A 113594-nucleotide genomic window follows, 5' to 3' on the forward strand; every position below is an offset into this window, starting at 1 on the left:
ACCCCCGACCGCAATCTCCAGCCACCCGCGCGGGTCGAGCCGCGCGATGTCGCCGGGCAGCAGCAGCACCGTCGTCGTGTCGCTCTCCACGATCGCCGGGCCGGGCACGGCCTGGCCGGGCGCCAGCGCCGTGAAGGCGAAGACCGGAATGTCGCGCAGCCCGCCGGCGATGTAGGCGCGGCGCTGCGCCATGGGCCTGGCGGGAGGGCAGGCGGGTAGCGCCGCCACGGGCAGGGCCGGCAGGCGGCCGATGGCGGCGACGCGCGCCGTCACCAGCACCACCTCCTCGCCGCGCAGGGCATAGGTGAACAGCGCCTCGTGCCGGGCGTGGAAGGCCGAGGCCAATTGTTCCGGCAGGCCCGGCGCCTTCCACGGCACGGCATCCAGCGGCACGCCGACCTCGAACACCTGCTCGCCATAGCGCATGTCGGCGCTGCGTCGGATGCCAGGGTCACCCGCGGGCATCCACTCCGCCATGCGGGCACGGGCGGCGGCTTCCAGCTCCGCGAACAGCGCGCGCAGCGCGGGCTCCTCCGGCAGGCCGGTGCTGCCGACCAGGCTGCGGGACACCTCGTAGCGCAGGTCGGTCTGCAGCATCCCCCAGGCGGACAGGCCGGCGGCCAGCAGCGGCACGGCAACCCGCGTCATGCCGAGGTCGCGCGCCACCGCGCTCGCGTGCAGGCCGGCCGCGCCGCCGAAGGCCAGCAGGCAGAACCCGCGCGGATCGACGCCGCGGCGGACGGTGGCGACGCGGATGCCATCGGCCATGGCGACATTGGCCAGTGCGTGGATGCCGGCGGCGCAGTCCACCATCGGAAGGCCCAGCACATCGCCGAGCCGCGCCACCGCCGCCTCGGCGGCCGCCATGTCCAGCGCGCGCCGGCCGCCGAGGAAGCGCGCCGGGTCCAGGTAGCCGAGCACCAGGTTCGCATCCGTCACCGCCGGTTCCGTGCCGCCGGCGCCGTAGCAGGCCGGCCCCGGCACCGCCCCGGCGCTGCGCGGACCCACGCGCATCATGCCGCCCGCGCCGACATGCGCCAGCGATCCGCCGCCGGCGCCCAGCGTCACGATGTCGAGGCTCTCCAGCGCGATGCGCTCGCCGCCCACCACGCGGCCGCGGCCGAGCGCGGCTTCGCCCCCCTCGATCAGCGCGACATCGGTGGAGGTGCCGCCGACATCGAAGGTGACCAGGTTCTCGCCGAGCCCAGCGCGGGCCAGCGCCAGCCCGGCCGCGACGCCGCCGGCCGGGCCGGAGAGCGCCGTGCCGGCAGCCAGCCGCGCGGCCTCGCCGACCGGTGCGACGCCGCCATGCGACAGGATGACGAACAGGGGCGCGGCCAGCCCCGCCTCCGCCAGCCGGGTCTCCAGCCGGCCGAGGTAGCGCGCGACGATCGGCCCGACCGCGGCGTTCACCACGGTGGTGGAGAAGCGCTCGAATTCCTTGATTTGCGGCAGTACGTCGGAGGACAGGGTGACATAGGCCCCGGGCAGCGCCGCGGCGACGGCGGCGCCGGCCGCCTGTTCATGCGCCGGGCTGCGCCAGGCATGCAGCAGGCAGATCGCCACCGCCTCGACCTTCGCCGCCTTCAACGCGGCGATGGCGTCGGTGAGCGAGGAATCGTCCAGCGCCACCGCCACCTCGCCGGTGGCCAGGATGCGTTCGCGGAGGCCGAGGCGGAGGCGGCGCGGCACCAGCGGTTCCGGGGGTGACAGGCGCAGATCGTAGCGTTCGGGCTTCAGCCCCTCCCGCATCTCGATGATGTCGCGGTGGCCTTCCGTGGTCAGCATGCCGATGCGGGCGACGCGGCGTTCGAGCAGGGCGTTGGTGGCGACGGTGGTGCCGTGCACCAGGCGTTCCGTGCGCGCCAGCAGGTCGCGCAGCGTCACGCCGAGCAGCCCGGCCAGAACGGCGAGACCGTCGAGCACGCCGCGCGACTGGTCCTCCGGCGTCGTCGCCGCCTTGGCGAGGAGGGTGGCGCCATCGGCGCCGATGCAGACCACGTCGGTGAAGGTGCCGCCGACGTCGCAGCCGATCCGGTAGGGCGCCTGCATCAGACCAGCCCCTCGGCGGCATCGGCGGCGCGGGCCGCCGGGTCGCGCCGGGCCGGGTCGCCCCAGCCGCCGCCGCCGCCGGACCGCACATGCAGCACGTCGCCGGGGGCCAGCGCGATGCCGGCTTCCTTGGTCCGCAGGTCGCGCGCCTCGCCCGCCACCGGCAGCAGCCGGTAGTGGTGCGGCGCGCCGTCCTGCCCGCCGAGCATCCCGGCGGCGCCGTGCCGCGCGCCGTCGCCCGCGGTATTGGCGCGGGCCGGGCCGGCGGTCTGCAGCACCAGCTCCAGCTCGCCGCCCAGGCCGCCGCGGTATTGGCCATCGCCGGCGGACCCGGCCAGGAATTCATGGCGGCGGAAGAACAGCGGAAAGCGCGCCTCCGCCATCTCCACGCTGCCGAATTTCAGGCCGCCGGCGGAATGCCACTCGCCGGCGCCGGACCAGCCATCGCCGGTCGCGTGGCCACCGCCGCCGGGGCGGGCGTGGAACAGGTGCCAGACGAATTTCCTGCCCGGACGCCGAGGGTCCTCGCCCTGGATCGCGATGCGGAACCGCCTGCCCCAGCCGCCCATGGCGCGCTCCGGGCAGGCATGGGACAGCGCCTTGACCACCGCCTCGACGATCTCGTTGGAGCAGTGGCTGGTGCACAGCGTCACCGCCGCGCCGGGGGCGGCGCGCACCACCGTGCCCTCCCGGGCGATCACGGTCAGCGGGCGGAAGGCGCCGTCGTTCTTGGCCACCTCCGGGTCCAGCAGGTAGGCCAGCGCCATGCGCACGGCGCTGACCGTGTTGGGCCAGGAGGAATTGACGAAGCCGAGGGTCTGCGGGTCGCTGGCCGTCAAATCCACCACCAGCGTGGCGCCCTGCTTGGTGACGGTGGCGCGGATCGTCACGTCCTCCGCGCCGTGGCCGTCATCATCCAGCACCGCCTCGCCGTGGTAGGTGCCGTCCGTCCAGCCGGAGATGATGCGGCCGGCATGCGCCTCGGCCAGGTCCAGGATGGCCTCCACCGCCGCGTTCAGCTTCGCGGCGCCGTGGCTGGCCAGCAGCGCTTCCAGCCGTTTCGCGCCGAGCCGGGCCGAACCCCACATCGCCATCAGGTCGCCGCGGAAATCGCGGGCGATGCGGGTGTTGAGCGCCAGCATGGCGACCAGGTCCTCCCGCAGCGTGTCACCCTCGCCAAGGCGGATCGGCGGGATGCGGAGGCCCTCCTGCCAGATTTCGGTGGCGCCCGGGTTGTAGCCGCCATGGGTGGCGCCGCCGATGTCGGATTGGTGGGCGCGGACGACGCAGAGGAAGACCAGCGCGCCGTCCTCGAAGACGGGCAACACAATGGTCAAATCCGGCAGGTGGCTGCCGCCGTGCCAGGGGTCGTTCAGCAGGAAGCAGTCGCCCGGCCGCATGGCGCCGGGGAACGCCGCCAACACCGCCTCCGCCGCGAAGGGCATGGCGCCGACATGCACCGGGATGTGGTCCGCCTGCGCCACCAGCCGGCCACGCGCGTCGCACAGCGCGATGGAGAAATCGCGGGAGGAGTTCAGGATCTGGGAGGTCGCGGTGCGCAGCAGCGCCTCGCCCATCTCCTCGACCACCGCGCGAAAGCGGTTCTCCAGTACGGCGAGGGTGACGGGGTCGGGGCCGGTGTCTGGGGCGGTTTCGGTCATGCCCCGACGGTCCTGCCTGGGCTGGCATGCGTCAAGCGGGCGGTGGGTGGTCTGGCGGCCCTGGCGGCCCCGCCGCATCATGCGGCCATGCCCCGGCCCACCACCCTGCCCGAGCTTCTGGAAAGCACCGCCGCCCGCGACCCGGACGGCCTCGCCTTCCCCGGCGTGACCTGGGCCGAGGCCGCCGCGCAGGTGCGCCGGATGGCGGGCGGCCTGGCTCGGGCGGGCATCGGCCCGGGCGACCGGGTGGCGGTGTTCCTGCCGAATCGCCCCGACTTCCTGCTGCTGCTGTTCGCCCTGGCCCGTCGCGGTGCCTGCGCGGTGATGCTGAACACGCGGTTCCGGGCGGTGGAGGTCGGCAATCTGCTGGCGCGCGCGCAGCCCGTCGCCATCGCGGTCGCGCGGGACTTCGCGACGGTGGATGCGGCGCAGGTCCTGCCGGGCCAGCCGGGCTCGCTGCGCCTGGTGCTCGGGATGGATGGGCTAGGGCAGGGGACGCTCGCCGGGCTGCCCGTGCTGCCGCGCGATGCGCTGCTGGCGGCCGGGGAGGCGCCGGACCTCGCCACGCCCGGGTCGGAATGCCTGACCTTCACCACCTCCGGCACCACCGCCGGGCCGAAGCTGGTGCTGCACCGGCAGGCGGGCATCGCCGGCCACGCGGCGGATGTGGCGGCGCGGTTCCGCACTGATGCGCCGGGCGCCGCTGTGCTGGCGGCGGTGCCGCTGTGCGGGACCTTCGGCCTCAGCATGGCGCTGGCCGGCATGGCGGGCGGGGCGCGCATCGCCTGCATGGAGCGCTTCGACGCCGCGGCGGCGGATGCGCTGATCCGGGCGGAGGGCGTCACCCACATGGTCGGCGGCGACGACCTGCTGCTGAAGCTGGCCGAGGCCGCCGGCGGGCGCCCCTACGCCCCCTTTGCCTTCACCGGCTTCGCCGGCTTCCACGGCCAATCCGATCGGGTCATGGCGGCCTCGGACGCGCTGAACCTCGCCGCCCGTGGCGTCTATGGCAGTTCGGAGGTGCAGGCCCTGTTCGCCGGCCAGGATGTCCACGGGCCGCACCGCGCGGTGGGCGGTGGCATGCCCAGCAGCGCGGCGGCGGAGTGGCGCATCGCCGAGGATGGCGAGCTGCTGCTGCGCGGCCCGTCCCTGTTCGACCGCTACCTCGGCGACCCCGAGGCCACCGCCCGCGCCATGACGCCCGAAAGCTGGTTCCGCAGCGGCGACCTGGCCGAGTCGCAGCCCGATGGCGGTTTCGCATTCCTGACCCGCCGCGGCGATGCGCTGCGGATCGGCGGCTTCCTGGTTTCGCCCGAGGAGATCGAGGGCTTCCTCCAGGCGCAGACCGGCGTCGCCGCGGCGCAGGTGGTGGAGGCGGGCGGGCGGCCCATCGCCTTCGTCATCCCGGCGCCGGGCTATGACGAGGCGGCCCTGATGGCCGCCTGCCGTGACAGGCTGGCGAAGTTCAAGGTGCCGGCGCGGATCGTGCCGCTCGATGCCTTTCCCGTGGTGGACGGCCCGAACGGTCCGAAGATCCAGCGCAACCGGCTGCGCGAGATGGCCGCCGGGTGAGCAGCGCAGCGCCACGCGACCCCCGTATCGTCGCGGCCATCGTCGCCAGCGCGCTGTTCATGCAGAACCTGGACAGCAGCGTGGTCGCCACCGCGCTGCCGGCGATGGCGCGGGACCTGGGGCGGGACCCGGTGCACCTGTCGGTCGCCATCACCTCCTACCTCGTCGCGCTGTGCGTCTTCATCCCGGTTTCCGGCTGGGTGGCGGACCGGTTCGGGCCGCGGCGGGTCTTCATGTGGGCGATCCTGGTCTTCACCGGCGCCTCCGCGCTGGTCGGCCTGTCGCAGGGCCTCGGCACGCTGGTCGCGGCGCGCATCCTGCAGGGCCTGGGCGGGGCGATGATGGTGCCGGTCGGCCGGCTGCTGCTGCTGCGCCGCGTCAGCAAGGAGGAATTGCTGACGGCGATGACCTGGCTGACCATGCCCGCGCTGCTCGGCCCGGTCTTCGGCCCGCCGCTGGGAGGGCTGCTGACGGATGCCGTGTCCTGGCGCGCGGTGTTCTGGATCAACATCCCCGTCGGCGCACTCGGCCTGGTGCTGGTCTGGCGCTTCATCCCGGAGACCGAGGCGCAGGACCCCGGCCCGCTGGACAAGCGCGGCCTGACCCTGTGGGGCCTCGCCCTGGCGCTGCTGGTCAGCGGGCTGGAGACGATCGGCCGCGGCCTCGTGCCGCTGTGGGTGACGCTGGGCGCGCTGGCGCTCGGCAGCCTGGCGGCGCTGCTCGCGGTGCGGCATTCGCGGCGCGTGGCGCGGCCGGCGGTGGACCTCTCGCTGCTGAAGATTCCGACCTTCGGCATGCCGATGCTGAGCGGCACGCTGTTCCGGGTGGGGGCCGGCGCGCTGCCCTTCCTGCTGCCGCTGACGCTGCAACTGGCCTTCGGCCTCTCGGCCTCCGGCAGCGGGCTGGTGACCTTCGCGACGGCGCTCGGCGCGCTGGTGATGAAGCCGATGATCCGGCCGCTGCTGCGGCGCTTCGGCTTCCGCAGCGTGCTGGCGGTGAATGCGGTGCTGGCGGCGGCGGGCGTCGCGGTGTGCGCGCTGTTCGACCCCTCCTGGCCGCCGATCGCCTTGTTCGCGGTGCTGGCGGCGGGCGGGCTGTCGCGGTCGCTGCAATTCACCTCCATGGCCACCATGGCCTTCGCCGACCTGCCGCAGAACCGGCTGGCGGCGGCGACCGCGATGACCGGCACCATCCAGCAATTCTCGGTGGCGCTCGGCGTGGTGCTGGGGTCGCTGACGCTGGCGGCCGGCACCTCCATCACCGGCGCCGCGCTGCCGGGGCTGCCGGAATTCCAGGCCGGCTTCGTCGTCGCCGGCCTGGTGATGCTGGCGGCGCTGCCCGGCGCATTGAGGCTGCCGCGGGATGCGGGCGCGCGGGTTTCGGGGCATCACGCGGTGCCGCCGCCCTCGTGAGGGCTTAACCCCCGGTCAAGACGCTTCACGCGGGCTGCCGCTGTGCCATGCTGGCGAAAACGCCGCACGCAGGAGCCTTCCATGTCGCCTCGCTGGTTGCTGCCCGTGCTCCTCGTGCTGGCCTGGCTGCTGCCACAGCCGGCGGCGTCCTTCGAACTTCCCGGCCTGTCCAGCGACGCTTCCACCTATGAACAGTCGCTAACCCGGCGCTTCCCGGCCGGCGGCACGGCGCAGCAGCGCAGCCAGGCCGAGACCCGCGCCCGCGCGGCCGAATCCCGCAACGACTGGGCCGCCGCGGCGGCGGCGTGGGAGGAACGGGTCGGCGCCGGCCAGGCGACGGCGGACCATTGGACCGCGCTGGCCTGGGCGCAGCTTCGCCGCACCCCGCCGGAGGCCAACCGTGCCCTGCGCGCCGGCTGGAACGCCTTCATGATGGTGCCGGGCGGCGAGCCCGAGATTCCCTCCCTGCTCGTGATGGCGGAGGCGCTGCGGCGGCTGGACCAGCCGATGTGGCAGATCCAGGCGCTGGAAGCGGTGGTGGAACGCGCGCCGCAGGACGCCAAGCAGCGCGAGACGCTGGCCGCCGCGCGCCGCGCCGCCGGCCTGCTGGTGCGCCGCATCACGACGGAGCCCGATGCGGAACCCGCGCGCGCCTGCCTGGCCTTCACCTCCGCCCCCGCCCGCCGCACCGATTGGCAGCCGCAGGACTGGCTGCGCGCGGAACCGGCCCTGCCGGAGATGTCGGTGACGCGGGAGGGGGACGCGATCTGCGTCGCCGGCCTGCCCTGGGGGACGACGACGCGGCTCGTGCTGCGCGCCGGCATGCCCGGGGAGGATGGGCTGCGCGTGCTGCGCGATGCCACCTATGCCATCGCCATGCCGAACCGCCCGGCCCGGATCGCCTTCGACAACCGCGCTTTCGTGCTGCCGCGCGGCCAGGACCCGCGCGTCACCGTCGCCACGGTGAACGTCACGGCGCTGACCCTCAAGCTGGTGCGGGTGACGGAGCGCAACCTGGTGCCGCTGATGCGCGACTGGCGCCCGGGCCAGGCGATGGATGACTGGATGGCGGAGAACCTGTCCGAGGAGATGGGCCGCGTGGTCTGGGAAGGCCGCGCGGAGCTGCCCGCCACTGAGCCCAACCGCATGGCGCGCACCGCGCTGCCGCTGCCGGAGGCGCTGCGCAGCGCCGGGCCGGGGATGTATGTGCTGGTGGCGCGGCCGGGCGACGGCACGCGGCGCGGCGGCTCGGCCTCCCTGCCCGTGCTGGCGACGGATCTCGGCATCACGGCGTGGCAGGGCACGCAGGGCATGGCCGTGCAGGTGCGCGGCTTCTCCGATGCCAGGGTCCGCGCCGAGGTCCGGGTGGCGCTGCTGGCGCGCAACAACGACATCCTGGCGGAGGCGGTGACCGGCGCGGATGGGATGGCGCGCTTCAACGGGGCCGTGCTGCGTGGTGCGGGCCAACTGGCGCCGGTCGCGGTGCAGGCTTTCTCCGGCGAGGATTTCGCGACATTGGACCTCGTGACGGGGGCCTTCGACCTGTCGGATCGCGGTGCCGCGGGCCGGCCGCATCCGGGGGCGCTGGACGCCTTCCTCTGGCTCGACCGCGGCATCTACCGCCCCGGCGAGGTGGTGCAGGTCGGCGCGCTGCTGCGCGATGCGGCGGGGCAGCCGGTGGACCTGCCGGCGCGGCTGCGCATCCGCCGGCCGAACGGGCAGGTGTTCTTCGAGAGCGTGCCCGACCGGGTGGCGGGCGCGGCCTTCGTGGCGCCGGTGACGCTGTCCGCCAGCGCGCCGGTCGGCGCCTGGACGGTGGAGGTGCTGGCGGACCCCGCCGCGCCGCCGATCGGCAGCACCAGTTTTCGGGTCGACGCCTTCGTGCCGGAGCGGCTGGAGGTCAGCGCAGGCCCGGTCGCTGGGCCACTTGTGCCCGGGGAGGCGCTGGAGGTGCCGGTCGCCGCGCGCTTCCTGTATGGCGCGCCCGGCGGCGGGCTGACCGGCACGGCGGAACTGCGCCTCGCCGTGGATCCCGAGCCCTTCCCCGCCTGGCGCGGCTGGCAGTTCGGCTTGCAGGACGAGAGCTTCGCGCCGGACCTCGAGAGCTTCGAGATTCCGGAGACGGATGCGGAGGGCCGCGCCACCCTGTCCCTGCTGCTGCCGCAGGCCCCGGACACCACCAGGCCGCTGCGCGCCGATGTTTCGGTGCTGATGGCCGAGCCCGGTGGCCGCACCAGCGGCACGCGCCTGTCCCTGCCGGTGCGCGCCCGCGGCACGCTGCTGGCGATCCGCCCGGCCTTCGAGGGCGGCGCGGTGAATGACGGCGCCGAGGCCGCCTTCGAGATCGCCGCAATGAACCCGGCGGGCGAGGCCATCGCCGCGAAGCTGCGCCTGCGCCTGGTGCGCGAAAGGCCGGATTGGCGGATCGTGATGCGCGAACGCCTGGCCCGCTACGAGACGGTCTGGCGCGACGAACCGGTGGATTCGGCCGAGATCGAGGTGGCCCCGGGCCGCCCGGCGCGCTTCGCCCGTAACCTCGGCTTCGGCCGCTACCGGATCGAGGTCACCGAGCCGAACGGCCTCGCCATCGCCAGCATCCGCTTCCGCGCCGGCTGGGCGCAGGCCGAGGCGGCGGAGGTGCCGGACCGCGTCGACGTCGCCGCCGACCGTCGCGCCTATGCGGCCGGCGACACCGCGCGGCTGCGCATCACATCCCCCTTCGCTGGCCGCGCCAGCATCGCCGTGCTGACCGGCACCGTCGTCTCGGTGCGGGAGATCGAGGTGCCGGAGGCGGGGGCGGAAGTCGAGATTCCGGTCGATGCCGCCTGGGGGCCGGGCGCGCATGTTTCCGTCACGGTCTTCCGCCCGGGGAACGCGCCGGCCGGCCGTCCGGGGCGGGCGCTCGGGCTCGCCTGGATCGGGCTGGACCCGGCGGCGCGGCGACTGGAGGTGGCGATCGAGGCGCCGCCGCTGGCCCGGCCGCGCAGCCAGGTCGCCATCCCGCTGCGCCTGACCGGCGCCGGCAGCACGGCCATGGTGACGCTGGCCGCGGTCGATGAGGGCATTTTACGAATTACCAACTTCCCCAGCCCCGACCCGGTGGAGCATTTTCTCGCCAGGCGGCGGCTCGGGCTGGATATCCGCGACGATTACGGCCGGCTGATCGCCCCTGCGGAGGGCGAGGCCGCGGTGCTGCGGCAGGGCGGCGACGACATGGGCGGCGCGGCGCTGCTGCAGGTGCCGCAGCGGCTGGTAGCGCTGTTCCAGGGGCCGGTCGCGGTCGGCGCGGATGGCTCGGCGACGGTCACGCTGGACCTGCCGGATTTCGCCGGCGAGTTGCGCCTGATGGCGGTGGCCTGGGACGGCGCCCGCATCGGCGCCGCCGCGCGGCCGATGACGGTGCGGGAACAGGTGGTGGCGGAGGCGCTGCTGCCGCGCTTCCTGGCACCGGGCGACGAGGTGCGCCTGCCGGTGCTGCTGCACAATGTCGAACTGCCGGCCGGCGATTTCCGGGTCAGCCTGACCGCGACCGGCGCCATCGAACTCGCAGGACCTGCGAGCCTCGACGTGAATCTCGCCGCCGGCGCCCGCGCCGTGCCGGCCACCACGCTGCGCGGTGCTGTGGTGGGGCAGGGCAGGCTGCGCGTGGCGGTCAGCGGCCCCGGCGGCTTCAGCACGGTGCGGGAGGCGGAGATCACCGTCCGCTCCTCCCGCCCCGCGGTGACCGAGATCGCCGTCAGCACCCTGGCACCGGGCGCGACGGCGGCGGTGGCGCTGCCCGCCGCCCGCTTCCTGCCCGGCACCTGGCGGGCCACGGCCAGCTGGGGCGCGCCGGTGCGGTATGACCCGATGGCGCTGCTCGGCGCCCTGCGGCGCTTTCCGCTGGACTGCGTGGAACAGGCGGCGTCCCGCGTGCTGGCGCTGTCCTATGCCCCGGCCAATGCCGACACGGCGCAGGAGGATGCGGCGCTGCTCGGGCGTTCGATCGCCTCCGTGCTCGACCGCCAGCGCTACGATGGCCGCTTCGGCTATTGGAGCGCGGAAGGCTCGGTGCAGGGCTGGGCCAGCCTCTATGCGACGGAGGCGCTGCTGCGCGCCCGTGCGGCCGGGGCGGCGGTGCCGGAGGCGGCGCTGGAGGCGGCCTTGCAGGCGGCCGATGACGATCTGGAGGATTCCGGCGATTCGGCCGAGTTCTTCGCGATCCACGCCTACCGGGTCCATGTCCTGTCGCTGGCCGGGCGAAACCGCCTCGGCGCGGCGCGGCGGCTGGCGGAGCAGTTGGAGAAGTTGCCGACGCCGCTGGCCAAGGCGCAACTCGCCGCCGCCTTCGCACGCGCCGGCGACACCGCGCGGGGCGAGGCGATCTTCGCCGCCGCCCTCGCCGATCCGGCACGGCAGGTCTGGTACGGCGATTTCGGCAGCGCGGCGCGGGATGCGCTGGCGACCGCCCTGCTGCTGCGCGAAAGCGGCGTGGCGCAGGACCGGCTGCCGGCGCTGCTGGCGCGGCTGCCCGGCGCGGAATTCACACCGGCCGTCAGCAACACCCAGGAACAGGCCTGGGCGGTCGCCGCGGCCTTCGTGCTGGGTCGCGACGGACGCCCGGCGCGGATCACGCTGGATGGGCGGGACCTGCCGGTGGCGCCGGTGGTGACGGCGCCGCTGACGGCGGCCGGCAGCGCGCGCAATCGCGGCGAGGCGCCGGTCGTGCAGGCGGTCTCCATCGCCGGCGTGCCGACCTCCCCCTTGCCGGCGGCATCCCAGGGCATGCGGGTGGCGCGGCGCTTCTTCGCGCTCGATGGCCAGCCGCTGAACCTGGACGCGCTGCGGGCGGGCACCGGCTTCGTCCTGCTGCTGGAAGCCCGCGCCACCACCAACGACCGCCACCAGGCGATGGTGATCCAGGGCCTGCCGGCGGGGTGGGAGATCGCCGGGCGGCTCGGCCCGGGCGCCGTGCCGGGCATGCCCTGGCTCGGCGAACTCACCGCGCCGGACGTGCAGCCGGCGCGTGACGACCGCTTCGCCGCGGCGCTGGACCTGACGCCGGACCAGCCCCTGGCGCGCTTCGCGGTGCGGCTGCGGGCGGTGACGGCGGGCAGCTTCGAACTGCCGGGGATGGAGGCGCAGGACATGTACCGGCCCGGCGTCTTCGCGCGGCAGAACGTGGCGCGCATCACGGTCCTTCCGGTGGAGTGAGGGCGGTGCCCGGATTGCGTGGCCTCCGCGGCCCCCCTCACCCAACCCCCCAGGAAGGGGAGAGGGCTGCGAAGGCTTGGCGCGCAGAGCGTTCCGGACCCTGAGCCGATGCGCTGGGGCCTGGGCCTGGTCATTCTGGTCGTCGCCGTCCTCGCGCTGGACCGCGCCCTGCCGCCCGACCTGTCCCGCCTCCGGGCGGGGATCGAGGTGCTGGACCGGGAGGGCCGCACCCTGTCCGCCCTGCCGGCGCCGGGCGGCATCTGGCGCCTGCCGACTGCCGCGGCCGAGGTGCCGCCGCATCTGGTGGCGATGCTGCTGGCGGCGGAGGACCGGCGCTTCCGCTGGCATCCGGGCTTCGACCCGCTGGCGCTCGGCCGCGCCGCCTTCCAGTGGATTCGCGCCGGGCGGGTGGTCTCCGGCGGCTCGACCCTGACCATGCAGGCGGCCCGGCTGCTGGAGCCGCGCCCCCGGACCCTGCGCAGCAAGGCCGTGGAAATCCTGCGTGCGGTGCAGCTGGAGGCGCGGTTCTCCAAGGACGAAATCCTTGGCATCTGGCTGACCCTGGCGCCGCAGGGCGGCAACCTGGAGGGTCTGCGTGCCGGCTCCCTCGCCTGGTTCGGCCGCCCGCCCGGGCAGCTCGATGCCGCCGAATCGGCGCTGCTGGTGGCGCTGGCCCGGCGGCCGGAGGCGTTGCGGCCGGACCGGCACCCGGATGCGGCGCGCGCCGCCCGCGATGCCGTGCTGCGGGTCCGCGCCGCCGGGGCCGGCGGTGTCAGCGGCGCGGAGGTGGCGCTGGCGCTGGCCGCGCCGGTGCCCGCCGCCCGCCAGCCGATGCCACGCCTGGCCCCGCATCTGGCGCGCCAGGTGGCGCAGGGTGCCGCGCCGGGCAGCCGCATCGCCACGACGCTCGACCGTGATCTGCAACGCGCGATGGAGCGCCTGGCCGAGGCGGCACTTCACGAGTTTCCGGATCGCGCGGCTCTTGCATTGGTTGTGGCGGAGACGGATTCGAGAAGCGTCCGTGCGCTGGTCGGTGGCAGCTTCGGCGTCGAAGCCCGGGCCGGGATGCTGGACCTGACGCGCGCCGTGCGCTCGCCCGGTTCCGCCCAGAAACCCTTCCTCTACGCCATGGCCTTCGAGGCCGGGCTGGCGCGGCCGGAGACGCTGGTGGCGGACCTGCCCTTCCGCTTCGGCAGCTACGCGCCGGAGAATTTCTCCCGCGATTTCACCGGCCGCGTCACCGCCGCGGAGGCCCTGCGGCAATCGCTGAACCTGCCCGCCGTGGCGCTGCTGTCGGAACTGGGCGCGCTGCGCTACGCCGCCGCGCTGAAGGCCGCCGGCAGCCCGCCGCGCCTGGCGTCGGGTGCGGCGCCATCCCTGCCGCTGGCGCTCGGCGGCGCTGGCACGACCCTGCGCGAGTTGGTGGCGCTGTATGCGCTGCTCGGCGATGCCGGGCGGGCCGGGGCGCTGACCGCCTTGCCCGCCGCGCCCGCCGAATGGCCGGAGGTGGTGACGCCGCGCGCCGCCGCCGCGGTTGCCGGCATCCTGGTGCAACCCTTCCCGGGCGGCGGGCCGGGTGGGGTGGCGTGGAAGACCGGCACCTCCTGGGGCGGCCGGGATGCCTGGGCGCTCGGGCTGGATGCGCGGCATGTCGCGGGCGTCTGGATCGGACGGCCGGACGGCACGCCGATTCCGGGCCTGAACGGCCGCGCCGCGGCGCTGCCGGTGCTGGCGCAGGTCTTCGCCCGGCTGCCGGCCGCGCCGCGCCAGCCTTTGCAGGTTCGCGCCGCGCCGCGCCCCTTCGCCGAAGCCGCCGACCGCCTGCGCCTGCTGTTCCCCATGCCGGGCGCGGAGCTGGTGGAGGGCGCCGGCCCCGTCACCCTGCGCGCCACCGGCGGCCGCCGCCCGCTGGTCTTCCTGGTGGATGGCGCGCCGCTGCCGCACCAGCGCGCCCGGCGGGAGGCCGCCTGGACACCGCCCGGCCCGGGTTTCTACCGCGTGACGGTACTGGACGCGGATGGCATCGCGGCGGCGGCCGAGTTGCGGGTGCGCTGAGGCGCGTTCATCCCCCGCAGGCGGCCAGCGCCGCCCGCATATGCGCCGGCACCGGCGCCTCCACCCGCAGCGGCGGCTCCAGCGGGAGCGCCAGGCTGCGCGCCAGCAGGTGCAGGCCCCCGGCTTCCCCACCGCCATACATCGCATCGCCCAGGATCGGGCAGCCGAGATGCGCGCAGTGCACCCGCAACTGGTGCGTCCGCCCGGTCTCCGGCCGCAATTCCAGCCAGACCAGCCCCGTGCCGCGCCCGAGCACGCGCCAGGCGCTGCGCGCGGCATCGCCCTTCGGGTCCACCCGCATCCGCCAGCCCCGCGCCGCACTGCTGATTTTCCCGAGTGGCGCGTCCACCAGGCCCGACTCGCCGTCCGGGCCGCCGCGCACCACCGCCCAGTAGACCTTTTCCACCCGCCGCTCGGCGAACAGCCGGTTGAGCTGCGCGAGCATCGGCGCGGTGCGGCCCAGCACCAGCACGCCGGCGGTATCCGCATCCAGCCGATGCGCCGGCTGCGGCAGGCGCTTCTTCCCAAGGCGCAGCGCCGGCAGCCAGGCGTCGAGCGATTCGCCCTGGCGCGCCGAGACCGGCAGCCCGGCGGGCTTGTCCAGCACCAGGACCTCCGGCCCCAGATGCAGGATTCGTGCATGCAACCATGCAGGCGGTGCAATCTCCGCTTGGCGCGGCGTGCGTTGCAATGGAACCCTGGGTGGCATGAATCAGCCTGATCTCCGAACCACCGTGATCTGCCTCGGCAGCGTCGTCATGGACCACACTTTCCTCGTGCAGGACATCGTCCAACCGCCGTCCAAGAACCGGGCCAACAGCTACAGCCTGGGCGCCGGCGGGCTGGCGGCCAATGCCTCCATCGGCGTCGCGCGCCTGGGCGGCCGCTGCATCTTCTGGGGGCGGGTGGGCGACGACCTCAATGGCGGCCCGCTGCTGGAGGCGCTGACGGCACAGGGGGTCGATGTCTCGCACTGCCACGTGGCGCCCAACGCGCGCACGCCGGTCTCCGCGGTGCTGGTGGACCCGGTGGGCGAACGCAGCATATTTTCCTATCGCGGCGACAACCTCGGCACCGACCCGTCCTGGCTGCCGCTGCACCTGCTGGACACGGCCCACGCCTTCCTGTGCGACCCGCGCTGGCCGGAAGGCAGCGGTGCCGCGCTGGACCACGCCCGCGCCCGCGGCATCCCAACCGTGATCGATGGCGAGAAAAGCGAGACCCGCCTGCTGCTGGACCTGATCCCGCGCAGCGACCACGCCATCTTTTCCCAGCCCGGCCTGACCAACTACGCGCCAGGCGCCCGACCGGTGGACGGGCTGCGCAAGGCGATCGCCGCCGGCTGCCGCACCGCCGCGGTGACGCGGGGGGAGAAGGGCACGCTGTGGCTGACGGCGGAGGATCCGGAGCCCCGCATCACCCCCGCCTTTCGCGTCCAGGCCACCAACACCACCGGCGCCGGGGACGTGTTCCACGGCGCCTATGCGCTGGCGATGGCGGAACGCCAGGCGGTGGCGGATGCCATGCGCTTCGCCTCCGCCGCCGGCGGCCTGCGCGCGCGCGACGGCGCGACCCCGACGCGGGAGATGGTGGAGGCGCTGCTGCGGGGCTGAGGCCGATGCGGGTCTCGCATTGACCTTTAGCGCGGAACCTCCGGGCGCGCCTCAACGTTGACACAATCTGCAAAAGGAGCTGGCGATGCCATCGAGCGGCGCGCGGACCGTCCTGGTCGTCGAGGATGAGGACATCATCGCCATGGCAGCTGGCGAGGCGCTGCAAGGTTCCGGCTTCCGCGTCTGCGGCACCGCCGATTCCGAGGCCACGGCCCTGCAACTGGCGGCCCAGCACGACCCGGAATTCGCCGTGGTGGACCTGCATCTCGGCGGGGTGCAGAGCGGGTTGCGCATCGGCCGCACGCTGGTGGCCCGCGGTGTCTCGGTGCTCTACGCCACCGGCCATGGCTCCACCTGGCGGCAGGAGATGGAGGATACCGGTGCCCGCGGCTGCCTCACCAAGCCCTATGAGCCCGCCGAGGTCCCCGCCGCGTTGATGGTGCTGGAGCGCCTGCGGGCCGGCGAGACGGTGCGCCGCCTGCCGCCCGACATGCACCTGTTCGTCGATTGAGGACAATTCTCCGCGGATCATGACTGATCCGCCCCCATGCGCCGGCGCTTCGCTTGGCTGCGCCGCAGGGGCGGCGGCGGCCATTCGGCCGCTCGCCCGCCGGAGCGGGCCTTGGGCCCTTAGCCACCGCCCGGGATGGGCGGCGGCGTGGTGCCGGCCAGCAGCGCCGTGCGCGCCGCCGCCAGGATGGCGCGGCCGCCGCGTTCCGGGTGCAGCACGAACAGCAGAAGCGAACGGCCGGTGACCATGTAGGGGTGGCCGAATTCGAAGGGCTCCGGCTCCTCCACCTCCGGCTTGTTGGTGTCCACCAGCAGCAGCCAGCGCTGCCCCGCCGGCGGCTCCGGCAGCGCGAATTCGACGCCGTCGTGATGCGCGTTGAACACCGCGAGCAGCGTGGCATCCGCCGCCGGACGCCGGATGCCGGTGGCCTGCGCGCGGCCATCCAGCAGCATGCCGAAGCAGCGCGCATGCGGGTCGTCCCAGTGCCCGTTCTCCATCTCGGTGCCGGAGGGCGTCACCCAGGTGACGTCCTTGATGCCGAGTTCCTCGTTCACCGCGCCGGACAGGAAGCGCGCGCGGCGCAGCACCGGGAAGCCCTGCCGCAGCGCGATCAGCTTGCGCGTGAAGGCGGCGAGCCCCAGGCCCTCCGCGGAGACGCCTGCCCAGTTCAGCCAGCTGAGTTCGTTGTCCTGGCAATAGACGTTGTTGTTGCCCTGCTGCGTGCGGCCGAACTCGTCGCCGGCCAGGATCATCGGCGTGCCCTGCGACAGCAGCAGCGTCGCCAGCAGGTTGCGCTTCTGGCGTTCCCGGATTGCGATGATCTCGGGGTCGTCGGTCGGACCTTCGACGCCATGGTTCCAGGACAGGTTGTGGTTGTGGCCGTCCTGCCCGCCCTCGCCATTCGCCTCGTTGTGCTTGTCGTCATAGCTGACCAGGTCGTTCAGCGTGAAGCCGTCATGCGCCGTGATGAAGTTGATGCTGGCCCACGGCTTGCGGCCACGGCGATTGAACAGGTCGGCCGAGGCACTCAACCTTGCGGCGAGTTCCGGCGCCTGGCCCTCGTCGCCGCGCCAGAAGGCGCGCACCTGGTCGCGGAAGCGGTCGTTCCATTCCGACCAGCCCGGCGGAAACCCGCCGACCTGGTAGCCGCCGGGTCCGCAATCCCATGGCTCCGCGATCAGCTTGACGCGCGACAGCACCGGGTCCTGCCGGCAGGAATCGAGGAAGCCGCCGCCCTCGTCGAAGCCATGCGTCTCCCGGCCCAGGATCGTCGCCAGGTCGAAGCGGAAGCCGTCCACGCGCATTTCCGTCGCCCAGTAGCGCAGGCTGTCCGTCACCATCTGCAAAACGCGCGGATGCGAAAGGTTCAGCGTGTTGCCGGTGCCGGCATCGTTCATGTACCAGCGCGGCGTCTCCGGCAGCAGCCGGTAGTAGCTGGCATTGTCGATGCCCTTGAAGGACAGGGTCGGGCCGAACTCATTGCCCTCCGCCGTGTGGTTGTAGACCACGTCGAGGATCAGCTCGAGCCCGGCATCGTGCAGCCGCGCGACCATCTCCTTGAACTCGGCGAAGGCGAAGCTCGGCGTGCGGGCGTAGCGTCGCGCCGGCGCGAAGAAGGCGATGGTGTTGTAGCCCCAGTAGTTCGTGAGGCCCTTGTCCAGCAGGAACTGGTCGTTGAGGAAGGTGTGCACCGGCAGCAATTCCACCGACGTCACGCCGAGGTTGCGCAGGTAGTCCACCACCTCCGGCGCTGCGAGTCCGGCGTAGGTGCCGCGCATGTCCTCCGGCAGGCCCGCATGCAACTTCGTCATGCCCTTCACATGCGTCTCGTAGATGACGGTCCGGTCCCACGGCACGGACGGGCTGCGTTCCCGGCCCCAGGTGAAGGCGGGGTCGATGACGCGGCATTTCGGCATCAGCCGGCTGCTGTCGCGGTCGTCGAAGGTCTGGTCGTCCGCGGATTCCATCCGGTAGCCGAACAGCTCCGGCCCCCAGGCCAGGTCGCCGATGATCGCCTTCGCGTAGGGGTCCAGCAGCAGCTTGTGGTGATTGAAGCGGTGCCCGGCATCGGGTGCGTGCGGGCCATGCACGCGGTAGCCGTAGATGGTGCCGGGGCGCGCATCCGGCAGGTAGCCGTGCCAGACCTCGTCGGTGTATTCGGGCAGATCAAGACGTTCGAGTTCGGTCTCACCCGAATCGTCGAACAGGCAAAGCTCAACCTTGGTGGCGTGCGCCGAAAACAGCGCGAAATTCACGCCGACACCGTCCCAGCTTGCTCCGAGGGGAAAAGGCAGGCCCTCGCGAATTCGTGTTGGCCGCATCAGCTGCGGTGCCGCAACCACCTGTCGTATCCGCATTCACAATCCCCGTTACCACGACGCAAAAATCTGTGGCGGCATCACAACATCACAAGCGTATGCGCGTTCCCGTTGCACATCACATTTCGTCGGTGACACAGAACGCCCAAGAATTCGGCGAAGCCGCGGAACGAATGCCCGCGCCACCAGTTTGCCGATCCCCGGAGAAAGCCACCGCATGACCGACGACGCAAGCATCGCCCGCGCCCACAGCATGCCCTTCGGTGCCGCGCCGGTGCCCGGAGGAGGCGCCCGGTTTCGCATCTGGGCGCCTTCGCACCAGGTGGTGTGCCTGGTGCTGGGGGATGCGGCGGAGGTGCTGCCGATGCAGGCGGAAGCCGGCGGATGGCACATGCTGCTGGTCGAGGCGGCCGCACCCGGAACACGCTACCGCTTCGTTCTGCCGGACGGCCTTCGGGTCCCGGACCCGGCTTCGCGCTTCCAGCCGGAGGATGTGCACGGGCCGAGCGAGGTGATCGACCCCGCCGCGCATCGCTGGACGGATGCCGCCTGGCGCGGGCGCCCCTGGAGCGAGGCGGTGGTGTATGAACTGCACATCGGCACCTTCACGCCCGAAGGCAGTTTCCGCGCTGCGATCGCGAAGCTGGATCATCTGGTGGCGCTCGGCGTCACCGCCATCGAGATCATGCCGATCGCGGATTTCCCGGGCGCGCGCAACTGGGGTTATGACGGCGTGCTGCCCTATGCGCCGGATTCCAGCTACGGACGGCCGGAGGATCTGAAGGCGCTGGTCCAGGAAGCCCATGCGCGCGGCCTGATGGTGCTGCTGGATGTCGTCTACAACCATTTCGGGCCGGAGGGCGCGTATCTCCACGCCATCGCGCCGCAGGCCTTCACCGATCGGCACGCGACGCCCTGGGGCACGGCCTTGAACTTCGATGGCGCCGACAGCGCGCCGGTGCGCGACTTCTTCATCCACAACGCGCTGTACTGGATCGAGGAGTTTCATCTGGATGGCCTGCGCCTCGACGCGGTGCATGCCATCATCGATGACAGTCCGACGCACCTGCTGGAGGAGTTGGCGCAGCGCGTGCGGGCCGCGGTGCCCGACCGGCCGGTGCACCTGCTGCTGGAGAATGAGGAGAACCAGGCGTCGCGGCTTCGGCGCGATGCCCATGGCGCGCCGCTCCAGTACACGGCGCAGTGGAACGACGACGTGCACCATGTGCTGCACGTCGCCGCCAGTGGCGAGCAGGCCGGCTATTATGCGGACTACCACGGCGACACGGAACGGCTGGCGCGCGCGCTGGCGCAGGGCTTCGCCTTCCAGGGCGAAGTGATGCCCTATCGCGGCCATGCGCGGGGCGAACCCTCCGCCGGGCTGCCGCCGACCGCCTTCGTCGCCTTCATCCAGAACCACGACCAGATCGGCAACCGCGCCTTCGGCGACCGCCTGACGCATTTCGCGCCCGCCGAGGCGGTGCGCGCCGTCGCCGCGGTGTCCCTGCTTCTGCCGCAGGTGCCGATGCTGTTCATGGGCGAGGAATGGGCCGCCGCGCAGCCCTTTCCCTTCTTCTGCGATTTCGGCCCCGACCTGGCCGAGGCCGTGCGCGAAGGGCGCCGCAGCGAGTTCTCGCGGTTTCCGGAGTTCGCCGATCCGGCCTCGCGCGAACGCATCCCAGACCCGCTGTCGGAGGCAACCTTCGCCAGCGCCAAGCTGAGGTGGGAGGATGCCGCGAAGCCGCCGCATGCCGACTGGCTCGCCTGGTACCGCGACGTGCTCGCGGTGCGCCATGCCGAGATCATGCCACGCCTGTCCGGCATTCAGCGGGGCGGCACCTACCGCATCGTCGGCGCGGGGGCCGTGGAAATCCGCTGGGCGCTCGCGGATGGTGGTGCGCTGCTTCTGGCCGCCAACCTGTCCGCTGATCCGGCCAGTGGCTTTTCGCCGTCAACCGGCCGCGGGATCTGGCAGCAGGGTGAACTTCCTGGCCCGTGGTCCGTCCGCTGGTCCATCGAGGATGCCGAGAATGTCTGAGCCCGTGATCCCGCGCGCCACCTACCGCCTGCAATTCCACAAGGGCTTCGGCTTCGCGGATGCGACCAGGCTGGCGCCCTACCTGGCGCGTCTCGGCGTCAGCCATGTCTATGCCTCGCCCTACCTGAAGGCGCGTCCCGGCAGCAGCCATGGCTACGACATCGTCGACCACGCCGCGCTGAACCCGGAGCTTGGCGACGAGGCCGCGTTCCGCGCCATGTCGGCGGCCTTTCGCGAACACGGCCTCGGCCAGATCCTCGACTTCGTCCCGAACCACATGGGCGTCGGCGGTGCCGACAATCCCTGGTGGCTCGACGTGCTCGAATGGGGCTCCGACTCCGACTACGCCGGCTGGTTCGACATCGACTGGAACGCGCGGCGTCGCCTGCTGGTGCCGTTCCTCGGCGACCAGTACGGCGCAGTGCTGGAGTCCGGGCAGTTGGAGCTTCGCTTCGACGCGGAGGCCGGCAGCTTCGCCGTCTGGGCCTATGGCACCCACAAGCTGCCGATCACCCCGCCGCACTACAACCGCGTGCTGGGCGAGGATCATCCGGCGCTGGAGCGCCTGGGCGATGCCTTCGCCGGCATCTCCGACTGGCGGCCGCGCGTGGTCGCGCGGGCGCGCGACCTGCAGGCGGAACTGGCCGCGCTGGTGCGCCGCGACCCCTCGGCGCGTGCAGCGGTGGAGGATGCGATCGCCCGCCTGAACGGCGAGGCCGGCCGGCTGGAAAGCTGGCGCGAGCTGGATGCGCTGATCCAGGACCAGCATTGGCGCGCGGCGTATTTCCGCGTCGCGGCCGACGACATCAACTACCGCCGCTTCTTCAACATCAACGAACTCGCCGGCCTGCGGATGGAACTGCCGGAGCTGTTCGAGCAGGCGCACCGCCTGGTCTTCGACCTGCTGCGCGACGGCACGCTGGACGGGCTGCGGATCGACCATGTGGACGGGCTGCTGGATCCTAAGGGCTACCTGCAACGTCTGCGCGACAAGGCGCCGCGCCCCTTCTACCTGGTGGTCGAGAAGATCCTGGCGCGGGAGGAACATCTGCGCGCGGATTGGCCGGTGCAGGGCACCACGGGCTACGAATTCGCCAACCTCGTGCTCGGCGTGCTGGTCGACCCGCGGGGCGAGGCGGGGCTGACCCGCTTCTACGAGGACTTCACAGGGGAGCGAGAGTCCTTCGCCGACATCGTGCAGGACAGCAAGCTGCGCATCATGCGGAACGAGATGGCGAGCGAGCTTGCCATGCTGGCGCAGGAAGCCGTGCGCATCGCGATCCAGACCCCACGCACCGCCGACTTCACCCGCAACATCCTGCAGCGTGGCCTGGCTGCGATCGTGGCCGGCTTTCCGGTCTATCGCACCTATGTCGACGCCACCTCGCCCCCCACGGATGCGGACCGGCAGGATCTGGCACACGCCGTCGCCGCGGCGCGGCGAGAGGAGCCCGACCTCGACCCCAGCGTCTTCGACTTCCTGCACCGCCTGCTGACCGCCGACCTCGTTGCCGAACCCCGCAGCGGCTTCAGCCGCCACGCGGTGCAGCGGCTGGCGATGCGGGTGCAGCAGTACAGCGGCCCGATCATGGCCAAGGGCCTCGAGGACACGGCCTTCTACCGCTACAACCGCTTCGTCGCGCTGAACGAGGTGGGCGGCCATCCCGACCATTTCGGCGTGTCGCTCGCGGAATTCCACGCCGGCAATGCGGAGCGCGCGGCGGATTGGCCGCAGGCGATGCTGTCCACCTCGACGCATGACACCAAGCGCGGGGAGGACACGCGCGCACGCCTCGCAGTCCTCGCCGAAATGCCGGAGGACTGGGCGCAACACGTCCGGCGGTGGAGCGCGATGCTGCGCGGCGACGCGCCCGGCCGCACGCCGGACCGCAACGACGAGTTCCTGTTCTACCAGCTTCTGCTCGGGGCCTTTCCGGTGCAGCCGGATGGCGCGGCACCGGATGCCGCGACGCTGGCCGATTTCGCCACACGGCTCGAGGGCGCGATGGTGAAGTCGATGCGGGAGGCGAAGCGGCACTCCAACTGGGCGGCGCCGAACGCGGCCTATGAGGATGCGATGCTGGCGCTGGTGCGCAAGGCGCTGGCGGACCAGGGCTTCCTGGCCGATTTCCTGCCGTTCCAGGATCGCATCGCCCGCCTCGGCCTGGACAACAGCCTGGTGCAGACTGCGTTGAAACTGACCCTGCCGGGCGTGCCCGATATCTACCAGGGCGCGGAGATGTGGGACCTCAGCCTGGTGGACCCGGACAACCGGCGGCCGGTGGATTTTCCTGCACGCGAGGCGGCGCTTGCCGGCATCCAGGACGCCGTGCGGCGCGACGCTGCCGTCGCGGTACGCGCCATGCGCGACAACTGGCGCGACGGCCGGCTGAAGCTGGCGCTGACCACGACGCTGCTGGCACACCGGCGCGCCAATCCGGCGCTGTACGCGGAGGGTGGCTACGAGGCGCTGGACCAGCCGGCCGACACCCTCATCGCCTTCCGGCGGCGGCACGGCGATGCGGCCCTGATGGTCCTCGCCGCGCGCTTCCCCTCCCGCAGGCCGGACGGGAGCGGCGCAACCATTGCCGCCACCGGGCGTTGGCGCGACCTGATGACGGGGCAGGTCCATGAAGGGCCGGTGCTGCCCGTGGCGCGGCTTCTGGCCGATCTGCCCGTGGCGGTGCTGGAGGCGCTGTAGCTACTCGGCGTCGAGCTGCGCGAGCGCACGCTCGATGTTGCGGCGGGCCTGGCGCTCGCAGGCCAGGAAGAAGCGGTCCGTACGGAAGATGCGTTCGCGCCACAGCAGCATCTGCAATTCCGCGAACCGGCCGGCGCGGTAGGAATCGGGGCGCAGATGCGCCTGTTCCCGTCGGTTCGCGGCCTCATAGGCGTCGAAGGCGGCGGGTGGCGCGCCGAGGATGGACAGGTCCGAATCCAGCAGCAGCATCGCATCGCCGCGCAGCGAGGCGTCGCGCGTCTCCGGCAATTCCTGCCGCGCCACCGCCAGGATCAGCACCTCGGCCCGCGCCAGTGTCGTGGCCGGCGTGGCGCGCATCATCTCCCGCATCAACTGCGCGCTACGCTGTGCGCTGTCGGGCGTCTTCGGCTCGAATACCGCATTGTGGAACAGCACGGCCAGGATGAAGGCGCTGCGGTTGGCGATGGCGCCGGCGACGTCCTCCGCCACCTCCAGCATGCCGCCGATGCGGGCCCAGCCATGGTGGATACGATGCGGCTCGGCGTAGCGACGGCGCAGGTCGGTGAGCACGGCAGCGTCCAAAAGCGGCATCCTCGGTGGGTCGTTGCGCATAGTCTGCCTCACTCACCGCTTCGAGGCCCATCCTTGTGCATGCCGGAGAATTGACCTTCGGCGCCACCCGGCGCGACACTGGCGCCGCGACGGGATGGGGAGCTGGGCCTTGGGCTGGCGTGTCGGCGTGGATTCGGGTGGCACCTTCACCGATGTCTGCCTGTTCGAGGAGGAGTCCGGCCGCATTGCGGTCTGGAAGGTGTCCTCCACCCCGGATGATCCCTCCCGCGGCATCGCCGGCGGGGTGGCGGAGGGCATGGAGCAGGTCGGGCGCGCACCGGGCGAGATCGCCTATTTCGGCCACGGCACCACGGTCGCGACCAACGCGCTGATCCAGCATCGCGGCGTCCGCACCGGCCTGGTGACCACCGATGGCTTCCGCGACCTGCTGGAGATCGGCCGGCAGAAGCGGCCGGACCTGTACGACCTGCAGGTGGACAAGCCGCCGGTGCTGGTGGCGCGGGAGTTGCGGCTGCAGGTGCCGGAGCGCATCCGCCACGACGGCACGGTGGAGACCGCGCTGGACGAGCAGGCGGTGCGCGAGGCGGCGCGGGCGCTGAAGGCGGCCGGGGTACAGGCCATCGCCATCTGCTTCCTCTACAGCTTCGTGCGACCCGACCACGAGGCCACGGCACGCCGGATCATCGAAGAAGAATTGCCCGGCATCTTCCTGACGACGAGCCACGAGATCGCACCGGAGTTCCGCGAATACGAACGGCTGTCGACCGCGGTGGTGAACAGCTACCTCGGCCCCGTCATGCGCGGCTACATCAAGCGCCTGGCGGAACGGCTGGCGGCGCTCGGCGTCACCGCCACGCCGCATCTGACGCAATCCAATGGCGGCGTCATAGGCTTCGAGGCGGCGGCCGAGATGCCGGTGCGCATGGTGCTGTCCGGCCCCTCCACCGGCGTGGTCGGTGCGCAGGCGATCGGGCGGCTGTCCGGCTTTCCGGACCTCATCACCTTCGACATGGGCGGCACCAGCACCGACGTGGCGCTGTTGCAGGGCGGCGAGCCGCGGCTGACCGGGGAGGCCATCGTGCATGGCTACCCCATCAAGGCGCCGATGCTGGATATCCACACGGTCGGCGCCGGCGGTGGCTCCATCGCCTTCGTCGACTCCGGCGGGCTGCTGAAGGTCGGCCCGCGCAGTTGCGGCGCCGATCCCGGACCGGTCTGCTACGGCCGCGGCAACGAGGAAGCGGCGGTGACGGACGCCAATGTCGTGCTCGGCACATTGCATCCCACGCATCTGCTCGGCGGCCGCATGCCGATTCGGCGCGACCTTTCGGTGGCGGCCGTGGAAAGGCTGGCGAAGCAGCTCGGGCTGGGGGTGATGGAGACGGCGCAGGGCATCCTGTCCGTCGTCACGGCCAACATGGCGAAGGCCATCCGCGTCATCAGCGTGCAGCGCGGGCATGATCCGCGCGACTACACGCTGATCGCCTTCGGCGGCGCCGGGCCGCTGCATGCGGCGCGCCTGGCGAAGGAGTTGGACATCCGCCGCGTGCTGGTCCCGCGCAACCCCGGCATCCTCTGCGCCATGGGCCTGCTGCTGACCGACCTGCGCGCGGATTTCGCGGCGACCCGGCTGACGGCGCTGGACGCCGAGGCGCTGGCGCCGATGGAGACAGCCTTCGCGACACTGGCGGCGACGGCGGAACGCTGGTTCGCGCAGGAACACATCGCGCCGGACAAGCGCATGATCCGCCGCACCGTGGACATGCGCTATGCCGGCCAGAACTACGAATTGCCGGTGGCGCTGCCGGATGGCCCCTTCACCGCCGCCACCCTCGCGCATCTGGCGGAGGGTTTCGCGGCCGCGCATCGGCAGATGTACGGCTTCATCGCGGAAGGCGAGGCGGTGCAGCTCGTCACCTTCCGGCTGGAGGCGACCGGCCTGGTCCGCAAGGCGGAACTCAAGCCGCGCCCGCTGCAAGGCCCGGATGCGACGGCCGCGCTGGAGGCGACGCGGGAAGTGTGGTTCCCCGAGGCTGGCGGCGTGGTCGCCGTGCCGGTCTATGCACGGGACAGGCTGGCCCCCGGCAACCGCATCGCGGGCCCCGCCATCGTCGAGCAGATGGATGCGACGACGGTGATCCTGCCCGGCCAGGATGCGCGCGTGGACGCCTACGACAATCTGATCCTGGAGGCCTCGGCATGAGCAACACGCGCCCCGACCCGATCACGGTCGAGGTCATCGGCTCCGCCCTGTCGTCCATCGTCGAGGAGATGGGGGAGGCGCTGGTGCGCGCCTCCTACTCCACCAACATCAAGGAACGGCGGGACTGTTCCACCGCGCTGTTCGACATCGCCGGCAACACCTTGTGCCAGGCGGAACACATCCCGATCCATCTCGGCAGCTTCATCGGCATCATCGCGCATGTGCTGAAGCGGCACCCGATGGACCAGATGCAGCCTGGCGACGTCTTCGTCGGCAACGATGCCTATGAGGGCGGCGGCACCCACCTGCCGGATATCGTGCTGGCGGAGCCCATCTTCGTCGAGGGCCGCATCGTCTCCTGGGCCGTGAACCTGGCGCACCATTCGGATTTCGCGGACCGTGGCCACGCGCACATCTTCCAGGAAGGCCTGCGCATCCCGCCGATCCGCCTGTACCGCGCCGGGGAGTTGCAGACGGACGTGCAGGAACTGATCCTGCTGAACTGCCAGGTGCCGCGGGAGCGTCTGTCCGACCTGCGCGCGCAGATGGCCGCCAACCGCCTCGGCGTGTCGCGCATGCAGGCGCTGTGCGCGAAGTACGGCACGGAGACGGTGCTGGCGGCGGGGCAGGCGCTGCAGGATTACGCGGAGCGCAAGATGCGCGCCGGCATCGCGGCCATCCCGGACGGCAGCTGGACCTTCGCGGATGTGCACGACAGCCCCGAGATCACCGGCGAATTGCCGCTGACCCTGACGCTGACCGTCGCGGGCGACGCCATGACGCTGGATTTCGACGGCCCGGACCAGGTACGCGCCGGCATCAACATGACGATGACGGCATTGCTCGCCACGGTCTACTACGCGGTGAAGACCGTGGTGGACCCGACGCTGCTGCCGAATGCCGGCCTCGCCCGGCCGCTGCGCGTCACGGCGCGGGAAGGCAGCGTGCTGAACTGCGTGCTGCCGGCGGCGGTGAATGCGCGGCTGTCCACCTGCCAGCGCGTGGTGGACCTCATCCACGGCGCGCTCGCGCAGGCGGTGCCGGCGCGCGTCACCGCGGCGCATAACGGCGCCTGCTTCGTCGCCTCCTTCGTCGGACGGCAGCCCGTCACCGGCGAGCCCTGGGTGTATCTGGAAACGATCGGTGGCGGTTTCGGCGCGCGGGCGGAGAAGGACGGGCTGGATGGCGTGCATGTGCACACCACCAACACCTCCAACCTGCCGGTCGAGGCGCTGGAGATCGAATACCCGCTGACGCTGATGCGCTACGAACTGGTCGAGGGTTCCGGCGGCGCCGGCCGGCAGCGTGGCGGCATGGGCCTGCGCCGGGTCTATCGCGCCGAAGCGGAATGCCGCCTCCGCCTGGACGGCTCCCGCTTCCTGTCGCGCCCCTGGGGCCTGGACGGCGGCCAGCCGGGCGAGTCCGGAAAATTCCGCTTTGCGCCAGGCATCGCGCCCTTCGCGCTCGGCAATGGCCTGTTGCGCGCCGGCGACTGGGTCGAGATCATCACCCCCGGCGGCGGCGGCTATGGCCCGCCCTCGGAGCGAGGCCGTGACGCCGTGCGGCGTGACGTGGCGGAAGGCAGCATTGCGCCCGGTCCTGCCCGGGAGATCTACGGAGCCATCTGAAACAGGGAGAACAAGATCATGCAGACCTCGCGACGCGGATTACTCGCCGCCGCAGCGGCCCTTCCCTTCCTGCCCGGGGCGAGCCCGGCATGGGCGCAGCGGAGCCCGGGCGTGCTGCGCTTCGGCCTGTCCTCCTTCCCGCCCAGCCTGCAGCCCTGGGCCAATACCGGCACCGCGGCGGCCACGGTGAAGCTGCTGATCCATCGCGGCCTGCTGTCCTACGCGCCGGACGGCAAGCTGCGCGGCGAACTGGCCGAATCCTGGTCGAACGAGAACCCCACCACCTGGGTGTTCCGCCTGCGCGGCAACGCGCTGTTCCACAACGGCGAGCCGGTCACTGCGGCCGACGTGAAGTGGAACATCGAGCAGATCGCGGGCGAACGCTCCACCGCCTACTACCGCGCGGAGATGCAGAACGTGGCCGCCGTGGAGACGCCGGATGCGCGCACCGTCCGCATCGTCACGAAGTCGCCCATCGCCACGCTGCCGAACTGGCTCGCCTCCTACCACATGATGATGGTGAACCCGCGCAGCCCGACCGGCGCCGGCGTGCTGCCGATCGGTGCCGGACCCTTCACCATCACGGCGCAGGAACGCGGCACCTCCATCGATCTCGCCGCCTTCGACCGCTACTACAAGCCGGGCCAGCCGAAGCTGCGCGGCCTGCGCCTGATTGCCTATGCGGACGAGAATTTGCGGGTTTCCGCCATCCGCGCCGGCGACGTGGACCTGATCGAATACGTGCCCTGGCAGGCGATGGCGGCGATCGAGGCGGATGAGCGGCTGAAGCTGGACGCCACCAACGGCCCCTTCATGTATCTCAACTTCAACGCGACCCGGCCGCATCTCGGCGATGCGCGGGTGCGGCGCGCCATCGGCCACGCCATCAAGCGGGACGACATCGTGAAGGTCGCCTTCTTCGGTCGTGGCAGCGCGCTGGAGGGCCTGCCGATCGCGCCCGGCAGCGAGTTCTTCGACGAGACGCTGTCGAAGGGACAGGCCTACGACCCCGACAAGGCCAAGGCCCTGTTGCGGGAAGCCGGGCTGCCGAACGGCTTCAGCACCAGCCTGCTGTCCACCGCGCAATACGGCATGCACAAGGACACGGCGGAGGTGGTGCAGCAGCACCTCGCCGCCGTCGGCATCCAGGCGGAGCTGCGCCTGCCGGATTGGGCGACGCGGGTGAACCTCGGCAATCGCGGGCAGTTCGACATCGCGGTGATGGGCACGGCCACCGACAACAACGATGCGGATGGCCTGAACAGCCTGATCGACGGCTCACTCTCCCCCTCCTACGTCCGCAGCGCCGGGCTGCGCATCCCGAAGCTGGAGGAGCTGATGCGGGCCGGGCGCGCCGAGTTCGACACCGCGAAGCGGCGCGAGATCTACCTGGAGGCGCAGCGGGTGGCGCTGGCCGAGGCGCCGCTGGTCGGCCTCGCCTGGCGCAGCCAGGGCTATGCCATGTCGAAGTCGGTCACCGGCTTCCAGGCGATGCCCGGTGCGCTGAACTTCTTCAGCGGCATCACGCTGGAGGACACGGCTATCGCCTGACCACCGCCAGCAGAAGACCCTCCGCGGCGAAGGCGAGCGCCGCTGTCGCCGCGGCGCCCTGCAGCACCAGCAACTGGTTCTGGTTCTGCAGGCCGAGCACGATGGGCGTGCCGAGGGTGGAGGCGCCGGCCAGCGCCCCCACCGCGGCCGTCGCCACCGCCAGCACCAGCGCCACCCGAAGCCCGTCCAGAACCAATGGCCAGGCCAGCGGCAGTTCCACCTCCCGCAACGCGCCCACCGGGGTGTAGCCGAGCGCCAGCGCCGCGAGCCGCGCATCCGGCGGCACCGCTTCCAGCGCCGCGACGGTGGCGCGCAGCACCGGCATGATGCCGTACAGCAGCAGCGCCAGGATGGTCGGCCCCCAGCCGAAGCCGAAGGCCGGCACCGCCAGCGCCACCACCACCACGGGCGGCACCGCCTGGGCGCCGGCGGCCAGCGCATCCGCCGCCGGTCGCAGCGCCACCAGCGCCGGGCGCGTCACCAGGATGCCGAGCGCGAGGCCGATCAGCGCCGCCGGGATCACCCCCGCCAGCGCCAGCCCGACATGGCCGAGCGCCAGCCCGGCCAGCCGCCCGGCCGGGAAACCGCCAAACCAGGCGGGCACCAGCGCCACCAGGGCCAGCAGGCCGGCCAGCAGCAGCGGTGCCGCGCGCAACCTTCTCATCGCCCTCGGGCCAGCACGGCGTCGAGCCGGATGGAGCCACCCTCCACCGCCAGCACGTTCCGGCCGGTTTCCGCCATGCGGGACAGCGCATCGGCCAGCGTCGCGTCCGCCGGCAGCACCGGCGCGCCGGGTGGCGCCGGGGTCGGGTCGCGTGCCTCGGCGACCGAGAGCAGGGAAAGCCGCCGCAGGCCGGGCTGCGCGCCGCCCAGCAATTCGCGGGCGAAGGGCGCGGCATCGGGCGCGACCAGGGCCGCAGGCGGCCCATCCGCCTCCACCCGCCCGTCGCGCAGCACCACCACCTGCGTGGCCAGCTCCAGCGCCTCCTCCGGGTCGTGCGTCACCAGCACGATCGTCTTGCCGGTCTCCGCGTGGATGCGCCGAAGCTCCGCGCGCAGGTCGCGGCGGGTGAGGGGGTCCACCGCGCCGAAGGGCTCGTCCATCAGCAATATGTCGGGGTCCGCCGCCAGCGCCCGCGCCAGGCCGACGCGCTGCGCCTGGCCACCGGACAGCGCGCCGGGCAGGCGTTCGCCGAGCGAGGGGTCGAGCTGCACCAGCGCCAGCAATTCCTCGACCCGGGCCGCGATGCGCGCGCGGTCCCAGCCCAGCAGGCGCGGCACGGTGCCGATATTGGCGGCGACGCTGCGATGCGGGAACAGGCCGGTGGACTGCATGACATAGCCGATGGACCGCCGCAGCCGCGCCGGCTCCAGCCCCGCCACGTCCTGGCCGCGCACGCGGATGCGGCCGGCGCTCGGCTCCACCAGCCGGTTGACCAGCCGCATCAGCGTGGACTTGCCCGAGCCGGATGGCCCGACCAGCGCGCAGAGCACGCCGTCCGGCACGGTCAGGGTCACCTGGGACAGCGCATCGACCTCAGCGAAGCGCACCGCCACATCCTCGAACTGGATCATGCGGGCGTCCCCAGGACTTGTTCGACGGATCGTGTCAGCGCATCCGCCACCAGTGCCAGCAGCACGATGGGCAGGGCGCCGAGCAGCATCAGGTCGGTCGCGAACTGCGCCAGCCCCTCGAAGACCAGCGCGCCCAGGCCGCCCGCCCCGACCAGCCCGCCCAGCGTCACCAGCCCGATCGCCTGCACCACGGCGACGCGCAGCCCGCCGGCGAACACCGGCAGCGCCAGCGGCAGGCGCACTTCCCGCGTGATGCCGCCTTCCGTCATGCCCATGGCACGGGCGGCGGCGACGGCGGCGGGGTTGGCGGAGACCAGACCGCCGAGCACCGCGCGCCACAGCGGCAGCGCCAGGTAGCCGGCCGTGGCGATGACCGCCGGCGCCGGGCCGATCGCACCCAGCCCCAGGCCGCGCAGCGCCGGGGCCAGCGCCAGCAGCGCCGCCAGCAGCGGGATCAGCGCGGCGAACAGCGCGATGGCCGGCACCACCTGGATCGCGCCGAGCACCGCCCCCACCGGACCGGCGGCGCCGGGGCGGCGGAAGCCGGCCCAGGCCAGCGGCACGGCGACCAGCAGCGCCAGCAGCAGCGCACCGCCGGCCAGCGCCACATGCCGCAGCAGCGCAGCATGCACGGCGTCCTGCCGCGCCCGGTATTCCACCATCAGGGACAAGGGTTCGAACACGCCGCCGAGCCACAGCACGGCCAGGCCGGCAGCGCCCGCAACGGCCAGCATGGCGCGGCCGGCGAAGGACAGCGCCGCGGCACGGGCGGCGGCGAGCGCCAATGCGGCGACCAGCGCCACCCAGAAACCTCCGCCAAGGCCGGCGCGCGCCGCCGGTGCCATGCCCTCCAGGGCACGGCCCGCCGCACCGCCGGTGGCCCAGAGCAGCAGGATCGCCGCGGCCAGGGCCAGCATCGCGCCGATCAGCGAGGGGATACGCGGCCACACCGCCAGCGCCAGGGCCGCCAGCGCCACGGCCCCGGCCCAGCCGGTCGCCGAGACTCCGCCGAGCGGCACGCCCGGCAGCAGCCGGTTCGGCGCCACCGTCAGCCAGGGCAGCAGCAGCCCGGCCAGGACCAGCAGCGCCAGCAGGCCGCGTCCCGCGACCGCCGCAGGCATCAGCCGCGCCGCAGGGTGCCGAAATGCTCCCGCGCCACCGCCGCCGCGGTACGGCCCTCGACCGCCACCTTGCCGTTCAGTTCCTGCAGCTTCTCCAGCGTCAGGGAGGCGAAGACCGGCGCCAGCGCGTCCCGGATGCCCGGATGCGCCTCCAGCACCGCGGCGCGCACCACCGGGGCCGGCTCATAGACGATCTGCGCGCCCTTGGTGTCGCGCATCACCACCAGGCTCAGCGCCGAGATCGCGCCGTCCGTGCCATAGACCATCGCCGCGTTGACGCCGGAGATGCCCTGCGCCGCCGCCCGCATGGTCACCGCCGTGTCGCCGCCCGGCAGCACCGTGATGCGGTCGCGCGGGAAGCTGAAGCCGTAGGTCCGCTCGAAGCTGCCGAGCGCCGCCGGGCTTTCCACGAATTCGGCCGAGGCCGCGAGGCGCAGCTTGCCGGCCGTGGTGGCGCGGGCGAAATCCTCCATCGTCGCCAGGCGTTCGGCGCGGGCCACGTCGCCGCGCACCGCGATGGCCCAGGTGTTGTTGGCCTCGGCGCGGGCCAGCCAGACCAGGTTGTTCGCCTCCCGGTCCAGCCGCGCGACCAGCTCATGCGCGCTGGGGCCGCTGCGCCAGGCGGGGTCATCCTCCCGCTGGAAGAAGAAGGCGCCGTTGCCGGTGTATTCGGGGTACAGGTCGACCTCGCCGGCCACCAGCGCGGTGCGCACGATGCGGGTCGGGCCGAGCGAGAGCCGCGCCTCGGTCGGGATGCGCGCCGCCTCCAGCGCCACCAGGATCAGGTTGCCGAGCAGCGCCCCTTCGGTGTCGATCTTGGAGGACACCACCACCGGCCGCGCCGCGCCCTGGGCCCCCGCCCGGGTCGCCGCCAGCGCGAGGGGGATCGCCGCCAAGGCCCGCCGTCCAAACCTGCCTGCCGACATTCCTGCCTCCCGTTCCCGAAGCCGATCATCCACCCGACGGCAGCGTGCCACGCCGCCAACGGTTCCACGCGACCCTGCGCGATCTGGGGCCGCTTTGCATCCGCGCACCCCGCATGGACTCTTGTTCATCTACCTGCCAAACAGCCGGCCGCAAATCACGCCGGGCGACACAGGCCATGTCGCGGTCTATGGTGCCGCCCGTGGCGCACCGCGTGCAACAGTTGCGGCACGGCCCGCGTTGCCGGCCGGGCGCCCGTCAGGCCATTCGGCGCCGGAAGAGGATGAGATGCCGATCACCGATCTTCTGTCGGCCGAGGACATCGCCCTGGGTCAGGCCGCCGGCAACAAGCGCAGCCTGATCCAGGATCTGGCCGGACAGGCCGCCGGGCGCCTCGGCCGCCCGGTGGAGGAAGTGCGGGCGGCGCTGGAGGCGCGGGAGCAACTCGGCTCCACCGCACTCGGCCGCGGCGTCGCCCTGCCGCATGCCCGGCTGCCCGGGGACGATGCGCCGTTGCTGCTGGTGACGCGCCTGGCGCGCGCGATCGATTTCGAGGCGCGCGACGAGGAGCCGGTGGACCTGGTCTTCACCGTGCTGTGGCCGGAAGCCGATGCCGAGGGGTTCCTCCCGGCGCTGTCCGGCCTGTGCCGTTCGCTGCGCAATCCTCAGGTGCTGCAGCGCCTGCGCCAGGCCCGCGAGCCAACGGATGTGCTGGCGCTGCTGCGCCAGGCCGCGCCGGCGCAGATGCCCGAATGATGCCTGCGCGCTGATGCCCGATGCGCTGCTGCTGATCACCGCCCTCGCGCTGCCCTTCCTCGGCGCGCTGGCCGCGGTGCTTCTGCCGATCAACGCCCGCGATGCCGCGGCCCGGCTGGCCGGGGCGGTGACGCTCGGTGCGCTGCTGCTGGTCTGGCTGGCCTGGCCGACGGTGGCCGGGGGCGGCGTGCTGCGGGCGGAACTGCCCTGGATGCCGACGCTGGGGCTGAACCTGTCGCTGCGGATGGACGGCTTTGCCTGGATGTTTGCCGGGCTTGTCACGGGCATCGGCTTCCTGGTGGTGCTGTACGCCCGCTACTACATGTCCGCCGAAGACCCGGTGCCGCGCTTCTTCGCCTTCCTGCTGGCCTTCATGGGGTCGATGCTGGGGCTGGTGCTGTCCGGCAACCTGGTGCAGCTGGTGTTCTTCTGGGAACTGACCAGCCTGTTCTCCTTCCTGCTGGTCGGATACTGGCACCACACCGCCGCGGCGCGGGACGGCGCGCGCATGGCGCTGACCGTCACGGCGAGCGGCGGGCTCGCCTTGTTCGCGGGCGTGCTGGTACTCGGCCATATCGTCGGCAGCTACGAGCTGGATGCGGTGCTGGCCGCCGGCGACCGCATCCGCGAGCACCCGCTGTATCTCCCGGCGCTGGTGCTGGTGCTGCTCGGCACGCTGAGCAAAAGCGCGCAGTTCCCGTTCCATTTCTGGCTGCCGCACGCCATGGCGGCGCCGACGCCGGTGTCCGCCTACCTGCATTCGGCGACGCTGGTGAAGGCCGGCGTGTTCCTGATGGCGCGGCTGTGGCCGGTGATGGCGGGCACCGACGCCTGGTTCTGGATGGTCGGCACCGCGGGCCTGGTGACGCTGCTGGTCGGCGCCTACATCGCCATCTTCCAGCACGACCTGAAGGGGCTGCTGGCCTATTCCACCATCAGCCATCTCGGCCTGATCACGCTGCTGCTCGGCCTGAACAGCAGCCTCGCCATGGTGGCGGCGATCTTCCACATCATGAATCACGCGGCCTTCAAGGCCAGCCTGTTCATGGCCGCCGGCATCATCGACCACGAAACCGGCACGCGAGATATCCGCCGATTGTCCGGCCTCAACCGGTCCATGCCCTTCACCGCCCGGCTGGCGCTGGTGGCCGCCGCCGCCATGGCCGGCGTGCCGCTGCTGAACGGCTTCCTGTCGAAGGAGATGTTCTTCGCCGAGGCGCTGTCCGCCGACAGCCCGCTGCCCGTCGCCTTCGGCCTGCTGCCGCTGCTGGCCATGGTCGGCAGCGCCTTCGCCGTGACCTATTCGCTGCGCTTCATCCACGGGGCCTTCTTCGGCCCGGATCCCACGGACCTGCCGCAGAAGCCGCACGAGCCGCCGGCCTGGATGCGCTTCCCGGTGGAGATCCTGGTGCTGGCCTGCATCATGGTGGGCGTGCTGCCGGCCGCCACGGTCGGACCCTTCCTGGACGTGGCCGCAACCTCCGTGCTCGGCGCGGCGACGCCCCGCTACAGCCTCGCGGTCTGGCACGGCTTCAACCTGCCGCTGCTGATGAGCGTGATCGCGCTCGCCGCCGGCGTCGGCCTCTACCTGCTGCTGCAACGCTACCTGCTGACCGGGGCGGAGGGCGTGCCGCTGCTGCGGCGCTGGGAAGGACAGCGCATCTTCGAGCGGGTGATGGTCTTCCTGTCCTGGCGCCTGGCGCGCCGGCTGGAATCCTGGCTCGGCACAAGGCGCCTGCAGCCGCAGCTGCGCCTGCTGGTCGGCGTCTCCATCATCGCCGCGGCGCTGGCCGTGTATCTGCGCGGCCTGGCGCCGGGCAACCTGACGCCCTGGGCGGTGGACCCGGTGATCGGGCTGGTCTGGCTGGTGGGCGCCGCCTGCGCCATCGGCGCCGCCTGGCAGGCGAAGTACCACCGGCTGGCCGCGCTGATCCTGCTTGGCGCCGTGGGCCTCGTGGTCTGCATCACCTATGTCTGGTTCTCCGCCCCCGACCTCGCCCTGACCCAGTTGCTGGTGGAGGTGGTGACGACGGTGCTGCTGCTGCTCGGCCTGCGCTGGCTGCCGAAGCGCCAGGCCGGTGCCACGGCGGGAACGCCGGAGGTGGTGACGCTGACGCGCCGCCTGCGCGACCTGGCCATCGCCATTGGCGCCGGCGGCGGCATGGCGGTGCTGGCCTATGGTGTCATGACGCGCACGCCACCCGACCTGCTGGCCGAGCATTTCCTGGCGCGCGCCTATGCCGAGGGCGGCGGCACCAACGTCGTCAACGTCATCCTGGTGGATTTCCGCGGCTTCGATACGCTGGGCGAATTGGCCGTGCTCGGCGTGGTGGCGCTGTCCGTCTTCGCGCTGCTGCGCCGCTTCCGCCCGGCGCCGGACAGCATCGAGGTGCCGGAACAGCAGCGCGACCAGGATGCCGTCGACATCGCGCATCCCGACCGCCGGGCCGGCGACACGGCGTCCGACTGGCTGCTGGTGCCCGGCGTCGTCTCCCGCATGCTGTTCCCGGTGATCGGCGTGGTCGCGCTGTACCTGCTGCTGCGCGGGCACGACCAGCCGGGCGGCGGCTTCGCGGCCGGGCTGGTGATGTCCATCGCCTTCCTGCTGCAATACATGATCGGCGGCGCGCAATGGGTGGAGGACCACCTGCGCGTGCTGCCGCTGCGCTGGATCGGCTTCGGGCTGCTGCTGGCGGGTGGCACCGGCGTGGTGCCGATGCTGCTCGGCTTCCCCTTCCTGACCACCTACTTCGGCTATGCCGAGTTGCCGCTGATCGGCCGCATACCGACGGCAAGCGCGCTGATCTTCGACATCGGCGTGTTTGCCCTGGTGGTCGGTGCCACCGTGCTGATGCTGATCGCCCTCGCCCACCAGTCCGTCCGCGGCCACCGTGCCGCCGCGCGGCCGGTGGCGGCGGCACCGCCGGCACCGCAGCCGCTGCGCCAGGCGGCCCCGGCCGGCGATGGCGTGGGGGGCGACTGATGGAACTCATCGTCTCCCTCGGAATCGGCGTGCTCACCGGCTCCGGCGTCTGGCTGCTGCTGCGGCCGCGCACCTTCCAGGTCATCATGGGGCTGTCGCTGCTGTCCTACGCCGTGAACCTGTTCATCTTCTCCACCGGCGGGCTGCGCAGCGGCGCGGCGCCGATCCTGCCGCCGGGCGGCACCGGCACCCTGGCGCAGCACGCGGACCCGCTGCCGCAGGCGCTGGTGCTGACCGCCATCGTCATCAGCTTCGCCACCACGGCGCTGTTCCTGGTGCTGCTGCTGGCCTCCCGCGGCCTGACCGGCACGGACCATGTCGATGGGCGGGAGCAGGATCGCTGATGGCCTGGATCGACCAGTTGATGATCCTGCCGATCATCCTGCCGATGCTGGCCGGCACGCTGATGGTGCTGGTGCCCGACCAACGGCAGTTCAAGGCCGGCCTCGGCATCGCGTCGATGGTCGCGCTGGTCGTGCTCGCGGTGCTGTTGCTGCTGCGGGCCGATTCGGTGCCGGGGGCGGAGGCTGCCGCGGTGCAGGTGTACCGGCTCGGCGACTGGCCGGCGGCCTTCGGCATCGTGCTGGTGCTGGACCGGCTTTCGGCGCTGATGCTGCTGCTGTCGGCCCTCCTGGGCCTGGCCGCGCTGACCTTTTCCCTGGCGCGCTGGCACAATGCGGGGGCGCATTTCCACCCGCTGTTCCAGTTCCAGCTCATGGGCCTGAACGGCGCCTTCCTGACCGGCGACCTGTTCAACCTGTTCGTGTTCTTCGAGGTGATGCTGGCGGCCTCCTACGGCCTGCTGCTGCATGGGTCCGGCACCGCGCGGGTGCGCGCCGGGCTGCACTACATCGCGATCAACCTCGGCGCCTCGCTGCTGTTCCTGGTCGGCGTCAGCATGGTCTATGGCCTGGCCGGCACGCTGAACATGGCCGACCTGGCGGGCCGCATCCCGGCGATGGACCCGGCGGATCGCGGGCTGTTCGAGGCCGGCATGGCGATCCTCGGCATCGCCTTCCTCATCAAGGCGGGGATGTGGCCGCTGGGCTTCTGGCTGGTGCCGGCCTATGCCGCGGCCAGCACGCCGGCGGCGGCCATCCTGTCCATCCTCAGCAAGGTCGGCGTCTATGCCGTGCTGCGGCTGTGGCTGCTGCTGTTCGGCGAGGGTGCCGGCGCATCGGCCGGCTTCGGCGGCACCTGGCTGATGGCGGGCGGGCTGCTGACCATCCTCTATGGCTGCATCGCGGTGCTGGCGACGCAGAGCATGCCACGCCTGGCCGGTGCCTGCGTGCTGGTATCCTCCGGCACCCTGCTGGCCGCGATCGGCGCCGGCCAGGTGGCGGTGACCGGCGGCGCGCTGTTCTACATGGCCAGTTCCATCCTCGGCATCGCCGCCTTCTTCCTGCTGATCGAGCTGGTGGAGCGCAACCGCGAGGAGGTCGGCGCCGACGTGCTGGCGGTGACCCGGGAAGCCTTCGGCACCGGGGAGGAGGAGGAGCCGGAGGAGGATGCCGTCGGCGTCGCCATCCCCGCCACCATCGCCATCCTCGGCCTGAGCTTTTCGGTCTGCGCGCTGCTGCTGGCCGGCCTGCCGCCGCTGTCCGGCTTCCTGGCCAAGTTCGCCATGCTGGCGCCGCTGTTCACCGGCGGGCAGCCAGCCATTCCCGCCGGGTCCTGGCTGCTGCTGGCCGCCCTGCTGCTGTCCGGCCTCGCGACCGTGGTGGCGATGACGCGCACCGGCATCGACGCCTTCTGGACCTCCTCCGGCCCCGCGCCGCGGGTCGGGCTGGTGGAGATCGCACCGGTGGTGGGGTTGCTGGTGCTGGCCATCGCCATGACGGTGCAGGCCGGGCCGGTGCTGCGCTACATGCAGGCGACGGCGGATGGGCTGCACGCGCCGGCGGCCTATGTCCGCGGCGTGGTGGAGTCCAGCCCATGACGCGGCTGCTGCCCTACCCGCTGCTGTGGCTTGCGCTGCTGGCGATGTGGCTGCTGCTGGTCGGAAGCGTCGCCCCGCGTTCGATCCTGATGGGCAGCCTGGCCGCCTTCGGCGCCTGCTGGGCGCTGGTGGCGCTGCGCCCGCCGCAGGCGCGGCTGCGGCGCCCACGCGCCATGGCGCAACTGGCCTGGGTGGTGCTGGTGGAGATCGTGCGGTCCAACAACGCGGTCGCGCGCATCGTGCTGCGCGGCCGGCCGCGGGACGTGCCGCGCCAGTCCGGCTTCGTCCTGGTGCCGCTCGACCTGCGCGACCCCTATGGCCTGGCGGTGCTTGGCTGCATCCTGACGGCGACGCCCGGCACCGTCTGGGTGGAATACGACAGCGCCCGCAGCACCATGCTGCTGCATGTGCTGGACCTGATCCCGGACGACGACTGGGTGCGCATCATCAAGGACCGCTACGAGATCCGGCTGAGGGAGATCTTCGAATGACCGCATCCCTGCTGTCCTGGTCGGTCTACCTGGCGCAGATCATGCTGGTGCTGGCGATGGGCTGCGCCGCCTTCCGCGTGCTGGTCGGCCCACGCGCGCAGGACCGCGTGCTGGGGCTCGACACCATGTATGTGAACGGCGCCATCCTGCTGCTGGTCTTCGGCATCCGCACCGGCAGCACGGTGTATTTCGAGGCCGCCTTCATCATGGTGCTGCTCGGCTTCGTCGCCACCGCGGCGCTGGCCAAGTTCCTGATGCGCGGCGAGGTGATCGAATGACCGCGATCCCGGACATCCCCTTCGCCGCACTGCCCGGCTGGGCCGCCATCCTGGTGTCCCTGCTGCTGCTGGTGGGTGCGGCGCTGACGCTGGTGGGCTCCGCCGGGCTGCTGCGGATGCACAGCTTCTACGACCGCGTGCACACGCCGACGCTCGGCACCACGCTCGGCATCGGCTGCGTGCTGTTCGCCTCCATGATCTTCTTCTCCGTGCTGCAGACGCGGCTGGTGCTGCACGAACTGCTGATCGGCGTCGTCGTCGTCATCACCACGCCGGTGACACTGATGCTGCTGGCCCGCGCAGCGCTGTACCGGGACCGGCGGGAAGGCTCGATGGATGTGCCGCCGCCGCTGGAGGCTGGACCTCCGCCACAAAAATAATTTTGTTCATTCTGGTGGCATAGCTTCGCGATTGCTTCATCTGCGTCTACGAACCTGCCGACTTCGGGAGGGAGCAGGCCCCTCGGCAATGAAAAGGGGCGGGCAGGGCTTGCCGATGCAGGAACCGAGTGCCTTGCGGCAGGCCACCGCACCGGCCGCGCCGCGGCGCCCGCACGGCCTGAAGGCCCATCTCCTCGCCCTGTTCGTGGCCCTCCTGATCCCGTCGCTCGGCCTCGGCTCCGTCGTCGCCTGGCGCGCGGTGGAGGCCTATCGCCACGGCTTCGAGACGCGCCTGGAATGGACCGCGCGGGCGCTTGGCCTGGCGATCAACCAGGAGATCGCCGGGTTCGAGGCCCTGCTGGCCGGCCTTTCGACCAGCCGGCTGCTGGACGAGGGCGCCACGGCGGCCGACCTCGCCCAGTTCCACGCCCGGGCGCGGGAGGTGGCGGCGCCGCTCGACACCTGGGTGGTCGTCACCGGCCCCGGCCCGGACTTCCGCAACCAGGTGCACACGCTGGTGCCCGCCGGCACGGCGCTGCCCGGCGGCCTGATGCTGCCGGCCGAGGACGCGCCCCTGCCGAGGGTCTTCGCCACCGGCCGCACCGCGGTCGGCGGCGTGATCCGCGGCCGCACCTCCGGCCGCCCGGTCTCCTTCATCTTCGTCCCGGTGCTGCGCGAGGGTCGCGTCATCCGCGCGCTCGGCATGGCCCTGGACCCGGCGCGCCTGGCGGTGCTGCTGCAGGGCCAGGGGCTGAGCGGCGGCGCCTACGCGACCGTGGTCGACGCCGAGGGCCACATCGCCGCCCGGTCCCGCGACCATGAACGCCTGGTCGGGCGTGCCGTGCCCACCTGGTTCCGGCACCTGACCGCGGGGCGCGAAACCGGCTTCTTTCGCGGACCTGGGCTGGAGGCGGAGGAACTGGTCTTCGGCCTCGCGCCGATCCCGATCGCGCCGGGCTGGTCGGTCGCGGTGATCGAACCCTGGGCCAATTACGCCGCCAGCTGGTGGCGCCCGCTGGCAGTGCTGATGCTTGGCGGGATGGTCGTGATCGGCGGCGGCACGCTGATGGCCCTGGCCCTGGCCCGGCGCCTGGCGCGCTCCGTCGCCGATCTCGCCTTCGATGCCCGCGGCCTGGCAGCGGCCGCGGAAGGGACCGGCCCGCCACCGGCCGCAGGGCCCTCCGGCGTGACGGAACTGGAGGCGCTGCGCCTGGGGCTGCGCGCCGCGGCGGCGGAGTTGCGCGCCCGCGCCCAGGACAAGCGCGAGGCCGAGGATCGCCGCGGCTTCCTGATGCGGGAGGTGGACCACCGCGCCAAGAACGCCCTGGCTGTGGCGCTGGCCCTGATCCGCCTGGCGCCGCGCGACCTGCCACCGGATGACTTCGCGACCGCGGTCGAAGGCCGCGTCGCCGCCATGGCGCGCGCCCATTCGGTGCTGGCGAGCCAGGCCTGGAACGGCGCCGGGATGGCGGCGGTGGCGGAGGGGGAATTGGCGCCCTATGCCGGCCGCTACCATGCCGAGGGCCCGCCCGCCTGGCTGGCGGCGGAGGCGGTGCAGCCGCTGGCCATGCTGCTGCATGAACTCGCCACCAATGCGGCGCGCCATGGCGCCCTGGCATCTCCCACCGGCCGCATCTCCGTCACCTGGGCGTTCGCGGAGGATGGCGGGTTGCGGCTCGACTGGTCCGAGGAAGGCGGCCGGCCGCCAACGGGCGACCCGGCGCGGAGCGGCTTCGGCAGCCGGCTGATCAGGCAGTTGGCGGAACGGCAATTGGGCGGACGGATCGATCGCGACTGGAACGCCGGCGGCCTGCGCCTGTCGCTGACCCTGCCGCCGCGCCACGCGATGCCGGCCGGCGCACCTGCCGCGGCGTGACGCGGGCATGAAAAAGGCCGGGACGCTTTCGCGCCCCGGCCCTGGCTTGAACGGCGGTCGGCCGATCAGACCGAGTAGTACATCTCGAACTCGACCGGGTGCGGGGTGTGCTCGAACTTGTACACGTCGCCCCACTTCAGCTCGATGTAGCTGTCGATCTGGTCCTTGGTGAACACGTCGCCCTCGAGCAGGAACTCGTGGTCGGCGGCCAGCGCACCGAGCGCCTCGCGCAGCGAGCCGCACACCGTCGGGATGCCCTTCAGCTCCTCCGGCGGCAGGTCGTACAGGTCCTTGTCCATGGCATCGCCCGGATGGATCTTGTTCTTGATGCCATCGAGGCCGGCCATCAGCATCGCCGCGAAGGCGAGGTAGGGGTTCGCGCCCGGATCCGGGAAGCGGACCTCGACGCGCTTGGCCTTCGGGCTCGTCGCATACGGGATGCGGCAGGAGGCGGAGCGGTTGCGGGCCGAGTAGGCCAGCAGCACGGGGGCCTCGAAGCCCGGGATCAGGCGCTTGTAGCTGTTGGTGGTCGGGTTGGTGAAGGCGTTCAGCGCCTTGGCGTGCTTGATGATGCCGCCGATGTAGTACAGCGCCATCTCCGACAGGTCGGCATAGCCGTTGCCGGCGAACACCGGCTTGCCGGCCTTCCAGATCGACTGGTGCACATGCATCCCGCTGCCGTTGTCGCCGTAGATCGGCTTCGGCATGAAGGTCGCGGTCTTGCCGTAGCTGTGCGCCACGTTGTGCACGCAGTACTTGTAGATCTGCATGTGGTCGGCCTGCTGGACCATGGGTCCGAACTTGGTGCCGAGCTCATGCTGGGACTGCGCCACCTCGTGGTGGTGCTTCTCGATCGCCAGGCCCATCTCGCCCATGGTCGACAGCATCTCGGCGCGCAGGTCGCCCTCGCTGTCCACCGGCGCCACCGGGAAGTAGCCGCCCTTGACCACGGGGCGGTGGCCCATGTTGCCCTCGGGGTAGTCCTTCAGGCTGGCGCCCGGACCCTCGATGCTGTCGAGCTGGTAGATGCCGTAGTTGCCGCCGGTGCCGAACTTCACGCTGTCGAACACGAAGAACTCGGCTTCCGGGCCGAAGAACGCCGTGTCGCCGATGCCGGTCGACTTCAGGTAGGCCTCGGACCGCTTCGCGGTGGAGCGCGGGTCGCGGGAGTACAGCTGGCCGGTGGAGGGCTCCACGATGTCGCAGAACAGGATCATCTGCGGCTTGGCCGCGAAGGGATCCATCACCGCCGTGCCGGGGTCCGGCATCAGGATCATGTCGGACTCGTTGATCGCCTTCCAGCCGGCGATCGAGGAGCCGTCGAACATGATGCCGTCGGCGAACACGTCCTCATCGATGGTGGAGACGTGCTGCGCGGTGTGCTGCCACTTGCCGCGCGGATCGGTGAAACGGAAATCGACGTATTCGACGCTGTGTTCCTTGATCATTTCCATGACCTTGGAGACGGCGGCGCTGTTGCCCCCGGCTGCCGGCTTCTTCGCCATCGTGTGCGGTCCTGTCCCGTTCTGTATCCCCGGTGCCAAATGCCACGCCACGGGAACCGGTCCCCGCCGCGCGCCCGGATGGCGGGATCCCCCCCTGCCATCCGGCCAGCCTTCCCCGGCGCCACCGCCGGTCCGGCCCGTTTTCTGCCCGCTCCGCGTGACGCGGAGCGGATCGGTCACCTCAGACCGCGTCCTCGCCCCGTTCGCCGGTGCGGATGCGGATCACTTCCTGCACGTCGCTGACGAAGATTTTGCCATCCCCGATGCGCCCGGTGCGGGCCGCGGCGGTGATCGCCTCGATCGCCCGCTCCGCCAGCCCATCCGGGCAGACCACCTCGATCTTCACCTTCGGCAGGAAGTCCACCACGTATTCGGCGCCGCGATAGAGCTCCGTATGCCCCTTCTGCCGGCCGAACCCCTTGGCCTCGACCACGGTCAGCCCCTGCAGGCCGATCTCGTGCAGCGCATCCTTCACCTCATCGAGTTTGAAGGGCTTGATGATCGCCTCGATCTTTTTCATCGGCTCCGTCGCTCCGCAGGCCGGCCCGCCCGAGGGCCGACGCAAGCGCTGATTCCTCCCGAGCACCGCCCTTCGAGTCGCGGCCCGGGCGGGGCGGCCCGGAGGCCGGCTTCCGCCACCCCCGGAGACCGGCTTTCGCCGGACGCACCGCCGCCCTCCGTGTTGCATGGCACGTGCCATCCGGGCAACGGCACGCGCCGCGGAATCTGGCAGGGCTGTCACCCAAAACGCCTAAAAAGCGTTCAACAAGCTTTCAGAACGGGCAATATTTCAGTTGCCGGGCGTGTCGCGGACCACGCGGACAAACGCCTCGATCAGCCGCGGCACCTCCTCCGCCGGGGCCGGCAGGCGGTCTCCGGACAGGGTCATGCTGTCCAGGAACCGGCCACCCGCGGTGTACAGCGAAAGCTCCAGCGCATCGCCCAGCACCTCCGGCCGGCACACCACTTCCTCGCCACGCGCCTCGTCGCGGGCCATGGCGACGAAGTCGCGGATCTCGGTCAGGCTTCCCGTCTGGCCGCCGGCCTCCTCCATGAAATCCGCGATCTCGGCATCCACCTCGGACAGCGGCACGATGGCGAGCGGCACGCAGCCCTCGCAGGTCTCGAAGGTCGCGCCGCGCCAGCGGTCGAACATCTCGGCGCGCTGGGCTTCCTCCGGCGTCTCGGCGGCGTCCTCCTCGGGCTCCGGCGGCAGGTCGCCAGCCTCGGCGATGTCGTCCCAGATGGGCAGGGACCAGTCGACCTGCAGCCCGACCAGCACGCCGAAGCCGCGCTGCGCCAACTGGTCCGTGTCGCCCGGCGGCAGGTCGGCGGGCTCCGCCCCCGCCAGCAGGTCGAGCAGGATGCGCCGCACCGCGAGCGGCGACAGCTCCGCCACCGCGTCCGGGGACCGCCAGCCCGGCAGGAAGCGGACCTCCAGGCTGTCAGGCAGCAGGCCGGCGGCGACCAGGCTCTCGCCCATCGCGCCGGCATCGGGCGGCCGCGCCGCGGGCAGCGCCACCGGCAGCGCCACCACCTGCGCCCAGCCGGAAGGGCCGAGCCGGGCGGCCTCCGCCGCGGCGAGCAGCGTGTCCTCCAGCTCCTCCGCCGCCTCGTCGCCGTGGCGCGCGGCGATCTTGCGCAGCGCCAGGTCGAGCACGTCCTGGCGCTCCGCGGCCAGCAGCGCCTGGGCGAGGTCGTCGAAGGCGCCGCCATCCTCGGCCTCGAAGGCCGTCAGCAGCCGGTCGGCGATCGGGCCGGGCGCCTTGCCGAAGCCCGGCGGTCGGGGTGCCGGCGGCGCCTCCAGCCCCAGGGCGCGGAAGGCCGGGGCGCCGCGCAGCAGGCGGCCGCGGTCGATCCAGGCGCGGCGCATGGCGGGCGTATCCTCCCGCCCCTGCATCCAGCGGCGGAAGGCGGCTCGGTCGGCGACCTGGACGAAGATCTCGACCCCCTGCGCCGCCAGCGCCTGGGCCACGGCGCGGGTCACGGCATTCACCGTGGCGAGGTCCGGCGCGCCGGGCCGCAGCGTGTCCAGCGTCTCGGCGTCCGGATAGGTGGTCAGCAGGACGGAATCGAGGTCCTCGCCCACATCCTGCGCCAGGGCGACCGCCTGGCCGACCCGGTCCTCGTTTTCTGGCATGGCGGTGGTCCTGCAATGGCCGGGCGTTATGCGGCGCCCGGCCGCGCCACTCAACCGGCCGACCTGCCGAGAATGAAGTCGGCCGCCTTCTCCGCGATCATCATCGTCGTCGCATAGGTGTTGGCGGAGGGCATGGCGGGCATGATGGACGCATCGACCACCCGCAGGCCCTGCATGCCATGCACCAGCAGCCGGTCGCTCACCACCGCGCTCGGGTCGGTCTCCGGCCCCATCCGCGCGGTGCCGATCAGGTGGTAGGTGGTGCTGCCGTTGCGCTTGGCGAAGTCCAGCAATTCGTCGTCGCCCTGCACCTTCGGCCCGGGCAGCGTCTCGCCCTCCAGCAGCCGGCCGAGTTCCGGCGTGCCGAGCATCCGCCGCAGCAGCCGCATGCCGCCGAGATGCACGCGGATGTCCATCGGGTCCGAGAGGTAGTTCGGGTTGATCTCCGGGTCCTCGAACACGTTGGTGCTGCGCGCCCGCACCCAGCCGGTGCTTTCCGGGCGGTGCTGCCAGGCGCCGGCGGTGACGCCGGGGTAGTCGTCCAGCACATAGACCTTGCCCTCGGCGTAGGAGCCGGGGGTGAAGACGCATTGCAGGTCCGGCTCGTCCAGCCCCTCGAAACTCTTCCAGAAGACGTGGACATGGGAGGGCGTGGTGGCGAGGATGTTCGGCCGCCGCAGCGCCCAGCGCGCGATCTGCCCGCCGAGCTTCAGGCCGCGCGACAGCTCGTTCAGCGTCTCGACGCCCGGCTTCGCGCGCATCACGAAGCGGGAGGCGTAGTGGTCCCGGAAATTCGAGCCGACGCCGCGCACCTCATGCACCACCGGCACGCCGAGGCGGCCCAGCAGGTCGGCGGGACCGACGCCGGAAATCTGCAGCAGCCGCGCGGTGTTGACGGTGCCGGCGGACAGGATCACCTCCCGCCGCGCCCGCACTTCCCGCACCGGGGCGCCGGGGGCTGCGACATACTGGATGCCGATGGCCCGCCTGCCCTCGAACAGGATGCGGCTGGCGCGGGCATTGGTGCGCACCTCCAGGTTCGGGCGCTTCATCGCCGGGCGCAGGAAGGCCACGGCGGCGGAGATGCGGCGGCCGTTGCGGATGGTGCGCTGGTAGTAGCCGACGCCGGCCTGGTGGCCGGAATTGTAGTCCTTCGCCCGCGGAATCCCGAGGCCGAGGCAGCCCTGGATGAAGGCCTCCGACACCGGGTTGATCCAGTCCATGTCGGTGATCGGGATGCCGTCCGCGTTGCGCCCGCGCGATTCATCGATCTCTGCCCCCTTGGCACCGATGCGGTTCTCGCTGCGCCGGTAGTAGGGCAGGCAGTCGGCATAGCCCCAGCCGCGGTTGCCACGCTGCGCCCAACTGTCCAGGTCCGCCGGCTGGCCCCGGTTGTAGATCAGCCCGTTGACCGAGGAGGAGCCACCCAGCGTGCGCCCCTGCGTCGTGCTGATGCGCCGCCCGCCGGTCATCGGGATGGCTTCGGTCTTGAACTGCCAGGTGACGCCGGGGTCGGCCAGCGTCTTGATGAAGCCGGCGGGGATGTGGATGAACGGGTTGCGGTCCGGCGGCCCGGCCTCCAGCACGCAGACCGTCACGCCGGGGTCCACCGTCAGCCGGTTCGCCAGCACGGAGCCGGCGGCGCCGGAGCCGACGATGACGTAGTCGAAACTGTCGACGCCCGCGGACATGCCGGATTCCTCGCTCTGCGGCGCCGAGACTAGGGGGCGCAGGCGGGGCTGCAAAGCCGCCGGGCCTGTTGCTTGACGGCGGTGGAGGGCGGCACCTACCGTCGCTGCCAACAAGGCTCTGCAACAAGCCCGTGGAGGACAACGCGATGCTGCGCCGCAACCTGCTGGCGGGACTCGGCCTGCTGTCCGTGCGGCCCGTCGCCGCGCAGGCGCCTGCGTCGAACTGGCCGACCCGACCGATCCGCCTCATCGTGCCCTTCGCGGCCGGAGCGTCCTCCGACACCATCGCCCGGCTGGTCATGGCGCGCGCCTCCGAGGCGCTCGGCGGGTCCGTCGTGATCGAGAACCGGGCCGGGGCCGGCGGGCTGATCGCCTCCCAGGCCGTGGCCCGTGCCGAGCCCGATGGCCACACCCTGCTCTGCGGCGGCGGCACCGCGATCACCCAGGCGGTGATGCAGCGCAACCCCGGCTATGACTGGGCCCGCGACTTCACCCCCGTGCTGACCATCGTCGAGCAGCCCGCCGTGCTGTGCGTGCGGAAGGCGTCGCCATGGGCCGACGTGGCCGCCTTCCTGGCGGCCGCGAAGGCCAGCCGCGACGGGCTGCGCTACGGCTCCGGCGGCGTCGGCACGCCGGCGCACATGGCCGCGGCGGCGATGCTGAAGCTGATCGGCGCGCAGGGCGTGCATGTGCCCTATCGCGGCGCCAACCAGGCGGCGCTGGCGGTCGAGCAGGGCGAGGTCGATTTTGCCTTCGCCATCAGCAACATCGCCGTGCCGCGCGCGCAGGATGGCCTGATCCGCATCCTGCTGACCGGCGGCGGACGCCGAATGCCGGTGATGCCGGAGGTGCCGACGCTGGCGGAGACGGTGCCGGACGGGCCGGTCGTCACCAGCATCTCCTCCATCGTCGGCCCGGCTGGCATGCCGGCGGTGGCGGTCACACGCATCCATGCCGCGGTGAAGCAGGCGGTGGAAGGCGACGCGACGCTGCGTGACGCGCTGACCCGGGATGGCGGTGAGCTGGTCCTGTCGGAGACTCCAGCGTCCTACGCTGCGCTCTGGCCCGAGGAGCATCGGCGGCTGACCCGCCTCGTGGCCCTGTCGGATGTCCGCGTCGAATGACACCGGAAGCCTTCTTCGCCGCCTATGATGGCTTCGGCGAACGCCGCAGCGGCGGCAGCGGGGATCTGCACTCGGCGCAGTGGCTGCGTGACCAGGTCTCGCATCTCGGCGCGGTGCTGGTGCCGACACCGTTCCAGCGCTTCACGCCCGGCACCGCGACATTGGAGTCCGGCGGCTTCACGCTGCACGGCCTGCCGCTGTTCGATGGCGGCCTGACCGGGCCGGCGGGCGTGCAGGGGCGGTTGGGACCACTCGGCTCGGCGGCGGCCATCGGCGTCGGCGAATTCCACCCCGGCGCGGCCAGCCTGCCGGGCAATGCCTTCGCCCAGGCGCGTGCCGCGAGCCGGCACGCCGGGCTGGTGATCGCGCTGCGGATCAAGGGCGATGGCCTGGCACCGCTGAACGCACATGACCAGCACGCGCCCTTCGGCCCGCCGGTGCTGCAATTGGCCGGGCACGATGCCGCACGGCTGCTGGCGCTGGCCGAGGCGGGCGCCGAGGGCCGGCTGGTGGTGGAGGGCACGCGCGCACCCGCCGTCTCCCATTCCGTGCGGGTGGACCTGCCGGGCGCCGGCCCGAAGCTGGTGATCCTGACGCCCCGCACATCCTGGTGGACCAGCACGGCGGAGCGCGGCGGCGGCATCCTGGCCTGGCTGACGGCACTCCGCGCGCTGGCCAGCGCGTCGCGCCCGCGGCCCATCGTGGCGCTGGCGAGCTGCGGCCACGAACTGGGCCATTTCGGCGCCCGCCACGTCTTCGACGCCGAGCCCGCGCTGGTGCGGGATGCATCGCTGGTGCTGCATCTGGGCGCAAACCTCGGTGCGGCGGAGGATCCGCGCCTGACGGTGCGCAGCAATGTCCCGGACCTGGCGCCGCGGATGCAGCGGGCGCTGGAGGAGGCCGGGTATCCCGGCGGCGCGATCACCGCCGCGACCGGCGGCAAGGCGAATGGGGAGGCGCATGAGGTCGAGACGCGCGGCGGGCGCTACCTGTCCCTGATCGGGTCCAACCCCTGGTTCCACGCGCCCGAGGATCGCTGGCCCACCAGCATCGACCTGCCCCGTGCCGCCGCCATCGCCCGTGCCGTCGCCGCCATGTCGGTGTTGTGGGCGCAAGCCGAGCCTGCCCCCGCCTGAGGAGACACCAATGACCCTCTGGGTTCGCTTCAACCACGCCGGCCTCGATGGCTTCGGGATGCTGGAGGGCGACACGATCCTGCGCCACGAGGGCGACCTCTTTGCGGGCGCGAAGCCGACCGGGGAAGCGGTGCCGCTGGTCGAGGCCAAGCTGCTCGCCCCGGTGCAGCCCGGCCTGTTCATCGGCCTCTGGAACAATTTCCGGGAAGCCGCCGCGAAGCAGAACCTGGCGCTGCCGGACGTCCCGCTGACCTTCCTGAAGAACCCCCGCTGCGTCATCGGCCCCGACGCGCCGATCCGCCCGCCTGGCAGCTACGCCGGCCGCGTGATCTATGAGGGCGAGCTGGGCCTGGTGATCGGTGCGACCTGCGCCGACGTGACCGAGGCGCAGGCGGAGGCCGCGATCTTCGGCCTGACCTGCATCAACGACGTGACGGCGCTGGACCTGCTGCACGCCGACCCGTCCTTCCCGCAATGGGCGCGCGCCAAGGGCTGCGACAGCTTCGGCCCGATCGGCCCGGCGATCGCCACCGGGCTCGACTGGTCCGCGCTGCGCGTGAAGGTCGCGCTGAATGGCCGGGTGCGGCAGGATTATCCCTGTGCCGACATGATCATCCCGCCGGCCCAAATCGTGTCCCTGATCTCGCGCGAGATGACGCTGCAACCGGGCGACGTGATCGCTTGCGGCACCTCCGTCGGCGCGCTGCCGATGCGGCCGGGGATGGTGGTGGAGGTGACGATCGAAGGCATTGGCACGCTCCGCAACATCTTTGCGCCTCAGCCGGAGTAACACCCCGCGCTGCGGCCGCGGGCGCGCACCAGCGCCAGCACGGTGCGGCAGGTCGGCACCGGCAAATCCACCATCTCCGCCATCTCCACCACCACGCCGAGCAGCGCATCGATTTCCATCGGCCGGCCGCGCTCCAGGTCCTGCAGCATGGAGGTCTTGTGCGCGCCGACCTCCGCCGCGCCGGCGATGCGCTTGTCGACATCGATGCCGAAGCGCACGCCGAGTTTTTCCCCGACGGCCTGCGCCTCCAGCATCATGTCGCGCGCGACCTGGCGCTGGCCGGGATCGCCCGTGATGACATCCAGCGTCGCGCCGGTCAGCGCGCTGATCGGGTTGAAGGCGAGGTTGCCCCACAGCTTCACCCAGATCTCGTCGCGGATCTTGGGCCGCACCGGCGCCTTGAAGCCGGCGGCGATCAGCGCCTCCGACAGGGCGTTGACGCGCGCGCTGCGGCTGCCATCCGGTTCGCCGAGGGTGAAGCGGTCGCCATAGGTGTGCTCGATGATGCCGGGCTCCGCCACCTCCGCCGCCGGGTAGACGATGGCGCCGATGGCACGCGAGGGATGCAGCATCTCCCAGACCTTGCCGTCGGGATCCACGCTGGCCACGCGATGATCCTCGAAGCCGCCGGGGTGCTTGTAGAAGTACCACCAGGGGATGCCGTTGACGGCGGAGACGATGGCGGTGTCCGGCCCCAGCAGCGGCTGCATCTGCGGCGCGGCACCCGGCAGCGCATGCGCCTTCAGCGTGACGACGACATAATCCTGCACGCCCGCTTCCGCCGCCGATCCGACGCAGCGCGGATGCACCACCGTATCCTGCCCGCCGCTGCGCAGCCGCAGGCCGTTCGCCTGCATCGCCGCGAGATGCGGTCCCCGCGCCACCACGGTGACCTCCACATCGCCCTTGGCCGCGAGCTTCGCCGCCATCAGCCCGCCGATCGCGCCGGCGCCGAACACACAGATCCTCACAGCGAAAGCCCCAGCTTCTCGGCCAGCCCGATGCGCATCAGCTTGCCCGTTGCCCCCTTCGGGATGTCGTCCAGGAACACCACCTTGCGCGGCACCTTGTAGTCCGCCAGGTGCTGCGCGGCGAAGTCGCGCAACTCGCGTTCCGTCAGCTCCATGCCGTCGCGCAGCACCACGGCGGCCCCCACTTCCTCGCCAAGCTTGGCGTGCGGCATGGCGAAGCACAGCGCCTGCGCCACGCAGGGATGCGCCGACAGCACGCCGTCCACTTCCAGCGGCGACACCTTCTCCCCGCCGCGGTTGATCAGTTCCTTCAGGCGGCCGGTCAGCATCAGGAAGCCGTCCTCGTCCAGCATCCCCTGGTCGCCGGTGCGGAACCAGCCATTCAGGAAGGCCTTGGCGTTCGCCTCCGGATTCGCCTCGTAGCCCTTCGTCACGTTCGGGCCGCGGATCACCACCTCGCCGATCTCGCCCTGCGGCAGCATCGTGCCGTCATCGGCCATGATGGCGACGTCCGGCCCCGCCGGCAGCCCGACCTTGCCCGGCTTGCGCGGCCCGGCCAGGGGGTTGGACGCCATCTGGTGCGCCGCCTCCGTCATGCCGTAGCTTTCGACCAGCGGCGCGCCGAACGCCTTCTCCAGCTGCTGCATGACGGGGCCGGGCAGGGAGGCGGAGGAGGAGCGCAGGAAGCGCAGCCGGGCGCGCGCGATGATCTCCGCGTTGCGCTCGGCCCGCGACAGGATCGCCTGGTGCATCGTCGGCACCGCCGTGTACCAGCTCGGCCGTTCCTCATCGAGCCAGCGGAAGAAGCGCAGCGCGTCGAAGCCCGGCGTGCAGCACACGGCACCGCCCGCGCCGAGCGAGGACAGCACGGCGGCGATCAGCCCGTGGATGTGGAACAGCGGCATCACGTTCAGGCAGGCATCATCCGGCGTCAGCGCCAGCGCCGCGCCGATGTGCCGGGCGGAGGCGGTGACGTTGCCATGCGTCAGCGGCACGATCTTTGGCCGCGCCGTGGTGCCGGAGGTGTGCAGCACCAGCGCCACGTCGTCGGCTTCCGCGACGCCGGGCCGCGCCGCCGGTCCTGGCGTGCCGCCGGAGAGCGAAAAGGCGCCGGCGCCGCGGGTCGCATCGGGCACCACCTCGATCACCGGCACGCCCAGCTTCGCCGCCGCGGCGCGGGCGGGCGTCTCGACGCCCTGCGCCACCAGCAGGGCCTTGGATTTCAGGTCGTCGATGTAGAACTCGAATTCCTCGCCCCGGTAGGCCGGGTTCAGCGGGGCCGTGGTGGCGTGGCAGGCCACGGCCAGGAAGACCGTCGCCATCTCCGGCCCGTTCGGCAGCACGATCGCCACCCGGTCGCCGCGGCCGATGCCCACCGCGTTCAGCGCCGCCCCGGTCGCCGCCACCAGCTCGCGCAGCGCCGCATAGGTCAGCGGCGCGCGGCCTTCCGTGGCGCGGATGGCGGGGTCGTCCGCCGCGCCGCGCGCGAGCAGTTCGGCAACCGTGTGGGTGTCCGGCATGAAGTCCTCCTGACTTTGCGGCGAGCCTATCCGCGCGGCGGCCCGGATGGAAAGCGCCGTCCGGTCACGGCCGGGCCAGCGCCGCCTGGACCCGTTGCGCCAGCGCATCCAGCGCGAAGGGCTTGCCGATGACGTCGACGCCCTGCGGCAGCACGGAGCCGGCATAGCCGGTGATGAACAGCACCGGCAGGTTCGGCCGCTGGTCCTGCAGCACCTCCGCCAGTTGCCGCCCGTTCATGCCGCCGGTCAGGCCCACATCGGTCACCAGCAGGTCGATGCGCTGCCGGGCGCTGACCATCCGCAAAGCTGCGGCGGCGTCCTGGGCTTCCAGCACCTCGTAGCCCAGCTCCCGCAGCCGGGCGGCGGCCGGGGTGCGCACGGCGGCCTCGTCATCCACCAGCAGCACCACCTCGCCGGTCGCGCAGCGCTTCGGCGTGGCGCGCGGCTCGGCGGCCGGTGGCGGCGCGGGCGTGTCGTGCCGCGGCAGCCACAGGCGCACCGTGGTGCCGCGCCCCAGCGCGCTCTCGATCCGCACCAGCCCGCCGGATTGCCGCACGAAGCCATAGACCTGGCTGAGCCCCAGCCCGGTGCCCTGGCCCTGCGGCTTGGTGGTGAAGAAGGGCTCGAACACCCGCTCCATCACCTCCCGCCGCATGCCGGTGCCGGTGTCGGAGACCGAGAGGCCGACATACTCGCCGGGCTCCGCGCCGGCGTGGTGCAGCAGCTCCGCGCGGCCGAAGCGCCGCGTGGTGGTACCGATGGCCAGGCGCCCGCCGTCCGGCATGGCGTCGCGCGCATTGATGCAGAGGTTCAGCAGCGCGCCCTCCAGCTCGCTCGGGTCGCACAGCACGCTGCTGCCGCGGGCCGGGTCCAGCTCCAGCTCCAGGGCGATGGATGGCCCCACGGTGCGGCGGACCAGGTCACCCATCCCCTGGATGAGCGCGGCCGGGTCCAGCAGCCGGGGGTCGAGCCGTTGCCGGCGGGCGAAGGCCAGCAGCCGCCGGGTCAGCGCCGCCGCGCGCTGCGCCGCATCCTGCGCCGCCTCCAGGTAGCGCACCGCATCCGCGCCGCGGCCCTGCTCGACACGGCGGCGCGCCATGTCGAGCCCGCCGGTGACGCCTTGCAGCATGTTGTTGAAGTCGTGCGCGATGCCGCCGGTCAACTGGCCCACGGCTTCCAGCTTCTGGGTGTGGCGCAGCGCCTCCTCCGCCCGCTCGCGCTCCTGCACCTCGGCGCGCAGCGCCTCCAGCGCGTTGGCAAGCTCCGAGGTGCGGGCGGCGACCAGCGTTTCCATCTCGTCCCGCGCCCGCGCCAGGTCGTGGCGCAGGCGCACCTGGTCCTCGATGTCGGTGGAGGTGCCGAGCCATTCCACCGCGCCGTCCTCCCGGCGCAGCGCGGCGCGGCTCTGGCACCAGCGGTAGCCGTCGGTGACGACGTGGATGCGGTGTTCGACCGCGAAGCGGCCCTCCGCCTCCGCCACCACCCAGGCATCCAGCGTCGCCTCGCGATCCTCGGGGTGCACCGCCTCCAGCCAGCCATGGCCGAGGCTCGATTCCAGGCTCAGCCCGGTGAAGGCGGTCCATTGCGGGCTCACCCAATCCAATTCGCCGGCCCGGGTGGCGCGCCAGACCAGTTGCGGGATGCCCTCCGCCAGCGTGCGCACGCGCGCCTCGCTTTCATACAGATGCGCCTCGTTCTGCCGGCGCGCCGTCAGGTCCGCCGTCACCGCCAGCACGGCACGCGGCCGGCCCTGCTCGTCGTCCAGCCGGCTGAGGCTGCTGCTGGCCCAGACCGCGCTGCCATCCGGGCGCCGGTAGCGCTTGTCCACCGCCACCGGCTGCCCGGTCTCGATCACCTGTTGCAGCGCTGCGCGGCTGGCCGTCATATCCTCCGGCCAGGTCACCTCGGCGACGCCGAGGGCAAGCACCGTTGGCCGGTCGCGGCCCAGGATGCGGCACAATTCGTCATTCACCTCGATGAACCGGCCATCGAGCGCGATCTCGCTGAGACCGACCGCGGCCTGGGCCACGATCGCCGCCATCCGCCGGCCGCTGTCCTCCAGCGCCGCGGCGGCGCGCCGGCGCTCCGTCACGTCGCGGAACAGCGCCGCGACGAGCCGGGGCCCGGGGATGGGCAGCCGCACCACGTAGCATTCCAGCCAGATGCGCAGCGGCGCCAGGAGGACCTCGAAGCGCCGGCCGCTGCCCTCGGCCGGCGCCTGGCGGAAGATCTCCCGCCAGCAGGGCGCCAGGGCCGAATTCAGGTCGGACAGCCTGCGGCCGGTGTAGTCCTCCCCGGCGAGGCGGATGGCGGCCGGGTTGGCCTCGATGAAGCGGACATCCGTCGGCGGCGCGGCCGGGTCGCCGACGATCTCGCCGAGCAGGAAGCCCTCATCCAGCGCGGCGAGCAGGCCGAGCCGGCCGGCCTGGGGGTCCGGCAGGCGGCGGAGGAAGATGGACAGGCCGCCGGCGGCATTGGCGTGAACCTGCCATTCCACGCGCTCATCGGATGGACCTGCTGCGCTGGGCGCCGGCAGCACCAGGCTGGTGCCGGCGCCGGAGACGTGCGCCTGGCGCAGCGCCGTCTCGGCGGAAGCGGGCAGGACCTCCGCCAGGCGGCGGCCAGCCCATGCGAGGGGGCGCAGGATGGTGAGCGACGCATCCAGTTCGAGATAGCCGTCCCCGAATGGACCCGAGATCTCGGGCCTGGCCTGCGCCGCAGGGTTGGTTCGTCCCATGCGGGCAGCGGACCACGACGCCGGGGGCCTGTCGAGGCCCGTCTCGGCTCGGATCACCCTGCGCCGGTCGAGTCTGCTTGAGACGAGCGGGCCGGGATCATGGAGGAGGCCCGGCACCAGGCAAATCAGCTTGCATAAAGTTCGACATCAAATCATATAATTCGATGTCGAATATTTGGAGCCCGTCATGACCCTGCCCCGCCGCCACATCCTCCGCGCCGCCGGCGCCGCCGCCCTGATCCTGTCGCCGCTGCCCTCCGGCGGTCGCGCGCTGGGCCAGGCCGTCCGCAGCGACCCGGCCGCCCCCTGGGCGGAGGCGCCGGCCGCCGCCGCCCACCCGGACCCGCGCATCCGCGCCCTGGCCTGGGCGGTGCTGGCGCCGAACCCGCACAACCGGCAGCCCTGGATCGCCGAACTGCCCGCAGCCGCGCCGGATACGGTGGTGCTGCGCTGCGACCTCGACCGCCGGCTGCCGGTGACGGATCCCTTCGATCGCCAGATCACCATCGGCCTCGGCGCCTTTGCCGAGTTGTTCCGCCTGGCCGCCGCCGCGCAGGGCTTCGCCACCACCGTGACCCCCTTTCCCGAAGGCGAGCCCCGCCCGCGGCTGGATGGCCGCCCGGTGGCGCTGCTGCGGCTGGCGCCCGGCGGCGTGCCGGACCCGCTTTTTGCCCATGCGGCCCGGCGGCGGTCGGTGAAGCGCCCCTATGACATGGCCCGCCCGGTGCCGCCCGAGGCGCTGGCCGCCCTGGCCACGCAGGTTGCCGCGCCCGGTCGCTTCGGCGGCACCATCGCCCCGGACCAGGTGGCCGCCATCCGCGGCCTGGCCTGGCGCGCCTGGCAGACGGAGGCGACGACGGGGCCGGCACATCTGGAAAGCGTCGACCTGATGCGCATGGGCCGCGAGGCCGTGGCGGCCCAGCCGGACGGCATCAGCATCTACGGCCCGGGGCTGGATGAAGCCGTCGCCGCCGGCCAGATCACGCGGGAGGCGATGTTGCCCGGCCGCCCCGGCTACGACATCATGGTCGCGCGCTACGCGCCGATGCTGGAGGCAACGCCGGCCTATGTCTGGACCAGCACCCCGGGCAACAGCCGGGCGGAGGCATTGGCCTCGGGCCGCGACTGGCTGCGCCTCAACCTCGCCGCCACCGGCCTCGGCCTGTCGCTGCATCCGGTGAGCCAGGCGCTGCAGGAGTTTCCCGAAATGGCGGAACACTACGCGGAGGCACAGGCCATGCTGGGGCAAGGGGGCACCGTGCAGATGCTGGGACGCCTCGGCTACGGCCCGGCCGTGCCGCCGACGCCGCGCTGGCCCGCCGCCACGCGCATCCGCCCTGCATGAGCGATCCGCCGGTACGGGACCAGCAGTTGGCGCGCGGGCCGGCGGCGGACCCGCCGGTCTTCATGCTGCTGAACGAGATCGCCATCATCGAGCATCTGGCCCGCAACCGGATGGAACGGGCGCTGCCCGAGGGGCTGCGCCTGTCCCACTTCATCGTGCTGAACCACCTGACCCGGATGGGGGACGGCCGCAGCCTGGCGCGCATCGCCCGCGCCGTGCAGGTGGAACGCCCGGCCATGACCAACACGATCCAGAAGCTGGAGGCGCGTGGCCTGGTCCGCACTGCGCCCGACCCCAAGGATGGCCGCGGCAAGCTGGTCTTCCTGACGCCGGCCGGCCGCGCCGCCCGCGCCGGTGCGGTCGGCATCGCGGAGGCATCGGTCTGCGCGGTGGATCACGGCCTGGCCGAGGCCGAGATCGCCGCCATCCTGCCCCTGCTGCGCCGCCTGCGCAGCGCGCTGGACCGCGCGCGCGACGCGGAGGAGTGACGCATCTTCAAGCCCGGCGTCCACGCCGGGCGGCTCGGGGCACGCGTCAGGATCTGGCGGATCAGGCCTCGCCCGGCGCCACCACATGCGTGGTCAACTGCATCAGGCCTTCAAGCCCCGCGACGCAGGTGTCGCCCGGCTTCAGGTACAGCTCCGCCGCATTGGCATGCCCGATGGCGGTGCCGCGCGGCGCGCCGGTGGCGATGATGTCGCCGACCTCGAAGGGCATGAAGCGGGTGAAGTGGGCGATGATGCCCTCGATCCGGTGGATGTATTCATCCGTGTTCACGCGCAGCCGGCGCTCGCCGTTCACGTCGCAGGTCAGCCACAGGTCGTAGGGGTCGGCGACCTCCGCCAGCGGTACCACATAGGGGCCGACGGGGCAGAAGCCGGGCATGTTCTTCGAGACCCAGAACTTGGTGCCGGACACCACCTCCTGCTTCTGGATTTCACGGGCTGTCAGGTCGTTCAGGACCGTGATCCCGCCGACGTAGCTCCGGGCATCTTCCCGCCCGACATGGAAGGCGCGCCTGGTGACGACGAAGGCAAGCTCCGGCTCGTAGTCGAAGGTCGTGATGCCTTCCGGCCGCGCCACGCGGGCGCCTTCGCCGACCAGCGTCTCGGCCAGCTTCACGAAGCCGGTCGGCTCCTGCGGGTCCTCCTTCAGCATGCCCTGCGCCACCAGCTCCGCGCGGTGCACCTTGCTGTTCTTGCCGACGCAGAAGATCTTCCCGGGGTTGGTGATGGGCGGCAGGATGTGGCAGGCCGCGATCGGGTGGCGCTGCGGCGCCTGCGCGATCATCGCCGCCAGCGCCGACACCGGCAGCAGCAGGGCGCGCCGCATGTCCCAATCCGGGCCATGCGCCGCGGACAGGTCGCGGAGCATATCGCCGTCCACGGCGCCGAGGCGCGGGCGCAGGTCGCCCGCTGCGAGGAAGGTCGCCAACCGGATCATGGAATCGAGCCTATTCGAGGGTGATGTTGCGTTCGCGGACCACGCGCTGCCACTTGGCGATGTCCGCGTCGATGTAGGCCGTGAAGGCATCCGGCGTCAGCGGCTCGGGCTCCGCGCCCAGCGTCGCCAGCCGGTCCTTCGTCGCCTGGGTGGACAGAGCCGCCGCGGCATCCGCGGCGATCTTCGAGGCGATCGGCGCCGGCAGGCCCTTCGGCGCGAACAGCCCGAACCAGCCGACGGCGGCATAGCCGGGCAGGCCGGTGGAACTGGCCGGCGGCACGCCCGGCAGCAGGGCGCTGGCACGCTCCGAAGTTACCGCGAGGTTCACCACCTGGTTCGCCGCGACCGCCGCCGAGACCGTCTGCGGCGGCGCGAACATCAGGTGGATGCGGCCGGCGATCAGGTCCGTCAGGGCCGGGCCGGTGCCGCGATAGGGCACGTGCAGCATCTCGATGCCGGCCATCGAACAAAACAGCTCCGCCGCCAGGTGGCTGGCCGCGCCGGTGCCGCTGCTGCCGAAGGTGAAGTGGCCGGGTCGCTGCTTCGCCAGCGCGACCAGTTCCCCGACAGTCTTCGCGCCGACGCCGGGATGCATGGCGATGACATAGGCCGGCGCCGCGATCAGGCTGACCGGTGTCAGGTGGTCCCGCACCCCGAAGGCCGCGTCGCCGCCCGCGCCGGCCAGCCCCATGATCCCGCCGGTCGAGGTCACCAGCAGCGTATGGCCATCCGGCTGCGCCCGCTGCACCTGCTGCAGGCCGATCCGCCCGGCCCCGCCGCCGCGATTCTCCACCACGACGGATTGGCGCCAGCTTTCCTGGAGGTTCTGCGCCAGGATGCGCGCCAGCACATCGGTGCCGCCGCCCGGCGGAAACGGCACGACGATGGTGACGGCGCGGGCGGGGTAGCCACCCTGGGCGCGAGCCAGGCGCGGCATGGCCAGCAGCGGCGTGGCGCCCAATCCGGCCAGCAGGTCTCGACGCGTCGTCATTCCGGCTTTTCCCCTTCGTTGCCGACAGTCTGCACATGCCCGGCCGGCCGGGCCAAGGGGGTGACGCCCCACCCGGCGCATCCTAGTCTCCCGGCAACCCTTGCCTTGGAGACCGTCCATGAAGCTGTACTACTCGCCCGGCGCCTGCTCGCTCGGAATCCACATCGTGCTGGAGGAGATCGGCAAGCCCTACGAGCTGTCGGCGGTGGCGCTGAAGGACGGCGCGCAGCACAAGCCGGACTACGTCGCGGTGAACCCGAAATCGAAGGTCCCGGCGCTGGACCGCGGCGATGGCCGGGTGCTGACCGAATTCCCGGTGATCGCCTGGTGGCTGGCCAAGTCCAACCCGGAAGCCGCCCTGGTGCCCACGGAATTCGAGGCCGAGACCCGCTGCCTGGAGCTGCTGGACTACGTCTGCGGCACCATCCACCCGCAGGGCTTCACCCGCCAGTTCCGCCCGGCCAACTTCGCCCCCAACGAGGCGGATTTCCCCAAGGTGGTCGAGCAGGGCAAGGCGCTGGCCGGCAAGTACTTCGAGACGCTGGACAGGAACTGGGCCGGCGGCACCTATGCCCTGGCCTCGGGCTATTCGGTGGCGGATGCGGCGCTGTTCTTCGTGGAATACTGGGCGACGCGGCGGTCCGGCATGACCCTGCCGGCGCACCTGGCGAAGCACCTGGACGCCATGCTGGCCCGCCCCGCCGTGCAGCGCGCGCTGCAACAGGAAGGGCTGCCGGCGTAAGGCCCCGGGCCTTAGGAGCCAGCCCATGTCCACCCCGATCCTCTGGACCTCCACCTTCAGCTCCGGCTCCATCGCGCATCAGGTCGCGATGGTCTCCGGCGTGCCGTTCGAGGCGCGCTTCGTCTCGATCCGCGCCGGCGACACGCGCCGCCCCGACTACCTGGCGATGAACCCGAAGGGGGAGGTGCCGGCGCTGCAACTGCCGGATGGCACCGTCGTCACGGAAATCCCCGCCATCCTGTCCTGGTTCGCCGAGGCGGCGCCGGACTCCGGGCTGCTGCCGCGCGATGCGACCGGCCGGGCCAAGGGGCTGGAATGGCTCGCCTGGTGCCACTGGACCATGGGCCGCAGCTTCTCGGCCGCCTTCAACCCGCGAATCCTGGTCGGGGAAGACCAGGCGGCGCAGCAGGCGGTGCGCGCCCACGCCACGGGCCGCGCGGCGCAGGCGCTGGCCTTTGCCGATGCGGCGGTGGCCAAGGCCCGCGGCACGCTGCTCGGCACCGCACAGCCCATGGCCCCGGACATCTTCCTGGCCGGGCTCTTCGCCTTCGGCGGCTTCCTGAAGCTGGATGTCGCGGCATTCACCCATCTGGCGGCGCTGCAGGCGCGCGTGGCGGCGATGCCGGGCGTGGCGGCGGCGCAGGCCGCGGAACAGGCGCGAGGATAGACGAGGCAACATGCTGCACCCCACCACCTTCTGGTTCCTGCGCCACGGCGAGACCGACTGGAACGCCCAGGGCCTGTCGCAGGGCCGCACCGACATCCCGCTGAACCATGTGGGCGAGGCGCAGGCCGCCCGCGCCGCGCGCACCATCCAGCCGATCGGCATCGCCAGCATCTCGGCCTCCCCGCTGGTGCGGGCGCGACGCACGGCGGAGGTGACGGCGGAGCTGCTCGGCCTGCCGGTGACGCTGGACCCCGACCTGGCCGAGGTGAATTTCGGCGTGCAGGAAGGCCTGCCGATGGGCGACTGGTACGATGACTGGATCGCCGGCGACTACACGCCGGAGGGCGGCGAGACCTTCGCCGGATTGCGGGACCGTGCCGTGCGCGGCGTCAACCGCGCCCTGGCCCGGCCCGGGCCGGTGCTGGTCGTGGCGCATGGCGCGCTGTTCCGCGCGCTGCGCCAGGCCGCGGGTCTGGAGGCGAATGTGCGCACGCCGAACGCCCTGCCGCTGCTGATGGCGCCACCTGAAGCCGGCACCACCGCCTGGCGCATCACGCCCGCATTGCTGGCCGCCGAGGCATGAGCGCCACGCCGGCCCGCATCGCCGGGCCGGTCGCGCTTTCCCGCCGGCCGCGCGTCGCGCCACCGCCGGGCGCGGTGGATGCCCATGCCCACATCTTCGGGCCGGAGGCGCGGTTCCCCTTCGCCGAGGGCCGTGGCTACACGCCGCCGGACGCGCCGGTCGAGGCCTATCTCGCGCTGCTCGACCGGCTTGGCCTTGCGCGCGGCGTCCTGGTGCAGGGCAACGCGCATGGCTTCGACAACGCTGTTCTGCTGGATGCGCTGGAGCGCGCACCGGACCGTCTGCGCGCCATCGCCATCACCGATGGGCGCCTCGCGCCGGAGGCGCTGCGCGACTGGCACCGCCTGGGCGTGCGCGGACTGCGCTTCCATGAACACGCACCGGATGCGCGGCCGGGCTATGTGCAGGGCGTCGGGCTGGAGGTTCTGGCGCGGTTCCGCCCGGTGATGCGCGAACTGGGCTGGGTGGTGCAGGTGTTCTGCCACCATCGCCGGCTGCCGGCCATCGCGGCGGAGCTTGCCGCAATCGCGCGCGAGATGCCGGTGGTGCTCGACCACATGCTGATGGTGCCGGCGGCGCGCGGCATCGCGGACCCCGGCTTCCAGGCGCTGCTGCGGCTGGTGGGGGAGGGGGCGGCGCATGTGAAGCTCTCGGCGCCCTACCGGCTTTCGGCGGGCTTCCCGGATCATGCCGATGCGCGGCCGTTCCACGCGGCGCTGCTGGCCGCCAACCCGGATCGGCTGCTGTGGGGCACCGATTGGCCGCACACCTCGATCCCCGCCGCGACCATGCCGGATGACGGTGGGCTGCTGGACCTGTTCACGGACTGGACGCCGCGCGCGGAGGATCGCGCGCGCATCCTGGTGGAAACGCCCGCGCGCCTGTTCTGGTAGCCGCATGGCAATCGGCCGAGGCCGCGGAACCGTTACGCAGCCAAGCGCTTGCAATTGCTGCGCTGCGCATGGGATGGAAAGCCGGGTGCGTTGCCGGAACAGGGGTTTCGGCGCGGGATCGAAGTCTGCGCGCAATGGAATCTCTGCGATGTCCGGCGAGGTCATGATTGAAAGCGGTGGCGAGTTGCGCCGCCGCCTGCGCCAGCAGCAACTGATTTCCGCCTTCGGGCGCGAGGCGTTGCGTGGACCGGATCTTGAGACGCTGCTGAACGAGGCAGCCCGCGTGGCGGCGGAAGGTCTGGGTACCACGCTGTCCAAGGTCCTGCAGCATATCGCTGGCGAAGGTGCCTTGCTGATCGTCGCCGGGGTCGGCTGGCGGGATGGCGTGGTCGGCGTCATCAAGTTCGGCACCGACCTTGCCTCCCCGGCCGGCTTCGCGCTGCGCACCGGCGCGCCCGTCATCTCGAACCACCTGGGCGGGGAGGGGCGCTTCCGCACGCCGCAGATCATGGTGGAACACGGCGTCCGCCGTGCGGTGAACGTGCTGATCCGCGGCGAGGCCGGCGCACCGCCCTTCGGCGTGCTGGAGGTCGACAGCCAGGACGAGGAGGAGGAGTTCTCCGACAGCGACGTCGATTTCCTCCAGGCGCTGGCCAACGTCATGGGCCTCGCCATCGACCGCGAACGCGATCGCCGCGACCGCGACCTGCTGACGCGGGAGGCGCATCACCGCGTCAAGAACAGCCTGCAGATCGCCCAGACCCTGCTGCGGCTGCAACTGCGGGAAGTCGAGGATCCGGAAGCCCGCCTGCAACTGGAACAGGCTGCCCGCCGCATCATGACGATCGGCGCGGTGCATGAGCGCCTGTTCTCCGGCCCCGCCATCGGCCAGGTCTCGGTCGGCACCTACCTGCGCGGCCTGATCGAGGATCTGCGCAATTCGCTCGGCGTCGGTGATTCGGAACGGCCGCTGGAGCTGGAGCTCACCGAGGCCAGCGAGGCCGAGGTCTGGGACGGGGACCGGGTGACGACGCTCGGCCTGGTGGTCACGGAACTGGTGACCAATGCCTTCAAATATGGCCGCGACGGCGTGGTGGTGCGGCTCGATATCGGCGGGCTGGATGGTGCTGGCACGCTGGCGGTGGAGGATGGCGGCGAGGGCCCGCCGAAGGACTATGACAAGGTGAAGGGCCGCGGCCTCGGCATGCGCATCCTGTCCACCCTGCTGCGCGGTGGCGGGCTGGTGGCGCAATGGCCGCCGGGCGAGCGGTTCCGCTTCGTCGCCACCCTGGCGCCGCCACAGATCCCGACGCCGGGGCAGTAGGCTACCGCAGCCCGGCGCGCACGCGGTTCACGGTGGTCGCGGCCAGCAGCAGGGCCAGGATCGGCATGATCCAGAAGGCCGCCCCGGGCAGCGGCCCGGCCAGGCCGATCCACAGGCCGAGCGCGCCGAAGACCAGCGCGCGGTCGCTCTTGCCCAGCGGCCCGTCGTAGCGTCGCTCCGCCCCCAGCACGCCGGCGAATTCGGAGACGACGGACAGCACCACCACGGCGCCGACCCAGCCCGGCCCGAAAGGCGCGACCAGGGCGAAGGGGGCGTACAGCGCGGCGTCGGAGACCACGTCGCCCAGTTCGTTGAGGTAGGCGCCGAGCCGGCTTTTCTGGCCGTGCTCCCGCGCCAGCATGCCATCCACGGCATTCAGCCCCATCCGCAGCAGCAGCCACAGCGGCACCAGCAGGAACCAGGCATGGCTCCGCGTCGCCAGCAGCAGCGCGCCGAGTGCCACGGAGCCGAGGGCGGCCGCCAGCGTCACCTGGTTCGCGGTGATGCCGGCGGCGGCCATGCGGCCGACCATCGGCCGCAGCAGCGCCTGGAAGCGGGGTTTCAGCTCATACAGGGTCATCTCGGAGCCAACGCCCGCACGGCATCCTCGCAGCGCGAAGCGACCTGCGCCCAGCCGGCGCGGTCCTGCGACGTGTCGGCGAAGCTGAGCGGCGCGCCGATGTGCAGGCGCAGGCGGCCCGGCTTCGGCAGGCGGGCCTGCGGCGGCCAGGCGGCGTGCGCGCCTTCCAGCCAGCACGGCACCACCGGCACGGCGGACCCCGCGACGAAGGCGCCGAGGCCGGGCTGGAAGGCAGCCATGTGGCCGTCGCGGGACCGGGTGCCCTCGGGAAACAGGATGTAGACCAGCGCATCCTCCTCCAGCCGCGTGCGCAGCGTCACCAGATCCTTCATGCGGGTCCTGCGGCGCCAGACCGGCAGGGCGTTGATCGCATAGGCGGCGAAGGCGGCCATCGGCGTCGAGGTGAAGAAGGTATCGCCCGCCGCCAGCGCATGCGCGCGCCGTGCCGCGGGCCCGCGCAGCGCCGCCGCGACGGCCAGCGCATCGAGGTGGCTCGAATGGTTCGCGACCATGACATAGGGCGGTGCCGCGGGCAGGTGTTCGCGCCCCGTCACCTCCAGCCGGTGCATCGCCGCCATGTAGAAGCGCACCAGGCGCCGCCAGCCACCCTGCAGCAGCGTGCCGACCAGCCCGGCCTCCCGACCATGGCTGCGCAGGCGTTCCGCCGTGGGCAGGCCGAGGTCGCGGGCCGGCCTGATCTGCCAGTCCGTCATGGGCCACCGGTCAGGATGCGCGTCGGCGCATCCAGGCCCCAGCCGATGTAGAACTGGATCAGGTGGAAGGTCGCCGGCGCCACCAGCAGCAGGCTGTTGAAGCGATCCAGGATGCCACCATGGCCGGGCAACAGCACGCCCATGTCCTTGATGCCGATGTCGCGCTTGATCGAGGACAGCATCAGGTCGCCGGCCTGCCCGCCGATGCTGACCAGCGCACCGAGCAGGACCAGCTTCCAAGGGCTGTCCATCGGCGTGCCCTCGAAGATCAGCCCGGCAACGTAGGCGACCAGCAGCGTGGTGCAGACCAGGGCACCGAGCGCGCCGGAGATGGTCTTGTTCGGGCTGGTCGCCGGCAGCAGCTTCGCGCCCCCGATCAGCTTGCCGCTGGTGAAGGCCGCCACGTCGTTCAGCCCGACGGCGAGCACCAGCAGCAGCAGCAGCGGCCGGTAGTTTGGATCGTTCGCCATGTAGCCGAGATGCGCGAGCCCGGCGCCGAACAGCATGTAGGCGAAGATCGCCAGCGCCGTGCGCTGGATGTAGCCGGCGGGCCGGTCCAGCGGGATGGAGGCGACGGCGATGATCGTCACCGTCAGCGGCCACAGCGCGACGAAAAAGCCGTACCAGTGGTCCAGCGCCGCGAAGTTCGCGGCCAGGATGCCGATGGCGACGACGGCGACCAGCAGGTATTCGCGGAACAGCCCTGTGGCGCGGTCATACTCCCGCAGGCAGGCCAGGCCGAGCAGCGTGACGGCGGCGATGGTGAAGACGCGTCCGGCCAGGATCGGCGCCATGATCAGCGGCAGCAGCACCGCCCAGGACCCCAGCCGCAGCCACAATTCGCGCAGCAAGGCCGGGCTGGCGCGGCCGGTGACGGACAGCGTGCCGATCACCGTCGCGGCCAGCAGCAGGATGCCGATGGTGGCGCCGACCAGCCCGCGCGTGACCGGATGGCCGAAGGCGATGTCCCAGCCACTCATCCCGCGTCGAGTCCCCTGATCGCCGCCCGACCATGACGGAGCCGGCGCGGCGGGGGAAGCGCCGCCGGTTTCACCTTCGTTTCAGTCGGCTGCGCGCCCGATCAGGCGGTTGAGACCGAGATCCTGGCGGGACAGGCGCGCCGTCGCCTCCAGCAGCGGCGCGATGGCCGGCGCCTGGGTGGCGACCAGCGCGGCATAGTCGGCCTCCACCTGCTGCATCACCTCGGCGAGTTCCATGCGGAAGGCGGCTTCGTCCACCATGGTCAGGCGGCCGCCGCGCAGCACGATGCGGCCATCGACCAGCACCGTGTCCACGCCGCGCCCGGTCTCGGAGAACACCATCTGCCGTGCCGCGCTGCCGAGCGGCTGCCAGGCGAGATCGTCCAGGTTCAGCAGCGTGAGGTCCGCCTTCATCCCTGGCACGATGGCACCGACCTGCCCCTCCAGCCCCACCGCACGCGCGCCGCCGGTGGTGGCGGCCTCCACCGCATCGCAGGCCAGCGCACCGCCGGGATTCGCGTCGCCGCCGGCCGACAACAGGCAGAACATCTTCATGGCCTGGAACAGGTTCTGGCAGTCGGAGCAGCTGTTGTTGTCACAGCCCAGCGCCAGCCGCACGCCGTGGCGCTTGAAGTCGGCCAGCGGCGCGACGCCGTTCTTGAGCTTCAGATTGGCCAGCGGGTTGTGCACCACGCCCGCCCCGGCGCGCGCCACAAGCTCGATCTCCTCCGGCGTGATGTAGATGGCGTGCGCCAGCGTGGTTCGCGGCGTCAGCAGCCCGACGGCCGCCATGTGCCGCACCAGCGACCCGCCATCGGCGCCGTATTCGCGCCGCGCCTTCGCCAGCTGTGCGCGTGTCTCATACACATGCGTCAGCACCGGCAGCCCGTGCAACTCCGACAGCTCCGCGATGCCTTCCAGCAGCCGGCGGGAGGACCGCTGCGGGCCGGAGGGGCTGAGGGCCCAGTGCAGCCGCGGCGGCAGCGGCGACAGGCGGGCGATCTGCGCCGCGACGAAAGCGAGGTCCGCCGCCGGGTCGCCCGGCTTGCCGGTGACCAGCGCCGCCACCTCCGGCGTCATCTCCGGCAGGAAGGGCGCGATATCCAGGTCCGGCACGTCCCGCACGGCAATCGAGAACACCACGCGGATGCCGACCTCGGCATAGGCGGACAGGATGATGTCCAGCGTCTCCTCATCCTGCGGCACCAGGCTGTTCATGTCCTGGATGGTGGTGATGCCGTTGCGCAGGCACTCCATGGCGCCGAGCAGAGAGCGCGCGCGCAACTCCGCCCTGGACCTGCGGCCCCAATAGGCCGGCTGGGAATGCAGCGCCCAGACGTCGAAGGGCATGTCCTCGAAGCGGCCCTTCAGCAGCGTGTCGTAGGAATGGTAATGCGCGCTGACCAGGCCCGGGATCAGCAGGCGGCCGGAGGCTTCCAGCTCCTCCGTCCCGATCGGCACCTCCAGCGGCGGGCCGCCGGGTTCGGACACCGCGACGATGCGATCCTCCCGGATCAGCACGTCCCGCACCGGCGGGCGGTGCGGATCGCAGCCCGGCACCCAGGCGCGCGCGCCGCGGATCAGCATCGTGCCGTGCGCGTGGGCTTCCAGCGTGCCGGGCATTGGTGTCAGGCCCGTGCCGGCGGCAGCTCGCGCTGGTCGCGCGCCGGCAGGAAGGCGCGGCTGAACACCTGGGCCGGCGTCGGCGTGCGCGGCAGGCCGAACACCTCCACCGTCTGCGCGATGGCGCGGGTCAGGCGCGCATCGTCCAGGTCGCCGGCGCCGAGCTGCATGGTCTCCGGCACCGCCATCACCGCGCGCCAGGCGAATTCGATGCGCTGGCGCTCGACCTCGACATTGATGGTCGCCTCGACCCGCTGCATCAACTGCGCCCCCATGGCCGGGTTGCGGCCGACCTCGATCATGGCCCGGTTGATCGCGGCCACAAGCCCCCGCACCGCGTTCGGATTGTCCCGCGCCAGCCTTTGGGAGACCATGACGCCGTTCGAATAGGCCTCGATCCCCGAATCCGCGAACATGAACCAGCGGAAGTCGCGGTCCGGATTGAGGCCGAGGCCGACCAGGTTGGAATGGCTGGTCAGGCTGAACGCCGTCACCGCATCCACCTGGCCGCGGATCAGCATCGGCTCCTGCAGCGTGGGCGACATGTTGACGATCTCGACCTTCGAGGCGTCGACGCCCGACAGCCGCGCCAGCAGCGGCCACAGCAGGATGGCGGACGACCCGGTCGGCCCGCCGAGCTTGCGGCCCTGCAGGTCGGCCAGCGTCTTGATCGGCCCGTCCGCCTTGGTCAGCACGGCGAAGGGGCCCTTGTTGTAGATCTGGTAGACCATCAGCGGCTGTTCGCCGGGCCGGTTGGCTGCCTGCTGGATGATCGCGTTCATGTCGCCGAAGCCTGCGTCATAGGCATTCGACATGACGCGGGTGATGGTGCCGGCGGAGCCGTCGCCCTGGTCGATCGTCACCTCCAGCCCCGCCTCGCGGAACCAGCCGCGCTCCCGGGCCAGGTAGAACCAGGAATGGATGCCCTGGAAGCGCCAGTCCAGCGTGAAGCGGATGGGCGTGAGGCTCTGGGCGAGGGCGGGGGCGGCCAGCAGCGTGGGGCCGGCGGCGAGCAGCGTGCGGCGCGAAAGACGCATCGGGGGAGGTCCTTGCAGGGCGGGATAGCTGATGGAGGCCCTGCAATGTTTGGGCCAGCTTGCGGCACCGCGGCGTCCCCCACATCCTGGTCCTTCCCCGAAGGAGTGCCCCGATGCCGAGCCGCCCCCGTACCATCCTGGTCACCGGTGCCGCGACCGGCATCGGCGCCGCCTGCTGCCGCGCGCTGGCCGGGCCGGGCACCGCCATCCTGGTGCACACCCGCCGCAATGCGGAGGGTGCGGAGCGCACCGCCGGCGCGGTGCGCGAGGCCGGCGGGCTGGCCGAGGTGGCGCTCGGCGACATCGGGGAGGCCGGGACGCCCGCGGCGCTGGTGGCGCAGGCCGTGGCGCGCTTCGGCTGGCTGGACGTCGTCGTGGCCAATGCCGGCTTCGCCGACCGCACGCCGGTCGCCGACCTGACCGATGCCGGCTTCGCGAAATCCATGGACACCGTGCTGTGGGCCTTCCTGCGGCTGGCCCGTGCCGCCCTGCCGGTGCTGGCGGCGGGCGAGGCGCCGCGCCTCGTCGCCATCTCCTCCTTCGTCGCGCATGTCTTCCGCACCGATGCCACGCTGTTCCCGGCGACCGCGGCCGCCAAGGCGGGGGTGGAGGCCCTGGTGCGGTCCCTGGCGGTGGAGGCGGCGAAATCCGGCACCACCGTCAACGCCGTCGCCCCCGGCTTCACCCAGAAGGACGCCGGCGGCCATTCCGCGCTGAGCCCGGCGCAGTGGGATGCCGTGCGCGCGCGCATCCCGCTCGGCCGGCTCGGCACGCCGGAGGATGTGGCGCGGGCGGTCGCCTACCTCGCCTCGCCCGGCGCCGGCTATGTCACCGGCCAGGTGCTGCATGTGAATGGCGGGCTGGTCTGACCCGGTTGACGCCCCACCCCCTCGCGGCGGACCCTGCCGGCCCAACCAGGGAAACGCCCCGATGATCCATGTGCTCGCCATCATCACCACGAAGCCCGGGATGCGGGAGGCGGTGCTGACGGAGATGCGCGCCAACATCCCCGCCGTTCTGGCCGAGGATGGCTGCATCGAATACGGCCCGGCGATCGATGCGGAAGGCATCGGCCGCATCCAGACCCCGCTCGGCCCGGACAGCTTCGTGGTGGTGGAGAAGTGGGAAAGCCCCGCCGCACTCGCCGCGCACGGCGCCGCGCCCCACATGGCGGCCTATGCGGCGAAGACGCGGGAGATGGTGGCCAGCCGCGTCATCCACGTGCTGTCGCCGGCAGCCTGATACCGGCCGTGGAAATGCTGGCGCATTCCCACCCTCAGGCGCCGGCGCTTCGCTTGGCTCGCCGCACCGGCGGCGGGCCGCATTCGCGGCCTCGGCCGGCGGTGCCGGCCGCAGGTTGCCACGTCCTGAGCCGAGCATGAGCGGTGGCTGACCCGCCCGCCCGCGGCTGGCTGGCGCCGCTGGCCATGCTGAACCGGCGCACCGCGCCGCCGCTGCTGATCTACCTGGTCGCCGGCGCCAGCGGCTTCGCGGCCATCGCCGAGACCTTCTGGGTGCGCGAACAGCTCGGACTGTCCGCCACCAGCCTGCTGGCGCTGGCGGCCTGGCTGACGGTGCCCTGGACGCTGAAGATGGTGGTCGGGCACCTCATCGATACGGTGCCCATCCTCGGCTCCCGCCGCCGCGCCTATGTCCTGCTCGGCGCGGCGTTGCAGGTCGCCGCCAACCTGATGCTGGCCGCCGCCGCGGCGGGGCTGACCGCGCCGGTGCCGGCCGAGGCCGCCTATGTCGCCGCCTCGCTGGCGGCGGTCATCGGGCTGGTGGTGCAGGACAGCGTCGCGGATGCGATGACGACGGAGGTGGTCGATCGGACCAACGCGGACGGTACGCCACGCGACCCGGATGTGGTGCAGGCGGAACTGGGCGACGTGCAGGTGCTCGGCCGCGTCGCGGTGATGGGCGGCGCCTTCGCGACCGCCGGCCTCGGCGGCTGGCTGGCGCAGGTCTGGCCGGCCTCCACCATCTTCCTGATCGCCGCCCTGCTGCCGCTGCCTTCCCTGATCGCCGCCTTCCTGCTGCGGGAGACCGGCGAGGCGCGGGAGCGCCCGGATGCGCGGGTGCTGTGGGGCGGTGCGGCCTTCGGCGCGGCGATGCTGACGCTCGGCCTGGCGCAGCCGCCCTTCGCCGAGGAGATCGGCTTCCTGCTGGCGCTGGTCGTGCTGCTGGCGCTGCTGCGGCTGACGGTGGCCGGCGTGCCGCCGGAAACCCGCCGCGCCATGGCCGCCGCCGGCCTCATCATCTTCGCCTTCCGCGCCATGCCGCAGCCGGGGCCGGCGCTGCAATGGTGGCAGATCGACGTGCTGGGCTACAGCCAGGGCTTCTTCGGCACGCTCGGTCAGCTTGGCACCGGCCTTGCGATCGCCGGCGCGCTGCTGCTCGGCGGGCGGATCGTGCGCTGGCCGCTCGGCAGCGTGTTCTTCTGGCTGGCGGTGCTGAACGCGGCCTTCATGCTGCCGACCATCGGCATGCTGTTCGGCCTGCATGAATGGACCGAACAGGTGTTCGGCTTCGGCGCCCGCACCATCGGGCTGGTCGATACCGCCTTCTCGGCGCCGATGGCGCAGCTCGCCATGATCCCGATGCTGACGCTGATCGCGATGCATGCGCCGGAGGGGCGGCGGGCCACCTGGTTCGCGCTGATGGCGTCCCTGATGAACCTGGCGCTGCAGGCCGGTGCCATCGTCTCCCGCGGCCTGAACGCGGTGTTCGTGGTGGAACGCGGGGCCTACGCCGCGCTGCCGGATCTCGTCATCGCCGCGACGGTGGTGGGGCTGGCGCTGCCGTTGCTGGCGATCCTGGCCTTCGGGCGAAGGCTGCGCCCGGCGGAAACCCCGGCGGGCTGACCGCAACCGGAGGCGGGTTGCCGCGCTGTCATCCCTGACACAGAGGGAGACGACCGACATGTTCAGGCTTATCCGCAACATCGCCATCCTGCGCGGCCTCTGGGGCATGTTCCGCCGCGGCCGCCGCCGGTAGGCCGCCGGGTTCCGTCGCCTCTCCTCGGCGGCTAGGCTGCCGCCAACAGGCCGGGTGAGGAACGACGCATGGACTACCGCAATCTCGGGCGCAGCGGCCTCAAGGTCTCGCCGCTCTGCCTCGGCGCCATGATGTTCGGCGGGGCGACGGACGAGGCCACCAGCCGGCGCATCGTCGACCGTGCCCGCGGCCAGGGCATCAACTTCATCGACACCGCCGATGCCTACAACGGCGGCGCGTCCGAGCAGGTGGTGGGCCGCGCCATCGCCGCCGACCGCGCCTGGTGGGTGCTGGCGACGAAGCTGGCGAACCCCGTGCAGCCCGGCCCGAATGGCGGCGGCCTGTCGCGCCGCTACGCCTTCCTCGCGGTGGAGGCCAGCCTGCGGCGACTCGGGGCCGAGTGCATCGACATCCTTTACTGGCACAAGGAAGACCACGCGACGCCGCTGGCGGAATCCGTGCACGCGATGGCGGACCTGGTGCGGGCCGGGAAGATCCGGCATTTCGGCGTCTCCAACCATCGCGCTTGGCGCGTGGCGGAAATCTGCCGGCTGTGCGACCTGGCCGGCATCGACCGCCCGGTGGTCAGCCAGCCGCTGTACAACGCGCTGAACCGGATGGTGGAGGTGGAGCACCTGCCGGCCTGCGCCAATCTCGGCCTGGGCGTGTTTCCCTATTCGCCGCTGGCGCGCGGCGTGCTGACCGGCAAGTACAAGCCGGACGCCGCCCCGCCCGAGGGCACCCGCGCCGCGCGCCAGGACAAGCGCATGATGGAGACGGAGTGGCGCCCCGAAAGCCTGGCGATCGCCGCCGAGATGGCGCAGCGCGCCGCGGAGCGCGGCCTGACTCCGGGGCAGTTCGCACTGGCCTGGGTGCTGAACAACCGCCTGGTTACCGGCGCCATCGTCGGCCCGCGGACGGAAGCGCATTGGGAGGACTACATGGGCGCGCTCGCCTACCGTTTCACGCCTGAGGACGAGGCGCTGGTCGATGCGCTGGTCACGCCCGGGCATCCTTCCACGCCCGGCTACAACGACCCGGCCTATCCGCTGGAAGGCCGCATCGCGCGCTGACGAGGCCTCACGGCTCGAAGGGGAAGGCCAGCAGGCGGTCGGCCGGCAGCGCGACGCACAGAACCTCGCCCGGCGCGGGCGGTGCTACGGACGGCACATCGGCCTCCAGCCGCAGCCGCCCGGCCTCCAGGAAAAGGCGCCAGGCGGGGCCACGGAATTCCACCTGCGCCACCACCGCCTGGAACCTGCCCGGCAGAGCCAGGGCAGCCTGGCCGATCCGCACATCCTCCGGCCGCACGAAGCACTGCACCGGCGTGCCGAACAGCAGCGGCCGGGCGGCGCGGCAGGGCAGCAGGTGGCCCGCGGCCAGCACCATCCCCGGCGGCGCCTCCACCACCCCATCGAAGTGGCTGCCGCGGCCGAGGAAGCCGGCGACGAAGGCGCTGGCCGGCATCCGGTACACAGCCTCCGGCGTGCCGTCCTGCACGATGCGGCCACGCGCCATCACCAGCACGCGGTCCGCCATGGCCAGCGCCATCTCCTGGTCCTGCGTCGCCAGGATGGTGGTGGTGCCGAGCCGGCGTTGCAGCGCCCGCAACTCCTGCCGCAGCAGCCGCCGCAGCGGCGCATCCTGGGCCGAGAGCGGATCATCCAGCAGCAGCAGCCCCGGCTCCGCCGCCAGCGCCCGGCCCAGCGCCAGCCGCTGGGCCTGCCCGGCGGAGAGCTGCGCCGGCGCCCTTGCGGCCTCCTCGGCCAGTTGCAGCAGGGACAGCAACTCCTGCACCCGCTGCTGCCGCCGTGGCCGCGGCCAGGCGCGGCCGCGCAGCGCCTGGTCCAGGCTGCCGGACACGGTCTCCCCCGGCGGGGTGCCCTGGCGCTGGATCAGCCAGCCGGCATCGCGAGACGCGGCCGGGCGAAAGGTCACGTCCTGGCCGTCCTGCGCGATGCGCCCGCTATCCGCCGGATCGAGCCCCGCCAGGGCGCGCAGCAGCACGGATTTCCCACAGCCGGACGGGCCGACGAGGGCCAGCAATTCCCCGGGCAGGGCGGTGAAGCTGGTGCGGTCCAGCACGCGGGTCTCGCCGAACTGCTTGGAGACCTGGTCCACCACCAGGCTCGGCAGCGCGGGGTCCGCGATCACGCGGTCCAGCGCCGGCGGGTGTTCGGAGCGCGGCATGGGATGATCCCGAGGATACCGGCCCTCATCGCGCAGCGCCGCCGCTTCGTCACGTGACGGTTTGGAGGCGCTCCGCGGCTTGACGCAGGATGGGTGCCAGGCGTTGCGCCCAGGCCTCGATGCCGGCCGCATCGGCCAGCAGGTCCTGCCGCACCTCGATCAGCGCGGCCGGGTTGCCGCGGGCATCGCCATGCACCGGCACGGTGTAGTCCTCCGCGATGTCGATGCGGTAGGGCTCGTTGTCGCCCACGGTCAGCGCCGGGTCCGCCCGCAGCCCTTCGATCAGCGCCTGGCCAAAGGCCGTCGCCGCGCCGTGCAGTACGCCGGCCTGCCAGGGCCGCGCCACGCCGTGGAACACCGGGGTGAAGCTGTGGATGCCGATGACCGCGACCGGCCCGCAGGCATCCAGGTACCGGGCGATGCGGTCCTGGAAGGGGGTGAAGAACAGCGCCTGCCGCGCCGCCACCTCCGCTGGCGTCAGCCCCTGGTTGCCGGGAATGTCCGTGGCCTCGCTGCGCAGCGGGATGCTGCTGGGTGCGCCGGGCGGCCGGTTGCAGTCGATCAGCAGGCGCGAATTGCCCGAGAGGAACAGCGGTGCGTCCAGCAACGCCGACAGCCGCCGGGACAGCGCCGCGGCGCCGATGTCCCAGGCGATGTGCCGCTGCAGCTCGGCCGCTGGCAGCCCGAGCGCGCCGAAGCGCGCCGGGATGTGGTTGGAGGCATGTTCGCAGACCAGCACCAGCCGCGCGCCGCCGCCCTCGTTCACGACGCTGACGGCGGCCGGGCTGACGGCGGCGGGCTCCATGCTCAGGCCGTGACCTCGTCGGTGATGACGTTGAAGCCGGACAGGGTGCAGGGGCCGAAGGTGGTGGCGATGGCCACGTCGGTCGCGTCGCGGCCGCGCGCCATCAGGATGCGGCCGATGCGCGGCATGTTGTTGCGGGCGTCGAAGGTGTGCCAGGCGCCGTCGAGATACACCTCGAACCACGCCGCGAAATCCATCGGGCCGTACGGCGGCGGCATGCCGATGTCGCCGAGGTAGCCGGTGCAGTAGCGCGCCGGGATGTTGACGCAGCGGCACAGCGTCACCGCCAGATGCGCGAAATCGCGGCAGACGCCGACCTGTTCGCGATGCGCGTCCGCCGCGCTGCGGGTGGAACTGGCGCGCTGGTAGTCGAAGGTGATGTGGTTGTGCGCGTAGTCGCAGATCGCCTGCACCCGCGCCCAGCCGGTCGGCCCGTTGCCGAACATCGCCCAGGCGGTGTCGCCCAGCTTGTCCGTGTCGCAGTAGCGGCTGCCCAGCAGGTACACCAGCGCGTCGTCCGGCAAATCCTCCACCCTGTGCTGCTGCGCGTGCGGCAGGATGGTGTCGGGCTGGCCGCTATCCTGCACGACGAAGCTGGTGGAAATGGTCAGGCGCCCGGCCGGCGCCACGATGCGCGTGCAGGTGTTGCCGAAGCCATCGACGTAGTCGCGGTGCGGGATCGGCGGGTCGAAGCTCATCCGGTGCGGCCCGACCAGGTCGGGCAGGCGCGACGGATGCGGGCTGACCATCAGCATCATCGGCGTGGGCTGCGGGCAGTCATAGGTAATCTGGCAGCCGGCGCTGATGCGCATGGCGGTGCTCCTCGAATTGGGCGGAATGACAGGCTGAACGTAACGATGGGCCTAGGGTTGCAGGGCCGCCTTCGGAACCGCAACCGGGATCGGCTCGACCGCCGTGACGCTGACCTCGACGGTCATGCCGAGGTCATCCGCGGGAAAGCCGGTCCAGGTGCCGTGCAGCGGAATGGCGTGCCGGTGGTCGCGGGCCACGGCGACACGGATCAGGTCGCGGTTGCCGATGATGGCATTGGTCGGGTCCAGTTCCACCCAGCCGGCGCCGGGGACATAGACGCGCAGCCAGGCATGGGTGGCGCCTCCGCCGACCCGCCCGCCGGCCTGCGGCACGTACAGGTAGCCGGAGACGAAGCGTGCCGCGAGGCCGAGCGCGCGCAGCGCCTCGATCATGAACACCGCGAAGTCGCGGCAGGTGCCGCTGCCCAGCCGCAGCGTCTGCACCGGCGCCTGCACGCCGCGTTCCGACCGCGCGATGTAGTCGAAGCTTTCCCGGATGCCGTGCGTCATGCGGGTCAGCAGGTCGCGCGTGCCGGTCGGGCCGTTGCGGCGGACGAACTTCCGGGCCCAGCGTTCCACGGCGTGATCCGGGTCGGCATATTGCCGCTCGATCGACCGGGCGAGGTCGGGCAGTTCGTCGACGTCGTAGGCGAAGGGGTAGCTGCTGGCGTCCTCGTTGATCGGATAGTCCAGCGCGTTGATCGGCGCGTGGTCCAGCCGCACCGTGCTGTCGAAGCGCAATTCCTTCGCGCGCCCGCTGAAGCGTGCGACGCCGACGCTGTTGCCGAACACGTCGTGCAGCCAGCGCAACTCCACCGGCTTCGGCGTGATGGCCAGCGCGGCGTCGAGGATGCGCTGGTCGTGCCCCTCGCGCGGCCGCAGCATCATGCGGTGCTCGCCGAAGGCAACCGGCTGCTTGTAGCGATAGGTCGTGACATGACGCACGGAGAGGACGGGCATCGGGCTCTCCGGCTGCGATGTTTCAGGAGGCCTTGGGACGCAGGGGCGGGGCGCCGGCACGGCGCGGCGCGATGCGTGGGCCCTCCTTAGGCTGCGGCCGCTGCTGCGGCAAGCACCGAATGGTGGACAGAGTGGATCGTATATTCTACCATGGCGCGATCCGATGCCCAACCACTCGCCCCTGCGCTCCGCCTCCTCCGGCTTGCCCCACCCGCGCGGGCAGACGCGGCGCGGCAGGGCGGACTCGCCGGCGGAGCGGGCGCCCACCCGCATCGGCTTCCTCCTGATCCCCGACTTCGCGATGATCGCCTAAGGGTGCGGCATGGAGCCATTCCGCGCAGCCAACGACCTGGCGGGCACCACGCTGTACCAATGGGTGCATGTCTCGCCGGATGGCGGGCCGGTGCGGGCTTCCAACGGCGTGTCCATCCTGGCCGACCACGGTGCAAGCCAGAGCCTGGCGCAACCCGGCAGGCTGGACGCCGTGTTCGTCTGCGCCGGCGGCAATCCCGCGGCCTTCGAGGACCCGGCGACATTCGCCTGGCTACGTGCCGAAGCCGCGCGCGGCACCTGCATCGGCGGCATCTCCGGCGGCTCCTACGTACTGGCGCGCGCCGGGCTGCTGGCCGGCTACCGCTGCACCGCGCATTGGGACTACATCCCGGCGATGGCGGAGCGCTTCCCGCGCCTGCACCTCACCCGTTCGCTGTACGAGATCGACCGCGACCGCTGCACCAGCGCCGGCGGCACCGCGGCATTGGACATGATGCTGGCGCTGATCGAGGCGGCGCAGGGCCGCGCGCTGGCGCATGCGGTGGCGGAATGGTTCCTGCACACCCGCCCGCGCGCCGCCGACGAGCCGCAGCGGATGAGCCTGCGGGAGCGCTACGCGACCAGTCACCCCGACCTGCTGGCGGTGCTGGACCAGATGGAACGCAGCATCGAGGCGCCGCTGCCGCGGGAGGAACTGGCCCGCCTCGCCGGGCTTTCGGTGCGGCAGCTCGAGCGGCTGTTCCGCAGCCATCTCGGCCGCACCATCAGCGCGCATTACCTGGGCCTGAGGCTCGACCATGCGCGCCGCCTGCTGCGGCAGACGCCGTTGTCGGTGCTCGACACCGCCATGGCCTGCGGCTTCGTCAGCGCGGCGCATTTCTCCCGCAGCTACACCGCGCGCTTCGGGCGTTCGCCCCGGCAGGACCGGGGACGGCCTACAGCTGGCCATCCCACCGGCTGATCTCCGCCTGCGTCAGGCCACCGACCCGCGCATGCGGCCGGCCGCCGGTGGTCATCGCCAGCGCGAACAGGATCTCGTCCGCCCGCGGCGCATCCGGCACGACGCAGGAGATGCCGTCGAAATGGCTGCGCACATAGGCGGCGTTGCGGTGGTGGATGGGCAGGTCCAGCATCGCGCCCATCGGGCCGACCTTGGTCATCGACGGCACGATGGACAGCGCCTGGCCGAGCAGCCCGCGCATCGCATAGCCGCCGGCCACATGCCACAGCGCGCCATGCTCAAGCTCTCCCGCGGTGCCGACAACGCCGCCCTTGCCGTAGGCCTCGATCATGGCCGGGTCGCCGCCGAGGCCCGCCAGCAGCCGCTCCGCCACCATCAGCCCGATCGGCTTCATCGCCTCCATCATCCACATCAGCTCCGGCTCGTGGCGACCCGCGAAGGGGTTGCGCAGCACCACGGCGCACCAGCCCTTGCGCAGCGGCGTTGCCAGCGGCGGGCCGCCATCGTGGCGGATCTCCTCGACGCAGAGCACGGTTTTCCGGATGGCGAGCGTCTCGGTCATGCGGTGGGTTCCGTCAGCAGGTGAAGCGGGGCGCCGGCCAGCCGGTGGTGGCCGCACAGGCGGATGGCGGCGGCGCGGATCAGGCCGGATCGGCACCAGGCCTCCGCGCGCGCGGCCCCGGCCTCCAGCGCGGCGGCGATCTCGTCCGCGGTCAGCACACCGACATCGGTGGTGACGAGCCGCGGGCCGAGGTCGCTGTCCGGGTCCAACGCCTCCGCCGGCATCCGGGAAATGGCGGGGCTGCCGCAATCCACGGCGTTGGCGACAAGAGTCGCCGCCGCATCCGCCGTCGCGGCATCCCGCGCCAGCACCGTCACCGCATCGGCGATGCCGAGCGAGAAGGACCGCCCGTGCCGGCCGGAGGTGGCGATGCCGCCGATCCCATCCCGCGCGTGCAGCCGCAGCGCGCCATCGAAGCCGAAGCCGGGCGTGGGGTCGGCCACCATGCCGATCGACAGGCCCTCGCCCGCGAACACGGCGATGTCGCCGCCATCGTTGACGAAGGCACGCGCCAGCCCCGGCGCCGCCGCGCGCATCTCGGCCAGCAGCGCATCCGCCACGGCGCCGGCCACCGCGGCCATCGGCGTCACGAATGTTCCTCCGTCTGCGAAGGACAGGCAGGCCGCGTGCATCCGCCGCGCGACGGCGCCGCGCGGTACCGCGGAGACCGGCTGTCGCAGCAGCGGAAGTTCGGACGCCAGTTCCGGCAGGATTCCGCGGAACCGCGCGGCCGCCGCCGCCTCCGCCGCGCGGATATCGCCAGGGCTGCCCCAGGCGCGCAGCACCACGTCGATCGGGCCGTGCTGCAGGTGCAGCCTGTCCCCGTGCAGCCGCTGGATCGCGGGTTCAACCCGGGAAGGGCCAGGGATTGCCATCCTGCCACCCCTCCACCCGCAGCTGCGCGCCAAGGCCGCGCAGCAGCTCCTCCACCGGCACGATCTCCCCCATATGCCCGCCGAGCCGTTCGTACAGTGCGCGCGGCAGCGTGAATTCGATGGGGGCAACGAGCGCCGGGGTCGGCACGAAGCCGAAGGCGCGCTTCGGCAGGCGCAGCACATCCGCCATCACGGTGATGCCGCCGCCGGGCCACAGATACACCGGCGCGCCGCCCATGGTGACGCGCGTCTCGCCGCTGGCGACGCTGCGCGTCAGCAGCACGGGATTTTCCGTGACACCGGCGCGCAGCGAGCCGCCGGCGCCCGCCATGAAGATGACGGTGCAGAGCGAGGGTTCGCAATTCTCGCCGATCCGCTCGACAACCTTCGCGACATCCGCCGGCATCTCCGCCGGAATTGGCCGAAGCTGGTCGTCCAGCACGCACCACAGCGCATCCTCCCCGGTGGTGGAGGTCAGCAGCAGGCGCAGCCCCGGCCAGGCCACCGCCGGGTCGATCTTCTCGATGATCGACAGCGGATCGCTGATATCCGTCCCGCCCCAGCCCAGCCCCGGCTGCGCCACCTGGAAATACCGCCCGGGTGTGGAACGCCGGCCGCGCAGGCGGATGCCGGTGGGCCGCATGCCGAGCACCTTGCCGGCCTGGTGTTCCGACAGCACGCCGGTGATGTGGTCGTCCACCACGATCACCTCATCCGCGTGGCCGAGCCATTGCTGCGCGAAGATGCCAATGGTGGCGCTGCCGCAGCCGACGCGCATGCGCTGTTCCGGCTTGCCATCCACCACCGGCGCCTGGCCTGCCTGCACCCGTACCGCATGCCCGCCATCGATGGCGAGTTCCACCGCATCCCCGCCGCACAGCTTCAGCAGCGTGTCGCAGGTGGTGGTGCCTTCCCGCTTGCTGCCGCCCGTCAGGTGCCGCACGCCGCCGAGCGACAGCATCTGGCTACCGTATTCGGCGGTGGTGACGTGGCCGACCTGTTCGCCGTTGCAGCGCACCGCCGCGGCTTCCGGGCCCAGGTGCCGGTCGGTGTCGATCTTCACCTTGACGCCGCAGTAGCTGAAGATTCCCTCCGTCACGATGGTGACGGTATCCACCCCCGCATGGCTGCCGCCGACGATGAAGGGCGCCGGCTTGTAGTCCGGATAGGTGGTGCCGGCGCCGATGCCGGTGACGAAGGCGCGGGACGGGTCGAGCAACTGCCCATCCCAACCGGCCTCGGCGAAGGGCACCACCGGCGCGCCGCTTTCCACCGCCCGCGCCAGCGCCACCGCCTGGTCGGTGCGCACCAGCTGCCCGTCCTCGTTGGCATAGCGCGAACAGGCGCCGCTGCGGCCGGGGCGGATGCGGCACAGCACCGGGCAGGCATCGCAGCGCACGATGCCCAGGTCGCCCTCCGCCGCGCCGAATTTTCGCGAGCGTGCCTCCGGGCTGGTGTGGTCGCTCATGCCCGCAGCGCCTCCCACAGCCGGTGCGGCAGCACGGGCACCTGGCGCATCGTCACGCCGGTGGCGTGGCGGATGGCGGACAGGATGGCGGGCGCGGTCGGCACCAGCGCCGGCTCGCCGACACCTTTTGCCCCGTACGGACCTTCGGGCTCGGGGTCCTCGATCAGGTGAACCTTGATCTCCGGCACGTCGCCCGCGGTCGGGATCAGGTAGTCGTGCAGGTTCTCGGTGCGGCCCGGGATGAACTCCTCCATCAGCGCCAGGCCGAGGCCCTGGGCGATGCCGCCATGGATCTGGCCCAGCACCAGGGTCGGGTTGATGGCGCGGCCGACATCCTGCGCCGCGACGATGCGGCGCACCTTCACGGTGCCCAGCGCGGTATCCACCGCCACCAGCGCGATCTGCGCGGCGAAGCCGTAGGTGGCGTAGGGCGTGCCCTGGCCATCCGCATCCAGCGCCGTGGTCGGCGGGTCGTAGCGGCCCTGGCCTTCCAGCTCGGCCTCCAGCGCGGTCAGGTCGATCACCCGCGCCTCGCCGACGCGCAGCCGCGTGCCCTCCAGCACCAGCCGCGCATCCTCGCCCGCATTGGCCAGCGCCAGGATGCGGCGGCGCAGGTCGAGCCCGGCCTCCATCGCCGCGCGGCCACTCACGAAAGTCTGGCGGGATGCGCTGGTCTTGCCGGCATCCGGCGTCAGCGCCGTATCGCCCAGCACGAAGCGGAATTTCTCCAATGGCAGTCCCACCGCATCGGCGCAGATCTGTGCCATCACCGTGATGCTGCCCTGTCCGATATCGACGGCACCGTTGAACAGGGTCAGCGCCCCGTCCCGCCCCAGCGTGACCCGCATGCGGGAGGGATTGGACATGCTGGTATTGCCGCAGCCATACCACATGCAGGCGATGCCGGCGCCGAGCCGCAGCCGTGGCGCATCCACGTTGTACGCGGCGACTTCGGCCAGCATCGCCTCCCACCCCGGCTTCAGCGCATCCAGGCATTCCGGCAGCCCGGCCGAGGCTTGCAGCACCTGGCCGCTATGCGTCGCATCGCCGCGCCCGATGGCGTTGCGGCGCCGGATTTCCCACCGGTCCAGCCCGAGCTGTGCCGCCAGGTCATCCACCAGCGACTCCGTCGCGATCGCCGCCTGCGGCACGCCAAACCCGCGAAACGCGCCGGCGGGGGTGTCGTTGGTGTAGAGGGCCCGGGCCCGGTTGCGCAGGTTGGCGATGCGGTAGGGACCGCCGGCGTGTACCGGCACGCGATTGGCAACCGTGGCGCCCCAGCTGGCATAGGCCCCGGTGTTGAAATCGGCGTCCATCTCGTAGCTGGTGAAGTGGCCCTCCGCATCCGCCGACATCCGCGCGCTGATCGCCGCCGGGTGCCGCTTGGTGGTGGAGGCCATGCTCTCGGCCCGCGAATACACCATCCGCACCGGCCGCCCGACCTTGCGCGCGGCCACGGCCAGCAGCGGCTGCACGGAGACATCCAGCTTGCCGCCGAAGCCGCCGCCGCAGGCGCTCGGGATGATGCGCACCGCGCCTTCGGCCACGCCCAGCACGCGCGCCGTTTCCTCCCGGTCCATGTAGGGCGCCTGGGTGCAGGCGAAGACCGTCATGCCGTCCTCGGTGGGGAAGGCGTGGCCGGCCTCGGGTTCGATGTAGGCGTGCTCGACGAAGCCGGTGCGGAAATCTCCCTCGGCTGTCACGAAGCCGGGCGCGACGCTGCCGCGCTTCAGGCGGCCCTCGACCAGCAGGTTGCCCGGCGCGTGGCCGTGCAACTGTGGCGCACCCGACGCCCGCGCGGCTTCCGTGCCATGCAGCGCGGGCAGGGGGTGCCAGGTGATCGGCAGGTCCGCATCCCGCACCGCCGCCACGGCGTCACGAGTCCCGACCAGCCCAAGCACCGCCTCGCCACGGAAGCGCACGAGGCCCTCCGCGAAGACCGGCTGGTCCTTCAGGTTCGGCATGATGCCGAAGGCATTGAGGCCCGGCACGTCGGCGGCCGTCAGGATGGCCTCCAGCCCCAGCCGCGCCGCATCCAGCGCCCCGAGTTCGAAGCGTGCGCTGGCATGCGGCGACCGCACCACGCGCAGCCACAGCGCGTCCATCGGCGCGGCATCGGCGCCGAAGCGGTCCGTGCCATCCAGCTTCGCCACGCCATCCAGCCGCGCCACATCGGCGCCGACCGCAGCGCCCACCTGCGGCATCGGCGCCGCTGGCGTGCCGCCGCGTGCCGCATCCAGCACCGCATCGAGGATCTTCACATAGCCCGTGCAGCGGCACAGCACGCCACCCAGCGCATCCCGCACCGCCGGCCGATCCGGCGACGCATCCCGCAGCAGCAGATGCGCCGCCGCCATCAGCATCCCCGGCGAGCAGATGCCGCATTGCGCCGCGCCATGCGCCAGGAAGGCCGCGCGCAGCCGCGCCAGCACCGCACCAACTTCGCCGGAAATCGCTTCCACCGTGGCAATGTCGGCGCCCGCCGCCTGGGCGCTCGGGATCAGGCAGGCGCAGGCCTGGGCGCCGTCCACCAGCACGGTGCAGGCGCCGCAATCGCCGGCGTTGCAGCCCTCCTTCGTGCCGGTCAGGCCGAGCCGTTCGCGCAGCGTATCCGACAGCGGCGCGAAGGGCGGCGCGGTGACGGTGCAGGATGCGCCGTTCAGCGTGAAGGCGAGGTCGATCATCACAACGCCTCCAGCAGGTCCCGCAGCAGCACCAGCGCCGCGTCGCGGCGATAGGCGGCGCTGGCGCGGATATCGTCGATCGGCGCCAGGTTTTCGAGATGCGCCGGCTGCGGCACCCCGGCCGCATCCCGCAGCGCCACGCCCGACAGCGCCGCCTCCAGCCCCGGCAGCCGCTGCGCCACCGCCGAACAGGCGCCGAGCGCGATGCGCGCCGTGGTGATGCGCCCCGCCGCATCCGTGGCCACCACACCGGCCGCCATGGCGATGGAGATCACCAGGTAGTGCCGCGCGCCCAGCTTGCGGAAGGCCCCGCGCCCGCCATCCAGCCGCGGCACCAGCAGCGCCGTCACCAGTTCGTCCGCCGCCAGTGCCGTGGCGCGGTAGCCCGTGACGAAGTCTGCCAAAGGCAGCACCCGCACGCCGCGCGGTGAAGCGAGTTCCACCGACGCGTCCAGCGCCAGCAGGTTCGGGATGCCATCCCCGGCCGGGGAGGCGGTGACCAGGTTGCCCACCAACGTGCCGCGGTTCTGCACCTGCATCCCGCCGATTTCGCGCGAAGCCGCGCGCAGCCCGTCGAAGACCGGCGGCAGCGCCGCCTGCATCAGCGCGGTCCAGGTCACCAGGCAGCCGATGCGCCAGCCCTGCGTCGTCGCCTCGATGCGGTCCAGGCCGTGTATGGCGGTTAGGTCCAGCACGTCCCGATGCGTCGGGTCGCCCCAGGCGGCGCGCGCGGTGCGGGCGGGGAAGATGTCGGTGCCGCCGGCCAGCACGGCCACGTCCCGCGCGGCACGGATGGCCAGGGCTTCCTGCAGCGTCGCGGGGCGATGGTAGGCCGTCATCCCCACAGCGCCTTGGCCTGTTCGGCGGTGTAGTAGCCGCGCCGGACGTCCTGCGCGACCAGCGCCGGGTCGCGGTCGCGCGGGTTGCCATAGCCGCCGCCGCCCGGCGTCATCACCTCCACCCGGTCGCCCGGCTGCATCCGCAGGCCCTGGTCCTTGGACAGGTGCAGCGGGATGGTGGTGGTGCCGCCGCGATGCAGCTTCACCACGTTGGGCGCGCCGTCGCCACCGCCGAGCACGCCGGGCGGGCCGAAGCGGCCATGGTCCATCACGAAGCTCGCCTTGGCCTCCCCGCGCAGCAACTCCACCTCGTAATGTACGCCGAATCCGCCGCGCCGCATTCCCGCGCCGCCGGAGCCTTCGCGCAACGCGAAGCGGCGGAACAGCACGGGGTAGTACTGTTCTATGACTTCCACCGGCGCTGTCTTGCTGATGCCGATGGTGGAACAGCCATTCGTCAACCCATCCGCGCCCTGCGTGCCGCCATAGCCGCCGCCGGTGATCTGGTACATCACGTAGCCGGCGTTACGCGCCGGATCGAAGCCGCCGAGTGCGAAATTGCCGGAAGTGCCGGCCGGTGCCGCCCAGACCTCGCCAGGCAGCGCCTGCACGATGGCGAGGAACACCGCCTCCGCGATGCGCTGCGAAACCTCCGCCGCGCAGCCGGAGACCGGGCGCGGGTAGCGGGCATCGAGGAAGGTGCCTTCCGGCCGCAGCACGCGCAGCGGCGCGAAGGTACCGGCGTTGATCGGCACGTCCGGGAAGATGTGCTTCATCGCGAGATAGACGGCCGAACAGGTCGTGGCCCAGACCGAGTTCATCGGCCCCTGGCAGGGCGGGGAGGAGCCGGACAGGTCGAAGACCAACTCATCGCCCTGCCGTGTCACCACCAGCGATATGCGCAGCGGCGCGTCCACCACGCCATCGGAATCGACGAACGTCTCGGCGAGATAGACCCCATCCGGAATACGCCGGATCTCCGCCAGCATGCGTTCCGCCGCGCGCGCGCGGATGCCGGCGATGGCATCGCGCAGCGTTTCGGCACCGTAGCGCGCCACCATTTCGTTCAATCGGGACTCGCCCACCAGCAGCGCCGCGGCCTGCGCCTTGATGTCGCCGATGCGCTGGTCGGCGACGCGGATGTTGGACTGGATGATCGACAGGATCTCGCGGTCCAGCACGCCCCGCTTGAACAGCTTCACGGGAGGCAGCCGCAGGCCCTCCTGCTCGACCTCCGTCGCATGCGCCGAGAACCCGCCCGGCACCATGCCACCGATGTCCGGCCAGTGCCCGGTGTTCTGCAACCAGCAGAACAGCGCACCATCGACGAAGAACGGCCGGGCGAAGCGCACATCCATCAGATGCGTGCCCCCGAGATACGGGTCGTTGACGATGTAGACGTCGCCCGGCTCCGGCGCCGCCACAGCGCCTTCCCCGATCAACCGCACCAGATGCGCCGCCGAATGCGCCATGGTGCCGACGAAGACCGGCAGGCCGAGTTCGCCCTGCGCGATCAGCGCGCCATCCTCCGCCGCGTAGATGCCGTCCGACCGGTCATCCGCCTCCGCGATGACGGGCGAGAAGGCGGCGCGGGAGAAGGCGATGTCCATCTCGTTGCAGACCTGCTGCAACCCGGCCTGGATCACCGCCATCGTCAGGGCATCCGTCATGGCAGCACCGCGATTCGCAGATTGCCGATGGCATCGACCACCGCCTCGGACCTTGGCTCCAGCACCGTCGTCGCATCGGCCTGCTGGATGATGGCGGGACCCGCGATGCGCGCGCCTTCCGCCAGCTTTTCGCGCTGCCAGATCACGGCCTGGTGCCAGGCGCCCTCCGCATACAGCGCGCGTTCGCCGACCCGCGCATCGCCGTGGCGTGCGGCAGGATCGAGCAGCGCGGAAAGCGGGAAGGCATGGCGGCGGCCGATGACGGTGGTCAGCAAATTCACCAGCACGGCGCGGATCTCCGGCAGATGCACCTGGAAGCGGGCGAAATACGCCGCCTCGAAGGCCGCCTGGATTTCGGCGCGCGCCATGTCCGGGCGGGGCAGGGCGACGCGGATCAGGTGGGTCTGGCCGCGGAACTGCATGTCCGCCGCGTGCAGCACCTCCGTCCGCTCCACCTCGCCGCTGTCCGCCAGCACCACGGCCAGCGCGCGGTCGCGCTGTGCGGCCAGGGTCTGCGCGATCTCGTCCTCGGCGATGTCGTCCAGCCCGCGGTTCAGCGTGTTCACCGCATCCTGCCGCAAATCGGCCACCAGGCAGCCCAGCGCATTGGTCAGCCCCGGCCGCGCCGGCACCAGCACCATCGGGATGCCGATCTCCCGCGCCAGCGCCACCGCATGCAGCGGCCCGGCGCCGCCGAAGGCGAACAGGCAGAAGTCGCGCGGATCATGCCCGCGCGACAGCGAGACCAGCCGGATGGCCCCCGTCATGTGCACGTTGCCCAGCCGCAGCGTCGCCTCGGCGGCCTGCTCCACGCTCATCCCCAATGGCTCGCCGATCTCCCGCGCAAACGCCTCCCGCACCCGTTCCATCGGCACCGCGTCGCGCACTGCGAGCAGCCGCGCCGGGTCGAGCCGGCCCAGCACCAGATTCGCATCCGTGATGGTGGGCCGCGTGCCGCCGCGCCCGAAGCAGATCGGCCCCGGCAGGCTGCCGGCGCTTTCCGGCCCCACCCGCAGCATCCCCGCCCGGTCCAGGCCCGCGATCGACCCGCCGCCGGCGCCGACGGTCCGCACATCCACCATCGGCAGGTGGATCGGCAGGCCGTAGGCGATCGACAGTTCCGCCGAAACCTCCGGCACCCCGCCGGCGATCAGCGCGACGTCGGTGGAGGTGCCGCCCATGTCGTAGGTGATGGCGTGGCCCAGCCCGGACTGCACCAGCGTCGCCGCCGCCGCCATGACGCCGGAGGCGGGTCCGGACATCACGGTCTTCGCCGCCTCCCGCGCCACGAGCTTCGCGGACACGGTGCCGCCATTGCCGTTCATCACCAGCAGGTCGCGCCGGTGGCCGCGTGCCGCCAGTTCGGCCTGCAGGCGCGTGATGTAGCGATCCAGCACCGGCTGCACCGCCGCGTTCACGGCGGCCGTGGTGCCGCGCTCGTATTCGCGGAACTCGGACAGCAGCTCGTGCCCCAGCGTGACATAGGCGTTCGGCCAGATGTCCCGGGCAATCTCGCCGGCGCTGCGTTCATGCGCGGGGTTGGCGTAGGCGTGCAGGAAATGCACCACCAGCGCCTCGCAGCCCTCGGCCAGCAGCGCATGCACCTCCCTCGCCACCGCCGCCTCATCGAGCGGCGTCACCACGCCGCCGCGCGCATCCATGCGTTCCGGCACCTCCCGCCGCCATTCGCGCGGCACCAGCGGCTCGAACCCGCCGGTCATGCCATAGGCGTGCGGCCGGGTGCGGCGCCCGAGTTCCAGCACGTCCCGGAATCCCTCGGTGGTGATCAGCCCGACCTTGGCCAGCTTGCGTTCCAGCACCGCGTTCGTCGTCGCCGTGGTGCCGTGGATGATCAGGTCGAGCCCGGCCGGCGTCGCCCCCGCCGCCTCGATCGCCGCCAGCACGCCATCCGCCTGGTTCGGCGACGTGGTCGGCACCTTGGCCAGCGCGACCGAGCCATCGGCGCGTTGCAGCAGCAAATCGGTAAAAGTGCCGCCGACATCGATGCCGGCCGTGATCCGCGCCATCGCCTACACCGTCAGGTAGGTGGTGCGGATGGCCTCGTCGGCCTCCAGCGCCGCCATGCTGCCGGCGAAGCGGATGCTGCCCTTCTCGATGACGTAGGCGCGGTCCGACACGGCTGCGGCGAAGTCCAGGCTCTGTTCGGAGAGCAGCACGGCCAGCCCTTCCTCCTTCATCCGCAGCACCGCTTCCGCCATCAACTCCACGATCACCGGTGCCAGGCCTTCCGAGGGTTCGTCCAGCAGCACCGCATCCGGGTTGCCCATCAGCGTGCGCGCGATGGTCAGCATCTGCTGCTCGCCGCCCGACATGGCGGCCGCCCGCCGCCCGCGCATTTCCGCCAGGTTGGGGAAGATCTCGTAGAGCCGTTCCACGGTCCACGCCGCGCGTCCGCCGCGTGCCGCGCGCCGGCCCACCTCCAGGTTCTCCGCCACCGTCAGGTCGGTGAAGATGCGCCGGTCCTCCGGCACGTAGCCGAGGCCGGCGCGGGCGATGCGGTAGGGCGCCCAGCCGGTGATGTCGGCGCCGGCGAAGCGCACCTGGCCGGACCGTGGCGGCAGCATCCCCATAATCGCCTTCAGCGTGGTGGACTTGCCCGCGCCGTTGCGCCCCATCAGCGCCGCGACCTCGCCGCGATGCAACGAAAGGTCGACGCCGAACAGCACCTCCGCCGGCCCGTAGCCCGCGGTCACGCCGGACAGTTCCAGCACCGGCTCAGCCATGCGCCGCGCGCCTGGCCCGCAGCGCGGCCTTGTGGCCCGAACTGCCGAGATAGACGCGCTGCACCTCTGGATCGGCACGCACCTGTTCGGGCGATCCCTCCGAGATCACCTCGCCGCGCACCAGCACCAGGATGCGGTCGGCATGGGCGAAGACCGCATCCATGTCGTGTTCGGTGAACAGCACGCCGATGCCGTGTTCCCGCGCGATGTTCGCCGTCAACTGCATCAGCGCGGCCCTTTCGCGGGGCGCCATGCCGGCGGTGGGCTCATCCATCAGCAGCAGCCTGGGCGAGGCGGCCAGCGCGATGGCGAGTTCCACGCGCTTGACGTCGCCATAGGCCAGCTCGCCGATCGGACGGTCGGCCTCCGCCGCCATGCCGACGCGGTCCAGCAGCGCCACCGCCTCCGCCCGGTACAGCGCCGCCGCCTGCGCCACCACGTCCCGCGTCCGCCCGTGATGCGCGATCAGCGCCATCTGCACGTTGCCGACCACGGACATGGACAGGAAGGTCTGCGCCACCTGGAAGGTGCGACCGACGCCGAGCCGGCAGACCAGCCGCGGCGACTGCCCGGTGATGTCCTGCCCGGCCAGCACCACCCGCCCGCTATCCGGCGGCAACTGCCCGCCGACCATGTTGAAGGTGGTGGATTTGCCGGCCCCGTTCGGCCCGATGATCGCCAGCATCTCCCCCGCCACCAGCGCGAAGGAGACATCCTTCGCCGCGACGACGCCGCCGAACTTCTTGTTCAGGCCCTCGACCGCAAGCAGCGTCATGCCCGCCTCCGCAGCGCGCCATAGGCGCCGCCCAGGCCGCGCGGGAAAATCAGCACCAGCGCGATGATGGAGGCGCCCAGGAAGAACCGCCAGAAGTCGGTCAGCGGCATGAAGAAGTCCTTGATGGAATGGAACGCCGCCGCACCCGCCACCGCGCCCATCACGGTCTGGATGCCGCCGAGCAGGATCATCGCCAGGAAATCGACCGACATCGGGATGCCCAGCAGCGTCGGGTCGATCGAGCCCTTGGAGAACGCATACAGCCCGCCGGCCAGCCCCGCCGCCGCGCCGGCCAGGGTGAAGGCCAGCCAGCGATGCGTGCGGCCATCGATGCCGATGGCATTGGCCCGCTGTTCCGAATCCCGCACCGCCCGCAGCGTCGCGCCGAAGGGCGCGTAGATCACGTGGCGCAGCGCCGCGATGCCGAGGATGCAGCAGGCGGCGACGAGATAATGAAACACCTCCCGCGCCCGGGCCCATTCGCTGGGCCAGACGCCGACCACGCCGTTGTCGCCGCCCGTCACCTCCACCCACTGGAAGCAGACGGCGTAGGCGATCTGCGCGAAGGCGAGCGTCAGCATCGCCAAATAGATGCCGGACAGCCGCACCACGAAGAAGCCGAACAGCGCCGCGAAGGCACCGCCCACGATCGGCGCCGCGATCAGCGCCGGCTCCATGGAAAAGCCGCCCTTCGTCACCAGCAGCCCCGCCGCATAGGCGCCCAATCCGAAATAGGCGGCATGGCCGAAGGAGACGATGCCGCCATTGCCGACCAGGAAGTTCAGCGAGAAGGCGGCGAGCGCGAAGATCAACACCTCCGTCGCCACCTTTACCGTGTAGGCGTCACCGAACAGGGGAACCAGCAGCGTCGCCAGGATGGCGAGCGCGGCGATGGCTTTCTCCACGCGCCCGAAGCGCGGGATCGCGAGGATGCCCTCGGGCAGGGAGGCCCGCCCCGCCGCCGCTTCCGGCCGCCCGAGCAGCCCCCAAGGCTTCACCACCAGCACCGCGGCCATCAGCAGGAACACCAGCACCAGCGTGATCTTCGGGAAGATCAGCACGCCGAAGGCGTTCAGCTGCCCGATCAGCAGCGCCGCGATGAAGGCCCCGGGCACCGAGCCCATGCCGCCGATGACGGTGACGACGAAGGCCTCCGTGATGATCGACAGGTCCATCTGCGAATTGGCCGAGACGCGCGGGATCTGCAACGCGCCGCCGAGCCCTGCCAGGAAGGCGCCGAGGAACAGCGTGCCGGTGAACAGCATCGCCTGGTTCACGCCGAGCGCGCCCACCATCTCCCGGTCCCGCGTCGCCGCACGGATCAGGATGCCGAACCGCGTCCGGTGCATCAGCAGCCACAGCAGCCCGAGCACCGCCGGCCCGACGCAGATCAGGAACAGCTCATAGGCCGGGAAGCGCTGGCCGAGGATTTCCACCCCGTGCCGCAGCCCCGGCGCACGCGGCCCCGGGATCTCCACCGGCCCCCACACCAGCAGCACCGCATCCTGCACCATCAGCACCACCCCGAAGGTGGCGAGCAGCTGGAACAGCTCCGGCACCTTGTAGAGCCGCCGCAGCAGCAGGAATTCCATGAGCACGCCCAGCAGCCCGACTGCCACCGCCGAGACCAGCACGCCGGTGAAGAACAGCAGCGGCGAGCGCTCGATCTCGAGCAGCCACGGCACCACCGTCACCGCCATATAGGCGCCGAGCATGTAGAAGCTGCCATGCGCGAAGTTGACGATGCGGGTGACGCCGAAGACCAGGGTGAGGCCGGAGGCGATGACGAACAGCGAGGAGGCGCTGGCCAGTCCCGACAGGGACTGGACCAGGATGAAGCCGAAATCCATCAGGGCTTAAATCAGATCAGGCCGAACGGCGCGCCGCCCGGACCTCGGCTTCCGGGAACATGTAGTCGGCGCCATCGGCGTAGCGCGCATTGCGCATGGTGCCGGTGCGGCCGCGCAGCACGGTCTCCCCAACCCAGGTGCCCATGGTGCCCTGCTGGTCCAGGCCGCGCATCAGCACCGGCCCCACCACGGTGTCCGTCCGCAGGTCGCGGAAGGCGTCGACCAGCGCTTCCGTCTCCGTCGTGTTCGCCTTGTTCAGCAGGTTCGCCACCACCTGCGCGGTGACGTAGCCGAGCAGGCTGCCCTTGCGCGGCGTGTCGTTGAAGCGGGCACGATAGGCCTCGATATAGGCCTTGTGCGGCGCTTCCTGGATCTGTTCCCAGGGATAGCCGGTGACGATCCAGCCATCCGGGCATTCATCGCCGAGCGGGATCATGTATTCCGGCTCCCCGGTCAGCATGGACAGCACCAGCCGGCGCTCGAACAGCCCGCGCGTGTTGCCCTCCCGCACGAAGGCGGTCAGGTCGGCGCCGAACAGCACGTTGAAGATGCCGTCCGGCCGCGACTGCGCCAGCGCGCCCACCGTGGCGCCGGCATCGACGCGGCCGAGCGCGGGGTACTGTTCCGCCACGATCTCGACACCCGGGATGCTCTCGCCGATCAGCCGCTTGAAGTTGGCCGCCGCCGACTGCCCGTATTCATAGTTGGGCGCCACGATCGCCCAGCGCTTCGCCGTCTTGCCGCGCGCGGCTTCGGTCAGCATCCGCGTCTGCATGTAGGTGGAGGGCCGCAGGCGGAAGGTGTAGCGGTTTCCCTGCGCCATGGTCAGCGCATCGGTCAGCGGCTCTGTCGCCAGGAAAAGCTTCTTCCGCTGGTTCGCGAAGTCGGACACCGCCAGCCCGACATTGGACAGGAAGGTGCCGGCGAGGAACACGCAGTTCTCCCGCGTCAGCAAATCCTCGGCCACGCGCACCGCATCGCCGGGCGTGCTGCCATCGTCCCGGAAGACGAATTCCAGCGGCCGCCCGCCCATCACGCCGCCGGCCTGGTTGATCTGGTCCACCGCCAGCTGGATGGCGTTGCGGTAGGGCACGGAGAAGGCGGCCATGCGGCTGTAGGAGTTCAGCTCCCCCACCTTGACTGGCGCGCCCTGGGCCGGGGCAAGCCCGGGCCGCAGCCCCGCCGCGAGCCCCGCGCCTGCCAACAAGGTTGCGCGCCGGGAGAATGTGAAACCAGCCATGCCTCGGGCCCTCAATCTGGATGGCGCCCATCCTTCACGTCGCCGTGGCTTTGGTCCAGCGGCTTTCTTCGCGCGCCTGCCCGGTATCGAAGCCGGCCATGACCGGCGGTATCTCGGCCAGCAATTCGCGCGCGAGAAATCCCACGCGTCCACGCGTGCCGGCCAGCCGCGCCCCGGCCTCGGCGTGCAGGAACACCCCCCACAGCGTCGCGGCCAGCGGCGTCGCGCCACGCGCCAGAAGCCCGCCGATGATGCCGGCCAGCGTGTCGCCGGACCCGCTGGTGGCGAGGCCGACCTTGCCGCGGTCGCAGGCCCAGGCCTGGCCCTGCGGCGTGACCACATAGGTGCAGGCGCCCTTCATCGCGACCACCGCCTGCAACACCGAAGCGGCCCGGCGCGCGGCGGCCAGCGGGTCGGCCCGCACCACCTCCCGCGTCACGCCGAGCATCCGCGACATCTCCCCGGCATGCGGCGTCAGCACCACCCGCCCGGCCTGCGCGCCGATGCCGCGCAGCCCGTACAGCGCGGCGGCGTCCAGCACGAAGCCCTCGGCGATGCCGTGCCCCAGCAGGGCCTCGGCCAGCGCACCGGCTGCATCGCCATCCATCATGCCGGGGCCGATCACCAGCGCATCGCAGCGGCCGCAGCGCCCGGCCAGCGTCTCCGCCGCCCCCGCCGCGATGCCGCCTTCCGCGGTCTCGTCCAGCCCGATCACACGGGCTTCCGGCACCGCCACGGCCAGCGCCGGCGCGACGCTGCGGCAGGTGGCGATCTGCAGCTTGCCCGCCCCGGCGCGCAGCGCAGCCACGCCCGCGAGCAGCGCGCCGCCGGGGACCTCGACGCTGCCGCCCACCACCAGCACGCGGCCGCGCCCATCCTTGTCCTCGCCATCATCGTGCCGGGGCAGGGGAATCCCGCGCAGCAGCGCGGCATCCACCGGAATTACGCCGCTCATCGCGCACCGATCGGCGCGTCGGGCTCCGCCGTCACGTCGGCGCCCTCGGCCTGCAACGGCGCGACGAAGTTGTAGCGCCGCAGCACCAGCCCGCCGGCATGGCCGCGCCCGGCATCGAAGCCGTATTCGGTGACGCCGCAATTGGCCACGTCGCCCTCGCGGTCGATCGCCAGGACCTCCTCCTCCGTCAGGCCTTCCAGCAGATACCGCAGGCACAGCACCACCACCTGGTGCGCCACCAGCAGCACCCGCGACCCGCCATGGTGGAGCGAGATGGTATCCAGCGCGCTGCGCAGCCGCAGGATCACGTCGCACCAGCTCTCGCCGCCCGGCGCGCGATGGTAGAACTTGCCCAGGATGCGCCGCATCTCCGCCTGGTCCGGATGGTGGTGCGCGATGCCGTGGCGGGTCAGGCGGTCGAGGATGCCGAACTCCTTCTCCCGCAGCCGCTCATCCAGCACGAAGTCGCGCGCGTCCACCGGCAGCCGCCCCGCCTCCTGCACCAGCACCGCGGTCTGCCGCGCGCGGCGGTAGGGGGAGGACAGCACCACATCCGGCCGCGCCCCGGCCGGCATCGCCGCGAACCAGTGCCCGAGCGCGGCGGATTGCCGCCGGCCCAGCTCGCTCAACGGCACGTCCACGTCGCGGCCGCCGATGTCGATATGCGTGTGCCCGGCAAGGTCCGCGGCGTCGCGGGCCACGTTGCCGCTGCTCTCGCCGTGGCGGACCACCCACAACCGGTCCGGCCATCGCTGCTGCATGATGCTGTCCCCATCCTGGTTCAGCCTCGGTAACGCAGCGGCCGCGGCTGCGTTGGCACCGACCGGGATCCAGGCACCTTTCCAGCCCCGCCCCTGCGCCCCAGGGGAATATCCCGCGCTTGCCGGACCACCGTGATCCAGTGTTGCCTGGAGGGATGGGAAGGGGAGGAGGCGATGCCGGGGCGCGTCGAAAAGAAGAACATCCTGATCGTCGATCTCAACAACTTCGCGCATTACCCGACGATCGCGGTCGGCATGTTGTGTGCGGCCCTGCGTGCCGCGGGACACGCGGTTACCGTCTTCTCTCCTCTTTCGGTCGGTGTCACGGGCTTTGGCCGGGCTGGCCGGTCGCACCGCCTCGGGCACATCGACTCGATGCTGCGGCTCGTGACGGCGATGAGTGGCAATGCGCTGGTCCGCGGCGTCCGCGCGCGGGCAGCGCGGCTCATCCGCCCCGACACCGAAAAGATTGCCACCAGGATCTTCGAGGCGTTCCGGGATCGGCTGGGCCAGGCAGGACCTGATGTCGTGCTGGTCTCTGCCTACACGATGTACCTGGACGCCGTGCGCCTGATGGCCATGGAGTGCGCCCGGCGCGGCGTGCCGCTCATCGTCGGCGGAAGCTACTTCAACGACCGCGCCATTGCTGCGGATTGGCTCGCGCTGCCCGGCGTCTCGGCCGTCGTGGCGGGCGAGGCCGAGCCTTTCGTTTCGGATCTGGTGCAGGCCGCCACTGCGAGGGCGGCGCTGGATGGATTTCCCGGGGTATGGACCGCGGGCTCCAACCGCCAGCCTGGGCCGCCACTGCGGGACCTCGACAGCCTGCCTTTCGCCGATTACGCGGATTTCCCCTGGCAGAGGTATCCGAACCGGATCGTGCCCATCATGACCGGTCGCGGGTGTGGCTGGGGGGTGTGTACCTTCTGCTCGGACGTGACCACCGTTGCGGGCCGCAGCTTCCGCTCGCGCTCGCCCGGGAATGTTCTCGACGAGATCAGCTACCAATCCGCCAGGCACGACGCGAAGCTGTTCGTGATGCTGGACCTGAAGCTCAATTCCAGCCTGCCGGTCTGGCATGCGCTGATCGACCAGATGCCGAAGCGCGTTCCGGGCGCGAGGTGGACCGCCTCCGTCCATGTCGGGTTGGAGGAGGCCAACGGGCTGAGCCTGGATGAGCTTCGCGCGGCGCGCGCCGCCGGTCTGGTGCGGATGACGACCGGCCTTGAATCGGGCAGCCAGCGCGTGCTGAACACCATGGCGAAGGGAACCCGCGTGGCACGCACCTCGCAGTTCATCCGCGATGTCGCGGCCGCCGGAATCAGCCTGCGGACCACGGTTATCGTCGGGCATCCGAATGAGACGCCGGCAGACCTGGCGCAGACGGCGCGCTTTCTCGAATCCCATGCCTTTGGAATCGAGCGCGTGATGGTCAATCGCTTCTCCGTCATGCCCGGTACGCCGATTCATGACCGGATGCTTCGAAGCCCCGGGAAATTTCCCGGCATCAGGTTCAGGACCCTCGATGCCCGAAACGCGGTGCTGGAGCATTACAACGGCGCTGAACATGCGCCGGGCTTCCACGGCGCGCTGTGGAGGCTGCTCACCGTCTCGAACAGGATCAACCGCCAGAAGATGAATCCGGCGGCCGAGATTTTCGAAGGTGTCCTGTAGCCACGGGCTCGGCAGTGGGCGCGGCATCCAGGGAACCGGGCGTGGTCGCGCCTGTTGGCCTTCATCGCCCGCGGCGAGGCTCGCGCCGCCCGCCTGCACCGCGGTGCGCAGGCGCTCGCCCCGGAGGCGCTGGAGGTGCTGTTGCTGCCCGGCTGGGATGTGCCGCCCTATGGCCGCGCCAGCCCCTCCCGCGCCGTCGTCGGCCAGCGCATGGCCGCGGCAACGGCACTCTCGCGGGTCACAGCCGGTCCGCGCCTGCTGCTGCTGCCGGCGGAGGCGGCCATGCAGCGCCTCGGCCCGCCGGCCGTGGACTTGGTCCTGCGGGTCGGCGCCGAGTTCGCTGCGGCGGCGTTGGAAGCCACGCTCGAGTCCCTGGGCTACCGGCTGGATGAGGAGCCGGGCGAGGCCGCGATCCATGGCGGCACCCTCGACCTGTTCCCCGCCTGGGCAGCGGAGGACGCTGCCCGGCGCATCCGGCACGAGGATGGCCGAATCGCGGAAATCCGGTGCTACGACCCGCTGACCCAGCGCAGCCTGGAGGAAACGGCGGAAGCCCTGCGTCTCGGCCCCGCCACCGAGGATGCGGCCGGGGCCATCGCCCCCTTTCCCTGTTGCCGCAGGCGCGGATCGTCCTGGATGCGGGAACGGATGCCGCCCTGCGCCAGCGTCGCGCGGAGGTCGCGGAAGGTTTCGCTGCCCGCATCGCTCTGGTCGAGGCGGGGCCGCCGGACCAGCTTTACCTGGACGAGGCGGCCTGGATCGCCGCACTGGAGGGCCGCGCGGTGCAGGCTGTTGGCGAGGTCGCCACCGAGGCCGGGCTGCCGCGCTTCCCCGGGCAGAAGCGGCCGGAACAGGCCTTCCTGGATTGGGCGGAGACCCTGCTGCGCGAGGGGCACCGCCTGGCCCTGGCCGGCTGCGCCGGGCGGCGCTGTCGCCGCCTGCTGGCGCGGCTGGCGGATCGGCTGGATCGGCAGCCGGGCAAGGCGCGGGACTGGCCCGCGTTGCTGGCCGCCCCACCGGGCAGCCTCGCCTGGCTGCCCGCCGCACCCGATGCGCAGGGTACCTACGCCACCGGCTGGTCGGCCGGCGGGGTGTGGGCGCGCAGGCCGCGTCGCACCAGGGTCGCCCAGCCTTCCTCCGGCTCGTCCACCATCTCGAACAGCGCCAGGTCGCGCTCGGCGATCATGCCGTGGGCGGCCATGGCCTCCAGGTTCAGCACCTCCCGCCAATAGGCGCGGCCGAACAGCACGATGGGCAGCGGGCCGGCCTTGCGGGTCTGTACCAGGGTCAGGATCTCGAACAGCTCGTCGAAGGTGCCGAAGCCGCCGGGGAACACCGCCAGCGCATTGGCCCGCATCGCCAGGTGCATCTTGCGCATGGCGAAGTAGTGGAAGCGGAAGGTCAGCGCCGGGGTCGAGTAGGCGTTGGGCACCTGTTCCTCCGGCAGGGTGATGTTGAAGCCGATGGACGGCGCGCCGACATCCGCCGCGCCCCGGTTGGCCGCTTCCATGATGCCCGGCCCGCCGCCGGTGGCGATGACGTTGTCCCGCGGGCCACCACCTTGGGCCAGGGCGCCGCCGCGCCGGCTGACGATGCGGGCGAAGTGGCGCGCCGCTTCATAATGCCCGGCGAATTCCAGGCGCCGCTGCGCCAGCCGGCGCGCCTCCGGCGTCGCGGCCTCGCGCAGTACCTCGGCCGCCGCCTCCGGGCTCGGCACCCGGGCGCTGCCGAACACCACCACGGTCGATCGCACGCCCCAGTCCCGCAGGGCGAGTTCGGCCTTCAGGTACTCCATGCCGAATCGGGCCGCGCGCATCTCGTCGCGCAGCAGGAAGTCCGGATCCTCCACCGCGAGGCGGTAGCTGGGGCTGCTGGTCTGCTGCGTCGGGTCGGACATTCGGGCGCCTTGCTGGTCAATTTCGGTTACGTCGGATGAACGGCGGCGCGGGTGCGCTGTTCCGGGGCGGCGTCCGGGGTTGGGCCATGCCAAGCGAAGATATCCGATTCGATCGCGGAATTTGTCGCGGGGCGATGGATTGATTTCGCAATTTCTTTGAGAATCGGCGCGGCCCCCGATTGTTCTGCAACTCCCGGTCGCAATTTCATCGCATTGCGGAGACTGTGCACCTGCAGTGCCGTCTCCGCGCCATGCACTCGCGCAACCAAATCACTATCGAAACAGCGTGCGCGTGGGGCTTGTGCTGGACTTCCGACCCTTTCGTTCCCGTTGCAACGCAAGGGACGCGGACCGCGTGGCCCATGTATGGTCCAGCCGTTGCCGACCTCGGCGTAACAAAGTGAAAGGAAAATACCCTCATGTACGTGTCCGGAGACCGCTTTACCGCCGACGAGGCGCTGCTGAGCCAGGAAGTCCACGCGGGCGATCCGCGCGCCCGCATGGCGGCCCGCCTGCCGCGGGCGGTGCAGCCCTTCCTCACCTGGCTGACCGCCAAGCCGGCCCCGGGAGAGGCGATGCCGGAACACCCTGCCTGGAAATTCGTGGTTGGCGCCCTGATGCTCACCCTGGGCGGCTGTGGCCTGGGCGCCGTGCCGTTCCTGCTGGCCTCGCCGCCGCTGGTGGCCTGGCTTCTGCTGCCGCTGGGCTGGCTGCTGACCTCCTCCGGCCTCGGCCTGTTCCAGGTGGTGATCTTCCACCACTGCTCGCACGGCACCGTCTTCGCCAGCCGCGAACGCAACCGCCGCGCCGGCCGCATGGTCTCGGCCTTCCTGCTGTTCAAGCGCTTCGAGGACTACCAGCGCGAGCACATGATGCACCACAGCGCCAAGAAGCTGCTGACCGAGGAAGACGAATTCGCCGACTTCGTGCTCGGCATGTGCCGGCTGGAGGCCGGGCTGCCGCGCGCCGAGCTGTGGCGCCGCATCGCCGTGAACACCGTCTCGCCGATGTTCCACTGGCGCTTCCTGCAGCGCCGCATCAAGGCCGCGCTGTTCAGCGGTGATCGCGCGCATGACTGGATGGGCCGCGCCTTCTGGGGCGGCTGCATCGGGCTGGCGGCGGCCACCGGGACCTTGCTGGAATTCGCCATCCTCTGGCTGGTGCCGGTCACGGTGCTGCTGCAGATCGCCACCATCTACCGCATCCTGTGCGAACACCGCTTCCCGGAGGCGGAATCGATCGCGCTGCGCGACAAGACCTTCGTCTGCCACGCGACTACCGGCGTCTTCGCCGGCATCGCCCCGCCCGATGCCGGCGCCGGCACCTTCAACGGCCTGGTGCGCTGGGCCGGGTGGTGGCTCAACATGCTGACGGTGCAGCTGTTCGTCCGGCTGTTCGTCCTGGTCGGCGATGCGCCCTGCCACGACTTCCACCATCGCCGCCCGGCCACGCGGAAATGGACCAGCTACATCCATGCCCGCCAGCAGGATTCCGAGGCCGGGTCCCCGGGCTTCCCGCTCGGCTACACCGAATGCTGGGGCCTGTACGAGGCGGTGGACCAGAACCTGGCGACGCTCGCCGCCACCACCCCCGCCACCCTGGGGCGTTGATCGCCAGGCCGCGCCCTTCGGGGCGCGGCTGGACTACCCCGGCGCGTCCTCCGCCGGGATCTCGCCGGCCACATCGCCTGGTTCCGCCGGCCGCACCGCCTCCGCCGGCAGGCGCACGCGCACCGTCGTGCCGCGCCCCGGCATGCTCTCCAGCACCAGGCTGCCGCCATGCGCCTCGGCCAGGCTTTTCGCGATGGGCAGGCCGAGCCCGGTGCCGGCGAAGCGTCGGCGGTGGTCGGAGGACACCTGCTGGAACGGCTCCAGCGCGCGCGGGATGTCGGCTGGCTCCATCCCGATTCCCGAATCCGCCACCACGACTTCGAGCCCGCCCTCGGGAAGCGCCATGACGCCGATGCGGACGCTGCCGTCCGCCGGCGTGAACTTCACGGCATTGCCCAGCAGGTTGGTCAGCACCTGGCGGAAGCGCAGCCGGTCCACGAAGGCCTCCAGCCCTCCATCGCCCGGCATCACCTCCAGCCGCACATCCTGCCGCACCGCGATGGCGCGCACCTCCCCCGCCGCGGTGGATACCAGGCTCTCGGCCGGCACCCATTCCCGGCGTAACCGTGGGGCCGAATTCTCCAGGCTGGCGTAGTCCAGGATGCTGTCGATCAACTCCAGCAGCATGCGGCCGGATTCGTTGATCTGCGCCATGTAGGTGGCGCGCTGTTCCTCCGTCGTCGGGATGTTGGACCCCGGCGCCATGATCTCGGAAAAGCCGATGATCGAGTTCAGCGGCGTGCGCAATTCGTGGCTGAGGGTCGCCAGGAAGCGGGACCGCACGGCGCCGCTTTCCTCCGCCGCCGCCTTGGCCGCGCGCAGTTCCACCTCCGCCGCCTTGCGGGCACGCACGTCGATGTAGACGGACAGCGCGCCCTCGACCAACTCCTGGTCGCGGCTCTCGAAGGGCCGGGTGACGTTGCCTTCGGAATGGTTGCCGAGGATCAGCGCCACGCCGCTGCCGGGGTCGTAGGCCCACAGCACATAGGGCGTGCGCAGGATCGAGGTCAGCTCATAGGCCGGCGGCTCGATCAGGGTGCGGGAGGTGGTGAAGAAGAAGCCGGGGGCCGCGGGCACCACGACCTCGGACGCAGTGCTCTCGCCGCTCATGCCGATGACGTGGGTTACCCGGAAGCGCCCCGGCTGGTCCGGCGAGACATGTTCCAGGAACGCCGCGCGGTCGCACAGCGCGTTGTCCACCACCACCTCCAGCATCGGCTCGCCGATCTCGCTGGGCAGGTTGCAGGTGTCGGTCAGGCGGTGGGCCTCGCGGATCAGCTTGGCGACGGTGCGGCTGCGGCGCGCCTCCCGGAAGGCCTGGCTCTGCTCCTCCTGCAGCCGCAGCAGCCGTGCGCCGAGGTCGTTGCATTCCCGCCGGTAGTAGGCGAGTTCGCGGTCCACCGGCACCGGAGTTGGCTTGATCCGGCTCATTGGCGTCGTCGCAGTACGGCGAGCACGCCGGTCCAGTCCAGCGACCGGCTGATGCCGCCGCCGACCGGCGCGACCTCCACGCCGGAATAGAAGCCGAGCAGGGGGATGCTGGGCGCGAAGGCCTTGGAGACCAGCTCCGCCTCCTCGATGGAGGCGCCACTGCGGGCGCTCGCCCGTCCGGCGCAGTCGATATAGAGGCCCAGCAGGTTGTCCTCCCCCTCCACCGCCCGGTTCATCGCGGCGACGCCCCGGCTGACCGAATCCAGCATCAACGAGTTGTCCCGGCTCATGATCTGGACCAGCGTGCCCAGCGCGAAATCCGGCTCGAACAGCGTGACCGACCCCGCCTCCGGATTTGCACGGAGAATCAGCCGGTTGACATAGGCGCCCTCGTCGTAGGGCCCATACGGCTCGCCGAGCTTCTGGCCGAGGGTCACCACCAGCGACAATTCCTGGCCGCGCGTCTCCCCGAGCGGCAGGCCCAGCATGCGCTCCATCACGCCGAGTGCCGGCTCGCCATCCAATTCGAAGACATCCGCACCATCGATCCGGGTGATCTCCATGAAAGAACTTATCGGGCGACAGCCATGCATGATGACGGTCTCCACTTCGATACCCGGCGGGAACACAAGCGCGACAGCGGCATGCTTCACCACCCGGTCACCGGCGAAGACCCACCCTCCGGTCAAGTTCATGTCGGTCAGCAGGCCACCGCCGAACAGCTGCAGCGGGGTGGTGCCGAAGGCGTCGTTGAAGCCTTCCACGATCGAGCTGGCGAAGTGCAGCCGCGGCGGGCGGTGGCTGGCGACGCTGTCGAACAGCAGCATGCAGGCGGCGTCCGGGCTGGCGATGGCGCCGACCGCATTGCCGAGCGCGGCGCCGGCCGCGACCTCGCCGCCCAGGAGCGCCTCCGTCATCACGACCTGCGGCGCCAGGCCGGGATCCATGATGGCGACCAGGCCCAGCTCGAAGCCGCTGTAGCCGAAGCCCTCGCGTCCGATGGCCCCGGCGGCGGACCCGCCATAGGTCGGCACCGGTCCGAATTCCCGCCGCAGCGCCGCCAGCATCGCCTCCGGATCGTGCTTGCCGCCGCAGAAGGCGAGCAGCATGACGGGCGCGCCCACGCCGATGGCGAGCCGGCAATGCCGCGCCGCGGCGACGGGGTCTGAACTGCGAACATAGGCCACGCGCATCATCACGGCATTTCCAACATCAGGAACGACCGAAGATGCGGTCAGGTTCAACCGATCAAGTCAGACGACTCACGATTGCGGACGCCATCGCATCTCCCGCAAAGGATGCAAGCATCAAACCATATCCCGTAGGTCGGTTGGAAGCCAAGCCGACGGATTTCCAGGCACGGATTTCCAGGCATCGATCGGTCGGCTGCCTGCGGTGGCCCTGGACCACCACCGGCAATCGTCGGAGGATAGCCATCGCGCGCCGCCGGTTGGAGAAGCCTCGATGAGCCCGCCCACCCTGCTGACCCCGGACGCCGCCCCGGCGCTCGATTCCGCCCGCGGCTACAGTGCCGAATTCGGCGAGGCGCTGGCCAACCACGCCGCCATGGTGCTGTGGGCGCAACGCCGACTCGGCGGGGGAGAGGCCGATGCGGCGCGATTCCTCGGGGCCTACCTCGCCGCCAATCCGCTGCGCCCGCTGCCGGCGCCGGATTGCGTCATCGATCGGGACCACTGGACCGCGCGCCTCGGCGACCGGCAGGCGGAGGCCGCCTACCGCGCCTTCTTCCGCGCCGAGCTTGCCCGCCTCGGCAGCGCGGAGACGCTGCAGGACCTGTACCTGCCGCGCCTGCTGCCCGGCATCGCCGCCAGTGCGTTGCATGCGCTCATGCGCCTCGCCTACGCGCGGGATTCGGGGAATTCGGCGGAAATCGCGGAAAGCCTCGGCTACTGGGCCGCCACCTACCTGCCGCTCGGCGAGGGGATCGGCGCCGAGCCGATCACCGACCAGCCCGCGGCGGTGCTGCTGCGCGTGGCGGCGGACCCGGCGCTGCGCGGCCTGACCTTCGACGACGGCCTGCTGTGGCACGCCATGCGCCGAACCGCGGCGATGCCGTCCTTCGCGCCTGTCTACAATTGGCTGGATGTGGGCCGCGACACGATGCGGCGCATGGCGAGCGATACCTTGATGGTCCTCGCCGCCACCACCTTCCCGCGAAGCTCCGACAATGCCGAATTCTGCGCGCTGCATGCCGTCACCGGCACCCACTGGCTACGCCTGGTGCTGCCGGCGCTGCAACCGGCGGACAAATCCCGCGCCATCCGCTTCTTCTGGCAGGCAATCGCCTCGATCTATTCGAAAATGGGCTGCCCGATGCCGCTGACGCCGGAACAGGCGGGCCGGCTGCGCCGCCTGCCGGCGCCGGACTGGCCCCTGATCGCCGCCGCGGCGGTCGCTTCCGACGACGAACACGACATCTCCCTGGTCTATTCCGCCCGGGCGGAGGAGGCCGTCTGGGGCGACGCGCTTTACCGGGTGGTGGCGGCCCGCCGGGTCGGCCTGCTGCCCGCCACTGATGCAGGATAGGAATTACTGGCGAAATTCTTTCCATTTGTCGCATGGACATTGCCGACGCATCTTCTCCCGCTGAATCGGGCGGCTGCACGACCGCCCTCCGGGAGACGACCAGCATGACCCAGGGCTTCACCATCGGCCGGCGCGGCGCCTTGGCCCTGCCACTGGTTGGCCTTGCCGCCACGGCCCGTGCGCAAGGCAACTGGCCGACCCGCCCGGTGCGCTTCATCGTCTCCTTCACCCCCGGCGGCACCACCGACATCATCGCCCGCCTGCTCGGCGCGACGCTGACCGAGACCTGGGGCCAGTCCGTGGTGATCGAGAACCGCCCCGGCGCCGGCGGCAACATCGGCAGCGAACACGTCGCCCGCTCCGTCCCCGATGGCTATACGCTGCTGGTGGGCTCGGTCGGGCCGCTGGCGGTGAACCAGAGCCTGGTCAAGAACATGCCCTACGACACGCTGCGCGACTTCGCGCCGATCACATTGTTGGCTGGGGTTCCCAATATTCTGGTGGTCCCCGCGGCCTCCCCGATCCGGGACGTGCCGGGGCTGGTGGCGGCGGCGAAGGCGCGGCCGGGGCAGCTCAGCTACGGCTCCACCGGCGTCGGCACCTCCGCCCACCTGTCCGGCGTGATGCTGGACCAGATGGCCGGCACGCAGACGCTGCACGTGCCCTATCGCGGCGCCGTCGCGCTGAACGACCTGCTGGCCGGGCGGGTGGACTTCATGTTCGCCACCATCCCCTCCGTCATCGGCCATATCCGGGATGGGCGGCTGCGGCCGCTGGCGGTGTCCTCCACCACGCGGTCGCGGTCGAACCCCGACGTGCCAACCATGGTGGAGCTGGGCTACCCGGATTTCAGCGCCTCCTCCTGGTTCGGCATGGTGGCCCCGGCGGGCACGCCGCCCGCCATCATCGAGAAGATCACCACGGACGTGCATGCCGCCCTGGCCTTGCCGCGCAACGCCCAGAGCATGATCGACCAGGGGGCCGACCCGGTGGGCAACGGCCCCGACGCCTTCCGTGCCTTCATGGCGGAGGAGATCAGCCGGTGGCGGGAGATCGTCCGTCTTGCCGGTGCCCTGCCTGAGTGAGTCGCACTGCCCGAATAACCGGAGGAAATCCCATGCCCGACAGCCCCGACCGCTTCCAGATCCCCTCGATCCGCGACCGCGTGACGCCGGAGGAATGGCAGGCCCGCATCGACCTCGCCGCCTGCTACCGCCTGATCGACCTCTACGGCATGTCCGACATGGCCGCGAACCACATCTCCGTCCGCGTGCCCGGGGAGGACAATGCGTTCCTGATCAACGCCTACGGCATGCTCTACGAGGAGATCACCGCCTCCTCCCTGGTCAAGATCGACGTGCAGGGCAACGTCCTGGCCAAGCCGGACTTCCCCGGCGGCCTCGGCTACGGCGTGAACCGCGCCGGCTTCGTCATCCATGGCGCGATCCATGAGGCGAGCCACGAGATCGCCTGCGTCATCCACACCCATACCTGGCCGGGCATGGCGGTGTCCTCGCTGGAATGCGGGCTGCTGCCGATGAACCAGACCTCCATGCGCTTCGCCCGCATCGGCTACCACGACTATGAGGGCGTGGTGCTGGACATGGAGATGCAGGAACGCCTGGTGCGCGACCTCGGCGACAACAACGCGCTGATCCTGCGCAACCACGGGCTGCTGACGGTGGGCAAGACGGTGGGCGAGGCGTTCAACGCGATGCACCGGCTGGAACTGTCCTGCCGCGCTCAGCTCGCCGCCCAGGCGACCGGCCAGAAGCTGGTGGAGGTGCCGCAGGCGGTGGTGGATGCCACCTGGAACAACTACCAGCCCGGCACGCGCCGCCCCTATGGCGTGATGGAATGGCCGGCGCTGCTGCGCAAGCTGGACCGGATGGACCCGTCCTATCGTGAGTGAGACGCGCACGCTTTCGGCCGCCATCGCCAGCTACCCGGGGACGAAGGCCTTGCTGGCAGGGGCGATCCCCTCCGGCAAGCTGCGGCTGGCGGTCGAGAAGATCGCGCCTGTCAGCAAGGCCTTCGCGCCCATGGTGCGCGAGGGGCGCTTCGAGGTCAGCGAGATGGCCATCGCCACCTTCCTGATGGCGCGCGCCTATGACAAGCCGCTGGTGCTGCTACCGGTGGTGCTGGTGGAACGCGCGCAGGAAGCGGCGCTGTTGTGCCGCAAGGATGGCCCGATCCAGGGTCCGGCGGACCTCGCTGGCGCCCGCATCGCCGTGCGCGCCTACAGCCAGACCACCGGCATGTGGCTGCGCGGCAGCCTGGCGGAGACGCACGGCGTGCGCGCCGACCAGCAGCGCTGGACGACCTTCGAGGATGCGCATGTCCCGGAATTCCGCGACCCGCCCTGGGTGACCCGGGCACAGCCGGGGCAGGATCTGCTCGGCCTGCTGCAATCCGGCGAGGTGGATGCGGCGATCTTCGGCAACGAATTGCCGGACGAGCCGAACCTGCGCCCGGTCTTCGCCGACCCGGCCGCCGCCGGCGAGGCGTTTCGCGCCCGCCATGGCTTCCTGCCGCTGAACCACCTGGTGGTGATGCGGCGCGACGTGGTGGACGGCGACCCGGCGCTGGTGGCCGAGCTGCTGCGGATGCTGTCCGAGTCCGGTGCCGCGGTCCGCAGCCGGGCTGCGCTGCGCCCGGCGCTCGCCCTGGCCATCGACTACTGCGCGAGCCAGGGCCTGCTGCCGCGCCGCTTCACGCCGGAGGAAGCCTGGGACGGCCTGCCGGCCGGGATCACCTGATCCCGGCCGCCGGTTTCCTTAGGGCCGTTTCACCTGCGCCGTGCACAGGTGAAACGGCCCTAGCTGTTGATTTGGCGCAGTTTCCGAGCCGTCAGGCGTATCCGCCTGACTTGAAAATGCTCTAGCTCAGGGTCTTGAGGTAGGCGATCACGTCGTTGAGCTGCGTCGGGTTGCGCAGGCCCGGGAAGGACATGCTGCCGCGCGGCACGACATCCTTCGGGTTGGTCAGGTAGGCGCGCAGGTTCGCCTCGTCCCAGGTCTTGCCCGGCGCCCATTCCTGCATGGCGGCGGAGTAGCGGAAGCCCTGCACGGAGGCGGCCTGGCGGCCGACGATGCCGTGCAGGTTCGGACCGACGCCGTTGCGGCCACCTTCATTCACCGTGTGGCAGGCGCGGCACTGGTTGAACACGCGCTGGCCGGCCGCGGCATCGCCATCCTGCGCAACCGCGGCGAAGGGGGCGAGGGCGATGCCCGCGAAAAGGGCGCCCGTGGCCAGGCTCATCGTCGGAAATCGCATGCGAAGCATCCTCCTGGAACATTGTCCTTGCCAGCCTCAACGCTGCGGCCAGCCTGCGGGTTCTTGGCCATTTGCCGCCGGCCGGCAACCCTGCCAGCCTCGCGTCATGCCCACCGCTGTACCCAAGGTGGCGGCAGGAGCGGGCAGGGCAAGGTTCTGTCAGATGAAAGCTGGTTCAGCTTCGGGGTGAGGGATGCAGGCTTTCTTCGCTTCCGGCCAGGTCGCCGACCTGGTGCTGCTGGTGCTGCTGGCCGAGGCGCTGGCGCTTTTCCTGTGGCACCGGCGCACCGGGCGCGGCCTGGCGCCGCTGGCCGTGGCCGGCCTGGTGCTGCCCGGCGTCGCCTTCGCGCTGGCGCTGCGCGCGGCGCTGACCGGGGCCGGCTGGGGCTGGGTGGCCGCCGCACTGGTCGCGGCCTTCCTCACGCACGCCTTCGATCTCGCGGTGCGGCTGCGGCCTAGGTGAAGGGCCGCGGCACGCGGAAGGGCAGCATCGCGAACATGGCGGGCGAGGCGAAGCGGTCCAGCGACAGGCTTTCATGCACCGCCGTCGCCTCCTGGCCCAGAAGATGCGTGCGGATCTCGGACCGCGAATAGAACGGCGCGTCCACCAGCGTCTTCACCACCTGCGCGCCACCGGACTCGGCCCGCGTCGGCCGGGCGATGCGCCACAGCGTCTTCGGCATCTCGACCGGCGGCGGCGGCTCGAAATCCGTCACCGTCCCGTCGCGCGCCACCCGCAGGGCGAGCGACTGCGCGGAGCCGTCGCGCCGCTGCGCGTTGTACAGGATGGCGGTCGCCTCCGGCATCGGCGCCCGGCACCAGTCCCAGCCGATGAAATCCTGCTCCAGCGGCGCGCTGCCCCAGTTCGTGTCGAAATAGGCCGGGCCGGACCAGCGCAGCGCGGGGCTTTCCAGCGCCACCTCCACCCGCGACCGGGCCGCGATCGGGTGCCAGTGGTGGCGGCCATCGGAGTCGAGCTGGAAGGCGCGGGTGGACAGCGCCTCCGGCCGCAGCACCACGGTGCCGCGCAGCTTCGAGGGCAGCGGGGCGGTGGTCTCCTCGATCCGGATGGTCAGCGCATTGCCGTCCCAGTGCAGCGCGCTGGGGCCGATCTGCAGGAAGTCCGGGCCGCGCTTCAGGGCACCGCGGCGGCGATCCGTCATCGCCCAGCGCTGCGGCGCGCCGTACAGCGCCACATGCAGGCAGCAGTGATTCTCCGGGTCCGCCGCGGCGCCGCCCCTGCGGGCCAGCGTGTACCAGGGGGAGAAGACGGTGCCGATGAAGGCGATGATGGTCAGCCCGTGCCGGCCATCCTCGCTGAGCGCATCCACATACCACCAGCCATAGCCGCGCGGCGCCGCCGTACGGTCGAAGGCCCAACTCTTGAAGCCCAAGCCTGAATTCGTCATGCACGCTCCCCGAGAACCGCCGCCGCGGCCAGTCGGCCGGACAGCGCGGCCATGGCGAGGCCGGCCCCGGGATGGGTGCCGCCGCCGGCCAGATACAGCCCCGGCAGCGCGCTGCGCGCCGCCGGCCGGCCAAAGATGCTCTGCCAGCCATGCACGGCCTGGCCATACAGGGCGCCGCCGGTGCCGGGCGCGTCCCGTTCGTAACCGCGCGGCGTGGTTGCCACGGTCGCGTCGCGCGTGAGGGTGACGCCGGCCCGGGCCATGGCGTCCAGTGCTGCCGCCTCCGCGCCCGCCGCATCATCCTCCGTACCGCCCATTGGCCTCGCCGGGGCCGGGACCAGGGCCAGCAGCGGTTCCGAAGCGCTCGGCGCCGGTCCTGGCACGTCGCGGCCCTGCGCCCACAGCGTCACCGTCGGTGCCGCCGGCATCCGGCCGCGGGCCAAGGCGGCGTATTCGGCTGTTGGGTCGGATGGATGGAAGACCGCCTGCCGGGGCAGGTCGAGGCCCTCCGCCCGCCCCGCCATGGCCCAGCTGAAGGCGGAGAAGGACCGGCGGGACGCCGGCAGGGCCGGCACCGCACGCGCCGCCTCCGCCCCGAAATGCCCCGCGGCCAGCGTCGCCGGGTCGGCATTCAGCACCACCTGGCGCGCCGCCACCTCCTCCCCATCCCGCAGCCGCAGCCCGGCGACGCGGCCGCCGCGCACCAGGATCCCCGCCACCTCCGTGCCGTAGCGGAAGGTGGCGCCGCGCGCGGCCGCCACCTCGGCCAGCGCCGCCGCCAGGCCGGCCATGCCGCCGCGCACCGTCCAGGTTCCGGAAAGCTCGACATGCGCCACCAGCATCAGCGTCGCCGGCGCCAGCAGCGGGGAGGAGCCGACATAGGCCGCCATCCGCCCGAACACCTGCCGCAGGCGCTGGTCAGCGAAATGCTCGCCGAGCGCGTCCCACAGCGTGCCGAAGGGGGAGGTGCCGAGCAGCCCCGGCCCGGCCTGCGCCCCCAGCGCCAGCATCCCCGGTCGCTGCACCGTGAGGAACGGCTTTTCCAGCGCCGTGTAGCAGCGCGCCGCGCGGTCGCGGAAATCCCGGAAGCCGCGCGCCGCGGCGGCGCCGGCGAAATCACCGATGGCGGCTTCCGCCGCCTGCGGGTCCGCCAGCAGGTCCAGGTGCCGGCCATCGGGCCATATATGCCGGCCCAGCACCGGCAGGGGGTCCAGGTGCAGATGCGAGTCAAGTCGCGCTCCACCGGCCTCGAACAGGGCCTGGAACACCGCCGGCAGGCTGAGCGCCGCCGGCCCGGCATCGACATCCACCCCGCCGACCCGCACCGTCCGCACCTTCCCGCCCGGCGTCGTGGCCCGTTCCAGAACCAGCACCGGCCGTGCCCTGGCCGCCAGGTGGATGGCAGCCGCCAGCCCGCCTATCCCGGCACCGACGATGACGATGGGCGTGTCGCGCATGGTCGCGAATAGGGCGGATCGCCTAAGGAAGTGTCAAGCTTCGTGGACAAATGCGACCGGTAACAAAGAAACACGTCCCAATTGCGTGAAAACGTCATCCTGCATTGACGTCAGGCTGGCCAAACCCCACAAACGGTCTACCGTGACGGCGCCTCCTCCCTGACGCCGTCGTGGGCCAGCCACCCCGAATTGACGTTGGTGGACTGGCAGATCAATCGGATTCCCGCATGACCCGCGTCGCCGTGATTCAGCCGGACATCACCCTGAGCCTCGATTGGGAAGGTGTGATCCGCGAAGCCAGCCTCTCGGACGCCATCCCGGCGGAGCCGGTTCGGGAATGGCTCGGCCGCCCCTGGATGGAAACGGTCGGTGAGATCGCGGGCCTCCAGGTCCGCCGGATGGTGGAGGATGCCCGCTCCAGCGGCGTCTCCGCCTACCTCCAGATCACCCAGCGCTTCCCCTCCGGCCTCGAACTGCCGATCGAATACACCACCGTCCGCCTCGGCGGGCAGGCCGGGCTGATCGCGGTCGGCAAGAACATGCAGGCGGTGGCGGAACTGCAATCCCGGCTGGTCGCCGCCCAGCAGGCGCGGGAGCAGGACTACTGGAAGCTGCGCGAGATCGAGACCCGTTCCCGCCTGCTGTTCGATGCCTCGAGCGAGGCCGTGCTGGTCATCGCCGCCTCCACGCTTCGCATCGTGGAGGCTAATCCGGCCGCCATCCGCGAGCTCGGCATGGCGCCCGGCTGGAACTTCTCGGACGAAGTCGCGTCGCGCGACCGCGCCGCGCTGCGCGACGTGCTGATGCGCGCCCGCGAACAGGGCCGCGCGCCCGGCATCATGGTGCATCTGGGGGCGGACGGCACGCCCTGGCTGCTGCGTGCCTCCCTGATGGCGCGCACACCGGGCCCGGTCTTCCTGATCCAGCTCAGCCCCGCCGCCACGGCCCCGCAGCGCGCCGCGCCGCCGCGCAGCGACGCACTGCTGGAGGACATGCCCGACGGCTTCGTCGCCATCGACGGCGACGGCCTGGTGCGCCGCGCCAACCGCGCCTTCCTCGACCTGGCCCAGGCCGGGACGGAGGCCAGCATCCTGGGCGAGAAGCTGGACCGCTGGCTGGCGCAGCCCGGCATGGACCTGTCCGTGCTGCTGGACACCATCGCCCAGCATGGCGAGGTCCGCCTGTTCCCGACCCAGCTCACCGGCAACCTCGGCTCCGAGGTCGAGGTCGAGATCTCCGGCTGCGCCATCTCCCGCGACGGCAGCCGCATGATCGGGCTGATGATCCGCGACATCGGCCGCCGCGTCCTGGCATCCGGGGAGGCCGCGGCGCTGCGCACGGCGCTCGGCACGCTGGCCAATGATGTCGGCCGCGTGCCGCTGCCGACCATGGTGCGCAACACCGCGGCGCTGGTGGAACGCGCCTGCATCGAACAGGCGCTGCGGCTTTCCAACGGCAACCGCACCGCCGCCGCGGACGCCCTCGGCCTCAGCCGCCAGAGCCTCTACGCCAAGCTCGAACGCTACGAGATCGGCGAAGACCGCGAGGCGAGCGAGGATCGGGCTCGGTGACTGCGGAAACTTCCGGCATGTCCGCCGGCTCTCCCGCCTTCGGCGCGGCCGACCTTTCGAATTGCGAGCGGGAGCAGATTCACCTCGCCGCCTCGATCCAGCCGCATGGCGCCCTGCTGGCCCTGCGCGAGCCGGAGCTGACGGTGCTGCAGCTCAGCGCCAACACCACCGCCTTCCTCGGCCTGCCGGCCGCGCCGCTCGGGCGCCGGCTGGCCGATGTGGCGCCGGAGATCGCGCGCGCCATCGCGCCGCTGCTGGCCGACAGGCTGGACGTGGTACCGGCCGCGGTGCGCGTTGTGGATGGCCCCGGCGTGCCGCTCGACGTGCAGGTGCATCGCCCGATCGGCGGCGGCGTGATCCTGGAGCTCGAGCGCGCCGCGCCGCTGGACGACGCTGCCAACCGCATCGAGCCCGCCTTGCTGGCGATCCTCGGCAGCTACGCCGTGCGCCCGCTGTGCGAGGAGGTGGCCCGCATCTTCCGCGGCTTCACCGGCTACGACCGGGTCATGGTCTATCGCTTCGACGATGACGGCCATGGCGAGGTCTTCGCCGAGGAACATGCGGCAGGGATGGAGCCCTATCTCGGCAACCGCTACCCGGCCTCCGACATCCCGGCCATCGCGCGGCGCCTCTACATCCGCAACCGCGTGCGCGTGGTGACGGATGTGCACTACGCGCCGGTGCGGCTGGAGCCGCGGCTTTCGCCCCTGACCGGGCAGGACCTGGACATGTCGCTGTGCGTGCTGCGCAGCACCTCCCCGGTGCATGTGCAGTACCTGAAGAACATGGCCGTCGGCGCCACGCTGGTCGCCTCCATCCTGGTCGGCGGGCGGCTGTGGGGCCTGGTGTCCTGCCACCACAACACCCCGCGCCGCACGCCCTTCGCGCTGCGCGCGGTGACGGAATTGCTGGCGGAGGCGGTGGGCACCCGCATCGCCGCGCTGGAATCCTTCGTGCAGTCGCAGGCCGAACTCGCCGTGCGCCGCCTGGAACAGCGGATGATCGAGGCGATCACCCGCGATGGCGACTGGCGCACCGCGCTGTTCGACAATGCGCAGACCCTGCTGCTGCCGCTGGGGGCCAGCGGTGCCGCGCTGCTGTTCGAGGGCCAGACCCAGACCACCGGCGATGTCCCCGGCACCGCCGGTCTGCGCGACATCGGCAAGTGGCTGGATGCCCAGCCGCGCGCGCCCGTGATCGCAACCGCATCGCTGGTCGGCGCCGCACCGCATCTGGCCGGGCTGACCCGGGTTTCGAGCGGCGTGCTGGCGGCACCGATCTCGACCGCGCCGGGCGAATACCTGGTCTGGTTCCGGCCGGAGCAGGTCTCCACCGTCACCTGGGGCGGCGACCCCACCAAGCCGGTGCTGATCGGCGACGACCCGCGCGACCTGTCGCCCCGGCAATCCTTCGCCAAGTGGAACCAGGTGGTGGAGGGCCGGTCGGAGCCCTGGTCGCCCAAGGACCTCGCCACCGCACGCCTGATCGGCGACACCGTCACCGACGTGGTGCTGCAGTTCCGCTCCGTCCGCATGCTGATCGCGGAGGACCAGCTGGCGCAGGTGCGCCGCCAGGTGGGGCTTTCGGCGCAGCCCGTGGTGATCTGCGACCCCACCGGCAACATCGACCTGCGCAACGAGGCCTTCGACCGCCTGCTGCCCGGGCTGCGCGGCGCCGCGCCGCGCCGCATCGACCACCTGCTGCCCTATTTCGCCGACCCCGCCGAAGTCGGCCGCCGCCTGCGCGACGTGATGGACAACAAGCGGTCCTGGCGCGGTGAGGTGCGCCTCGCGGATGGCCAGGGCGCCGGCAAGCCGGTGCTGGTGCGCGCCGACCCGGTGTTCTCGGCACCCGACCGCGTGCTCGGCTTCGTCTTCCTGTTCAACGACCTGGCGGAACGCAAGGCGGCCGATGCCGCGCGCCGCCGCTTCCAGGCCGGGATCGAGGAGGGCAGCCGCCGCCCCGCCGGGCGCTTCGACCGCCAGGCGGACCTCGCCTACCAGGCCATCCTCGCCTCGGTGGTGGAAAATGCGCAGCTCGCGGCGCTGGAAATCGCGGATGGGGTGGACGTGGCGCGGATGCCGGATCTGCTGGAATCGGTCCGCGCCTCCGTCGCCCGCACGGCGGCGGTGCTGGAGACGCTGATCCGGCACGCCAGCCAATTGCCGCCGCGGGATGAGGACTGATCCCATGCCGGGGGATGCCGCGCGGATCGCGTTGCGGCAGGCCACCGGGGCGGTGCATGAGCGGCTGCATGGCGTGCCGGTGTTCTCCCGGCTTGCGGCCGGCCAGATCGAGGCGGCCGAGTATGTCGGGCTGCTGCGCCGCCTGCTCGGCTTCCATCTCGGCGTCGAGGTGGCGCTGATCGCGGCACCTTCGCTGGAGCCCTTCGGCATCACGGTCGAGGCGCGGCGCCGCTCGCCCATGCTGCTGGCCGACCTGAAGGCGCTCGGCGCCAAGCCGCTGGCGCCGGTGGCGGCCCTGCCGGCGCCGGAGAGTGCCGCCTGGGCGATGGGCTGCCTGTATGTGACGGAGGGTTCGACCCTCGGCGGCCAGCATCTGGCCCGGGCGCTGGACGGCATCCTGCCCGGCGAGGCCGGTCGCAGCTTCCTGCGTGGCTACGGCGCCCGCCACGGCGCCATGTGGCGCGAATGCTGCGCGGCCATCGAGGCCTGTGGCGCCGAAGCCGGGCGGCTGGCGGCGATGATCGCCGGGGCGGAGGCGACCTTCGCCAGCTTCGAAGGCTGGTTCAGCGCCCGCGCGTGAGCCTCATGCCAACGCTCGATTTCATCGACCGCTGATATGTTGTTTCATGCCCTCAGATGCCGGGCGCCGGCTCCGCCGGCTCGGCTACGCGGCACTGGCCGCGGGCCGCATTCGTGGCCTCGGCCGATGTGTCCGGCCGCAGGTTACCGATCTCGGGCGTTGGTATCAGATGCCGCCGTAGTCGGCGCGCGTGATCCAGTAGTCCCAGGCGCGGGCCAGCGGCATGTCGGACAGCAGCATGGCGGCGGTCTTCTCCACCTCGCCCGGCGTCAGGTACTCCGGCGTGCCGTGCGGGATGCTGGCCAGCACCATCTCCGCATTGTGCTTCATGTAGACGGCGGTGAAGACCGCAGCCCGCAGGTTCACGCCGACGTTGCAGGCGCCGTGCCCGCGCAGCATCACGCTGCGGTTGCCGCCCAGCGCGCGCGCCAGCGAATGGCCCCGCGGCAGGTCGTCGATCAGCATGTTGGTGTCGCCGAATTCCGGCTGGCTGTCCCACAGCGGCACCTCCGCGCCCATCACGCTGCCCATGTGGAAGATCGGCTTCAGCACCAGGTGGCGCAGCACGGTGAAGGGGATGACGCTGCGCGCGTGGTGGT

At 71.8% G+C, this 113594-nt stretch carries 92 protein-coding genes and 1 pseudogene (1 of these 93 running past the window's edge); 46 read left to right on the forward strand and 47 right to left on the reverse strand.

Annotation, left to right across the window (positions count from 1 at the left end; all coding sequences use genetic code 11):
* Positions 1–2052: hydantoinase/oxoprolinase family protein (locus tag ACFHPP_RS02515; protein WP_437161692.1), on the reverse strand; the 2052-nt coding region annotated here is incomplete at its 3' end.
* Positions 2052–3713 carry a hydantoinase B/oxoprolinase family protein gene (locus tag ACFHPP_RS02520; protein ID WP_437161693.1) on the reverse strand — a complete coding sequence of 554 codons (1662 nt, stop codon included), beginning with the start codon at positions 3711–3713 and terminating at the stop codon, positions 2052–2054. The genes ACFHPP_RS02515 and ACFHPP_RS02520, both read right to left, overlap by 1 nt.
* An 87-nt stretch (positions 3714–3800) precedes the next feature.
* On the opposite strand from ACFHPP_RS02520, the gene ACFHPP_RS02525 reads away from it, so the two are divergent.
* From ACFHPP_RS02525 to pbpC, 4 genes are all read left to right on the forward strand, one after another.
* Positions 3801–5285 carry an AMP-binding protein gene (locus ACFHPP_RS02525; protein ID WP_437161694.1) on the forward strand — a complete coding sequence of 495 codons (1485 nt, stop codon included), beginning with the start codon at positions 3801–3803 and terminating at the stop codon, positions 5283–5285.
* A complete protein-coding gene (locus tag ACFHPP_RS02530; RefSeq protein ID WP_437161695.1) occupies positions 5282–6697 on the forward strand; it encodes an MDR family MFS transporter in 1416 nt (471 codons plus the stop codon). Before ACFHPP_RS02525 ends, ACFHPP_RS02530 begins: the two co-directional genes overlap by 4 nt.
* An 81-nt stretch (positions 6698–6778) precedes the next feature.
* Complete coding sequence (locus ACFHPP_RS02535) at positions 6779–11890, forward strand: alpha-2-macroglobulin family protein (protein ID WP_437161696.1); 5112 nt, start codon at positions 6779–6781, stop codon at positions 11888–11890.
* A 108-nt stretch (positions 11891–11998) separates the two neighbouring features.
* Positions 11999–13945, forward strand: a complete 1947-nt coding sequence (gene pbpC / locus ACFHPP_RS02540; RefSeq protein ID WP_437161697.1) for a penicillin-binding protein 1C — start codon at positions 11999–12001, stop codon at positions 13943–13945.
* A 7-nt stretch (positions 13946–13952) separates the two neighbouring features.
* Here the strand turns inward: pbpC and ACFHPP_RS02545 are convergent, their stop codons facing one another.
* A complete protein-coding gene (locus ACFHPP_RS02545) occupies positions 13953–14552 on the reverse strand; it encodes an RluA family pseudouridine synthase (RefSeq protein ID WP_437161698.1) in 600 nt (199 codons plus the stop codon).
* Positions 14553–14652: 100 nt separating this feature from the next.
* Between ACFHPP_RS02545 and ACFHPP_RS02550 the strand changes: the two genes are divergently transcribed.
* Together ACFHPP_RS02550 and ACFHPP_RS02555 are read left to right on the forward strand one after the other, a co-directional pair.
* Positions 14653–15558, forward strand: a complete 906-nt coding sequence (locus ACFHPP_RS02550) for a PfkB family carbohydrate kinase (RefSeq protein WP_437161699.1) — start codon at positions 14653–14655, stop codon at positions 15556–15558.
* 85 nt (positions 15559–15643) lie between these two features.
* Positions 15644–16069, forward strand: coding sequence for a response regulator (locus ACFHPP_RS02555; RefSeq protein WP_437161700.1), 426 nt, complete (start codon positions 15644–15646; stop codon positions 16067–16069).
* Between the two features lie 119 nt (positions 16070–16188).
* Here the strand turns inward: ACFHPP_RS02555 and glgX are convergent, their stop codons facing one another.
* On the reverse strand, positions 16189–18390 hold the full coding sequence (glgX, locus tag ACFHPP_RS02560; RefSeq protein WP_437162082.1) for a glycogen debranching protein GlgX: 2202 nt from the start codon (positions 18388–18390) through the stop codon (positions 16189–16191).
* Positions 18391–18604: 214 nt separating this feature from the next.
* On the opposite strand from glgX, the gene treZ reads away from it, so the two are divergent.
* Positions 18605–20425, forward strand: coding sequence for a malto-oligosyltrehalose trehalohydrolase (gene treZ, locus ACFHPP_RS02565; protein WP_437161701.1), 1821 nt, complete (start codon positions 18605–18607; stop codon positions 20423–20425).
* Positions 20418–23126, forward strand: a complete 2709-nt coding sequence (treY, locus tag ACFHPP_RS02570) for a malto-oligosyltrehalose synthase (protein WP_437161702.1) — start codon at positions 20418–20420, stop codon at positions 23124–23126. Before treZ ends, treY begins: the two co-directional genes overlap by 8 nt.
* On the opposite strand, the gene ACFHPP_RS02575 is transcribed toward treY, so the two are convergent.
* Complete coding sequence (locus tag ACFHPP_RS02575) at positions 23127–23717, reverse strand: HD domain-containing protein (RefSeq protein WP_437161703.1); 591 nt, start codon at positions 23715–23717, stop codon at positions 23127–23129.
* A gap of 130 nt (positions 23718–23847) precedes the next feature.
* On the opposite strand from ACFHPP_RS02575, the gene ACFHPP_RS02580 reads away from it, so the two are divergent.
* Genes ACFHPP_RS02580 through ACFHPP_RS02590 form a run of 3 tightly spaced genes read left to right on the forward strand, consistent with a single transcriptional unit; the run spans position 23848 to position 29081 of the window.
* A complete protein-coding gene (locus ACFHPP_RS02580) occupies positions 23848–25902 on the forward strand; it encodes a hydantoinase/oxoprolinase family protein (protein ID WP_437161704.1) in 2055 nt (684 codons plus the stop codon).
* Positions 25899–27530: a hydantoinase B/oxoprolinase family protein gene (locus ACFHPP_RS02585; protein ID WP_437161705.1), complete on the forward strand. Its 1632-nt coding sequence runs from the start codon at positions 25899–25901 to the stop codon at positions 27528–27530. Before ACFHPP_RS02580 ends, ACFHPP_RS02585 begins: the two co-directional genes overlap by 4 nt.
* A gap of 18 nt (positions 27531–27548) precedes the next feature.
* The gene (locus ACFHPP_RS02590) at positions 27549–29081 is read left to right on the forward strand and encodes an ABC transporter substrate-binding protein (RefSeq protein ID WP_437161706.1); all 1533 of its coding nucleotides are present in this window, start codon (positions 27549–27551) and stop codon (positions 29079–29081) included.
* On the opposite strand, the gene ACFHPP_RS02595 is transcribed toward ACFHPP_RS02590, so the two are convergent.
* The 4 genes from ACFHPP_RS02595 to osmF are packed head-to-tail and all read right to left on the reverse strand — an operon-like array spanning position 29071 to position 32673.
* The gene (locus ACFHPP_RS02595) at positions 29071–29745 is read right to left on the reverse strand and encodes an ABC transporter permease subunit (RefSeq protein WP_437161707.1); all 675 of its coding nucleotides are present in this window, start codon (positions 29743–29745) and stop codon (positions 29071–29073) included. The two genes, ACFHPP_RS02590 and ACFHPP_RS02595, sit on opposite strands and share 11 nt — an antisense overlap.
* Positions 29742–30656 (reverse strand): ABC transporter ATP-binding protein, encoded by a 915-nt coding sequence (locus tag ACFHPP_RS02600; protein ID WP_437161708.1) that lies wholly within the window; start codon positions 30654–30656, stop codon positions 29742–29744. The genes ACFHPP_RS02595 and ACFHPP_RS02600 overlap by 4 nt, the downstream gene beginning before the upstream one ends.
* On the reverse strand, positions 30653–31777 hold the full coding sequence (locus ACFHPP_RS02605) for an ABC transporter permease subunit (RefSeq protein ID WP_437161709.1): 1125 nt from the start codon (positions 31775–31777) through the stop codon (positions 30653–30655). The genes ACFHPP_RS02600 and ACFHPP_RS02605 overlap by 4 nt, the downstream gene beginning before the upstream one ends.
* Positions 31777–32673: a glycine betaine ABC transporter substrate-binding protein OsmF gene (osmF, locus tag ACFHPP_RS02610; RefSeq protein WP_437161710.1), complete on the reverse strand. Its 897-nt coding sequence runs from the start codon at positions 32671–32673 to the stop codon at positions 31777–31779. Before osmF ends, ACFHPP_RS02605 begins: the two co-directional genes overlap by 1 nt.
* 316 nt (positions 32674–32989) lie before the next feature.
* Here osmF and ACFHPP_RS02615 point away from each other — a divergent pair, with 316 nt between their 5' ends.
* From ACFHPP_RS02615 to ACFHPP_RS02650, 8 genes are all read left to right on the forward strand, one after another.
* Complete coding sequence (locus ACFHPP_RS02615) at positions 32990–33457, forward strand: PTS sugar transporter subunit IIA (RefSeq protein ID WP_437161711.1); 468 nt, start codon at positions 32990–32992, stop codon at positions 33455–33457.
* A gap of 13 nt (positions 33458–33470) precedes the next feature.
* Positions 33471–36440 (forward strand): monovalent cation/H+ antiporter subunit A, encoded by a 2970-nt coding sequence (locus ACFHPP_RS02620; protein ID WP_437161712.1) that lies wholly within the window; start codon positions 33471–33473, stop codon positions 36438–36440.
* The gene (locus tag ACFHPP_RS02625) at positions 36440–36784 is read left to right on the forward strand and encodes a Na+/H+ antiporter subunit C (RefSeq protein WP_430668308.1); all 345 of its coding nucleotides are present in this window, start codon (positions 36440–36442) and stop codon (positions 36782–36784) included. Before ACFHPP_RS02620 ends, ACFHPP_RS02625 begins: the two co-directional genes overlap by 1 nt.
* On the forward strand, positions 36784–38379 hold the full coding sequence (locus ACFHPP_RS02630; RefSeq protein WP_437161713.1) for a monovalent cation/H+ antiporter subunit D: 1596 nt from the start codon (positions 36784–36786) through the stop codon (positions 38377–38379). The genes ACFHPP_RS02625 and ACFHPP_RS02630 overlap by 1 nt, the downstream gene beginning before the upstream one ends.
* Positions 38376–38870, forward strand: a complete 495-nt coding sequence (locus tag ACFHPP_RS02635) for a Na+/H+ antiporter subunit E (protein WP_437161714.1) — start codon at positions 38376–38378, stop codon at positions 38868–38870. The genes ACFHPP_RS02630 and ACFHPP_RS02635 overlap by 4 nt, the downstream gene beginning before the upstream one ends.
* Positions 38867–39148, forward strand: a complete 282-nt coding sequence (locus ACFHPP_RS02640) for a K+/H+ antiporter subunit F (RefSeq protein ID WP_430668305.1) — start codon at positions 38867–38869, stop codon at positions 39146–39148. Before ACFHPP_RS02635 ends, ACFHPP_RS02640 begins: the two co-directional genes overlap by 4 nt.
* Positions 39145–39528: a monovalent cation/H(+) antiporter subunit G gene (gene mnhG / locus ACFHPP_RS02645; RefSeq protein ID WP_437161715.1), complete on the forward strand. Its 384-nt coding sequence runs from the start codon at positions 39145–39147 to the stop codon at positions 39526–39528. Before ACFHPP_RS02640 ends, mnhG begins: the two co-directional genes overlap by 4 nt.
* Before the next feature lie 133 nt (positions 39529–39661).
* Positions 39662–41404 carry an HWE histidine kinase domain-containing protein gene (locus ACFHPP_RS02650; protein WP_437161716.1) on the forward strand — a complete coding sequence of 581 codons (1743 nt, stop codon included), beginning with the start codon at positions 39662–39664 and terminating at the stop codon, positions 41402–41404.
* Between the two features lie 65 nt (positions 41405–41469).
* Here ACFHPP_RS02650 and glnA read toward each other — a convergent pair whose 3' ends face one another.
* The 4 genes from glnA to ACFHPP_RS02670 all read right to left on the reverse strand — a co-directional run bounded on the left by glnA (position 41470) and on the right by ACFHPP_RS02670 (position 46740).
* Positions 41470–42909, reverse strand: coding sequence for a type I glutamate--ammonia ligase (gene glnA, locus ACFHPP_RS02655; protein ID WP_437161717.1), 1440 nt, complete (start codon positions 42907–42909; stop codon positions 41470–41472).
* 181 nt (positions 42910–43090) lie between these two features.
* Positions 43091–43429 (reverse strand): P-II family nitrogen regulator, encoded by a 339-nt coding sequence (locus ACFHPP_RS02660; RefSeq protein WP_430668301.1) that lies wholly within the window; start codon positions 43427–43429, stop codon positions 43091–43093.
* Positions 43430–43699: 270 nt separating this feature from the next.
* On the reverse strand, positions 43700–45049 hold the full coding sequence (locus ACFHPP_RS02665) for a hypothetical protein (RefSeq protein ID WP_437161718.1): 1350 nt from the start codon (positions 45047–45049) through the stop codon (positions 43700–43702).
* Between the two features lie 50 nt (positions 45050–45099).
* On the reverse strand, positions 45100–46740 hold the full coding sequence (locus ACFHPP_RS02670; protein ID WP_437161719.1) for a GMC family oxidoreductase: 1641 nt from the start codon (positions 46738–46740) through the stop codon (positions 45100–45102).
* Positions 46741–46886: 146 nt separating this feature from the next.
* On the opposite strand from ACFHPP_RS02670, the gene ACFHPP_RS02675 reads away from it, so the two are divergent.
* Genes ACFHPP_RS02675 through ACFHPP_RS02685 form a run of 3 tightly spaced genes read left to right on the forward strand, consistent with a single transcriptional unit; the run spans position 46887 to position 49790 of the window.
* Positions 46887–47864, forward strand: coding sequence for a Bug family tripartite tricarboxylate transporter substrate binding protein (locus ACFHPP_RS02675; RefSeq protein ID WP_437161720.1), 978 nt, complete (start codon positions 46887–46889; stop codon positions 47862–47864).
* Positions 47861–49000: a hypothetical protein gene (locus tag ACFHPP_RS02680; RefSeq protein ID WP_437161721.1), complete on the forward strand. Its 1140-nt coding sequence runs from the start codon at positions 47861–47863 to the stop codon at positions 48998–49000. The genes ACFHPP_RS02675 and ACFHPP_RS02680 overlap by 4 nt, the downstream gene beginning before the upstream one ends.
* Before the next feature lie 10 nt (positions 49001–49010).
* Positions 49011–49790 (forward strand): fumarylacetoacetate hydrolase family protein, encoded by a 780-nt coding sequence (locus ACFHPP_RS02685; protein WP_437161722.1) that lies wholly within the window; start codon positions 49011–49013, stop codon positions 49788–49790.
* On the opposite strand, the gene ACFHPP_RS02690 is transcribed toward ACFHPP_RS02685, so the two are convergent.
* The 3 genes from ACFHPP_RS02690 to ACFHPP_RS02700 form a co-directional block, all read right to left on the reverse strand.
* Positions 49778–50761, reverse strand: a complete 984-nt coding sequence (locus tag ACFHPP_RS02690; protein WP_437161723.1) for a 2-dehydropantoate 2-reductase — start codon at positions 50759–50761, stop codon at positions 49778–49780. The genes ACFHPP_RS02685 and ACFHPP_RS02690 overlap by 13 nt on opposite strands.
* Entirely contained in the window at positions 50758–52281 is a 1524-nt protein-coding gene (locus ACFHPP_RS02695) for an acyl--CoA ligase (protein ID WP_437161724.1), read from the reverse strand. The genes ACFHPP_RS02690 and ACFHPP_RS02695 overlap by 4 nt, the downstream gene beginning before the upstream one ends.
* A gap of 64 nt (positions 52282–52345) precedes the next feature.
* Entirely contained in the window at positions 52346–55018 is a 2673-nt protein-coding gene (locus tag ACFHPP_RS02700) for a PAS domain S-box protein (RefSeq protein WP_437161725.1), read from the reverse strand.
* A 187-nt stretch (positions 55019–55205) separates the two neighbouring features.
* On the opposite strand from ACFHPP_RS02700, the gene ACFHPP_RS02705 reads away from it, so the two are divergent.
* Together ACFHPP_RS02705 and ACFHPP_RS02710 are read left to right on the forward strand one after the other, a co-directional pair.
* Positions 55206–56363 carry an Acg family FMN-binding oxidoreductase gene (locus tag ACFHPP_RS02705; RefSeq protein WP_437161726.1) on the forward strand — a complete coding sequence of 386 codons (1158 nt, stop codon included), beginning with the start codon at positions 55206–55208 and terminating at the stop codon, positions 56361–56363.
* Positions 56360–56851, forward strand: a complete 492-nt coding sequence (locus ACFHPP_RS02710; RefSeq protein ID WP_437161727.1) for a MarR family winged helix-turn-helix transcriptional regulator — start codon at positions 56360–56362, stop codon at positions 56849–56851. Before ACFHPP_RS02705 ends, ACFHPP_RS02710 begins: the two co-directional genes overlap by 4 nt.
* A 61-nt stretch (positions 56852–56912) precedes the next feature.
* Here ACFHPP_RS02710 and ACFHPP_RS02715 read toward each other — a convergent pair whose 3' ends face one another.
* Both ACFHPP_RS02715 and ACFHPP_RS02720 read right to left on the reverse strand, forming a co-directional pair.
* The gene (locus ACFHPP_RS02715; RefSeq protein ID WP_437161728.1) at positions 56913–57806 is read right to left on the reverse strand and encodes a fumarylacetoacetate hydrolase family protein; all 894 of its coding nucleotides are present in this window, start codon (positions 57804–57806) and stop codon (positions 56913–56915) included.
* A gap of 10 nt (positions 57807–57816) precedes the next feature.
* Positions 57817–58797 carry a Bug family tripartite tricarboxylate transporter substrate binding protein gene (locus tag ACFHPP_RS02720; RefSeq protein ID WP_437161729.1) on the reverse strand — a complete coding sequence of 327 codons (981 nt, stop codon included), beginning with the start codon at positions 58795–58797 and terminating at the stop codon, positions 57817–57819.
* A 118-nt stretch (positions 58798–58915) separates the two neighbouring features.
* Between ACFHPP_RS02720 and ACFHPP_RS02725 the strand changes: the two genes are divergently transcribed.
* The 5 genes from ACFHPP_RS02725 to ACFHPP_RS02745 all read left to right on the forward strand — a co-directional run bounded on the left by ACFHPP_RS02725 (position 58916) and on the right by ACFHPP_RS02745 (position 63006).
* Positions 58916–59539: a glutathione S-transferase family protein gene (locus ACFHPP_RS02725; RefSeq protein WP_437161730.1), complete on the forward strand. Its 624-nt coding sequence runs from the start codon at positions 58916–58918 to the stop codon at positions 59537–59539.
* Positions 59540–59564: 25 nt separating this feature from the next.
* Positions 59565–60206, forward strand: a complete 642-nt coding sequence (locus ACFHPP_RS02730; RefSeq protein WP_437161731.1) for a glutathione S-transferase family protein — start codon at positions 59565–59567, stop codon at positions 60204–60206.
* 10 nt (positions 60207–60216) lie between these two features.
* Positions 60217–60789, forward strand: a complete 573-nt coding sequence (locus ACFHPP_RS02735) for a histidine phosphatase family protein (protein ID WP_437161732.1) — start codon at positions 60217–60219, stop codon at positions 60787–60789.
* Positions 60786–61682, forward strand: a complete 897-nt coding sequence (locus ACFHPP_RS02740; RefSeq protein WP_437161733.1) for an amidohydrolase family protein — start codon at positions 60786–60788, stop codon at positions 61680–61682. The genes ACFHPP_RS02735 and ACFHPP_RS02740 overlap by 4 nt, the downstream gene beginning before the upstream one ends.
* A gap of 148 nt (positions 61683–61830) precedes the next feature.
* The gene (locus ACFHPP_RS02745; protein WP_437161734.1) at positions 61831–63006 is read left to right on the forward strand and encodes a sensor histidine kinase; all 1176 of its coding nucleotides are present in this window, start codon (positions 61831–61833) and stop codon (positions 63004–63006) included.
* A 1-nt stretch (position 63007) separates the two neighbouring features.
* On the opposite strand, the gene ACFHPP_RS02750 is transcribed toward ACFHPP_RS02745, so the two are convergent.
* The 5 genes from ACFHPP_RS02750 to ACFHPP_RS02770 form a co-directional block, all read right to left on the reverse strand.
* On the reverse strand, positions 63008–63586 hold the full coding sequence (locus tag ACFHPP_RS02750) for a CDP-alcohol phosphatidyltransferase family protein (protein ID WP_437161735.1): 579 nt from the start codon (positions 63584–63586) through the stop codon (positions 63008–63010).
* Complete coding sequence (locus ACFHPP_RS02755; protein WP_437161736.1) at positions 63583–64299, reverse strand: lysophospholipid acyltransferase family protein; 717 nt, start codon at positions 64297–64299, stop codon at positions 63583–63585. The genes ACFHPP_RS02750 and ACFHPP_RS02755 overlap by 4 nt, the downstream gene beginning before the upstream one ends.
* Positions 64296–65279: a phosphatidate cytidylyltransferase gene (locus ACFHPP_RS02760; protein ID WP_437161737.1), complete on the reverse strand. Its 984-nt coding sequence runs from the start codon at positions 65277–65279 to the stop codon at positions 64296–64298. The genes ACFHPP_RS02755 and ACFHPP_RS02760 overlap by 4 nt, the downstream gene beginning before the upstream one ends.
* A gap of 81 nt (positions 65280–65360) precedes the next feature.
* On the reverse strand, positions 65361–66902 hold the full coding sequence (locus ACFHPP_RS02765) for an amidohydrolase family protein (protein WP_437161738.1): 1542 nt from the start codon (positions 66900–66902) through the stop codon (positions 65361–65363).
* 5 nt (positions 66903–66907) lie between these two features.
* Positions 66908–67939 carry an ABC transporter substrate-binding protein gene (locus ACFHPP_RS02770; protein ID WP_437161739.1) on the reverse strand — a complete coding sequence of 344 codons (1032 nt, stop codon included), beginning with the start codon at positions 67937–67939 and terminating at the stop codon, positions 66908–66910.
* 113 nt (positions 67940–68052) lie between these two features.
* On the opposite strand from ACFHPP_RS02770, the gene ACFHPP_RS02775 reads away from it, so the two are divergent.
* From ACFHPP_RS02775 to ACFHPP_RS02790, 4 genes are all read left to right on the forward strand, one after another.
* Entirely contained in the window at positions 68053–68808 is a 756-nt protein-coding gene (locus ACFHPP_RS02775; protein WP_437161740.1) for an SDR family NAD(P)-dependent oxidoreductase, read from the forward strand.
* 61 nt (positions 68809–68869) lie between these two features.
* Positions 68870–69181: a putative quinol monooxygenase gene (locus ACFHPP_RS02780; protein ID WP_437161741.1), complete on the forward strand. Its 312-nt coding sequence runs from the start codon at positions 68870–68872 to the stop codon at positions 69179–69181.
* 143 nt (positions 69182–69324) lie between these two features.
* A complete protein-coding gene (locus ACFHPP_RS02785; protein WP_437161742.1) occupies positions 69325–70803 on the forward strand; it encodes a hypothetical protein in 1479 nt (492 codons plus the stop codon).
* Positions 70804–71004: 201 nt separating this feature from the next.
* Complete coding sequence (locus ACFHPP_RS02790) at positions 71005–72009, forward strand: aldo/keto reductase (protein WP_437161743.1); 1005 nt, start codon at positions 71005–71007, stop codon at positions 72007–72009.
* Between the two features lie 7 nt (positions 72010–72016).
* On the opposite strand, the gene ACFHPP_RS02795 is transcribed toward ACFHPP_RS02790, so the two are convergent.
* From ACFHPP_RS02795 to ACFHPP_RS02810, 4 genes are read right to left on the reverse strand one after another with little or no spacing between them, the layout of a single operon-like run.
* Positions 72017–73126 carry an ABC transporter ATP-binding protein gene (locus ACFHPP_RS02795; protein ID WP_437161744.1) on the reverse strand — a complete coding sequence of 370 codons (1110 nt, stop codon included), beginning with the start codon at positions 73124–73126 and terminating at the stop codon, positions 72017–72019.
* A gap of 49 nt (positions 73127–73175) precedes the next feature.
* Complete coding sequence (locus ACFHPP_RS02800) at positions 73176–73931, reverse strand: N-formylglutamate amidohydrolase (protein ID WP_437161745.1); 756 nt, start codon at positions 73929–73931, stop codon at positions 73176–73178.
* 2 nt (positions 73932–73933) lie between these two features.
* Positions 73934–74743, reverse strand: a complete 810-nt coding sequence (locus ACFHPP_RS02805; RefSeq protein WP_437161746.1) for a transglutaminase-like domain-containing protein — start codon at positions 74741–74743, stop codon at positions 73934–73936.
* Between the two features lie 51 nt (positions 74744–74794).
* Positions 74795–75703 carry a transglutaminase family protein gene (locus tag ACFHPP_RS02810; RefSeq protein WP_437161747.1) on the reverse strand — a complete coding sequence of 303 codons (909 nt, stop codon included), beginning with the start codon at positions 75701–75703 and terminating at the stop codon, positions 74795–74797.
* 163 nt (positions 75704–75866) lie between these two features.
* Here ACFHPP_RS02810 and ACFHPP_RS02815 point away from each other — a divergent pair, with 163 nt between their 5' ends.
* Positions 75867–76016 (forward strand): hypothetical protein, encoded by a 150-nt coding sequence (locus ACFHPP_RS02815; protein WP_437161748.1) that lies wholly within the window; start codon positions 75867–75869, stop codon positions 76014–76016.
* A 9-nt stretch (positions 76017–76025) separates the two neighbouring features.
* Positions 76026–76937, forward strand: coding sequence for a GlxA family transcriptional regulator (locus tag ACFHPP_RS02820; RefSeq protein WP_437161749.1), 912 nt, complete (start codon positions 76026–76028; stop codon positions 76935–76937).
* Here the strand turns inward: ACFHPP_RS02820 and ACFHPP_RS02825 are convergent.
* The 13 genes from ACFHPP_RS02825 to ACFHPP_RS02885 are packed head-to-tail and all read right to left on the reverse strand — an operon-like array spanning position 76912 to position 93360.
* Positions 76912–77499: an amino acid synthesis family protein gene (locus ACFHPP_RS02825; protein WP_437161750.1), complete on the reverse strand. Its 588-nt coding sequence runs from the start codon at positions 77497–77499 to the stop codon at positions 76912–76914. The genes ACFHPP_RS02820 and ACFHPP_RS02825 overlap by 26 nt on opposite strands.
* On the reverse strand, positions 77496–78374 hold the full coding sequence (locus tag ACFHPP_RS02830; protein WP_437161751.1) for a UPF0280 family protein: 879 nt from the start codon (positions 78372–78374) through the stop codon (positions 77496–77498). The genes ACFHPP_RS02825 and ACFHPP_RS02830 overlap by 4 nt, the downstream gene beginning before the upstream one ends.
* Positions 78346–79842, reverse strand: coding sequence for a 6-hydroxynicotinate reductase (locus ACFHPP_RS02835; RefSeq protein WP_437161752.1), 1497 nt, complete (start codon positions 79840–79842; stop codon positions 78346–78348). The genes ACFHPP_RS02830 and ACFHPP_RS02835 overlap by 29 nt, the downstream gene beginning before the upstream one ends.
* The gene (locus tag ACFHPP_RS02840; RefSeq protein ID WP_437161753.1) at positions 79839–82526 is read right to left on the reverse strand and encodes a molybdopterin-dependent oxidoreductase; all 2688 of its coding nucleotides are present in this window, start codon (positions 82524–82526) and stop codon (positions 79839–79841) included. The genes ACFHPP_RS02835 and ACFHPP_RS02840 overlap by 4 nt, the downstream gene beginning before the upstream one ends.
* Positions 82526–83365: an FAD binding domain-containing protein gene (locus ACFHPP_RS02845; protein WP_437161754.1), complete on the reverse strand. Its 840-nt coding sequence runs from the start codon at positions 83363–83365 to the stop codon at positions 82526–82528. Before ACFHPP_RS02845 ends, ACFHPP_RS02840 begins: the two co-directional genes overlap by 1 nt.
* Positions 83362–85035, reverse strand: coding sequence for a hydantoinase B/oxoprolinase family protein (locus tag ACFHPP_RS02850; protein ID WP_437161755.1), 1674 nt, complete (start codon positions 85033–85035; stop codon positions 83362–83364). The genes ACFHPP_RS02845 and ACFHPP_RS02850 overlap by 4 nt, the downstream gene beginning before the upstream one ends.
* Positions 85032–87062 (reverse strand): hydantoinase/oxoprolinase family protein, encoded by a 2031-nt coding sequence (locus tag ACFHPP_RS02855; RefSeq protein WP_437161756.1) that lies wholly within the window; start codon positions 87060–87062, stop codon positions 85032–85034. Before ACFHPP_RS02855 ends, ACFHPP_RS02850 begins: the two co-directional genes overlap by 4 nt.
* 3 nt (positions 87063–87065) lie before the next feature.
* Complete coding sequence (locus ACFHPP_RS02860) at positions 87066–87779, reverse strand: ABC transporter ATP-binding protein (RefSeq protein ID WP_437161757.1); 714 nt, start codon at positions 87777–87779, stop codon at positions 87066–87068.
* Positions 87772–88554: an ABC transporter ATP-binding protein gene (locus ACFHPP_RS02865; protein WP_437161758.1), complete on the reverse strand. Its 783-nt coding sequence runs from the start codon at positions 88552–88554 to the stop codon at positions 87772–87774. Before ACFHPP_RS02865 ends, ACFHPP_RS02860 begins: the two co-directional genes overlap by 8 nt.
* Positions 88551–90404: an ABC transporter permease gene (locus ACFHPP_RS02870; RefSeq protein ID WP_437161759.1), complete on the reverse strand. Its 1854-nt coding sequence runs from the start codon at positions 90402–90404 to the stop codon at positions 88551–88553. Before ACFHPP_RS02870 ends, ACFHPP_RS02865 begins: the two co-directional genes overlap by 4 nt.
* Positions 90405–90420: 16 nt before the next feature.
* A complete protein-coding gene (locus tag ACFHPP_RS02875) occupies positions 90421–91644 on the reverse strand; it encodes an ABC transporter substrate-binding protein (protein WP_437161760.1) in 1224 nt (407 codons plus the stop codon).
* 34 nt (positions 91645–91678) lie between these two features.
* Positions 91679–92599 (reverse strand): NAD(P)H-hydrate dehydratase, encoded by a 921-nt coding sequence (locus ACFHPP_RS02880; protein ID WP_437161761.1) that lies wholly within the window; start codon positions 92597–92599, stop codon positions 91679–91681.
* Entirely contained in the window at positions 92596–93360 is a 765-nt protein-coding gene (locus ACFHPP_RS02885) for a histidine phosphatase family protein (protein WP_437161762.1), read from the reverse strand. The genes ACFHPP_RS02880 and ACFHPP_RS02885 overlap by 4 nt, the downstream gene beginning before the upstream one ends.
* 174 nt (positions 93361–93534) lie before the next feature.
* On the opposite strand from ACFHPP_RS02885, the gene ACFHPP_RS02890 reads away from it, so the two are divergent.
* Both ACFHPP_RS02890 and ACFHPP_RS02895 read left to right on the forward strand, forming a co-directional pair.
* Positions 93535–95031: a B12-binding domain-containing radical SAM protein gene (locus ACFHPP_RS02890; RefSeq protein ID WP_437161763.1), complete on the forward strand. Its 1497-nt coding sequence runs from the start codon at positions 93535–93537 to the stop codon at positions 95029–95031.
* A gap of 282 nt (positions 95032–95313) precedes the next feature.
* Positions 95314–95595, forward strand: a pseudogene (locus ACFHPP_RS02895) (hypothetical protein); the annotation flags it as partial.
* Between the two features lie 499 nt (positions 95596–96094).
* On the opposite strand, the gene ACFHPP_RS02900 reads toward ACFHPP_RS02895, so the two are convergent.
* A complete protein-coding gene (locus ACFHPP_RS02900; RefSeq protein WP_437161764.1) occupies positions 96095–96928 on the reverse strand; it encodes an LOG family protein in 834 nt (277 codons plus the stop codon).
* A 419-nt stretch (positions 96929–97347) separates the two neighbouring features.
* On the opposite strand from ACFHPP_RS02900, the gene ACFHPP_RS02905 reads away from it, so the two are divergent.
* On the forward strand, positions 97348–98538 hold the full coding sequence (locus ACFHPP_RS02905) for a fatty acid desaturase (RefSeq protein WP_437161765.1): 1191 nt from the start codon (positions 97348–97350) through the stop codon (positions 98536–98538).
* Positions 98539–98571: 33 nt separating this feature from the next.
* Here the strand turns inward: ACFHPP_RS02905 and ACFHPP_RS02910 are convergent, their stop codons facing one another.
* Both ACFHPP_RS02910 and ACFHPP_RS02915 read right to left on the reverse strand, forming a co-directional pair.
* Positions 98572–99969: a sensor histidine kinase gene (locus tag ACFHPP_RS02910; RefSeq protein ID WP_437161766.1), complete on the reverse strand. Its 1398-nt coding sequence runs from the start codon at positions 99967–99969 to the stop codon at positions 98572–98574.
* Entirely contained in the window at positions 99966–101165 is a 1200-nt protein-coding gene (locus ACFHPP_RS02915; protein ID WP_437161767.1) for an FIST signal transduction protein, read from the reverse strand. The genes ACFHPP_RS02910 and ACFHPP_RS02915 overlap by 4 nt, the downstream gene beginning before the upstream one ends.
* Positions 101166–101433: 268 nt before the next feature.
* On the opposite strand from ACFHPP_RS02915, the gene ACFHPP_RS02920 reads away from it, so the two are divergent.
* The 4 genes from ACFHPP_RS02920 (at position 101434) to ACFHPP_RS02935 (ending at position 105275) form a co-directional block, all read left to right on the forward strand.
* Positions 101434–102516, forward strand: coding sequence for a questin oxidase family protein (locus ACFHPP_RS02920; RefSeq protein WP_437161768.1), 1083 nt, complete (start codon positions 101434–101436; stop codon positions 102514–102516).
* A gap of 104 nt (positions 102517–102620) precedes the next feature.
* On the forward strand, positions 102621–103601 hold the full coding sequence (locus ACFHPP_RS02925; RefSeq protein WP_437161769.1) for a Bug family tripartite tricarboxylate transporter substrate binding protein: 981 nt from the start codon (positions 102621–102623) through the stop codon (positions 103599–103601).
* 32 nt (positions 103602–103633) lie between these two features.
* On the forward strand, positions 103634–104428 hold the full coding sequence (locus ACFHPP_RS02930; protein ID WP_437161770.1) for a class II aldolase/adducin family protein: 795 nt from the start codon (positions 103634–103636) through the stop codon (positions 104426–104428).
* Positions 104421–105275 carry an ABC transporter substrate-binding protein gene (locus tag ACFHPP_RS02935; RefSeq protein ID WP_437161771.1) on the forward strand — a complete coding sequence of 285 codons (855 nt, stop codon included), beginning with the start codon at positions 104421–104423 and terminating at the stop codon, positions 105273–105275. Before ACFHPP_RS02930 ends, ACFHPP_RS02935 begins: the two co-directional genes overlap by 8 nt.
* A 121-nt stretch (positions 105276–105396) precedes the next feature.
* Here ACFHPP_RS02935 and ACFHPP_RS02940 read toward each other — a convergent pair whose 3' ends face one another.
* Complete coding sequence (locus ACFHPP_RS02940; protein WP_437161772.1) at positions 105397–105792, reverse strand: c-type cytochrome; 396 nt, start codon at positions 105790–105792, stop codon at positions 105397–105399.
* 193 nt (positions 105793–105985) lie between these two features.
* Between ACFHPP_RS02940 and ACFHPP_RS02945 the strand changes: the two genes are divergently transcribed.
* Positions 105986–106255 (forward strand): hypothetical protein, encoded by a 270-nt coding sequence (locus ACFHPP_RS02945; RefSeq protein WP_437161773.1) that lies wholly within the window; start codon positions 105986–105988, stop codon positions 106253–106255.
* Here ACFHPP_RS02945 and ACFHPP_RS02950 read toward each other — a convergent pair.
* A complete protein-coding gene (locus ACFHPP_RS02950) occupies positions 106248–107201 on the reverse strand; it encodes a carotenoid 1,2-hydratase (protein ID WP_437161774.1) in 954 nt (317 codons plus the stop codon). The genes ACFHPP_RS02945 and ACFHPP_RS02950 overlap by 8 nt on opposite strands.
* Positions 107198–108658, reverse strand: a complete 1461-nt coding sequence (locus tag ACFHPP_RS02955) for a phytoene desaturase family protein (protein WP_437161775.1) — start codon at positions 108656–108658, stop codon at positions 107198–107200. The genes ACFHPP_RS02950 and ACFHPP_RS02955 overlap by 4 nt, the downstream gene beginning before the upstream one ends.
* Before the next feature lie 227 nt (positions 108659–108885).
* On the opposite strand from ACFHPP_RS02955, the gene ppsR reads away from it, so the two are divergent.
* The 3 genes from ppsR to ACFHPP_RS02970 are packed head-to-tail and all read left to right on the forward strand — an operon-like array spanning position 108886 to position 112995.
* Positions 108886–110229, forward strand: coding sequence for a transcriptional regulator PpsR (gene ppsR / locus ACFHPP_RS02960; protein WP_437161776.1), 1344 nt, complete (start codon positions 108886–108888; stop codon positions 110227–110229).
* 17 nt (positions 110230–110246) lie between these two features.
* Positions 110247–112415: a GAF domain-containing protein gene (locus ACFHPP_RS02965; RefSeq protein WP_437161777.1), complete on the forward strand. Its 2169-nt coding sequence runs from the start codon at positions 110247–110249 to the stop codon at positions 112413–112415.
* A gap of 4 nt (positions 112416–112419) precedes the next feature.
* Positions 112420–112995, forward strand: a complete 576-nt coding sequence (locus ACFHPP_RS02970; RefSeq protein ID WP_437161778.1) for a biliverdin-producing heme oxygenase — start codon at positions 112420–112422, stop codon at positions 112993–112995.
* A 165-nt stretch (positions 112996–113160) separates the two neighbouring features.
* On the opposite strand, the gene ACFHPP_RS02975 is transcribed toward ACFHPP_RS02970, so the two are convergent.
* Positions 113161–113594 carry the 3' portion of a class II aldolase/adducin family protein gene (locus tag ACFHPP_RS02975; protein WP_437161779.1) on the reverse strand. It continues 289 nt past the right edge of the window, so the window shows 434 of its 723 coding nt (coding positions 290–723); its start codon lies beyond the right edge, outside the window; its stop codon occupies positions 113161–113163.

The organism is Falsiroseomonas sp. E2-1-a20 (assembly GCF_051433195.1).
Taxonomy (GTDB): domain Bacteria; phylum Pseudomonadota; class Alphaproteobacteria; order Acetobacterales; family Acetobacteraceae; genus Falsiroseomonas.

Excerpts from the sequence above, each read along its gene's own strand:
- ACFHPP_RS02520 (WP_437161693.1), bottom strand. The coding sequence starts at position 3,713 with ATGACCGAAACCGCCCCAGACACCGGCCCCGACCCCGTCACCCTCGCC.
- ACFHPP_RS02525 (WP_437161694.1), top strand. The coding sequence starts at position 3,801 with ATGCCCCGGCCCACCACCCTGCCCGAGCTTCTGGAAAGCACCGCCGCC.
- ACFHPP_RS02535 (WP_437161696.1), top strand. The coding sequence starts at position 6,779 with ATGTCGCCTCGCTGGTTGCTGCCCGTGCTCCTCGTGCTGGCCTGGCTG.
- pbpC (WP_437161697.1), top strand. The coding sequence starts at position 11,999 with ATGCGCTGGGGCCTGGGCCTGGTCATTCTGGTCGTCGCCGTCCTCGCG.
- ACFHPP_RS02550 (WP_437161699.1), top strand. The coding sequence starts at position 14,653 with ATGAATCAGCCTGATCTCCGAACCACCGTGATCTGCCTCGGCAGCGTC.
- ACFHPP_RS02555 (WP_437161700.1), top strand. The coding sequence starts at position 15,644 with ATGCCATCGAGCGGCGCGCGGACCGTCCTGGTCGTCGAGGATGAGGAC.
- glgX (WP_437162082.1), bottom strand. The coding sequence starts at position 18,390 with ATGCGGCCAACACGAATTCGCGAGGGCCTGCCTTTTCCCCTCGGAGCA.
- treZ (WP_437161701.1), top strand. The coding sequence starts at position 18,605 with ATGACCGACGACGCAAGCATCGCCCGCGCCCACAGCATGCCCTTCGGT.
- treY (WP_437161702.1), top strand. The coding sequence starts at position 20,418 with ATGTCTGAGCCCGTGATCCCGCGCGCCACCTACCGCCTGCAATTCCAC.
- ACFHPP_RS02575 (WP_437161703.1), bottom strand. The coding sequence starts at position 23,717 with ATGCCGCTTTTGGACGCTGCCGTGCTCACCGACCTGCGCCGTCGCTAC.
- ACFHPP_RS02585 (WP_437161705.1), top strand. The coding sequence starts at position 25,899 with ATGAGCAACACGCGCCCCGACCCGATCACGGTCGAGGTCATCGGCTCC.
- ACFHPP_RS02590 (WP_437161706.1), top strand. The coding sequence starts at position 27,549 with ATGCAGACCTCGCGACGCGGATTACTCGCCGCCGCAGCGGCCCTTCCC.
- ACFHPP_RS02595 (WP_437161707.1), bottom strand. The coding sequence starts at position 29,745 with ATGAGAAGGTTGCGCGCGGCACCGCTGCTGCTGGCCGGCCTGCTGGCC.
- ACFHPP_RS02600 (WP_437161708.1), bottom strand. The coding sequence starts at position 30,656 with ATGATCCAGTTCGAGGATGTGGCGGTGCGCTTCGCTGAGGTCGATGCG.
- ACFHPP_RS02605 (WP_437161709.1), bottom strand. The coding sequence starts at position 31,777 with ATGCCTGCGGCGGTCGCGGGACGCGGCCTGCTGGCGCTGCTGGTCCTG.
- ACFHPP_RS02615 (WP_437161711.1), top strand. The coding sequence starts at position 32,990 with ATGCCGATCACCGATCTTCTGTCGGCCGAGGACATCGCCCTGGGTCAG.
- ACFHPP_RS02620 (WP_437161712.1), top strand. The coding sequence starts at position 33,471 with ATGCCCGATGCGCTGCTGCTGATCACCGCCCTCGCGCTGCCCTTCCTC.
- ACFHPP_RS02625 (WP_430668308.1), top strand. The coding sequence starts at position 36,440 with ATGGAACTCATCGTCTCCCTCGGAATCGGCGTGCTCACCGGCTCCGGC.
- ACFHPP_RS02630 (WP_437161713.1), top strand. The coding sequence starts at position 36,784 with ATGGCCTGGATCGACCAGTTGATGATCCTGCCGATCATCCTGCCGATG.
- ACFHPP_RS02635 (WP_437161714.1), top strand. The coding sequence starts at position 38,376 with ATGACGCGGCTGCTGCCCTACCCGCTGCTGTGGCTTGCGCTGCTGGCG.
- ACFHPP_RS02640 (WP_430668305.1), top strand. The coding sequence starts at position 38,867 with ATGACCGCATCCCTGCTGTCCTGGTCGGTCTACCTGGCGCAGATCATG.
- mnhG (WP_437161715.1), top strand. The coding sequence starts at position 39,145 with ATGACCGCGATCCCGGACATCCCCTTCGCCGCACTGCCCGGCTGGGCC.
- glnA (WP_437161717.1), bottom strand. The coding sequence starts at position 42,909 with ATGGCGAAGAAGCCGGCAGCCGGGGGCAACAGCGCCGCCGTCTCCAAG.
- ACFHPP_RS02660 (WP_430668301.1), bottom strand. The coding sequence starts at position 43,429 with ATGAAAAAGATCGAGGCGATCATCAAGCCCTTCAAACTCGATGAGGTG.
- ACFHPP_RS02665 (WP_437161718.1), bottom strand. The coding sequence starts at position 45,049 with ATGCCAGAAAACGAGGACCGGGTCGGCCAGGCGGTCGCCCTGGCGCAG.
- ACFHPP_RS02670 (WP_437161719.1), bottom strand. The coding sequence starts at position 46,740 with ATGTCCGCGGGCGTCGACAGTTTCGACTACGTCATCGTCGGCTCCGGC.
- ACFHPP_RS02675 (WP_437161720.1), top strand. The coding sequence starts at position 46,887 with ATGCTGCGCCGCAACCTGCTGGCGGGACTCGGCCTGCTGTCCGTGCGG.
- ACFHPP_RS02680 (WP_437161721.1), top strand. The coding sequence starts at position 47,861 with ATGACACCGGAAGCCTTCTTCGCCGCCTATGATGGCTTCGGCGAACGC.
- ACFHPP_RS02685 (WP_437161722.1), top strand. The coding sequence starts at position 49,011 with ATGACCCTCTGGGTTCGCTTCAACCACGCCGGCCTCGATGGCTTCGGG.
- ACFHPP_RS02695 (WP_437161724.1), bottom strand. The coding sequence starts at position 52,281 with ATGCCGGACACCCACACGGTTGCCGAACTGCTCGCGCGCGGCGCGGCG.
- ACFHPP_RS02700 (WP_437161725.1), bottom strand. The coding sequence starts at position 55,018 with ATGGGACGAACCAACCCTGCGGCGCAGGCCAGGCCCGAGATCTCGGGT.
- ACFHPP_RS02705 (WP_437161726.1), top strand. The coding sequence starts at position 55,206 with ATGACCCTGCCCCGCCGCCACATCCTCCGCGCCGCCGGCGCCGCCGCC.
- ACFHPP_RS02710 (WP_437161727.1), top strand. The coding sequence starts at position 56,360 with ATGAGCGATCCGCCGGTACGGGACCAGCAGTTGGCGCGCGGGCCGGCG.
- ACFHPP_RS02715 (WP_437161728.1), bottom strand. The coding sequence starts at position 57,806 with ATGATCCGGTTGGCGACCTTCCTCGCAGCGGGCGACCTGCGCCCGCGC.
- ACFHPP_RS02720 (WP_437161729.1), bottom strand. The coding sequence starts at position 58,797 with ATGACGACGCGTCGAGACCTGCTGGCCGGATTGGGCGCCACGCCGCTG.
- ACFHPP_RS02725 (WP_437161730.1), top strand. The coding sequence starts at position 58,916 with ATGAAGCTGTACTACTCGCCCGGCGCCTGCTCGCTCGGAATCCACATC.
- ACFHPP_RS02730 (WP_437161731.1), top strand. The coding sequence starts at position 59,565 with ATGTCCACCCCGATCCTCTGGACCTCCACCTTCAGCTCCGGCTCCATC.
- ACFHPP_RS02735 (WP_437161732.1), top strand. The coding sequence starts at position 60,217 with ATGCTGCACCCCACCACCTTCTGGTTCCTGCGCCACGGCGAGACCGAC.
- ACFHPP_RS02740 (WP_437161733.1), top strand. The coding sequence starts at position 60,786 with ATGAGCGCCACGCCGGCCCGCATCGCCGGGCCGGTCGCGCTTTCCCGC.
- ACFHPP_RS02745 (WP_437161734.1), top strand. The coding sequence starts at position 61,831 with ATGTCCGGCGAGGTCATGATTGAAAGCGGTGGCGAGTTGCGCCGCCGC.
- ACFHPP_RS02750 (WP_437161735.1), bottom strand. The coding sequence starts at position 63,586 with ATGACCCTGTATGAGCTGAAACCCCGCTTCCAGGCGCTGCTGCGGCCG.
- ACFHPP_RS02755 (WP_437161736.1), bottom strand. The coding sequence starts at position 64,299 with ATGACGGACTGGCAGATCAGGCCGGCCCGCGACCTCGGCCTGCCCACG.
- ACFHPP_RS02760 (WP_437161737.1), bottom strand. The coding sequence starts at position 65,279 with ATGAGTGGCTGGGACATCGCCTTCGGCCATCCGGTCACGCGCGGGCTG.
- ACFHPP_RS02765 (WP_437161738.1), bottom strand. The coding sequence starts at position 66,902 with ATGCCCGGCACGCTGGAAGCCCACGCGCACGGCACGATGCTGATCCGC.
- ACFHPP_RS02770 (WP_437161739.1), bottom strand. The coding sequence starts at position 67,939 with ATGCGTCTTTCGCGCCGCACGCTGCTCGCCGCCGGCCCCACGCTGCTG.
- ACFHPP_RS02775 (WP_437161740.1), top strand. The coding sequence starts at position 68,053 with ATGCCGAGCCGCCCCCGTACCATCCTGGTCACCGGTGCCGCGACCGGC.
- ACFHPP_RS02780 (WP_437161741.1), top strand. The coding sequence starts at position 68,870 with ATGATCCATGTGCTCGCCATCATCACCACGAAGCCCGGGATGCGGGAG.
- ACFHPP_RS02790 (WP_437161743.1), top strand. The coding sequence starts at position 71,005 with ATGGACTACCGCAATCTCGGGCGCAGCGGCCTCAAGGTCTCGCCGCTC.
- ACFHPP_RS02795 (WP_437161744.1), bottom strand. The coding sequence starts at position 73,126 with ATGCCGCGCTCCGAACACCCGCCGGCGCTGGACCGCGTGATCGCGGAC.
- ACFHPP_RS02800 (WP_437161745.1), bottom strand. The coding sequence starts at position 73,931 with ATGGAGCCCGCCGCCGTCAGCCCGGCCGCCGTCAGCGTCGTGAACGAG.
- ACFHPP_RS02805 (WP_437161746.1), bottom strand. The coding sequence starts at position 74,743 with ATGCGCATCAGCGCCGGCTGCCAGATTACCTATGACTGCCCGCAGCCC.
- ACFHPP_RS02810 (WP_437161747.1), bottom strand. The coding sequence starts at position 75,703 with ATGCCCGTCCTCTCCGTGCGTCATGTCACGACCTATCGCTACAAGCAG.
- ACFHPP_RS02815 (WP_437161748.1), top strand. The coding sequence starts at position 75,867 with ATGCCCAACCACTCGCCCCTGCGCTCCGCCTCCTCCGGCTTGCCCCAC.
- ACFHPP_RS02820 (WP_437161749.1), top strand. The coding sequence starts at position 76,026 with ATGGAGCCATTCCGCGCAGCCAACGACCTGGCGGGCACCACGCTGTAC.
- ACFHPP_RS02825 (WP_437161750.1), bottom strand. The coding sequence starts at position 77,499 with ATGACCGAGACGCTCGCCATCCGGAAAACCGTGCTCTGCGTCGAGGAG.
- ACFHPP_RS02830 (WP_437161751.1), bottom strand. The coding sequence starts at position 78,374 with ATGGCAATCCCTGGCCCTTCCCGGGTTGAACCCGCGATCCAGCGGCTG.
- ACFHPP_RS02835 (WP_437161752.1), bottom strand. The coding sequence starts at position 79,842 with ATGAGCGACCACACCAGCCCGGAGGCACGCTCGCGAAAATTCGGCGCG.
- ACFHPP_RS02840 (WP_437161753.1), bottom strand. The coding sequence starts at position 82,526 with ATGATCGACCTCGCCTTCACGCTGAACGGCGCATCCTGCACCGTCACC.
- ACFHPP_RS02845 (WP_437161754.1), bottom strand. The coding sequence starts at position 83,365 with ATGACGGCCTACCATCGCCCCGCGACGCTGCAGGAAGCCCTGGCCATC.
- ACFHPP_RS02850 (WP_437161755.1), bottom strand. The coding sequence starts at position 85,035 with ATGACGGATGCCCTGACGATGGCGGTGATCCAGGCCGGGTTGCAGCAG.
- ACFHPP_RS02855 (WP_437161756.1), bottom strand. The coding sequence starts at position 87,062 with ATGGCGCGGATCACGGCCGGCATCGATGTCGGCGGCACTTTTACCGAT.
- ACFHPP_RS02860 (WP_437161757.1), bottom strand. The coding sequence starts at position 87,779 with ATGGCTGAGCCGGTGCTGGAACTGTCCGGCGTGACCGCGGGCTACGGG.
- ACFHPP_RS02865 (WP_437161758.1), bottom strand. The coding sequence starts at position 88,554 with ATGACGCTGCTTGCGGTCGAGGGCCTGAACAAGAAGTTCGGCGGCGTC.
- ACFHPP_RS02870 (WP_437161759.1), bottom strand. The coding sequence starts at position 90,404 with ATGGATTTCGGCTTCATCCTGGTCCAGTCCCTGTCGGGACTGGCCAGC.
- ACFHPP_RS02875 (WP_437161760.1), bottom strand. The coding sequence starts at position 91,644 with ATGGCTGGTTTCACATTCTCCCGGCGCGCAACCTTGTTGGCAGGCGCG.
- ACFHPP_RS02880 (WP_437161761.1), bottom strand. The coding sequence starts at position 92,599 with ATGAGCGGCGTAATTCCGGTGGATGCCGCGCTGCTGCGCGGGATTCCC.
- ACFHPP_RS02885 (WP_437161762.1), bottom strand. The coding sequence starts at position 93,360 with ATGCAGCAGCGATGGCCGGACCGGTTGTGGGTGGTCCGCCACGGCGAG.
- ACFHPP_RS02890 (WP_437161763.1), top strand. The coding sequence starts at position 93,535 with ATGCCGGGGCGCGTCGAAAAGAAGAACATCCTGATCGTCGATCTCAAC.
- ACFHPP_RS02900 (WP_437161764.1), bottom strand. The coding sequence starts at position 96,928 with ATGTCCGACCCGACGCAGCAGACCAGCAGCCCCAGCTACCGCCTCGCG.
- ACFHPP_RS02905 (WP_437161765.1), top strand. The coding sequence starts at position 97,348 with ATGTACGTGTCCGGAGACCGCTTTACCGCCGACGAGGCGCTGCTGAGC.
- ACFHPP_RS02910 (WP_437161766.1), bottom strand. The coding sequence starts at position 99,969 with ATGAGCCGGATCAAGCCAACTCCGGTGCCGGTGGACCGCGAACTCGCC.
- ACFHPP_RS02915 (WP_437161767.1), bottom strand. The coding sequence starts at position 101,165 with ATGATGCGCGTGGCCTATGTTCGCAGTTCAGACCCCGTCGCCGCGGCG.
- ACFHPP_RS02920 (WP_437161768.1), top strand. The coding sequence starts at position 101,434 with ATGAGCCCGCCCACCCTGCTGACCCCGGACGCCGCCCCGGCGCTCGAT.
- ACFHPP_RS02925 (WP_437161769.1), top strand. The coding sequence starts at position 102,621 with ATGACCCAGGGCTTCACCATCGGCCGGCGCGGCGCCTTGGCCCTGCCA.
- ACFHPP_RS02930 (WP_437161770.1), top strand. The coding sequence starts at position 103,634 with ATGCCCGACAGCCCCGACCGCTTCCAGATCCCCTCGATCCGCGACCGC.
- ACFHPP_RS02940 (WP_437161772.1), bottom strand. The coding sequence starts at position 105,792 with ATGCGATTTCCGACGATGAGCCTGGCCACGGGCGCCCTTTTCGCGGGC.
- ACFHPP_RS02945 (WP_437161773.1), top strand. The coding sequence starts at position 105,986 with ATGCAGGCTTTCTTCGCTTCCGGCCAGGTCGCCGACCTGGTGCTGCTG.
- ACFHPP_RS02950 (WP_437161774.1), bottom strand. The coding sequence starts at position 107,201 with ATGACGAATTCAGGCTTGGGCTTCAAGAGTTGGGCCTTCGACCGTACG.
- ACFHPP_RS02955 (WP_437161775.1), bottom strand. The coding sequence starts at position 108,658 with ATGCGCGACACGCCCATCGTCATCGTCGGTGCCGGGATAGGCGGGCTG.
- ppsR (WP_437161776.1), top strand. The coding sequence starts at position 108,886 with ATGACCCGCGTCGCCGTGATTCAGCCGGACATCACCCTGAGCCTCGAT.
- ACFHPP_RS02965 (WP_437161777.1), top strand. The coding sequence starts at position 110,247 with ATGTCCGCCGGCTCTCCCGCCTTCGGCGCGGCCGACCTTTCGAATTGC.
- ACFHPP_RS02970 (WP_437161778.1), top strand. The coding sequence starts at position 112,420 with ATGCCGGGGGATGCCGCGCGGATCGCGTTGCGGCAGGCCACCGGGGCG.